The organism is Vitreimonas sp. (assembly GCF_036392335.1).
In the GTDB taxonomy this organism is placed as follows: Bacteria; Pseudomonadota; Alphaproteobacteria; order Caulobacterales; family Aquidulcibacteraceae; genus Vitreimonas.
Genome location: NZ_DASVYD010000064.1, coordinates 1 through 86,415 on the forward strand (window position 1 = coordinate 1; position 86,415 = coordinate 86,415).

Sequence of the window (86,415 nt, forward strand, 5' to 3'; positions counted from 1 at the left end):
AGGGGTCACAGGTTCGATCCCTGTCGCGCCCACCATTGCCGGCCTTGACGCACGGGGCTCGCGGCGATCTCGTCCGACCATCCGGGCCCTGGCGTCGGTTCGTGCAAAGTCGCCGCGCGCGTATCAACTCTGTGCGCTCAGTCGAAGGCTTGCGCTGGGCGTCGGCGGAAGCGGATGCGATACGGAATCAGTACGATGCCGGCGATCACCGAGAGCAGCGTGACGGCGGCGACGATGATGATGAGCGGGTGGTTGAAGTCCTCGTGGTTTCGCCAATCCATGATGTGCAGCGCCCAAAGCGTGTCGTAGACACGCCAAAGATCGGAGCGGCGAGCCGTCACGGCGCCGGTGTTTTGCGCCACATACACGGATAGGCCGCCGTCCGGGAATTGAACGCGCCATGCCGGCAATGCGCCGCGGTACTCCGCCGTCTCGGCGGTCACGAGCGTCGCACCGATGGGCGCGGAGGTGAGCGTGACGTGGGCGCGCGCGATGGCGCTCGCCTGCGCGGCGCTTAGGGGCGAGAGCCGCTGAAGCGTGACGGCGTCGTAGAGGATGGACGGTCCCTCAGCGAACTCGGCCAGAATGACAGGTCCGCCGCTGCTTTGCTCGATCGTGATCTTTGTCGGCGCTTCACCTTGATCGCCGCGCACGCGCGCCAGCGTGGCCAATGTCGCGGTGTCGATCGTCTGAGCCTCCGCCGGCGGACGTATCAAATGCTCGCTGCGGATCTGCTGAATGGGGATCAGCGAAAAGAATAGACCGCTGACCACCCAGAGCACGATCTGAACGCCAACCAGCAACGCGAGCCATTTGTGGACGAAGGACGCGATACGCGCGAGCGACATGAACTTCCCCCCATCGCGCCGCAATCAAGCCGGCGTGGACATAGGCGCGTTCGAGCGGCGCCGGCCCTTCTTGTTCAATGGACCATGTAACGGACGCGACCGGTCATGGTGTGATTGTCCGGTCCGCTCGCGGTCCAGGTAAAAGTGTAATTGCCTGGCGTCAGAGGCGGCAAGGTCGCCGTCACGGTGGTGGCGGGGGCGGCGTCGACGAGAGCGACCGCGAGGGGATCGCCGCCGCGCGGCGTGACGATGAGGCTGGTGAGCCGCATCGGATGGTCGAAGGTGACGCTGAAAGTCTCTGGGGCCGCGCCCATCGCGCCGTCGGACGGGTCGGTTTGCGCGGCGCTGTGCGCGTCATGGCCGCCATGGCTGTGTTGCGCGGCAGCCAACGGGGCTGTCGCGAACAGCGCCAGCACCACGCCGAGCATGAGGGAATATGCGTGCATGTAGAACTCCTAGGTTTTTAGAACCAAGTACGAAGGCCGAGGACCGCGCGCGTGGACTCGGTCTCCGCGCCGCCCGCGTCTCTGAGGTCGCGCGTTTCGCCGATCGCGCTCGCCCAGGTGACGCCGACATAAGGCGCGAAACGGCGGGTGATCTCGTAGCGCAGCCGCACGCCAATCTCCGCTTCGGTGAACCCGGCGGCAATGTCGAGCGTGGGGATGTCCTGCGCCGCGAGTTCGAGTTCGGCGCTTGGCTGCAGGATCAACCTTTGCGTCAGTCGCAGGTCGTACTCGGCTTCAGCGCGCGCGGTCACATCGCCGTCCGTGGAGATGAAGGCGGCCACGCCGACTTCGAACCAATAGGGGGCTAGGCCTTGGAGGCCGAGCACGAGATCGGTCCACTCTTCGCCGTCGCGGGTGCTCTGGCGCAGCCCGCCTTGAAGGTCGAAATAAGGCGTGACCGCACGGCTGTAGAGCAATTGCAGCTCAGCGTGCTCGAGCTCGTCGTCGAACGCGCCTTCGCCCTCCGTTTTCCACCAGAAGCGATGAATATCGCCGCCGTACCAACCTTGGGCGTGCCAGGCATAGGTCTCTTCGTCATCGTCGAAACCCACCTCCAATTGCTCAAGAAGGATGGCGTGTGTTCTCATGCCGCCATTCTCATGGAGCAATTGCTGGCGCGCGCGCGCCATGACTTCGGGATCGAAATAGAGATCAGCGGCGTTGGCCTGCGTATCGCCGATGGAGGCCGGCGCCGGTTGAGGTGCGGCCGTTGTACCATGCTCGGCGTGCGGATCGGGCGCGGGCGCTTCGGTTTCATAGTGCGTATGGTCTTGCGCCGCTGCGGGCATGGCTGCAGCGAGCACAAGCGGGGCGAAAAGGGCGGCGATCATCCTCATGATGCGGCATCCAGAGGTCGAACCGTCACCACGTTGAACATGCCCGAATGCATGTGCATCATCATGTGGCAGTGGAACGCCCAATCGCCAGGTGCGTCTGCCGTGAGATCGAATGATAAGCGTCCGCCTGGCGCCACGTTCACCGTATGCTTCAAAGGCTGATGGCCAGCGTGTCCATTCACGAGCTCGAAAAAGTGTCCGTGCAGATGGATCGGATGCTGCATCATCGTGTCGTTGACGAGCGTGACGCGGACGCGCTCGTTGTGCTCGAAGCGAATGGGCTCGACGATTTCGCTGAATCGGCGTCCGTCGAAGCCCCACATATAGCGCTCCATATTGCCAGTGAGGTGGATCTCCAACGTGCGCGACGGTTGCCGCGTATCGCGGTTGGGATGGAGCGCGACGAGGTCGGTGTAAACCAGCACGCGATGAGGCTCGTTCTCAAGTCCGAGCGGGCGCTCGGCCAAGCGGTTCTCCGGCATGGGCGAGATGCTTTGCACGCCGACACCTACGGCCATATTGGGCGGCGCAAGCGAGCGGTCGCGCATGTTCATGTCGCCATGCTCCATCGCGCCATGATCCATGGAACCATGATCCATGGAGCCCATGCCCCCCATATCCATGCCCATGTCGCGCATGGTCAGGTTCGGGACTTGGCGCAGCGCCGGAATGTCCGCGCTCATGCCTAGGCGCGGCGCCAGCGTGGCGCGGCCCATGCCGGAGCGATCGACCGATTCTGAAACAAGAGTATAGGCGCGATCATCGGGCGGCGTAACGATGACATCGTACGTCTCGGCCACTGCGATCTGAAATTCATCGACTTCGACAGGGCGGACGTTTTCGCCGTCAGCTTGCACCACGATCATCGGCAAGCCTGGAATCCGCACGTTGAAATTCGTCATGGCCGACGCGTTGACAATGCGAAGCCGCACGCGCTCGCCGGGCACGAACAAGCCCGTCCAATTCTCCTGCGGTCCATGACCGTTGACGAGATAGGTATAGGTCGAGCCGGTGACGTCGGAAATGTCGCGCGGATCCATGCGCATCTCGGCCCACATGCGCCGCTCGGAAGCGCTCATGCGGTCTTCGCCGGAAAGCAAACCCGCGATGGTGGTGCGCTGTTGGTTGAAATAGCCCGGGCTGGCCTTGAGGCGCCGCAAAATCTCGTGCGGATGCAGGAAGCTCCAATCGGAGAGCACGATGACGTGCTCGCGATCATAGGCGACAGGATCATCGCCGGCGGGATCAATGATCATCGGGCCGAAATGGCCCATCGCTTCCTGCAGGCCGGAATGGCTATGGTACCAATAGGTGCCGGCTTGGCGCACCGGAAATTCATAGACGAAGGTTTCGCCCGGACGGATGCCGGGAAAGCTGATGCCGGGCACCCCATCCATCTGAAACGGAAGCAGGATGCCGTGCCAGTGGATGGAGGTGTCTTCGTCCAGCGTGTTGGTGACGGCAAGGCGCGCATGCTGGCCCTCGCGCAGGCGGATGAGCGGCGCCGGCAGCGTGCCGTTGACCGTGATGGCATGACCGGTGCGTCCGCCGACACGGAACGGAGAATGGCCGACGGTCAGGGCGATGTCGGGTCCGCTGAGCGTGACGGGTGTCGGTGCGACGCCAAGCGACCCGGTCTGCGCCCACGTCGGGAACAGCCCTTGCGCCGCCGCGAACCCGGCGCCGCCGGCGATGGTCTTTAAAAGGGTCCGGCGCTCCACCGACACGATCGTCTCCTTGCTTGCCTGCGTAACAATGTGCACCTTCCCATCGCTGGAAGGTCAAGCCCGTGATGGGACGGCGATCCTCGAATACCATCTAGAGGTTCCCAAATTCGCGGCGAGGGCGCGCTGGCGCGACACATACGCCCGTCCGCGGCGCGTCCTGCCCAAGTCCCAGGATCGCGCGATCCCCCGACCGGTCATCTTTGAGAGTGAAGGTCGCTGCCTCCGCGCGTATCAATGGCGCCTAGCCTGGAGGAGACAGATCATGCGGTTAAATTGGACGTTCGCGCTAGCGTCAATGGCTGTGCTCGGCGGCTGCGCGACCGCGCACGGCATGGGTCATGGGATGATGAACCACGAAGAGATGATGCGCCATTGCCAAGCGATGCAGGAGCATCATGGCGATGCGGCGCATCATCCCGACCATGACCCGGCGCGGCATGGCGGCATGAGCCATGAGGAGATGATGCGTCATTGCGCCGAAATGCGCGATGGTGAGGCTGCCCCTCATCAGCCCTAGCTAATTGAACTCACGCGCGCACCGCGCGTTGCGTGCGTCTCGGACCTTGCGTACGCGGTTTAGCCAAGTCGTCGAGGATCGGGCACTCCGAGCGCTCGTCGCCATGACAATGCTGCGCAAGTTCGCGGAGCGTCTTCATCACGGCGCGCATCTCGCGAATTCGGCGCTCGAGATCGGCGATGTGTGTTTCCGCCAATTGCTTCACCTCGCGCGAGGAGCGCCCCTTGTCGCTCCACAGCGCGAGCAAGGCGGAGACTTCTTCAAGCGAAAAGCCCAGATCGCGGGTGCGGCGCACGAACTGAAGCACGGCGATGTCTTGGTCGCCGTAGTCGCGATAGCCATTTGCGCGTCGCGCCGCCGACGGCAGCAGGCCAATGCTCTCATAATAGCGGATCATTTTGGCCGATACGCCCGTTCGTGCGGAGGCTTGCCCTATGTTCATGGGATCGAACCTGAATTTATCGTGTTGACCTTACCATTGTGGGAAGGTGGAGGCTCTGGGGCAAGTGAAATCAGGAGCGCGAAATTCTCGCGAGAAAGCCATGGACGCTCACGCCCACCATCAGCACGGACACGACCACGCCGCAGAATTCCGTGACCCAGTCTGCGGCATGATTGTCAAAGGCGATACGCCGCATCGGCTGTCGCACAATGGCGAAGACGTATTGTTCTGCAGCGCCGGCTGCAGAGCCAAGTTCCAGGCTGCGCCTGAGAAATACTTCAAGCCCGATGCCTCGGAGTCCTGCTGCGCGAAGAAAGAGCCCGAAGGGGCGCATGGGGCTTGCCACGCCCATGGACACAATCGTGCGGCGCCCGCGGCATCAAAGGACGCGCCAAAGGGCGCGCAATGGACGTGCCCAATGCACCCCGAGATCGTGCGGGACGGCCCCGGCTCGTGTCCGATTTGCGGCATGGCGCTGGAGCCGATGACGCCCACCGCGGACGCCGGGCCAAACCCTGAACTCGTGGATATGTCGCGCCGATTTTGGATCGGTGCGGCTCTGGCCGCGCCGGTGCTGGTGCTTGAGATGGGACGTCATTTTTTCGGCATCGACCAGATTGTGCCGGCGATGTGGAATCCGTGGCTCCAGTTTCTCTTAGCCACCCCCGTCGTGTTGTGGGCGGGTTTCCCGTTCTTCGAGCGCGGCTACCAATCTTTGCAAACCCGCAACCTCAACATGTTCACGCTGATCGCGCTGGGGACGGGTGTCGCATGGATCTACAGCGTGGTCGCGCTTCTGGCCCCAAGCCTATTCCCACCAGAGTTCCGCGATGCGCACGGGCAGGTCGCGGTCTATTTCGAGGCCGCCGCAGTGATCACCGTTCTGGTGCTCTTGGGACAAGTGTTGGAGCTGCAAGCGCGCGAGCGGACCGGCGGCGCCATTCGAGCGCTGCTTGACCTTGCGCCGAAGACCGCGCGGCGCATCAAGGACGGCGCGGAGGAGGAAGTCGGGCTGGATCAGATCGCGGTGGGCGACCGGCTGCGCGTGCGTCCCGGCGAGAAAATCCCGGTGGACGGGATCGTTCAAGACGGCCGGTCCACGATTGATGAATCGATGGTGACGGGCGAGTCGATGCCGGTCACGCGCGACGCCGGCGCGCGCGTTATCGGCGGCACGCTCAACCAGACTGGTGCGCTGATCATTGAGGCTGATCGCGTCGGCGCCGACACGATGCTCTCACGAATTGTGCATATGGTGGCCGAGGCGCAGCGGTCGCGGGCGCCGATCCAACGGTTGGCCGACAAGGTCTCGGGCTGGTTCGTGCCCGCCGTTATCGCGGTCGCCATCGCCGCGCTCATTGCATGGTGGGCGCTGGGACCGTCGCCCGCGTTCTCGTATGGCCTCATTGCGGCTGTCTCGGTGCTAATCATCGCCTGTCCCTGCGCCCTCGGCCTTGCGACTCCGATGTCGATAATGGCGGGTGTCGGGCGTGGCGCGCGTGCGGGCGTGTTGATTAAAAACGCCGAGGCGCTGGAGCGCTTCGAGAAAGTCGACACGCTCGTTCTCGACAAGACGGGCACGCTGACCGAAGGCAAGCCCGCACTTATCGCGATCCAGACTGCGCCGGGCCATGAAGAGGCCAATGTGTTGCGTCTGGCGGCAAGCCTTGAAAACCAAAGCGAACACCCTCTGGCGCTAGCGATCGTCGCGGCGGCGAAGGAACGCGGTCTTTCTCTGGCAGAGGCGCGCGATTTCGACTCGCCCACGGGCAAAGGCGTCATCGGCGTGGTCGATGGCCACCAGGTCGCGCTTGGCGCCGAGAAATATCTCGCCGAGCTCAACGTCGACACAAGCGCGTTGCGCGCGGCCGCTGAATCGCTTCGCCGCGACGGCGCCACTGCCATCTTCCTGAGTGTGGACGGCGCGGCCGTCGCCGTATTGGGTATCGCCGACCGGATCAAGGCCACGACACCCGACGCGCTCGCGTCGCTGAAAGCACAAGGTCTGCGCCTCGTGATGCTGACCGGTGATAATCGCACAACCGCAGAATCCGTCGCGCGCAAGCTCGGCATCGACACGGTCGAAGCGGAGGTGTTGCCCGAAGAGAAGTCGCGCATAGTGGCGCGCTTGAAGGGCGAGGGCCGGGTTGTGGCCATGGCTGGCGACGGCGTGAATGACGCGCCGGGCCTTGCTGCGGCAGATGTTGGCGTCGCGATGGGCTCAGGCACGGATGTCGCGATCGAAAGCGCCGGCGTGACGCTGCTGCATGGCGATCTCACAGGCATCGTGCGCGCCCGGGCCGTCTCGCGCGCGACGATGAGCAACATCCGGCAGAATCTATTCTTTGCCTTTGCCTACAACGTCGCCGGCGTGCCGATCGCGGCTGGCGTGCTCTATCCGATCACCGGCGATCTCCTATCGCCGATGATCGCGGCGGCGGCGATGGCGCTGTCGTCGGTCTCGGTGATCGCCAATTCCCTGCGGCTGACGTCGGTCAGGCTCTGACGCTGGTGGGCGGGAGGGTGCGCCCTCCCGCCCAGTTCGGCCCTGTCGGAAGGGGACCGCTGCGCTGCAACAACGCAGGTGACAGAGGCGGCGGGCTGGGCTATAGGCTCCTTCGCGCCGATTTGATGCTCAGCTTGCGGGCGCGTTAAAAATACAGCTAAAGCGAAGGTGAGTGCGCCCCAGGCGCACCCCTCCGGCCCGCAAGCGATGCCTACAATCGACGCGCATTTGGAAGGCGCGTAGCTATGGCATTTGAACTGCAAGCCCTCTCGGGGCCGGATTGTGGCGCGGAAGATTTCTGTCTTCCTGGGCTCGAACTGCAGCACGAGATGCTGTTCTCCCTGAAGAATTGGTCCGACGTGAGCGGCATCACGGACGGGCTGAGCGCCATCGGCGCCGATGTGCACGCGCTTTCACTCAATCGCAGCGCCGATCTGTTTGTGCTGCGCTGCCGGGTAAAGGCGATTTCGGCGGCGCGGGCGCGGGCGTTCGTGCGCGATCTGGCTGGCGTGGTGGAGGGCGCGGCGAGCGTCGAACACCTGATGCTGGCGAAGGCGGGCGAGCATGTCGGCGCTTAAGATGGCGGCTCAACTCGATCCCCAGGCGCAAGCGTCAAGCTACGCGGGCGAAGATGTTTTTGTCGCCGTGCCGAGCGATTTCCGTTTGGAGACGGGCGACACTTTGCCGGACGTCGAGGTGCGTTTGCGTCGCTACGGCCGCGCCGATGGGCCGGTGGTGATTGTCAGCGGCGGCATTTCGAGTGGGCGTTTCATCGCCGGTGAAGGCGGTTGGTGGCGTGATCATGTCGCACCAGGCAAAGCGATCGACCTCGATGAGTATTGCGTGTTCGGCTTCGATTTCGCGCCGGTGGAGGATCATCGCGTGCGGCTCTCGCCGCGCGATCAGGCGCGGTTGATCGCGGTGGCGCTCGACGCGCTGGGCGCTGGCGTGATTGAGGCTTGGATTGGCTCATCTTATGGCGGCTCGGTTGGTTTGAATTTCGCGGCTTATGCGCCGGCGCGGGTGAGGCGACTGTGCGTGCTGTGCGCTGCGCACAAGCCCGCCGCTTTGGCGCGCGGCTGGCGGGGCGTGCAACGGCGCATGGTCGAGTTCGCGATTGCGCAGGGCGAGGTCAGCCAGGGGCTCGCGTTGGCGCGTCAGCTGGCCATGATCACGTACCGCAGCGCCGACGAATTCGAGCAGCGTTTCGAAGACGGCGCGCTGGATGATCAGGGCCGCTCCGGGCTGGACCGCTATCTCATCGCGCGCGGCGAAGCCTATATCGACGCGATGGCCCCGCAGCGTTGGTTGTCGTTGAGCGAGTCGATCGATCGTTGCGTTGTGCGGCCGGAGGAGATCAGTCCGCCGCTGACGCTGGTGGCCTGTCCAACCGATCAGATTGCGCCGCTAGAAGCGGTCGAGGAGCTTGGCCGCAGGGTGCAGCACCTTACGGCGCTGCGCACTCTGCCGTCGCTCTACGGCCACGATTCATTTCTGAAAGAGCCGGAGCGCGTTGGCGCCATCCTGCGTGAGTTTTTGAACGATGACTGAGCTCGAGTCCGACGAAACTATCCTCGCGTCGATCGGGGTGGACGAAGACCGGGGCGAGGGCGCGGTGATGCCGCCACTCTATCTGTCGTCAAGCTACAGCCTCGAAGGCTTCCAAAAGAAGCGCGGGTATGATTATGGGCGCACCGCGAATCCGACGCGCGATGTGCTTGCGCGCGCGCTCGCCGCGCTTGAGCGTGGCGCTGGCGCGGTGGTCACCAGCTCGGGTATGGCGGCTGTGGATCTGGTGCTCTGCTTGCTCGATGCAGGCGCGCTGATTGTGGCCCCGCATGATTGCTATGGCGGGACGTGGCGGCTGTTCGAGGCGCGAGCGCGCAAGAAGCAGATCGAAGTTGTGTATGTCGATCAGAGCGATGCGGAAGCGCTGAACGCGGCGCTGGCGCGTAAGCCGGCTCTGGTCTGGATCGAGACGCCGAGCAATCCGCTGATGCGGGTTGTGGATGTCGAAGCCATAGCAAGGGCGGCTAAGGCCGTGGGCGCGCGCGTGGCCGCCGACAACACATTCCTTTCGCCGCTGCTGCTGAAGCCGATCGCGCTGGGCGCGGATTTTGTCGTTCACTCCACAACGAAATATCTCAATGGGCATTCAGATGTGGTCGGTGGCGCGGTGGTCGCGAAAGATGCGGCCGACGTCGAGCAACTGAAGTGGTGGGCCAATTGCTGCGGGCTGACTGGCGCGCCGTTTGATTCCTGGCTGACGCTGCGCGGGCTGCGCACCCTGAGCGTGCGGCTGGAGCGGCAACAGAAAACGGCGGCGAAGGTCGCCGCGGCGCTGTTGGCGAACTCGGCGTTCCGGGCCGTGCACTATCCGGGGCTCGAAAGCCATTCCGGCCACGCCATCGCCAAGCGGCAGCAGAAGGGCTTTGGCGCGATGCTGAGCATTGATCTCGCCGGTGAGGCACGCATCGTGCCGGTGTTTCTCGATAAGCTGCAGCGCTTCACGTTGGCCCAATCGCTGGGCGGCGTGGAATCTCTCGTCTCGCATCCAGCAACGATGACGCACGCGTCGATGACGCCGGAGGCGCGGGCGCGCGCAGGCATCACCGACACGCTGTTGCGGCTTTCGATCGGCCTCGAACACGAGGACGATCTGATCGCCGATCTAGAACAGGCGACGCGCTAGGCGCTATTCCGCAGGCGTGTGCACGTGGCTTTCGCCGGTGCTGGGTTTCGGCAAGAAGCCCTGCACCCAGCGCTCCAGGCGATCGATCAGCACGAACATCGCCGGCACGAACACGAGCGAGAGTAGGGTCGAGAGCATCAGCCCGCCAATCACGGCCGCGCCCATGCCCTGACGCAGCGTGCCGTCCACACCCCAGCCCGCGGCGGCGGGGATCATGCCCGCCGACATCGCGAACGTCGTCATGATGATTGGTCGCGCGCGCTTCAAGCCGGCTTCCATGAGCGCGGTATTGCGGCTGGCGCCCGCATGCATGCGCTCCACGGCGAAATCGACCAGCAGGATCGAATTCTTGGTGACGAGACCCATCAGCATCAGCAAACCGATGAAGGCGAAGAGCGAGAGCGGTTGGTTGGCGATGATCAGGCCGAGGAAGGCGCCGCCGATCGATAGCGGCAGTGCGGTCATGATCGTGATCGGCTGGAAGAAGTCTTTGAACAGCAGCACCAGCACGCCATAGATGAGGATGACGCCCCACAGCATGGCCGTGCCGAAGGCGCTGGTCATCTCCGAATAGTCTTCTGTCTGACCCGCGCCGGCGAGTGCCACGCCGTCTGGAACTTGTCCGGCAGGTAAGGGCTCCGCGAGATTGAGCGAGACCAGCAAATCGCGGATCGGATCAATGCGAACGTCGTTGACCGAGCGCGCCTCGGGTAGCGAGGTCACGGCTTGCTGTGCGACGCTTAACTCAACGCCAGGCACGACGTTGGCGCCCACTGTGACCGCGCGCTCGCGATCGCGGCGCTCGATCGTCGCTTCGCCGAGCGAGAATTGCACGTCTGCCACGGCGTCAAGCCGCACCGGCGCGCCAAGGTTCGATTGCACCGGCAACGAACGGATCGCATCCAAGTCTTGGCGGCGATCTGGACGTATCGTTGTACGAATGGGGATCTGCCGATCGGCTAAATCGAACTTCGGCAAATTCTGATCGGCGTCCCCGCTGGTCGCGATGCGGATCGCGGACGCAAGGCTCGCGGAGGTTACACCCAAACGGGCCATGTCTTCCTGACGTGGTCGTATCTGAATCTCGGGTCGGCGCAGCGCCGACGCTGATCGCACGTCCGCCAATTCTTCGCGCTGATTCATCGCCGCCGCGAGGCGCGCCGCAGCCAAGTTCACAGACTCGGCATCCTGGCCAACGAATTGAACAGTGATGTCCGAGCCCGAGCTACCGCCCTGATCTTGTACGAACGCGGCGCGATAGTCTGGGAAGTCGGAGAGGATCGGTCTCAACGTTTGCTGAATGGCATATGCCGATCGGCTGCGCTCGTTGCGGTCGCTGAGCTGAATGTAGATCGTTGCACTCGGCGCAGAGCCATCAGCGCCGTCCATGGATGTGAAGACGCCTTCGACTTCTGGGGTCGCCGTGCGAATGCGTGTCGCCATCTCTTGGAGGACCCGATCGGCCTGCAATACAGGCGTACCCGGTGGGATTTCAACGTTGGCGCGGATCATGCCGTTGTCAAAGCGGGGGATCACGACCGACGGAATCGCGCCCGCTATCAGCAAGCCCACCGGCACGATGAAGACGGCCAAGCCGACGCCGATCGTTTTCCATGGATTGATGATCGCCCAGTGCAGCGCGTCCTTGTAGATGTTGAGGATGATGCCAGGCGGCTTCTCTTCGTGGCCGGCATTGCTCAGGAAGAACGCAGCCATCATCGGCGTGATCAAACGCGCGACAACCAGCGAGAAGAACGCCGCCATCGCGACGGTGAGGCCGAATTCCCGGAAGAACACGCCCATGCCGCCGGACATGAAACTCACCGGCACGAACACGGCGATGATCGTGAATGTCGTGGCCACGACCGCGAGGCCGATCTCGTCGGCGGCTTCGAGCGAAGCTTGATACGCGGATTTGCCCATCCGCATGTGCCTGACGATGTTCTCGATCTCCACGATCGCATCATCGACTAGCACGCCAGTGACCAGCGCCAGCGCGATCAAGGTCACCATGTTGAGCGTGAAGCCAAGCACCTCCATGCCAGCGAAGGTCGGCATGATCGAGAGTGGAATGGCGGCGGCGGCGATCAGGGTCGAGCGCCAATCGCGCAGGATCAAGAACACAACCACGCAGGCGAGCAGGGCGCCTTCGATCAGCGCATGAATCGAGCTTTCGTGCATGCCGCGAATGAATTCGACGGTGGAGCCGATCTCGCGGATTTGCAGTTCCGGGCGGCGTTCCTCGATCTGACGGATACGTTCATCCATCGCATCGAACACTTTGACTTCCGAGGCGCCGCGCGAGCGCAGCACGAGAAAGCCAACGACCGGTTGACCATTATAGCGTGAGATCGATTGCAGATCGCTGGCGCTATCCGTCACCGTGCCGAGATCGCCGATCCGCACCACGCGCCCGTCGCTCGCCGTGATGCGCGTGTCCGCCAAGGCCGCCACACTCTCGGCTCCGCCGAGCGTGCGGATGGATTGCGCTTGGCCGGCGACTTCCGCCTGGCCGCCCGGCAAGTCCACGTTCAGCGCCCGCAATTGATTGTTGATCTGATCGGCCGAAATGCCATAGGCGAGCATGCGCGCCGGATCGAGCTCGATGCGGATCTCGCGATCCACGCCCCCCATGCGCTGCACTTGAGAAACACCTGGCACCGCCAGCAATTCGCGCTGCAGATCATTATCAATGAACCAGGAAATATCCTGGGGCGTCATGCCTTGGCCTTCGACCGCATAATAGCCGATCGGCTGTGCGGCCGCTTCGATGCGCGTGATTACGGGTTCGGTGATGTCGGCAGGTAATTCCGAGCGGATTCGGTTGATCGCGTCGCGCGCATCATCAACGGCGCGGCCGAGATCCGTGCCGCTCTCCATCTCGACTGTGGTTTGCGACACGCCGGGCGAGATGGTGGACGTCACGCGCTTTACGCCTTCGACCGCCGTCAGCGCGGATTCGATGCGTTGGGTGATCTGGGTTTCCATTTCAACCGGGGCCGCGCCCGGTTGCGCGACGGTGACGGTGAAGCCGCCGAAATCGACGTTCGGCAATTGGTTGATCGGCAGACGGCCATACGCTGTCCAACCCGCGAACAGGAGCGCAAGGATCAGAACGATCGGCGGGATCGGATTGCGGATCGCGCCCGCGGAGATATTCCAAGCCATGGCTTAGCCTTCCCGGCCGCGCAGGTCTTGCGGCTGTGCTGGGGGAACCGGGGCGGTCGCCGAAGGCGCCGCCGAGGCTTCGGTCGCGAGTGGGCGGACTTCGTCGCCGTCCTGCAAGAACGCAGCGCCGGCGCCGACAACACGTTGACCAATGTCGAGGCCGCTGAGAATCTCGATATATTCGCCGTCGCGCGCGCCAAGCCGCACTTCGGTACGACGCACGAGGTTGTCGTCGCCGACCACATACACATACGCTTGGCCGTTGTCGTAGAGCACCGAACTCTGCGGGATCGCGGGGACGTTGCGTTCCTGCAGATGTGCGACGCCACGCAGATACATGCCCGCCCGCACCCGCGTGCCGCTCGGCAGAGAGAAGAGGGCTTCGCCCGTGCGCGTGCGACTATCGATCGAAGCCGGGCCACGGCGCAGCGTGCCCTCCACGGTCGAGCCGTCCACAAGCGTGAATTCCGCCGTCTGGCCTTCGGTGAGTGCGAGCGCGTCAGCCTCAGCGACTTGCGCGGCAACTTCGAGGCGATTGTCGGCGGCGATGCGGAACAGCACTTGGCCATCGACGTTGCGGCCGACTTCGGCCATGCGGTCGATGACCAGACCCGCCGCCGGCGCGCGCACATAGCCGCCGCCGAGGCGCGCATTCACTTCCTGTAATTGGGCGCGCGCGGCCGCCAACCTTGCGTCAGCCGCGACAGCCGCGGCGCGCCGTTGCGCGATGGCTTCCGCAGAGAGCGCGCCGGAATCGCGGATCGATTCAGCGCGTTCGTATTCGTCGCGCGCGCGGATCGCAGCCGATTCCGCTTCGGCGACATTGGCTTGGGCTGAGCGGATTTGTGCCTGCGCGACGTTGGTGTCGAGCCGCGCCATGGCTTGGCCAGCGCGCACCGTGTCGCCTTCATCGACGAGTATTTCCAGGATGCGCACGCCGCTTGCCGGCGCCGCGACTTGAATATCGCGCACGGGGCGCGCTTCGCCGTTCAATGAAACCGTGGGCGTGACGCCCCGCGATGCGACTTCGATCACGGAGACTGCTTGCGCCGTGGAGACCGGCGTGTGCACCGCGCCGTCGCCGCCCAGGCGGCTGACCACGAAAAGGACGGCAATGATCGCGGCAATGCCGCCGCCAAGAATGAGCAGCGCCTTACGACGTTTGCCGGCCTCGTCCGGAGCGTCAATGGCGCGGTTCCACGCGGCTTCGCTCGCGTCGCCCACGCTCTTCATCGCAGTGCCGCCAGCGTCGGCGGCGCGCTTCAAGAGGTCGCCAGCTTTGTTGAAAATTTCGGGGCGATCGGGCTTGTTCATGACCGTTCTCGGGGAGGAGCTAAATAACGTTCTGCAATCGTGCGGAATTGCGCGATGGCGGCTTCCGCATCCATCGCGCCAGTGAAGGCCCGTCGCAGACCTATGCCTTCAACGAGGGCGAACAAGGTGTCCGCCGTTTTTTCGGGATCGAGCGCGGGATCAATCTCACCGCGCTCCTGCGCGGCGATAATGGCCTTGGCGATGATCATGATGCTCCGGCTGTCGCTGGCGCGCAGCGCTGTGGCGATGCTCTCGTCGCGCAAGGCCTCGCCCATGATGTCGGCGACGAGCGGACCGTCATCGACGATCTTCTGCAGGAAGTCGCGGGCCGAGGTGAGGAGCGCCTCCAGGAAGCCAAACTTCTCGGCGGCGCGCAGAAACGCGACATCGCCCTCTGCGCGCGATTCCTCGGCGATGGCGCCGATGATGTCCGCTTTGGAGCCGAAATAACGATAGAGGGCGCCTGCGCTGATCCCGGCCTCGGCGCAAATCTCTTGCATCGACGCCTGATGGAAGCCGCGACGGCGAAAGCAGACGATCGCCGCGTCCATGATCTGGCGGCGGCGTCTATCAGCCAGCAGGGGATCAGCGATCCGCGCCAAGACTTACCCTCATTTCAAGCGCGGGGCTTGCCCCAATACGCTGCGTTGCATATAAAACGAATGTTCGTTCTATAAATGTTAAACTTGGACGCGGTCAAGCAGTCGACCCAAGTCCCAGTGCGGTCCGAAGATGCGCCCAACGTGGTTAGGGCCGGGCTAAGGCTTTGCGGAGTAACGAGGAATGATGCGTTTGCGATCCCTCAGTCGGGCGGCGGCGATGTCCGCGGCGGCGGTCTTGGCCGCCTGCTCGACCATGCCTCGGGACCGCGCCGAAGCTCCGCCTCTGCCGAGCGTTTGGCAGGACGCCCCTGCGGGCGCCGAACTCCCCGTCACGGATTGGTGGCGCCAATTCAATGATCCCACGCTCGACACGCTCGTTGCGGATGCGCTCCAAAATGGACCGTCAATCCAGCTCGCCGTCTCCCGCATCCGCGAAGCTCGTGCGCTCTCGTACCAAACGCTGACCCGCTATCTGCCGGAGCTGACCGCCACGGGGCAGGGCCAATACACGCGCGCGATCGAAGACGGTGCGCTGCCGACCGCCGCCGGCGGCTTTGAGCGCGAGCAGATGACGGGGAGCTATGGCGCGCAGGCGACATGGGAAATTCCGTTGTTTGGGCGCATCGAAGCGGCCTCGACCGCGGCGCGCGCCAATACGCAAAGCGCGCGCGCCGACCTCCGCGCCGCGCAAGTCTCGCTCGTCGCCGATGTGGCGCAGGCCTATGTTGATTTGCGTGCGGCGCAGGCGAGCCGTGTCGCGCTCGAGCGCTCGGCGCAGATTTCCGACGAACTCGCCGGCATCCTGCAGACCAGTGCGCGCGCGGGCTTTGCTTCGGACGCAGACGCCGCTGACGCGCGCCGTGCGGCCGCGACGACGCGCACGCGCATTCCCGGCATCATCATCGAGGCTCGTCGCGCCGAGAACGTGCTCGCTGTGCTGCGTGGGGTCGCGCCGGGCGCGGAGCCGGACACGATCCGCGCCGCGCTCGCGCAAGCCAATGCGCCAGTGCCGCATCTTGAACTGGCGGCGGCGCCTGCGGCGCCGGCGGACTTGCTGCGTCTCCGCCCGGATGTGGCGCGCGCCGAAGCGCAGACGTTGCTTGCAGCGGCGAACGTGTCCGACGCGCGCAATGCCTTGTTGCCGCAGATCAATCTCACGGGGTCGATCACGGTGTCTGATGCGCTGATCGGCGACCCGACGGGCGTTGGGGCGACGATCGGCTCGGCGACACCGTTTATCTCCATTCCATTGTTTGACTGGGGCGCGCGTTTTGCGACCATCCGCCAGCGCGACGCGCAATTCGATCAAGCTCTGATCCAGTATCGCCAAACCGTGACACAAGCCGTCGCCGAAGCCTCCAACGCGCTCGTGGCGCTGGATCAAGGGCGTCTGCGCTTGGACGCCGCGAATGAAGCGGAAGAGGCGGCGAACGTCACCGCGCGCGGCTCACGCGCGGCATACGAGGCCGGCATTCAGAGTCTGAGTGATCGGCTTCGCTCCGAGCAGCAATTGATTGAGGCGGAGCTCACGCGCATCGAATCCGAGGCGCAGCAGGCGCGCGCCGCGATCGCAACCTATCGCGCGTTCGGCGGCGGCCCCGTGATCGAAGCTCGGAATTAAGCGGCGCGGTTGACCTGCGCGGGCGTGGCCTTCACCGCCGTCACGCCGCCATCCCACAGGCGGCCGTCGATTTGCATCGGCCGCTGGTGATGGCGCTTGGCGAGTTCGGCGCGATAGAATTCCTCATAGTCCGCCAGCATGCCGATCTCGGCAGCATCGTGATCGTAGGCGACGCCGATTTCCATATAGGATTCAAGATTCGCGAGATTTGGCTGTGGCAACGCGCCCGCGAGGTATTCGTCGCGCATGGTGATGTAGAGCGCCTCGAGCTTGCGCGCGAGCAGGGGCGTGTCGAACAGCAGGCAGGTGTCGCGATTGGCCACGAGGCGTTCGCGATAGGCGCGCAGACTGAGCCGATCCGCGCCGGCCAGGGCGATGCCGCGCGTCACGAATTCTTCCGGCGTATCGCACACAAGTTCGGGAAGTCCCGCGCTGCGCACCAGCGATCCGCACACGCGCGAGGCAAAGCTGCGGCCCATCAGCGTCAGCACCGGCACGCCCATCCAGAGCGCGTCGGACGCCGTCGTGTGCGCCCCATAAGGGACGGTGTCGAGGAAGAGGTCGGCCAAGGGGTAGCGCGCCAAATGGCGCGGATTGGCGATCTTGGGGGCGAAGATCAGACGCTCGCTGGCGACGCCGCGGGCGCTCGCATAGGCGCGCAGCCGTGCATTGGTCTCGGCATTGTAGTCGAGTAGCCAAAGTACGCTGTTCGGCGTCTGCTTGAGAATTTCCAGCCAGCGTTCGAACGAGAAGCGCGTGACCTTGTGCGCGGCGTTGAAGCTGCAGAATACGAAGGCGTCGTTCGGCAAGCCCATGTCCGCGCGCGTCGGCGTGTTCGGATCAATCAATCGGCGACGATCATTCGGCTGGTAGCAGGGCAGGCGCAGCACGCGCTCGGAATAGTAATGCTCCATCTCCGGCGGAATGATGTTCTCGTCAGCGACGATGTAGTGGTGATAGGGGCTGCCCATCGTACCCGGATAGCCTAGCCAATTGACGATAATCGGCGCGGGCCGGCGCGCGAACACGCCCAAGCGCGCTTCGCGCGTGTGCCCGTTTACGTCGACCAGGATGTCGATGCCGTCGGCCGCGATCGCGGCGGCGGCGTCATCGTCCGACATCGAACGGATGTCGGTCCAATGTTCGGCGACAGCCTTCACGCGCTGATTGATCACGTCGTCCGCCGGTATGCCGCAATAATAGACGAACACCTCGATCGCCTGCGGATCGTGCGTTTCGAACAGATTGGCCATCAGATAGCCGACGGCGTGGCTGCGCAGATCCGATGAAACATAGCCGATGCGCAGGCGCCGATGGCTCTCGATCGGGGCATCGCGCCGGTCGAATCTCGGATTGATGCTGTCAATCGGCGTCAACGCTTCGACGTAACGCTTGGCCACGCCCAGATGCATCAGCGGATCGTCCGCGTAGGCGCACGCGGAGAGGGGATGGAAGCGGGAGACGAACGCGCGGCGCGACACCTTGGGCGTCACCTGCGCGATCGGCCATTTGCACTGCGCCAACCGCACCGCGCCGTACTGCTCCAGCACGTCGCGCTGATCGGCATTCAGATCGAGCGCCTGGATCAATGCGGTTTCAGACGCCTCGTGCATCTGATTGTCGCCCATCACCCGGCTGATCTGCTTCAGCAGCGTGATTTTGTACTCAACCGCATCGCCGGTGACGGCGGCGAGGCGCTCGACACCTGTTTGCCACTCTGTCAGCGCGTCCTTCACCGCGCCGCGCCGCTCCAGCGCGCTGCCGAGATTGATTCGCGCCGGCGCGAAATCGGGGCTGGCCGCCAGCGCGCTCCGTAGCGCGATCTCAGCCCCGGCGGCGTCGCCCAGCGCTTGCATCAGGGTCGAGCAATTGAAATGCGCGATGAAGACCAGAGGATCGCTCGCGTTCATCGCGATCCAGACCTGATAGAGCTGCCGCGCCTGGTCGGGTTGTCCCGCTTGCGTGAGCGCCTGCGCCGCGCCGATCAGCTCGCCAATCGGCAGGGCGCCGCCCGTGATTTTCTGAAGCGCGCCGACAAAATCGGTTTGGGACATGCAAGCGAACCCTGGGCGGGCCCGTTGGCGCCGGGCGATCCGGTCGCGCATGCCCGCGCGGGCGCGAAACTCCGGCGATTTGCGTTTTCAAAACCTTAATGCCGAAGCGCCCGGCTGCTCACGCGGCCGGGCGTCCGTTAACCTTTGTGCCCCGCTTAGGCGACGCTCAGATAAGCCTCGATCTGGTCGCCATCCAGGCTGGCCACCTGCGTCGAGGTGAAGGCGTAAACCTGCGTGGTGGTCAGCGACGCAATGTTCGTCGTCGAGAGGTGATCAAGTTGGGTCGCCGTCAGCGCCGCGATCTGCGTGACGTCGAGCGCGGCCACCTGTGCGGCTTCGATGCCGGCGATCACCGTCGTCGACAGGGCCTGCACCTGTGCCGTCGTCATTGACGCGATCTGCGTATCCGCAAACTCGGCGATGTCGGTCGCTTCGAGCGCGTTGATCTGCGTCGTAGTGAGCGACTTCACTTGAGTCGTGCTGAGCGCGCCGACTTGAGCAGCGTCGAGGGCGGCGAAGGCTTCAGTGCCGAGGCGCGACAATTGCGTTGTCGCAAGGCCCGCGACCTGCGTGTCGGCCAGCGAAGCGATGTTCGTCGCCGTGAAGGACGAGACTTGCGTCGAGCTGAGCGCTTGCAGTTGCGCCACGCTGAATTCCGCCAGGTCCGTGGCTTCCAGCGCGCCGACTTGCGTCGCGGTGAGGGCCTTGACCTGGGTGGTCGTCAGCGCGCCTACCTGGGCCGCGTCAAGCGCGTTCAGGTTCGTGGTCGAGAAGGCGGCGATCTGCGAAGCGGCGAAACCACCGATCTGCGTCAATGTCAGCGCCGCGATCTGGGTATCCGTCAGCGAGCGGATGGCGGTGGTGGCGATCGCCTGGAGCTGCGCGATGCTCATGGCCGCGATCTGCGCGTCCGAGAGCGCTTGCAGGTTGGTGGTCGAGAGCGCCTTCACTTGGGTGCCCGTCAATGCCGCGATCTGGGTGGTGCTGAACTCGCCCATATCGGTGGCTTCGAGCCCGCCGATTTGGGTCGCCGTCAACGCCTGGACCTGCGTCGTTGTCATGGCGGCGATTTGCGTTTCAGCCAGACCCGCAAGTCCGGTCGACGAAATCGCCTTCACCTGGTTGGCGGTGAGCGCAGCGACTTGCGTATCGGTCAGGGCGGCGAGGTTGGTTTCGCTGAGATCGCGCACCTGGGTCGTCGCCATGCCGGCGATTTGCGTCGTCGTGAACTCGACCATGTCAGCGGTGTCGAGCGCGTTCAGCTGCGTGCTGGTCAGCGCCGCCACTTGCGAAGCGCTCAGCGCGCCGACTTGGGTGGCGTCGAGGGCGCTCAAGTTCGCGGCCGAGAAGGCCTTGAGCTGCGCGGTGGAGAGCCCGGCGATCTGCGTCGTCGTCAGCGCCGCCATTTGCGTTTCATCGAGCGACGCCAGACGGGTCGTGCTCATCGCCAGCAATTGCGTGGTGGTTAGAGCGGCAACTTGCGTGTCGGCCAGCGCGTCGAGTTGCGTTTCGAGCAGCGCCTTGACTTGCGTCGTGGTGAGGGCGCCGATCTGGGTTTCGTTCAGTTCGCCGATGTCGGTTTCATTGAGCGCAGTGATCTGCGTGGTGTTGAACGCGGCGAACTGAGTTGCGCTCATGGCCGCCACTTGCGTGTCGGCGAGCGCCGAGGCGTTGGTCGTGGAGAGCGCAGCGATTTGGGTTGTCGTGAATGCGGCGACCTGCGTGTCGGCGAGGTCGGCGATGTTGGTCTCTGTCAGGCCGCGCACTTGGGTCGCGGTCAGGGCGGCGATCTGGGTGGCGCCCAGCTCGGCGATATCGCCGGCGCCGAGGTCGCCGATTTGCGTGGTGGTGAGCGCCGCCACTTGTGTGGTGGTGAGTGCCGCCATTTGCGTGGCGTCGAACGCGGCCAGATTAGTGGCGTCGAGCGCCTGAAGCTGGCCGGTCGATAGTGAGGCCACCTGCGTGGTCGTGAGCGCCGCCACCTGCGTATCGCCAAGAGCCGCGAAATTGGTCGAAGTGATCGCTGCGAGCTGCGCCGTCGTCAGCGCCGCCACCTGGGTCTCCGCCATGGCCGCGAGATTGGTCGAACTCAATGCCGCGACCTGCGAGGTATGCAGGGCGCCGATCTGCGTTTCGGTGAACTCGCCGATGTCGGTCTCATTGAACGCCGCCACTTGCGACGTCGAGAATGCACGCACCTGCGTGGTGTTCATGGCCGCGATATGGGTTTGTTCGAAGGCCGCGGCCGCGGTGGTGGAGAGGGCCGCGATCTGCGTCGCCGTCATCGCGCCAGCTTGCGTCTCGGTGAGCGCCGCAATGCTGGTTTCGGTCAAGCTCGCCGCTTGGCTGCTCGAGAGCGCCGCGATCTGGCCACTGGTGAACGCCGCGATTTGCGTATCCGCCAGCGAGTTGATGATTGTCGTTGAGAGCGCTTGGACTTGTGCGTTCGTCAGCGCTGCGATCTGGGTGTCCGCCAGCTCCGTGACGTTGGTGTCGCGGAGTGCGGCGATCTGCGAGGTATTCATCGCCGCAAGCTGCGTCGTGGTCAGCTCGGCCACGTCGGTGGCGCTGAGGGCCGTGATCTGCGTCGTGGTCAGCGCGCGAACCTGTGTCGTGTTCCAGGCGCCGATCTGCGCCGAGTCCAGTGCGCCGACGGCGGTGTCGGTCAGGCGGCTGATCTGGGCGGCCGTGAAGGCGGCGACCTGCGTCGTCGAGAATTCCGCCATGTCGGCGGCGTCGAAGGCGGTGACTTGCGTGGTTTTCAACGCCGCGATCTGCGTCGCCGTCAGCGCGCCGGCCTGTGCGCCGTCAAGCGCAGAAAGGTTCGTGGCGGTGAAATTTTGGATCTGGCTGGTCGTGAACGCCGCGACTTGGGTGTCGGCGAGACCGGCCAGCGTCGTCGTCGTCAGCGTCTCGATCTGGCGCTTGGTGAGCGCCGCGATCTGCGTCGTCGTGAACTCGGCGATGTCGGTCGCTTCAAGCGCCTCAATCTGCGTTGTCACGAGGCCGGCGACCTGCGTCGCGTTCCAGGCGTTGAACTGCGTGGCGTTCAGCGCGTTGACGACTTCCGTGCCGAGACGGCCGATCTGTGCGGCGGTGAAAGCGCCGATCTGCGTTTCGTTGAGGTCGGCGATATTGGTGGCGGTGAGCGCCGAGACCTGCGATGTCGACAGCGCATTGAGTTGCGTCGCCGTGAACTCCGCCAGATTAGCCGCATCGAGCGCGCCCAGCTGCGTTGTGGTCAGGGCCTTGATCTGGGTGCCGTTGAACGCCGCGAACTGGGTGGCGTCGAGGGCGGCGAGATTGGTGTCGTTCAGCGCGCGCACCTGGGTGGCCGACAGAGCTGCAACCTGAGTGGTGGTCAGCGCCGCGACCTGTGTCTCCGCCAGTTCGTCGATCGCCGTTGTGGTCAGCGCCTGGACCTGCGTGGCGGTAAACGCCGCCATTTGCGTCTCGGACAGCGCGCCCATCGTCGTGCTCGTCAAGCCACGCACCTGCGTCGCCGTGAGCGCCGCGACTTGGGTGGTGGTCAGTTCGCCGACGTCGGTGGTTTCCAGATTGCCGAGCTGCGTGGTGGTCAGCGCCGCGACCTGCGTGGCCGTCAGCGCCGCAGTCTGGTCCGCGTCAAGCGCCGATAGGTTGGTGGCGTTAAAGGCGCGCACTTGCGATGTCGAGAGCGCGGCGACTTGGGTCGTGGTCAGGGCGCCGACTTGCGTTTCGGTCAGCGCAGCGATGTGGCTGGTCGAAACCGCCTGCAATTGCGTCGTGGTCAGCGCGGCGATCTGGGTGTCGGCGAGCGCCGAAAGGTTCGTGGTGGAGAACGCCTGCACCTGCGTTGTGGCGAGCGCTGCGATTTGCGTTTCCGTGAATTGACCGACGTCGGTCTCGTCGAGGCCGGCGAGTTGCGATGTCGTTAGCGCCTGAACCTGGGCGTTCGACAAGGCTTGGACCTGGGTGTCGGCCATAGCCGAGACGCTCGCGGCCGAAAGCAGGGCGATCTGGCCAGCGGTCAGCGCGCCAATCTGGGTTTCGCTGAATGCGGTGATGTTCGTGGTGGTGAGACCCTGAACCTGGCTTGTCGTCAGCGCGGCGATGTGGGTGGCGGCCAGCGCCGCGATCTGCGTGTCCGCCAGACCCGCGATATTGGTGGCCGTGATCGCCTGCAATTGCGCCGTAGTCAGCGCCGCGATCTGCGTGTCCGCCAGGGAATCGACGACGGTCTCGGTCAGATTCGTGACCTGCGTAGCCGTCAGGGCCGTGATCTGGGTGGTGGTGAATTCGCCGATGTCGGTGGCGTCGAGCGCGGCCACTTGGCTGCTGGTCAGTGCGCGCACTTGGGTGGTGTTCAGCGCGCCGAACTGCCCAGCATCCATGGCCGAAAGGGCCGATGTGGAAAGCGAAGCGATCTGGGAGGCGTTCAGGGCTCCGATCTGCGTCTCATTGAGCGCTGTGATGTTCGTCGTATCGAGGCCGGCAACTTGCGTATTGGTGAGACCTGCGACTTGCGTCGCCGTCAACGCGGCAATTTGGGTGTCGGCGAAGGCTGCCAGTTCGGTCGCTGAAATCGACTTGATCTGCGAGGCGGTAAACGCTGCGATCTGGGTGTCAGCCAGCGACGCCATATTCGTAGAGGTCAGCGCGTCGACCTGCGTCGAGGCGAGCGCGGCCAGCTGGGCTTGGGAGAATTCGGCGACATCGGTCGCGTCGAGCGTGCCAAGCTGTGTGGTCGTGAGCGCGCGCATCTGCGTGATGCTGAGCGCCGCTGTCTGCGTCGCCTCAAGCGAGCCGAGCGTCGTAACGCTCATCGCCGCCAATTGATTGCGCGTGAGGGCGCCGACCTGTGTCGTGCTGAAAGCGGCCATCTGCGTCGAGTTGAACGCGGCGAGGCCTGTGTCGGACAGCGCCGCCACCTGCGCCGCGGACAAAGCCGCGATTTGCGTGTCGGCCATGGCGCCGACGGTCGTCGCATTGAGGCCTTTGATTTGCGTGGCGGTGAAGGCCGCGACTTGCGTGGTCGAGAGCGCCGCGAACTGGGTCTCATCGAGCGCGGCGACCTGGCTTGTGCTCAGCGCTTGAATTTGGGTGGTGGTGAAGGCGCCGATCTGCGTGTCGAGCAGGGCGGCCATGCTTGTCGTTGTGAGCGCCTTGATCTGCGAGGTGTTCATCGCCGCGATCTGCGTCGCGGCGAATTCAGCGACATCGGCGCCCGACAATTGCGTGATCTGGATCGTCTTGAGCGACGCCACCTGGGTGGTGGAGAGCGCCTGAACCTGCGTCTCGGCCAGGGCGGCCAGCGCCGTGGAGGTCAACGCCTGCAATTGGCCGCCAGTCAGCGCGCCGACTTGCGTCTCCGTCATCGCCGCCATGTTGCCCGCGGTCAACGCGCGTGCCTGAGCCGTGTTGAGCGCGGCGATTTGCGTCGTCGTGAGCGAGGCGAGTTGGGTGTCGGCCAGATTGGTGAGCGTCGTGGTCGTGAGCGACTGAATCTGCGTTGCGCCTAGGGCGGCGATCTGCGTTTCGGCAAGGCCGCCGAGGCTGGTTTGCGTCAGCACGCGAACTTGGGTGGAGGACAGCGCCGCGATTTGCGTCGTGGTCAGTTCAGCCAGGTCGGTCGCGTCCAAGCCGCCGATCTGCGTCGCCGTGAGCGAATTGACTTGTGTGGTCGAGAGTGCGGCGACCTGCGTGTCGGTCAGCGCCGCGATCTGGGTGTTCGTGGCGGCCTGCAATTGTGTCGCCGAGAAGGCGGCTACTTGGGTTTCTGTGAGCGAGGCGATATTCGTTTCGCTGATTGCGCGCACTTGGGTGGTGCTGAGCGCGGCGATTTGCGTGGCCGCGAACTCGGCGAGGTCGGCCGCTTCCATGGCGCCGATCTGCGTCGTCGTCAGCGCCTTGATTTGGGTGACCGTGAGCGAAGCGGCGGTCGTGGTGTCGAACGCGGCGAACGCTTCGGTCGTCAGGCGGGCGATCTGCGTGGCCGTGAAGGCGCGCGCCTGTGTCGAGGTGAGCTCTTCGATGTCGGTGGCTGAGAGGCCCGCGATCTGCGTCGTGTTGAGCGAAGAAATCTGCGTGGTGCGCAATGCCGCCGCCTGCGTGGCGTCCAGCGCCGAGATGTTGGCGGCTGAAAGCGCTTGAATCTGGCTGGTCGCGAAATTGCTGATCGCGGTGGTGTTGAAGTTCGCGATCTGCGTCGTGGTCATGACGCCGAGTTGATTCGCGGAAAGCGCCAGCAACTGGGCCGATGACAGGGTGACGTCGCTTGAGAAATTCGGGACCTGGGTGGTCGTCAGCGCACGGACTTGCGTCGTGCTGAGCGCGGCGACCTGCGTATTGGAGAGCGCACCGATGCCGGTTGTGCTGATCGCTGCGACTTGCGTGGCCGCAAGCTGGGATATGACAGTCGTCGACAGCCCTTGAATGGCCGTGACAGAGAGCGCGCTAATTTGCGCGGGCGACAAACCCGTGATCGACATTCCGGACCATCCTGGTCGTTGAGAGTCGACATTCGATCGACCCACTTACACTCCGGGCGCTTCTGCTCCCGGACGTAAGCGAGCCACGTTTACGGTGAATGTGTTGCCGAGTAGTTTCCGTTACCGCTTGTTGCGCGTTTATTTGGTAACCAAGCGGTTAAACCCCGCCCTTTGTGCAGGCATCGGCGGTGCGAGATGCGGCGCCAGCGGAATGGCAGCCTTGCGTGATTGGCGCGCGCGTGGCGATTGGCGTTGCGTTATGCTTCTCCCGCGTGGGAGCTGAGATATGGCCAAGGCCAAGGATAGGGATGGCGCGGCGGCGCTGCACGAATGGTGCTTGAGCCGGCTCGCCGACTACAATTCCGCGGCTTTGCGCGACCCTATGGCGACAGGCGTGCGCCAGCTCGCTTTAGATTTGCTCGACCGTTCGGACGCCGATAGCGCGAGCCTGGACGCGCTGGTGAAGCGCATCAGCGATCGCGCCCTGCGCGACCGCGCCGGCCGCCTAGGTGTGTCCAAGCCGGCCGGCGATTGGCGCAAGATCGTGGAAGCGGGTCTTGCGCCAATCAAAACAGCGCCGTTTGACGTGATCAAAGCCGCCCTTGAGTCGCGCCGGGCCGGGATCGTGTTCACCGCGCATCCGACGTTCGCGCTCTCCCCTCCCATGCGCGACGCGCTGGGCGCGCTGGCCAGTGGTGCGGACGTGGAGATCGCTCCGCTCCACCATGCGCCGGAGCCCGGCATTACTCTGGCCGACGAACACGAAGACGCAGGCGCCGCCATCGTCCGCGCCCAGACCGCTTTGCGCGGCCTTTCCAGCGCGTTGTTTGAGTGGCTTGCCACCCATGTCGACGGCCCGTGGTGGACCATTCGACCTGCGCCACTACTGCTGTCGACCTGGGTCGGCTACGACCTCGACGGTCGTACCGACATCCATTGGGCCCAAACCATCCGCTTCCGTTTGGAAGAGAAGGCGCGCCAACTCGCTCTTTATGCCGAGGCCCTGGGGCAAGTCAGCGCCGGCGCGCTCTCGGAATGCCTGGCCCGCGCCAGTGAAGAGGCAAAAGCCCAGGCCGCACTGTTCGCCGGCGATCTGGACGATCCCGAGCAGATCGTCGCCGCCGCCAACCGTCTCACCGAGCCAGGCAAGGATCGCTACACCAGCCTCGCACCCGATCTCGAAGTGCTAGAGGCCTTGATCGCCGGCGAAAAAGACTTGGCGCGGAAGAAAGCGCTCTGTGTCATCCGCGCCGAGATGGATGCCTGTGGCTTGGGCGTGGCGCGCATCCATCTGCGCGTGAACGCGTCGCAGGTGCGTTCCGCCGTCCAGGCCGATCTGGGCTTAAGCGAGAGCGCGGATTTCTTCGACCGCCGCGCGGTCACCGCCGCCGCCGAGCGCGCCGCCCACGCCAAGCGCCAAGCAGTGAATTTCGGCTCGATCTTCCAGGAGCGCATGACCGCCCGCCGTCAGCTCATGCTGTGCGCGGAAATCCTCAAGCACATCGATTCGGATACGCCGATCCGCTTCCTGATCGCCGAGATCGAAAGCCCCGCCACGATCATGGGCGCGATCTATTTGGCGCGTCTCTATGGCGTGTACGACCGGCTCGATATCTCGCCGCTGTTCGAGACGCCCGACGTGCTGGAGCGCGGCGGGCGCTTCATGGAGCGTTTGCTCGATGAGCCGGAATACCTCGCTTACGTACGCAAGCGCGGCCGGCTTTGCGTGCAATACGGCTTCTCCGACAGCGGCCGCTTCATGGGCCAGATCGCCGCCGACATGGCGATTGAGCGTCTGCATGTCTTGCTTTCCCGCGCGCTCGCACGGCGCGGCGTGCGCGATGTTGAAGTTGTGATCTTCAACACGCACGGCGAATCGATGGGGCGAGGCGCGTATCCCGGTTCGATGCAGCAGCGCTTGGATCACGTGCTGACGCCATGGGTGCGCGCGCGCTTCGCGCGAGACCAAGTGCCCGTTCATGCCGAAATCAGCTTCCAGGGCGGCGACGGCTATCTGCATTTCCAGACGCCTCATCTTGCCGAGGCGACGCTGCGGGCAATTGCCGCCTGGGCCTTCCAAACGCCGACGCCGGATAGCGCCGACGCCTTCTACGCCGACATCAACTTTTCCTGGGATATCTACCGCGCCATCAAAGGCTGGCAGGAAGAACTCTTCGCCGAGCGCCACTATCAAGCTGTGCTCGGGTCGTTCGGTCTGAACCTCCTGCCAACGACAGGCTCGCGCAAAACACGCCGTCAGAGCGGTACGTCGAAAGGCGACGCCGCCCGCTCGCTTCGCGCCATTCCGCACAACGCGATCCTGCAGCAGCTCGCGGCGCCCGCGAACGTCTCCGGCGGTTGGGGCCATGTCGCGAGCCGCGAGCCAGAGCGCTTCATCGCGCATGTCAAAAGTTCGCCGCGCCTGCTGCAGCTTCTGCAAATGGCGGGCGCGGCCCGCAAACTCACTTCGCTCTCGATCCTGCGCACCTACGCCAATCTGTATAGCCCGGGCTTTTGGACCATCCGCGCCGCGCGCAGCGATGATGACCACGCCTCCGACGTCGCGCTCCGCATCGCCGCGCGTTTGGACGAACATGGACTGGATGTGTCGATCGATCGACTGGCCAATCTGCTCTCCAGTGACCGCCGGCGCTTCGATTCCGTGTGCCGCGACCTGATGCCGTCTTCGACCGGCGATTCAGGCTTCGACGCCGACCTCTACGTGCTGCACGCGATCCGCATGGTGCTGATCGTGCGCGGCTTCACGCTGGCCGGCGCCATTCCGCAATTCTCGCCACGACATGACATCACGCGCGAGACGCTGCTGGACCTTGCGCTCGATCTGCGCTTCGCCGAGGTCGCCGACGCGCTTGCGGAAATTTTCCCTACAACGAGCGAGGCGCCGCAGGCGTTCGCGCGCCTGGTTGAACCTGGCGAGCCAATCGGTGAGGCCGGCTATCCCGAAATCGCGCGCGAGATCGCCGCGCCGTTGCGGGAACTCGACGCCGCAATCAAACGCATCACGGTCGGCATCGCGCATTTCTATGGCGCGTTTGGATAGTTCAGACGAACAACAGGCCTTCGCTGATCTTCACCGCTTTGCCCGCGATCCGCGCGCCGGCGAGTACGCCCTTCTCGATATTGACCTCAAGCCCGATCAGCGAAGGCCGGCCCATCTCGACGCCCTGCAGGATCGGCAGCGTGGTCCAGCCTTCGCCGAGGGGCTCAAAGCGCGCCAGCACGCCGGCGAACGCGGCCGCTGCGCCGCCCGTCGCGGGGTCTTCGACGATGCCGATCTCCGGCGCGAACATGCGTGCGCGGAAGGAATGCGCCGCGTTCGGTTCGGCGCGCGTGTAAACGAACACTTCCGTTGCGCCGAGCGTGAGCGAGGATTTCGCGTCAACGAGCTGCGCGCGGCCCAGCGCATCGAGGCTCGCGACGGGAACCATCGCGAACGGCACGCCGGCGGAGAAGAGCGAGGGGACGTGCTTGTCGAAACCGATGTCGCTGGCGCTGAGGCCGAGTGCTTTCGCGGCGACTTCCAAGCTCGGATCGGCGCCGGCCTGTTGCGAAAGTTTGGGTGCCGTGAATTCGGCGAAGCTTGCGCCGTCGGCAGCGAGTTTCACGCCGCAGCGCACGGGGCCGACGCGCTCTTCAAGCACGAGCAGCAGATCGCGTGCGTTGTCACCGTTGCGATTGCGCTCCGCCAAAGCGATGGCGCAGCCGATCGTGGGGTGGCCAGCGAAGGGCAATTCTTTAGTCGGTGTGAAAATGCGTACGCTGGCGGCGTGTTGTGCGTATTCGGCGGCCCGCACAAAGATGGTCTCGGAGAGATTGAATTCGCGCGCGATGGTTTGCATCCGCGCGTCGCTTAGCCCGTCGGCATCGAATACAACGGCGAGCGGATTGCCGGCGAAGGGCGTGTCGGTGAAGACGTCGTAAGTGGCGTAGGGCAGTCTGGTCATGGCGCCCTTCTAGCAGGGGGCGCGTCGCGAGGCTAACGCTGTCGGGCGACGCGTACGGCTGCGAGGGCGGCCGACTTTGGCGGCCGTGCGCGCTTGCCGCCGGCCGGGGGCGGCGCATCGGCCAAGCTCATAATGGCCGCGCCCATCTGAACGCTGGCGAATGTCAGTCCCGAGAAGAACCAGAGCAGCACGATGAAGCCCTCGGCGTGCTGACGAACGACCAGCGTTGTCAGGCCGCCGACGTTGAAAACGACGAGCGCGCCCACGAAGAGCGTCGCTATCGCGTAACCGATGAGCGTGTGCACCAGAAAAAGGCGCACAAGCGCATGGCGGCGGAGAAAGGCTTCAATCGGCCGCATTTTTGGAAGATTGCGCCTCACACCGGGTCTCGACAAGGGTCAGGGCTGCGACGGGTCAGCGCGTCTCCGTCAGGCCTAGCGCAAGCGCCGCGCGAAACTTCCGGTCGCGTTTGAGCGAGACTTCGCGGCTCATCGCCTCACGGCGGGTTTCGAAGCGTTCGGCGTAGAGCAACACCCAGCAACGTCCGCGCGTGGAGCGCGCGCCGCGGCCCGCATTGTGCGCGGAGAGGCGCTGGTCGAGATCGACGCACCAGCCCACATAGGTACGCCGGTCGTCGCCGCGAAGCGAGCCGAGGACATAGACGAAGCCGTGTTGTGCTTTGAGATCAGCGTCTTCGCGCGTCGCCAAAACTAAACTCCGTCATCCCGGGCGAGCGGAGCGAGACCCGGGATCCAGGGCCGCTGCCGTACTCGTTGCCCCTGGGTCCCGGATGCCGCTTCGCGGCTCCGGGATGACGGAGCTTCATATGTTTTATGCTCAGCTGAACCCGCCGAAGTTCACGAACTTCGTCTCCATATATTCCTCCAGGCCTTCGACGCCGCCTTCGCGGCCAAGCCCGCTTTCTTTGACGCCGCCGAACGGGATGACTTCGTTGGAGAAGATGCCGTCATTGATCGAGACCATGCCGGCCTCGATGCGTTCGGCGACACGCCAGGCGCGGTTGACGTCCTTGGTGAAGAAATAGGCGGCCAAGCCAAACGGCGTGTCGTTGGCGATGGCGACGGCCTCGTCTTCGTCCTTGAAGCGGATCAGCGGCGCGACCGGGCCAAAGATTTCTTCCGTGTTCACGCGCATCTCGCGCGTCACGTTAGCGAGCACGGTCGGCGTATAGAATTGGGCGCCGGCCGAATGTTTTTTGCCGCCCGTGAGCGCGACGGCGCCGGAGGCGAGCGCTTCGCCAACCATTTGCTCAACTTTCTCGATCGCCTTTTGATCGATTAACGGCCCGATTTCGACGCCGTCGGAATCGCCGGGGCCGACTTTCAGTTTGGCGACCGCTTCGGTCATCTTCTTCGAGAACGCATCGTAGATCGTGTCTTCGACCAAGATGCGGTTGGCGCAGACGCAGGTTTGGCCGGCGTTGCGGAATTTCGAAGCGATCGCGCCTTTGACGGCGAGGTCGAGATCGGCGTCGGCAAAGACGAGCAGGGGCGCGTTGCCGCCAAGTTCGAGTGAAACCTTTTTTACGGTCGAGGCGACGCACGCCGCGCCAAGCTTCTTGCCGATTTCGGTCGAGCCGGTGAACGAGAATTTCCGCACCAGCGGGCTTTCGCAAAGCACTTTGCCGACATCGGCGGTGTGGTCATGCGTGGTGACGACATTGAACACGCCGGCCGGGATGCCGGCCTTCTCCGCCAGCTCCGCCAGCGCCAAAGCCGTCAGCGGCGTTTGCGACGGCGGCTTCACCACGAAGGTGCAACCGGCGGCGAGTGCGGGTGCCGCTTTGCGCGTGATCATCGCCAGGGGGAAATTCCACGGCGTGATCGCCGCGCTCACGCCAATTGGTTGGCGAATGGTCACATAGCGGCGCGTCGGCGTGGTGGAGGGGATGGTGCGCCCGTAGGCGCGCTTGGCCTCTTCGCCGAACCATTCAACGAACGCGGCGCCGTAGGCAGCTTCGCCCTTGGCTTCGGCAATCGGCTTGCCGCCCTCAAGCGAGATCAACCGCCCCAATCGATCGAGGTCGGCGGTCATCAGATCAAACCATGCACGTAGGACCGTCGCGCGCTCCTTGGCCGATTTTGCCGCCCAGGCCGGAAAGGCCCGATGCGCGGCCGCGACGGCTTCTTCCGTCTCCGCCGCGCCAAGATCGGGCACGTGCGCAATCACCGCCTGGGTGGCGGGGTTGAACACCTCGAACCTTTTGACGCCGGCGCGCCATTGGCCGTCGATATAGGCGTCCGAACGGAACGTGAGGCTCATTCTGATGTTCCTTGAATCCGAGCGTGAGATTGCGCAGCCTCAACGCCGCCGCAAGCCCCGTGGCTCACCATACACGGGAATTGTGGCGCGACACGCGCGCACGGCGTATGAACGAGGTACGGAGAGCACCATGAGCTGGAAAGATATTCTCGTCATCGTCTCCGAGGCCGAAGCGGACGAGCCGGCGCTGGCGCTGGCCGAAGCGCTCGCGCAGCAATGTTCGGATTGTCATCTTGCGGCAGCCTTCCTCACCCCTTTGCCGGACGAGCCGCTGGCTTATGAGCCCACCGTGGTTGCCGGCGTGTGGGCCGAGCTGTTGAGCCGTGCCCGCAAGGAGGCCGACGTCGAGCGTAAGAAGGTCGAAGCGCGGCTGAAGCAAGCGGAGAAGGCCTGTGAGCTGCGCAACGCCGAGGCGCTATCGCGTGATCTGGGGCGTGTCGCAGCGGTGCACGCCCGTTATGCCGATGTCGCGGTCCTGACGCGGCCGAGTGAAGGTGCGGGCGTCGAACTGCGCGAAGAAATCATTGAAGGCGTCTTGTTTCATTCGGGCCGTCCGGCGCTGATCGCGCCGCCTGGTTGGAAGGGCAAGAGCATCGGCAAACGCGTCGTGGTGGCTTGGGACGCCAGCCGCGAAGCCACCCGCGCCCTTTCCGAAGCGCAGTCGATTCTGGAAAAGGCCGAACAGATCACGGTCGTGACTGTGGACGCCAAACCGAAAATGTTCGGCCATGGCGACCAGCCGGGCGCGAACATCGCGGCGCACCTGTCGCGCAGGGGTCTGCCGGCCGAGGTTCGCAACGTGGATTCAATGGGCCGCGCCGCATCGCTCGCGATCCTGGAAGAGGCGCAAGCGTTGGACGCTGATCTGGTCGTCATGGGCGGCTACGCCCACTCGCGGCTGCGCGAATTGGTGTTCGGCGGCGCCACGCGCGAATTGCTCCGCACAGCGACCATTCCGCTGTTGATGGCGCACTAAAAATCCGGCCCGGCGGCCCTTGTGTGCCATTCGGGCCACACCTACGTCTGAGGCACAACAGCGTGTTGATCGTGCTTCGGGCGATCGACATGGGACGCCTTAGGGGTCGGATATGGATATGGAAAAGCTCACCGAGCGTGCGCGTGGATTCGTGCAAGCGGCGCAGACAATCGCGATCCGCGAACAGAACCAGCAGCTCGAAACGCAACATCTTCTGAAAGCGCTGCTCGATGACCGCGAAGGTCTCGCAGCCAGCTTGCTCACAAGCGCTGGCGCGAATGCGCGTCAGGCGGCCGACGAGGCCGATAAGGCCGTACAATCTCTCCCGAAAGTGCAGGGCGGCGGCGACCGCATGTATGCGGCAACCTCGTTCACGCGTGCGCTGGATGCAGCGGAGCAGGCGGCGACCAAGGCGGGTGACTCGTATGTCACGGCTGAGCGTTTGCTTTTCGGCCTAGCGATCGCTGACGGCAGGGCGTCGGAAATTCTGAAGAAGGCCGGCCTCACCCCGCAGAGGCTTGAGGCCGCGATTGCGGAACTGCGCAAGGGCCGCACCGCGCAATCCTCATCGGCTGAAGATCAGTACGATGCGCTGAAGAAATACGCGCGCGATCTCACCGAGGACGCCAAGAAGGGCAAGCTCGATCCAGTCATCGGCCGCGACGAGGAAATTCGCCGCACCATCCAAGTCCTGAGCCGCCGCACCAAGAACAACCCGGTACTGATCGGCGAACCGGGCGTCGGCAAGACGGCCATCGCCGAAGGCTTGGCGCTGCGCATCATCAACGGCGACGTGCCGGAGAGCTTGAAGCACAAGAAGCTGCTCGCGCTCGACATGGGTTCGCTGATCGCCGGGGCGAAATTCCGCGGCGAGTTTGAAGAGCGCTTGAAGGCGGTGCTGAATGAAGTCACTGCGGCCGAGGGCGGCATCATCCTGTTCATTGACGAGATGCATACGCTGGTCGGGGCCGGCAAAGCGGATGGCGCGATGGATGCGTCCAACCTGCTGAAGCCAGCCTTGGCGCGCGGGGAGCTGCATTGCGTCGGCGCCACCACGCTCGATGAGTATCGCAAGCACGTGGAAAAGGACGCGGCGTTGGCGCGGCGTTTTCAGCCTGTGTTTGTGGAAGAGCCAAGCGTCGAGGATTCGATCTCCATTCTGCGCGGCCTGAAGGATCGTTACGAACAGCACCATGGCGTGCGCATCTCGGATGCCGCGATTGTGGCGTCCGCGCAGCTGTCACACCGCTACATCACCGATCGCTTCCTGCCGGATAAGGCCATCGATTTGATGGACGAAGCGGCGTCGCGCTTGCGCATGCAGGTCGATTCGAAGCCGGAAGATCTGGATGAGCTTGATCGTCGCGCGCTGCAGCTCAAGATCGAGTTGGAAGCGCTGAAGAAGGAGAAGGACGCCGGCTCAAAGGATCGCGTCACGAAGCTCGAAGCCGAGATCGCGCAGATCGATACGCGTTCAGCGGAGCTGACGGCGCGTTGGTCGGCGGAGAAGCAGAAGCTCCAAGTCACCTCCAAGTCGAAGGAGGAGCTGGAGAAGCTGCAGACCGAGTATGAGCAAGCGGTGCGCAGCGGCAATCTCGCGCGCGCGTCCGAGCTGAAATATGGCCGCATCCCGCAACTCGAAAAGCAAATCGCTGACGCTGAGAAGGCGGGCGGCGACGGCGGCGGCCTGGTGAAAGAGGTCGTGGACGCCGAAGCGATCGCGGCTGTGGTCTCCCGCTGGACCGGCGTGCCGGTCGAGAAAATGCTCGAAGGCGAGAAGGCGAAGCTGCTCGCGATGGAAGATCAGCTGCGCAAGCGGGTGATCGGCCAGGAGCCGGCGTTGCGCGCCGTGGCGGACGCCGTGCGGCGTGCGCGCGCGGGTCTGCAAGATCCGAACCGGCCGATCGGCTCGTTCATGTTCTTGGGCCCAACGGGCGTCGGCAAAACCGAGCTCACCAAAGCGCTGGCCGAATTCCTATTCGATGACGAAAGCGCGCTAACGCGCGTCGATATGTCGGAATACATGGAGAAGCATTCGGTCGCGCGTTTGATCGGCGCGCCTCCGGGATACGTCGGCTATGAAGAGGGTGGCGCGCTGACGGAAGCCGTGCGTCGTCGGCCGTATCAGGTTGTGCTGTTCGATGAGATCGAAAAGGCGCACCCGGACGTGTTCAACGTCCTGCTGCAAGTGCTGGACGATGGCCGCCTCACCGACGGCCAAGGCCGCACCGTCGATTTCAAGAACGTCATCCTGATCATGACGTCGAACGCCGGGGCGCAATTCCTGGCTGAACAGCCGGACGGCGCCGATGTAGAAGACGTGCGCGATTCCGTGATGGGTGAAGTGCGTGCGCGCTTCCGTCCGGAATTCTTGAACCGGATCGATGAGATTATCCTGTTCAAGCGCCTGGAGCGGACGCAGATGGGCGCTATCGTCGATGTGCAGTTGAAGCGGCTGGAAAAGCTGCTCACGGCGCGTAGCATGACGATCGAACTCGATCCGCGTGCGAAGGGCGAGTTGGCCAAGCGTGGGTACGATCCGGCTTGGGGCGCGCGCCCCCTGAAGCGCGTAATCCAGAAGGACATCCAAGACCCGCTCGCGCGTCTGATCCTCGAAGGCCGCATCAAGGACGGCGACCGCATCGCGGTGACGTTCGACGGGAACGATTTCCTGTTTAATGGCGCCAGCGAAAAGGTCGCTGCCTAACGCGCGAAAACAAAACGGGCGGAGCCGAGAAGCTCCGCCCGTTCTTTTTCGCCATAACGAGATTTAGTTCGTCGCCGGATTGTCGTCCGTCGCGTGCTCTACTTCAGTCGCGGCATCGTTGACCGCGCCCTCAACCGCTTCGCCGGCTTCGTTGGCGGCTTCGCCTACAGCGTCTGCCGCTTCAGTGGCGGCTTGCTCTGCGTCGGCGCCAGCTTGTTCGGTTTCTGCTTGGCTGCACGCCGCCAAACCGAGCGCCGCTGCTGCGGCGATGGCGAGAAGAATTCTCATTGATTAAGTCCTCCACCAGGGCCGCTTGAGTTGCGGCCCACGGAACCTAGCGTCTGAGGCTCGTGGATCAACCCAATATATTTCACGCGATTCACGGAACTTTTTCGCACGTTGTGCGCTGACATCCCCCGATGGAACTTTCGCGCATTCGCTTTGATCGCCGCGTGTTGCAGGAAATGTTGCAGCGCGATATCGCGCCGCTCGCTGCGTTCGCTGGCGCTACGTTGTTGATTTTCTTGTTTGCGGAAATCGCCGACGAAGTGATGGAAGGTGAGACGCGCGCACTCGACGAGCGTGTGTTGCTCGCTTTGCGCACAAGCGATTCAGCTGATCCGATCGGTCCCGCGTGGTTGGAACAATCTGTCGCTGACATCACGGCGCTCGGCGGCTTTGCTGTGCTCACGCTCGTGACGCTGCTGGCGGGTGGTTATCTTGCAGTGCAGCGTAAATGGGGCGGCGCGCTGATGCTGCTGGTTGCTACGATTGGCGGCACGGCGATCAGTGAGGGCCTGAAGTTGGGCTTCAATCGCCCACGTCCCGATCTTGTCGCGCATGTGGTGGAAACCACGAGCATGAGTTTTCCGAGCGGACACGCGATGCTGTCGGCGGTGACCTATCTGACACTTGGGGCGCTGCTGGCGCGCACACAGGAGAAGCGGCGCTTGCGCGGCTATATTCTAGGCGCTGCGATCTTGGTGACGCTGCTGATCGGCTTGAGCCGAATCTATCTGGGGGTGCACTGGCCGACGGATGTGCTGGCCGGTTGGTGCTTGGGCGCGGCCTGGGCGATGCTCTGTTGGAGCATCGCCACTTGGCTTTCGCGTCGGACGGAGACGTCCGCTTCTTAGAACTCTTCCCAATCGGCTGACGGGGCGAGTGCGTTGTTACCGGAGACAGCCGGTGCGCGTGCCGGGGCGGGCGCCGCCGGCTTCACAGCGGCAGGGCGTGCGGCGGCGGGCTTCGCAGCCGGCTTGGACGCGCTGGGCTTCTTGTACGTTTCGACCAACGGCTCGTCGCCGATGTTGAACTTGGCCACGAGGTTGGCGAGTTCGCGCGCCTCGTGCGCCAGCGCGTGGCTGGCCGCCGTGCTTTCTTCGACCATCGCCGCATTTTGTTGCGTGCCTTGGTCCATCTGGTTCACGGCGGTGTTTACCTGACTCAAGCCCACTGCTTGCTCTTCGGCGGAGGAAGCGATCTCGCGAACGAGTTCGTTGATCTCGGCGACGCGGCCGATGATGCGCTGAAGCGATTCACCGGTATCGCCGACGAGCTTGGCGCCGCTTTCGACTTGCTCGGTGCTCTTCGAGATGAGGCCTTTGATCTCCTTGGCCGCATCCGCCGAGCGCTGCGCCAGCGCGCGCACTTCGGAGGCGACGACCGCGAAGCCGCGGCCCGCATCGCCCGCCCGCGCGGCTTCGACGCCGGCGTTCAGCGCAAGCAGATTGGTCTGGAAGGCGATTTCGTCGATCACGCCGATAATTTGCGCGATCTGTTGCGAGCTTTGCTCGATCGCCTGCATTGCGGCGATCGCGCCCTTCATCACTTCGCCGCCTTGTTCGGCGTCGGTGCGGGCGTTGGCGGCCGCGCTGTGCGCTTGACGCGAGCCGTCGGCGGCGCGCTTCACGGTGGCGGTGATTTCATCAAGGGCGGCGGCGGTTTCTTCCAACGACGCGGCTTGTTGCTCCGTGCGCTTGGAGAGATCGTCGGCGGCGCCGCTCATCTCGCCAGCGCCCGAACGGATGCCCAGCGACGCCGCGCTGATGACCTTCATCGTCTCCATGAGTTGGCTCATGGCGTCGTTGAAATCGTCTTGCAGCTTCTTGTACTCGCCCGGGAAGTCGCGGGTGATGCGATAGGTGAGGTTGCCGCTGGAGAGCTGCGTCAGGCCGTCGGCCAAGCCGCTGACGACAATGGCTTGCTCGGCGGCGGCCTTCTTCTGCGCTTCTTCGTTGCGGGCGCGTTCGGCCTCGGCGGCGGCGCGCTGCGCGGCCGCTTCACCTTCCATGCGGATCTTTTCGATCGCGGCGTCCTTAAAGCCTTGGACGGCGGCGGCCATGTCGCCGATTTCGTCTTTGCGACCCACGCCAGGGATATCGACATTGTTGTCGCCGGACGCGAGCTTGCCCATCGTGACAGTCATCAACGAAACTGGCGTGGCGATGGAGCGCGACAGTAGCCAACCCATCGCGAAGGCTATGATGACGGTCAGCGCGCCGCCGACCAGGAGGACCATCTTTTCGGTTTCAACGGCCGCTTCCTGTTCTTCGCCGCGAGCTATCAGCATTTCTTCCTGAGTGCCAACGATCTCCTGCACCAGCGTGCGCATGTCGCCCAGGCGCGCGCTGGCGATGATGTCCGCGCCCTGCGCGCGGGTGGCGGGGTCTGGCACCAATGCCGCGCCTTGATCGAAGGTGGCGCGGAATTCGGCGACCATGCCGATAAGCCGCTCGGCGCGCTCGCGCTGTTCAGGGTTCAGCGTCGCGTCGCGGAAGGCTGTGATACGTTCGTCGAAGACCTGCGCGTAATTGGCGGCCTCTTCGACGCGCGACGTGTTGCCGTCCATGGCGTAGCCGCGCATGACTGATTGTTGCTCGACCAATTGCGTGTACGCGCCTTGCACCATCAAAGTACGCTCGTTGACCGCATCGACCTGCGCGATCTTGGCTTCGAGGTCGTTCAGACCGAAGAACACGAAGCTGCTGGCGGCGACGGATGTGATGATCAAGAGCGCGAAAGCGATGATCAGCTTTCGCGAGATTTTCAGATTATCGAGCGACACGGCATTGCCCCCAAAGCGTGATGCGGCGGAAATTGCCGCGCGTTCGGGGGCCAGAAATGCGGTATGCGATTTAACTAGGTCATAATGCGGCTGCGAAGATTTCGCGAATTGCAGTCGCGGCAAGGTCTGAGAAATCCTGCTTAATCAAGCACAAACAGAACACGTTGCATTTGCGTTGCCCTCTATGTCGAACGGACTAGAGTGCGATCCATGAGCATACGACCTGGCGACGATATCGATCCTGCAAGCGGCGACGTGAGCGCCTGCTCTTTTCTGGAAACGGTCATCGTGCCGCGCGCGAAAGACCTTGGCGGCTTCGAAGTGCGGCGTGCGCTACCGGCCATCGAGCGACGCATGATCGGCCCGTTCGTGTTTCTGGATCAGATGGGGCCGGCGGAATTTGAGGCAGGCAAGGGCGTGGACGTGCGCCCGCACCCGCACATCAATCTGGCCACCGTCACCTACCTTTACGCGGGAGAGATTTATCATCGCGACACGCTGGGCTCGGCGCAGGCGATCCGGCCCGGCGATTTGAATTGGATGAGCGCCGGTCGCGGCATCGCGCACTCGGAGCGCACGGCGCCTGACGTGCGCGCGGGGGCGCATCCGCTGTTTGGCCTCCAGGCCTGGGTGGCGCTGCCCGCCGACAAGGAGGAGAGCGAGCCGACCTTCGCGCATTATGGCAAGGCCGAGCTGCCAACCATCGAAGGCGAGGGCAAGAACGTCCGCATCATCGCCGGCGCGCTCTATGGCCAGCGCTCGCCAGCAGCGGTGCTTTCGGATTTGTTTTACGCCGACGTGCAGCTCGCCGCCGGCGCCACGCTGCCCCTCGATCCGGAATACGAGGAGCGCGGGCTTTATGTCAGCGAAGGCGAGATCGAGATCGCCGGCGATCGCTTCGAGTCCGGCCGCCTTTTGGTGTTCAAACCCGGCGACCGCATCACCATCAAAGCCAACAGTCCGTCGCGCTTCATGCTGCTCGGCGGCGCCTCGCTCGATGGACCGCGCCATATGTGGTGGAATTTCGTCTCGTCCCGGAAGGATCGGATCGAGCAGGCCAAGGAAGATTGGAGGGCCGGCAAATTCGGGACCGTGCCCGGTGACGACAAGGAATTTATCCCGCTGCCCGATCACTGAAAAAGTCGCTTGAGCCGTCCCTTGGGGCTGGCCTGATCTCTCTCGCCGTTCGAGAAAGGACGGCGATGAAGCCTAACGTATTCGAAGAGACGGCGGCGGCGGTGGCTAAGCGCTTCGGCGTGAGTGTGAAAGCCCTGCGCGTCTATGAGGGGGCGGGGCTACTGAAGCCGGCGCGCACGATGGCCGGGTGGCGGATCTATCGCCAGCCCGAGATCGAGCGGCTCTCCGCGATCCTGGCGCTCAAGCAATTGGGTCTGCCGCTCAAGCGCATCGGCGAGCTGATGCGCGGCAGCGGCGATCTCGCGGCGGCGCTGGCGCTGCAGGAAGCAGCGTTGGTGGATGCGAAGGCCGAGGCTGAGCAGGCGTTGGCGCTGGTGCGCGCGGCGCGGGCGAAGCTGGCCGACAAGCGCAGCCTTTCTCCGGACGAATTGGCAAATCTCGTCAGGAGTACATCAGTGTCTGAGTTCAAGTGGAACGACAAAATGGAGGCGTTGGCGCAAAAGCACTACACGCCCGAGCAATTGGCGGAACTTCGCGGGCGCGGCTTCACGCCGGAGGATCAGCAACGCGTTGGCGCGGCGTGGGCGCAAATCTACGCCGACATTGACGCGCTGGGGCCCAATCCGAATCCGGCATCAGACCCTGCGCTGGAGATCGGCCGCCGCGCGCAAACCTTGATCCAGGAATTCACGCGCGGCGATCCCGCGTTGTTCAAGGCGGCCGGCGCCGTGAATCGCGATGCGATGGCTGATCCCGAATTGGCGAAGCAAATGCCGACAACGCCGGCGCATTGGCAATTCATGCAGCGTGTGTTCGAGGAAATGAAGCTCCGCGACGCCGGCGCGATCTAACGGGCGAGGACGGCGCTTGCCCAAACAAGCGCCGTCAGCCGTCTATTTCTTCAAGAGATCGCGGATTTCCGTGAGCAGCTTGATGTCAGCGGGCGTTTCCGCGACAGGCGCGGGCTTGGCCTCTTCCTTGCGCTTCATCGCGTTCATGCCCTTGATCACCATGAACAGCACCCACGCCACGATTATGAACTTGATCGTGGCGTTGATGAACTTGCCATAATTGATTGCGACTTCGGGGCTTGCCGCGACGAAGCCTTCCGCGCCCTCGGCGCCGATCGCTGGCGTCGCAGCTTTCAAGACGAGTTTCAGCGTCGAGAAGTCGATGCCCGCCAACAGAAGTCCGATCGGCGGCATGACAATGTCGTCGACGAGCGACGAGACGATGGTGCCAAACGCGGCGCCGATGATCACGCCGACGGCGAGATCGACAACGTTGCCCTTGAGCGCGAACTCGCGAAATTCTTTGAACACCGACATAAGCCAACTCCGCCTTGTTCCCTTGGATGGCATGGCAGGCTTCGCCGCGATTTTCCAGTCTCGCAAAAGTTGACAGGGGCGCGTCCCATTCGGAGATTAGCGTCGGGACGATGTGCAAGGGGGCAATCAATGAACTTCGCGACGCTGTGGCGTGTGGTGTGGCCCGAGCGCGGGCCGCTGTTTGTCGTGGTCGGGGGCATCGTCTCGCTCGCCGGAGATTTCGCGAGCTTTCTTGGAAATATTGCTTCACCGCAGATTCTGGTGTGGCCTGCCGTGGGGCTGGCGGGCCTGCTCTCATGGTTTTGCTTGGGGCAGGTGAGCAAAGTTCCCGCGGGCGCCGAGGCGGCTGTGCAGGAGGAGGCGATCCAATGCCGCGAGTGCGACGCCTTCCGCGTCATGCTGTTCGCGAGCATTGGCGTCATATTGCTGTTGTTGGCCGGGCAAGGCACGACCGCGACCGAACGCATTGGCACGCAGCTCGGCTTGATCCAGCAGGACGTCACCGCGATTCGTGAGGATACGACAGCCATTCGCGACGTGACGTCATCGGCGGAATTGGTGCGCAATCCGCGCTCAGCGGCGGATTTCTTCCGCAACGCCTGGATCTACAACATGGTGCGCCGCGACAACGCGGCGGCCTGGGAATCGATCCAGGAGCTTTATCGCCGGCACAATCCCAACAAGCTCGACGCGGCGGAGCTCTATTTCAACACGGGCCGCATGAGTCTGACGCGCGACCAACTCATGGCGCAGATGATCGACGTCGGCCGTTCTCGACGCGACGCGGCCATGCTGGTGATCGCGGCGCGCAACATGGATTCAAATGACGACGCCTTCGCCCTGTACGAGGAGGCGCGCGCCATCGATCCGGACATGCCCTTCGCTTATTGGGACGTCGCGCGCGTGCAGCTGATGCAGATCACCAGCGGCGCCACCTCGCGCGACAACCTAGCCGCCGCGCAGGCCGCTGTGGCCGGCCACGAGCGCTTCCTTGAAGTGGCGTCGCGCAAGCCCGTGGCGAGCTATTTCTACCTGCCGCAGCACCAAGCCGATTTCGAGACTCTGGCGCGCAGTCAGTTGGAATCATTCCAGAGTAACGCGCAGACCTGGGAGCGGATCGTCCAGCAGCAGGATGAGCTGCAGGCCCGTCAGCGCGCGCGCTAGACCTTCGCGAGCAGGCCTTGCGCTAGCCTTTTGTAGGCGGCGCGGGCCTGTTTGCTGGCGCTGGCGGGATCGTCGGACGTCGCGATCTGCAGCGCGCCCTGCGTGAACGCGCCAAACAGCAGGTGCGCCAGCATTGGTATCATGCGCTTGGGGATGAGTCCCTCATCGGCCAGGTGGCCCAATGCGTGCTCGCCCAAGCCTATGCGCAGCTTTTCCTGCATCTTGGTCCATTCGACATGGCCGAGCACGGACGGCCCATCCATCAGCAGCAGACGCCGCGCGTCGTCGCTCTCGTAAGCATCGAATAGGATGTCGCCCCCGGTGACGATCTCGTCATTCACATGCGCGACATGGCCCATCGTCTCCTTGGTGACGTGCGCCATGATGTCGTCCAGCACGCTTTCGCAGGCGGCGCGGAAGAGGTCGGTTTTGTCGGAAAATTGATAATAGACCGCACCCTTCGTGAGCCCGGCCGCGGCGGCGATTTCATCCACCGAGACATCGGCGAAACCGCGCGTGCTGAAGAGCTTGCGCGCGGCGGCGACCAGGCGTTCGCGGTTTCCGGTTGACGTCATACTCGGAGTATGATTGTCATACTCAAGGTATGACAAGAGCCCGAGCTGTCTCTACGCCCGCAATCATCAGCCTCGCGGCATTGGCGGCGTTGGGCGCGGCCGCTTACGGCTACGCCGAATTCGGCGGCTGGAACGCGGAGGGCGCGGGGGCGGCGGCGCGCTACACCGCGCGGTTCTCATTTCCGATTTTCGTCGCGGCGTGGAGCGCATCAGCGTTGGCGACGCTCTGGCCCGGGGGCTGGCGCAGCGTGATGCTGCGCCGGCGCCGCGCAATTGGGTTGAGCTTCGCCGCCGCGCATTTCGTGCATTTGGCGGCGCTATCGATCGCGGTGTTGATGTTTGCGGCGCAGCCGAGCGCGAAGACGATCTATGGCGGCGGCTTCACTTATGTGCTGATCGCGGCGATGGCGCTGACCTCAAACAATTGGTCGGTGCGCGCGCTCGCCCCGGGCAATTGGAAAATGCTGCATACGTTCGGTGGTCTGGCCATCGCGATCGTGTTTACCGTGTCCTATCTCGGCCGGCTTGAGACAAAGCCATGGCTTGCCGTTCCCGCCCTGGCGCTCCTGGGCGGCGCGGCATTGCTGAAATTGCTGGCCTGGATGAAGCAGCGCGTGCTGCGGGCAGCGTGACGCTTACGGTTCCTCGCCGCCGTTGACTTTGAGGCGCAGTTCTTTGCCGGGCTTGAAGAAAGGCACTTTCTTCGCCGCCACTTTCACCGCCGCGCCCGTACGGGGGTTGCGGCCAGTGCGAGCGTCGCGCTTGCGCACGGAGAAGGCGCCGAAGCCGCGCAACTCGACGCGGCCGTCCTGGGCGAGAGCGGTGGAGATTTCATCGAGCACCACGTCCACGGCGTGCTCGATTTCAGTCGCCTTCAGGGGCGCCATTTCTTCCTGCAGCTTGGCGACGAGTTCCGAACGCAGCATGGGTGAGGGTTCCCCTGTTTCCATCCCGTCCCGATAGAGCCGTGCCGGGAGGCCGGCGTCAACCGCCCATCGACTTGAAACTTTGAAAGAAAAGGCCCGACGCGGGGGTCCGCGCCGGGCCTTCTGGCATGTAATGCCGGGTACGGCTTATTGCTTGTTCTTCAGCGCCGCACCGAGGATGTCGCCGAGCGAGGCGCCGCTGTCGGACGAGCCGAATTGCGCGATCGCTTCCTTCTCGTCGGCCAGTTCCATAGCCTTGATCGAGAGCGAGACCTTGCGGCTCGCGCGATCGAAGCCGGTGACCATGGCGTCGATGCGGTCGCCCTTGGAGAAGCGGTCAGCGCGCTGCTCCTGACGATCGCGCGACAGGTCCGACTTGCGGATGAAGCTGCGCAGGGCGTTGCCTTCGCCGAACGCGACCTCGATGCCGCCCGTGGCGACGTCCACCACTTCGACCGTGATGATCTGGCCGCGCTTGAATTCGGCGTCGGACATCGGGTCGCTGGCGACTTGCTTGATGCCAAGCGAGATGCGCTCCTTTTCAACGTCGACGTCGAGCACCTTGGCTTGAACCATGTCACCCTTGTTGAAGCGGGTGAGGGCTTCTTCGCCTTGGGCGTCCCACGCGATGTCGGAAAGGTGGACCATGCCGTCCAGTTCCGGCGTCAGGCCGACGAACAGACCGAACTCGGTCACGTTCTTCACTTCGCCTTCGATCACCGAACCAACCGGGTGTTCCGCGACAAACGCGTCCCACGGATTGGCTTGCACTTGCTTGATGCCGAGCGAGATGCGGCGCTTTTCGCCGTCGACGTCGAGCACTTGCACGTCGACTTCCTGAGAGGTGCTCAGGATCTTCGACGGGTGCAAATTCTTCTTGGTCCAGCTCATTTCGCTGACGTGCACCAGGCCTTCGACGCCCGGCTCGAGTTCAACGAAAGCACCGTAATCGGTGATGTTGGTGACGCGGCCGGTGAACTTGCCGCCGGCCGGGTACTTGGCGTCCACGCCATCCCACGGATCGTTCAGCAATTGCTTCATGCCGAGCGAAATGCGCTGGGTGTCCGGATTGATCTTCACGATCTGGACCTTCACCGTGTCGCCCACATTGAGCACTTGGCTCGGGTGGTTGACGCGCTTCCAGCTCATGTCGGTGACGTGCAACAGGCCGTCGATGCCGCCGAGGTCCACGAAGGCGCCGTAATCGGTGATGTTCTTGACCACGCCTTCGCGGATTTCGCCTTCCTTCAATTGGCCGACGATTTCAGCGCGCTCGGACGCACGCGATTCTTCCAGAACCGCGCGGCGCGAGACAACGATGTTGCCGCGCTGACGGTCCATCTTCAGGATCGCGAACGGCTGCACGATGTTCATCAGCGGGCCGACGTCGCGGACCGGACGGATATCGACTTGCGAACCCGGCAAGAACGCATTGGCGCCGCCGAGATCGACGGTGAAGCCGCCCTTCACGCGCCCGACCAGCGCGCCGTTCACGGCGTCGCCAGCGGCGAATGATTTTTCCAAACGCGTCCAAGCTTCTTCGCGGCGCGCCTTTTCACGGCTGACGACAGCGTCGCCGAGCGCATTTTCGATGCGGTCGAGATAGACTTCGACGATGTCGCCGGGCTTCGGTTGGCCCGCGCCGTCGTCGATGAGGAATTCACGGAGAGGGATACGGCCTTCGGTCTTGAGGCCGATATCAACGACTACGAAGTCGTGCTCGATTGCGACAACCGTCGCCGGGATCACCCGGCCTTCGATCATGCCGCGCGAACCGAGGCTTTCATTGAGGAGGGCCGCGAAATCATCACGGCTCGGATTGAGGGCTTCTACCGCCATACGTGTACTTACTCCGATACAATCAAAAAGGGCCGACCGGTTGGCTCCGGCGGTCTCGGCTGCACCATGCGGCCGTCCTTAGTCTCGATTTTTGCTCCCCCGTTTACGGGGGAGCTATCAGCGAAGCTGACTGAGGGGGCGACCGGTGAGAGAATTACCCCCTCCGCTTCGCTTCGCTCAGCACCTCCCCCGCAAGCGGGTGAGGACGTAACGCCAAACGGCCCGAGGGCCGGTCAGGCCCTGGGTCGTGCGGGCTCTATAGGCGTGGTGGCTGTGGGCAGCAATAGGCGCGACGGCGCCAATCTCAATGTGTCGCCCGTGCCGCGTCCACGATCTGGAACGCGGCGGCGGCTGCCTGCTCCACGTTAAGATCGGTCGTATCCAGCAAATGCGCGTCCGGCGCTTGACGCAACGGGGCGTCGGTGCGGCCCATGTCGCGGGCGTCGCGTTCTTGGATTTGTGCCTTCAAGGTCTCGAAATCGATTGTCTCGCCCCGGGCCTGAAGTTCTTTGAGGCGTCGTCCCGTGCGGGCGTCGAGCGAGGCGGTGATGAAGAGCTTCACGTCGGCGTCCGGGCAAATGATGGTGCCGATGTCGCGCCCGTCGAGGACGGCGCCGGCCGGATCGGCGGCGAAATCGCGTTGGGCTTTGAGCAGGGCGGCGCGCACGGCGGGCTGGGCGGCCACTTTGGAGGCCGCGGCGCCGGCGGCGCTGGAGCGGATGCGGTCCTGGTCGATCGCGGCCAGATTGAGCACTTGGGCGGCGGCGAGCGCTGCGGCTTCGTCGGCGGGATCGCCGCCCGCGTCGAGCACGGCCAAGCCCACGGCGCGGTAGAGCGTGCCGGTGTCCAGAAGCTTCAGCCCATACCGGGCGGCCAGATGTTTGGCGACGGTGCCCTTGCCTGAAGCAGTAGGTCCATCGACGGCGATAATCATGCAGGCGGTTTATGTGCGAACGGGAGCGGTGGGAAGTCAGCGCTTCCGATTGTCTCGGTCTGCGCTATCGTGACCTCGGGTTGTGCGATGGAGGGGTGATGCGCGGCTGGATTCTTGGGGCGATGGTGCTGTGGGCGGCAGCGACCGGCGCCTCCGCCAATGAGTATGCTCTTTCGCGAGCCCGCACGCTGTACGGCCAAATGCTGCAGGAAGGGCAGTGCGAAGTCGCTCTGCCCGCTGCGCGCGAGTTTTGGCGCACTACAGATTTCTCCACGCTGCCTGAGTCGGCGCGCGCGGATTTTTTGCGTGAGATTGTGCGATGCGCCTGGGAATTGCGCGATCAACGGGCCGCGGTGGAGGCGGCGCGGGCCGCTGGCGAGCTTGGAGCGCCGTGGACCGATCTTCTGCTCACATATATTGGAATGTCGTTCGAGGACGATCAACTCACGGTCGACTCGTTCTTAGCGCTGTCAGAGAACAATCAGCGCGCGCTGTCGGAATTGCCATCGCGTCTTGCGTGGGGCGTTATTCGCGCTGCCAAGAAGCTCGATGAAGACGACGCTGCTGCGTTGCGTGTTCATGACATACTGGCTCGCACCAATTATCTGCCGCCCGAAAACCCCAACGATGATTACCTCCGCATGGATCATGCGCGTCTTCTTCTTCGGGCTGGGATGAACGAGCGCGCGTCAGTTAGACTTGAAACGATCACCTCACCACGTCTCATCATGACGATGCGTGTCGATCGTACATTTGATGCGTTGCGCACCGAGGCGTTTCAGGGCCGGCTAGATGTCCTGGCCGCCGCTGAAGCTGACCTTGAGCGCGCGCAGCGCGCTCAAACGGCCGACGCCCGCAAATTGGCCTTAGTGGTGGAGTTGGGGCAGGCGTTTCGTGCTCTCGGCCGCTTCGAAGAGGCTCGAGCTTTGCTCGATCGCCACATAAAACGTGCGCAATCGGCTGACGGCCCATCCGTCTATTCCGACATCGAAGAGCAGCTGAACTGGGCGCTGAACGAACTTGCTTACGTCTATTATGACCTTGGCCGCGCTGCTGAAGCACGTGAGACGTTTGGCCTCTCGATCGCCGTTGGCGAGGATGGCGAATGGAGCGTGAGCCAAGTCATCAACTTCGCATCCATGCTTGAATCGGAGGGGCGGGGCGCTGACGCTTTGGAGGTTCTGCGGACAACCGGACGAGCCTCGCCCTACGGCGATATGTGGGTGGCGTCGGTGCGGGTTTGCGCAGCGGATCAAACGGGCAATCGCCGTTTGCGTGATGAGGCGCTTGCCTTCGTCCGGGAACACGAAGCTGACAATCGGGCCGCCGCCGCGCGCGCGCTTCTTTGCGTGAATGACATTGAGGGGGCCGCAGCGGCCTACATTCGTCGCCTTGCAGACGAAGAATCACGAGCGGACGCCCTGCTTGCGCTGCAGGACTACCCAGAGCGCTCAGACGCCGTGTTTCCCCGCGACGACATCCTACGTCAGCGCCTGGAAATGGTGCGTGATCGCGCAGACGTGCGCGCAGCCATCGAAGCTGTCGGGCGCGTAGAGCAGGTGCCGTTACGGGGCGTGTATTGGGGTGATTTCTGAGCGCGCTTGCGGCTGCTCAGAGAATCTACGTTGACGCGTGTCAAACTTGCGAGTGACGCCGTGTCACGATTTACTGCCTATCAGAACACATAGGGAGCGGCACATGGCCAGCGAGCATTTCGACGTCCTGATCGTGGGCGCTGGCCTAAGCGGCATCGGCGCCGCCTATCATCTACAAAAGAACTGCCCCGACAAATCCTACGTCATCCTCGAGGGTCGCGAGGCGATCGGCGGCACCTGGGATTTGTTCCGCTACCCCGGCATCCGCTCCGACAGCGACATGTACACGTTGGGCTATGCGTTCAAACCGTGGACCGAGCAGAAGGCGATCGCCGACGGCCCCTCGATCCGCAAATACGTGAACGAGACGGCGCGCGAGAATGGCATCGATCAGCACATCCGTTTTGCGCACCAAGTGAAGCGCGCATCGTGGTCGACGCAGGATGGGCGCTGGACCATTGAAGCCGAGCATGATGGCGAACGCAAAAGCTTCACCGCAAAATTCGTCATGATGTGCGCGGGTTACTATCGCTACGATGAAGGCTACACGCCGAACTTCGAAGGCGTCGGCGACTTCAAAGGCCAGATCATCCACCCGCAACATTGGCCGGAGAATTTGGATTATGCCGGCAAGCGGGTGATCGTGATTGGTTCGGGCGCGACGGCAGTGACGCTGGTGCCGTCGCTGACCGATAAAGCCGCGCATGTGACCATGTTGCAGCGCTCGCCCACCTATATGGTGTCGCAGCCGGCCGAAGACGCCGCCGCGAATTGGCTGCGTCGCTGGCTGCCGGAAAGCGTCGCTTACGACATCACCCGCTTCCGCAAAGTCGTGTTCCAGCAGCTCTTTTTCCGCCTGGCGCGGGCGCGACCAGCCAAGACCAAGGAGCGTTTGCTGGGGCTGCTGCGTGAACAACTCGGGCCGGATTACGACCTCGATACGCATTTCACGCCGCGCTACAATCCATGGGAAGAGCGGCTTTGCCTGGTGCCGGACAACGACATGTTCCTGGCGATCAAGCAAGGCAAAGCCTCCGTCGTCACCGACCATATCGACCGCTTCACCGAGAAGGGCATCAAGCTCAAGTCCGGCCAAGAGCTGGAAGCCGACATCATCGTCACAGCCACTGGGCTCAATCTGCAGATGATGGGGGGCACGGAATTGGTGGTCGATGGCGAGAAGGTCGATACCGGCAAGACCTACGCCTACAAGGGCGCGATGTTCTCCGACGTGCCGAATTTGGTTTCGGTGTTTGGCTATACAAATGCGTCCTGGACGCTGCGCGCGGATTTGATCAGCGAATATGCCTGCCGCCTGATCAATTATCTCGACGATTACAACCTCGACCAAGCGACGCCGCGCATGAATCTGGAGCATGTCGAGGAAAAGCCGTTCGTGGATTTCTCGTCCGGCTATTTCCAGCGCGCCAAGCACCTTTTGCCGAAGCAAACGACGATGGCGCCATGGAAACAGAATCAATCCTATGTCCACGACATGATGGATCTGCGTTACGGCGCGCTCGAGGACGGCGTGTTGGAGTTCAAGAAAAAGCCTGTCACGGTCGAAGCCAGTGCGCCGCGAGCGCGTCCGGAACCGGTGGCCTGACCACGCTGGCGCGGCGTTCAGGCCTGGGCTACCAGCGTAGCGGGTCAGGCCGGGGGCGCTTTTGAAACGTATCAGTTTGCTCGTACTCGCAGGCCTCGTCGCGGGCATCATTGTCGGCGAGATGGCGAAGGCGAGCGCCAATCCAACGGTGATCAGCGCTGTTGAAGTGATCGAAGCGTTCGGCGGGCTTTGGCTGAACACGCTGCGCATGACGGTCGTGCCGCTGGTGGTGTCGCTGCTCATCGTCGGCGTCGCGTCCGTCGCGGATACGGCCAAGACCGGCGGGCTTGTCGCGCGAGCGGTGCTGCTGTTCACCTTTTTGATCTTCTTGGCCGGCGCCTACGCCACCGCGGCTATGCTTGGCCTGCTTGAGCTGTGGCCGGTCGATGGCGCCGCAGCTCAGGCCTTTGTGGCAAGCGTTGGCGGCGACGCGGTGACCATCACCGAGCCGCCAACCTTCGTTTCGTGGCTGCAGGGCTTAGCCCCGTCCAATCCGGTGACCGCCGCCGCCGAAGACGCGGTGTTGCAAGTGGTCGTGTTCTCGATCTTCTTCGGCTTCGCCGTGACGAAGCTGGACGTGGGTCTGCGTGATCCCATCGTCACTTTCTTCCGCGCCGTCTCTGCGGCGATGATCGTGATCGTGCGGTGGGTGCTGATAGCGGGGCCGTTCGGCGTCTTCGCCCTGGGCACGGGCGTCGGCTTGCGCGCCGGCTTCGAGGCGGCCGGCGTGCTCACGCAATATGTCATCATCGTTTCGGCTGTGACGCTGGGCATCACCATTGTCGCATGGCTGCTTGCGGTGAGTTGGGGGCGTCAACCGATTGGCCGCTTCACCGCGGCCGCGGCGCCCGTGTGGGCCATCGCGGTGTCCACACAATCGTCGCTCGCGTCGCTGCCGGCGATGCTCGATGCGGCGCTGCGCGGTTTGGACATCCCCGCGCGTATCGCCGATGTCGTGCTGCCGCTAGCGGTCGCCGTGTTCCGCTTCACCAGCCCGGTCGCGAATTTGGCCGTGGTCTATTTCTGCGCCCATCTCTATGGCATCGAGCCGACGCCGTTTCAGATTGGCGTCGGGCTGGTCGTCGCCTACGCCGTGTCGATCGCGGCGGTGGGTTTACCGGGGCAGGTGTCGTTCATCGCCTCGATCGCGCCGATCTGCTTGGCGATGGGTGTGCCGACGGAATTGCTCGGCATCCTGATCGCGGTCGAGATCATCCCCGACATCTTCCGCACGCTCGGCAACGTCACCGGCGATCTCGCGGCCACCGCGATACTGTCGCGCAAGGATAAGCCCGACACGGACGCGGCGGCCTAAGCGGCGACGTCGCGGGCGCTTGTGTCGTTGGCGACAGCCGGCGGCGCGTGCGCGGGGATGCGCAGCGTGAACGCCGAGCCTTTGCCGAGCGCGCTCTTCAGCGTGACGTCGCCGCCCATTAGGCGCGCGAGGCGGCGGGTGATGGCGAGACCGAGGCCGGTGCCGCCATAGGCCCGCGTCGTTGTGGCGTCGGCCTGCACGAACGGTTGGAACAGCCGGGCCTGCGCTTCGGGCGCGATGCCGATGCCGGTGTCGATCACCTCGAACACCAGCCAAGCCGCGCCGTCCGCGATTTCACGATGGGCGCGCAGTTTCACGTGTCCGTCCTTGGTGAATTTGGCGGCGTTCGCCATCAGGTTCAGCAAACATTGGCTGAGTTTGAAGCCATCTGTCTGCGCCACGCCGAGCGGCGCCAGCACATCAACGGAGATCGCGTTGCCGTTGGCGGCGGCGCTTGGCGTCACCGTGCCGATCACCTCCTGCACCAGACCTTCGACATTGATTGTTTCGATCGCCAGCATGGCGGCGCCGGCTTCGATCTTCGAGAGATCGAGGATGTCGTTGATCATCGCCAGCAGGCGATGTGCGGCGCTGTGAATGCGCTTGAGGTCGTCCACTTCGTCGTCCGCGCCGCGTTCTTCCGCCGCTTCCATCAGCATCTCGTCATAGCCAATGATGGCGTTGAGCGGCGTGCGCAGCTCATGGCTCATGGTGGCGAGGAATTGGGATTTGGCGATGTTGGCTTGCTCGGCGGCCACGCGCGCCTTGTCGAGTTCTGCGAAGGCGCGCTTCAGTTCGATGTCGCGCTGAGCGATCTCATTCAGGATGAAGCGCAGACGCTGGTTCGGGCTCTCGCGTCGGCGGTCATTGGCAACGGCGCCGCCTTGGCCGGCGAGAATTTCCTCCGCGCGACCGACTGCGTCCAGCATGCTGCGTCGGCTGCGATAGATCAGCAGGGCGATTAGCAGCAGTCCGGAAAAGAGCACACCGCCCAGAACGATGGCCAGCTGCGCCGCCTGAAGCGACTTGGCCTGGATCTCCGAGCGCATCGCCTGCGCTTCGGCGCGTTGCTCCGCGGCGGCGACTTCGCTTTCGAGATTGGCGCGCAATTCGCGTACGCCGTCATTGAAGCGCGTCATGGAGAGTCGCTCGGCCGCCTCATGCGCGCGCAACAGTGCGGCGAAGGCCTCGGCATGGCGGCCCTCGGCGCTCAGCACCTCGGGTTCGATGATGTCGAGACGTTCGGTGAGCCCGGGATCGCCACGCGCCGCGGCTAGCGCGCGCAGGGACTCAAAGGCCGTACGGGCTTCGTCCGCGCGTCCAAGCCGCGCCAGTGCGTGGACGTGGAACAGAAGCAGCCGGCTCATATATTCTGTCGGCGCGTTGGCCATGGCGCGGCCGGTCTCGCTGCATTGCAGCGACGCCTGGTAGTGGCCGGCGAGAAAATTGACCTTGGCGCACAGCAGATTGGTGAAGAATAGATCGGAAGGCTGACCAGCGCGCTCGGAGATTTGACGGTGGATCGCCACGAGCCGTAGCGCCTCGTCATGGGCGCCCGCCTGCGCGAACATGCTCGCGAGGTTGTTCACGATGACGGAGCCGTCCACTGGTTTGCCGCTCTCGGTGTCCAGCTCCACGGTCGTCTCCAAATGCTGGAGCGCTGTGCGATAATCGCCGATGCGCGTGGCGTTATAGGCGAGGGCGTCATGCAGTCCGGAGCGCAACGAGCGCGTAGCGCTGCTGTCGGGGAGATCCACGAGCCCGGCCCGGGCGGCTTCGACGGCGTTCGCGAACAAGCCGAGATCGGTGAGCGCATAGGCGTGCAGGCGTTCGCCCGCCGCACGCACCATCGGATCGCGTTCTTGGGCCATCATCTGCGACAGATTGCGACGCGCGGAAACGTAGTCGCCGTCGAGCGCCGGCGCATAGGCGCGCAGAACGTCCGCGAGCGCACGGAAGCGACGGCTGCTCTGCGCTTCCGCTTCGCGTTCGAGCGCGGCCAGCGAGCGTAGGGCGGCTTCGCCATCGGAGGCGACGTAGTCGTCCGAAGCCAGGTCATAAAGCGCTTGGAGTCGTTCCTGGCCGTGCAGTCGGCCCAGCTCCGCCTCGCGCTCGCGCCGCACATCCTGCGTGATGAACAAATTGCCGGCCGCGATGCGGCGCGCCAGCGCTTCGCCGCGCACGATCCAGTCGGCGCTGTCTTGCGCCTGGGCGGTCCCGGCAAAGCAGATAACAAGCGCGCACGCCGATAGCGTGCGCATCACCCTGGCGAACATTGGCCCCACCTGTTTTGGCGCGACTATGGCCGACGGGCCGTTAAGGGAGGCGCCTAGGTGTTAGGTAAAATTCAGATTTACCCTAAGCCTCAGACTTGTTCGATGTCGGCGCCCAAGCCGCGCATGAAGGCGGTGAACCCAGGGAACGAGGTGCCGATCATGTCGGCGTCATCGACGACGATCGGCTCTTTCGACGCCAAGCCCATCACCAGGAACGACATCGCGATGCGATGATCGCCCATGGTGCGGATCTGCGCGCCGCCGCGCACGCTCTTGCGTCCGCGTCCGCGCACCACGAGCCCGTCTGGGAGCTCTTCGACATCCACGCCGCACGCGCGCAGCCCTTCGACCATCAACGAGATGCGGTCGCTCTCTTTTACGCGCAGTTCGGCGGCGCCCGTTATGCGCGTCTCGCCGTCCGCGAATGCGCCGATGGCGGCCAGAATGGGAAACTCGTCGATCATCGACGGTGCGCGCTTCGGCGGCGGAGTGACGCCCACCAAATCGCCGCCGCTCACGACGATGTCGGCGATCGGCTCCCCGATCGGATCGCGCCGCTCTTCAAAGCGCAGCTTTGCGCCCATCTCAAGCAGCGTTTCGTAGAGTCCTAGGCGCAGCGGGTTGATCAGCACGTCCTGAACGCGCACCTCGGACTTCCCGGTGATCAGCGCCGCCGCCACCGGGAACGCCGCCGAAGAGGGGTCGGCCGGCACATAGACGTTCGCGGCCGTGAGCGCGCTGGCGCGCACGCGCGGGTGCAGCCCGCCATCAATTTCCGCGCTGTCGATATTGGCGCCGAACACGCCGAGCATGCGTTCCGTGTGATCGCGCGATCGCTCCGGCTCGATGACGATAGTGTCCCCCTCGGCGCGCAGACCTGCCAAGAGAACAGCGGACTTCACCTGCGCGGACGAGACCGGCGAGCGGTATGTAATGCCCTTGAGCTGGCCGCCGTGCACGATCAGCGGCAGCCGATTTTCGACTCCGTCAAAGCGCGCCCCCATCTGCGAGAGCGGCGCGACGACCCGGTTCATAGGGCGCTTGCGCAGCGATTGGTCGCCGTCGAAACGCGCGCTCAGCTTGTAGCCGGCGACAGCGCCCATCAATAGCCGGACCGCCGTACCCGAATTGCCGCAATCAATCGTTTCGGCCGGCTGGCGGAAGCCTCCCGCCCCGGTCACGACCCAACGCCCCGGCGCGATCTGGTCGACCCCCGCGCCCAGTTGGCGCACGGCCTGGGCCGTATTGAGCACATCGGCGGCCTCCAAGAGCTCCGTGACCTCGGTCTTTCCGGTGGCGAGAGCCCCGAAGATCAGCGCGCGATGGGAGATGGATTTGTCGCTCGGCGGGCGGACTTGGCCGTTGAGCAGGCGTACGGAACGCGCCCTGAGACGCATGGGAAGAAGCCCTCTGTGCGGGGAGACTGAAAAGGGAACGACAAAGCTTTTGACAGGCGCGCCGGACGGTGGCAAGCGAGCGCCCCGCGTGAAGGGTGTGGAATCCTTTGCGCTAGGCGAATGGAGAGGCGTTTGGCCAGGACCGACTTGGGCGACAAGCAAGTCTGCCCCAATTGCGGCGCGAGATTTTACGACCTGCGCAAGCGCCCGGCCGTATGCCCCAAATGCACCACCGCTTTTGACCCGGCCGAGGAGGGCGTGCGCGCCCGCCGCACCCGGTCGCGCGTGACCACGCATGACCCGGCGCTCGAGGACGATGAGGACGAAGTCGACGCCAAGAAGAAGGGCGGCGACGACGAGGACGAGGAAGAAGAGGTCGAAGAGGCCCCCGAACTCGACGCCGAGGACGCCGAAGCCGAGCCGCTCATTAGCGACGACGAGGAAGAGGACGTTAAGGCCAGCGACGACGATGAGCTTCCGGAGGGCTTTTCGGAAGACGAAGGCGACGTCGGCGATGACGCCGATGACGACACCGTGCCGCTGATCGATGATGAAGAAGAATTCGACGAGGACGAATTGGGTGTCCCCGACGCGGACGATGATGACGGCAACCGATAAGGTCGCTTGACGAATGTGGCGCGGGGGCTAGTTTCCGCGCTTCCCAAGTCCGGGTGCTTCGGTTCGCTGAAGCGCTGGCGACGATGGGCCCTTAGCTCAGCTGGGAGAGCGCCTGCATGGCATGCAGGAGGTCAGCGGTTCGATCCCGCTAGGGTCCACCATTTTCCCACAATCCGGTTTTTGGCCCATTCCGGGTTGCGTGCGCCTACTTGCCGGTCCAGCGCGGCGGGCGCTTCTGCGCGAACGCCAACGGCCCTTCACGCATGTCGGCGGATTTGAAGAGCGCGCGCACGGCCGGCGCTTGGCTCTGCGCCGCATACGCTTCGGCGATATCCGCCGTGGCCAATCCGTTGCGTACAATCTCCTTTGACGCACGCAGCGACATCGGGCTCACCGCCATGATCTCATCGGCCCAGCGCCGCGCGACCGCCATCAGCTGATCCGCCGGCGCAATCTCGTTGACGAAGCCCAAGGCGTGGCCTTCTTCGGCGCTGACGCGCCGCCCCGTCAGGATCATGCCCATCGCTTGCTTCAGCCCAATTTGCTGCGGCAGCCGCAACAAGCCGCCCGCCAGCGCCGCAAGCCCGACTTTCGGCTCCGGCAACGCGAATGTTGCTTTGTCCGACGCGATGATCAGGTCGCACGCCAGCGCGATCTCAAAGCCGCCGCCCATGGCCACGCCATTCACCGCCGCGATCAGGGGCTTGTTCAAATCGAAGCGCGAGGTGATGCCGGCAAAGCCCGATACCGGCGTTTCCAACGGTTCGCCGCGCGCCATGCGCCGCGCCGTTTCCTTCAGATCATTGCCCGAGGAAAACGCGCGATCGCCCGCGCCCGTCAGGATGGCGACCCATTGCTCGGGATCGGCGGCGAACTCGTCAAAAATCTCCGCCAGCTCCGCGTTCGTGTCTGGGTCAAGCGCGTTCATCGAGTCGGGGCGATTGATCGTCACGATCGTCAGATGCCCGTCCTTTTCGACAAGACAGCCTTTGCGTTCGCGACGGCGCGGCTCTTTGCCGAGATTGAACGTCGGCTTGCCGAACACGTCGATCTGCACATGGCCGCCCGCGCCAATCGCCGACTTGCTCATCGAGGTCAGCGCTTCGATGGTCGCGCGATCTTCCGCTGGCGTCCGCGCCATCACCCGCGCGCCATCCGGCGTGCGCGCAATGACGATGCCGGACAGCGGCCCGCCATCGCGCGCGTAGGTCACGGTGTAGGTCTCTATCGTCACCGGCCCCGCATAATTCTCGGCCAGCGGCGGCACAGGCCCGCGCGCCGCGTCCGCAATCGTCTGCACCGAATAGTCTGTCGCCATTGGCGCCGGCGGCGGATTGGTGCTCACGATCAGCGCGTGATGCTTGTTCACATAGCCGCCCTGGCCATAGATCAGGCCAAGCTCACCGGGATGCGCGCGCAGCGCCCGCGCCATGCCTGCAATCGCGTGGCTCATATAATTGTTGAGCGGTCCGCCGAAGAAGGTGAGGCCGCCCGCGACCGTTGGCGCGACCTTGTTCGCGTCGAGCCCCAAAGTCCGCAGCGCCATCTTCGGCACCACCGGGAAGCAGCTATAAAGCTCCATGTGTTTGAACTTGGCTGCATCGCCGCCCGCGAGCGTGACCGCTTTGTCCAACACTGCTTGCTGCGCCGTCGAATGATCGTAGCGATCGCGCAGCAGATAATCTTCCGGCTCAATCGCCGACGCGCCGCCCCAAATGTGGATCAGCGTGTCGTCGGCGATCCCCAAGTCGCGCGCCTTGGCGAGGCTCATCACCACGATCGCCGCGCCTTGGTTCACCGAAGGATTGGCCACCATCAGCTTCGGGTAGGGCCAATTGATCATGCGGTTGTCGGCGCTGACTGTCTCGATGGTCTCAGCGCTTGGCGAAGTCTGGATCCACGCTGACGGATTGGTCGCCGCCACTTCCGCGTAGCGCGCCCACAGCTGCGCTGACTCGCGCTGCGCCTGCGCTGGCGTCTGCCCCCAGGCGACCTGCGTCGCGTTTTCGTAGAAGGGATAAACTTGCGCCGGGTCCATGATGCCGAGCTGCTTGGCGACATCGCTCATCGCAAACCGGCTTGAGGGGAACCGCACGGTCTCTTCAGGTTTCGCGGCGCGCGTCCACGGTAATTTCGCGCCTTGCTTGCGGGCGCGTCCGCTTGAGCTGCTCGACTCGCCGCCGACGATCGCGGCCACCAGCGCTTCACCCTTGGCGATCCGGACCGCCGCTTCGTGCACCAGACGCACCGGCGTTTCGCCGCCCATGCTCGCATTCACGCGTTCCGCGGGCGCGATGCCAAGCTTCTCGCAGAGCAGCGCCACCGGGTCGCGATAAGGCCAACTGATCAATCCGATCAGGCTGATCAGGTTGATCTCCGGCGCCAGCGCCGCGCCTGCGTCCGACTCGCACGCCCGAATCGCGCGCTCCATGAGCGCCACCGGCTCCAGCGACACATCGAGCGAAGCGGGCCGATCCACGTATTCGCCGACCGCGGCGATAACAGGAATTCGCTTCGGATCTTGCGCGCTCATCTCGGGCATCCTCACAATTTCGCGTGACGCTACCTACGAAGCCTGGATTGTAAAAGCCTGCCGCCTGGGAAGGCGCTGCGGATTGTGGGAGGATGAGGCGTTGGACGCATGACCCGTTGGATTGTTGGCCTCCTCGCGCTCGTTGGCGCTTGCGCTATCGCGGCGGCGGCTACGTTGTGGCTCTCCGCTCGTCCTGTTCTTGAGCAGGCGAGAGCGGGCTACGCGAGCTTACCGCTGGAATCCCAGTGCGAGCGAGCGCCGAACGCGTACCCATCAGATCACCCGCGATCGTTCCGCGCGCTACAATCGGATCGTGACGTTGAACTTGGCGTCTATCGTCATGCCTGCGCTGCGGCGGGGCTAGGGCGATCGTGCGCATACGTAACGGGCGGCTTGCGGCAGCTGGGATTCTCGATTTATCGCGGAGCCTATCTATCGCAGTGCGAAATGCGCGCTGTGAACATGCACGGCGACACACCCTTGCATGCGGCGCTGCAGTACCTGTACCCCGATCGTGCCGCCGCTTCGCTTAGCGAGCGGGAGCTGACCTGCGTGGCGATCGCTGCGCGGGCAGGCGTCCGTCAAGTCTGTCGCATCGAGGCGGCCTGTTGCCCAAATTCGGGGGTGTCTGACACAACGGAAACCCCTAGATAGGGGCATGGCTAAATCGACTTCGCCCCGGCTCTTCCTGATTGACGGCTCCGGCTACATTTTCCGCGCCTATCACGCACTGCCGCCGCTGACGCGCGCGAGCGATGGGCTCTCCGTCGGCGCCGTCGCCGGCTTTTGCAACATGCTGTGGAAATTCCTGGAGGAGATGAAGGGCAGCGAGGCGCCCACGCACCTCGCCGTCATCTTCGACAAGAGCGAAGTGACGTTCCGCAACGCGCTCTATCCCGAATACAAAGCGCATCGTCCGCCGGCGCCGGAAGATCTGGTGCCGCAATTTCCGCTGATCCGTGACGCCACGCGCGCGTTCAATCTGCCGTGCATCGAAATGGGCGGCTTCGAAGCCGACGATCTGATCGCGACCTATGCGCGCCAAGCGGCGGCGGCGGGCGCTGTCGTGAAGATTGTATCCAGCGACAAGGATTTGATGCAGCTCGTCAGCGATGGCGCGATTCAGCTCTACGACCCGATGAAGCAAAAGCCGCTCGGCGTCGAAGCCGTGCTTGAAAAGTTCGGCGTCACGCCCGACAAAGTCATCGATGTGCAGGCCTTGATCGGCGACAGCGTCGACAACGTGCCCGGCGCCCCCGGCATCGGCCCGAAGACCGCTGCGGAATTGATGGCCACGTTCGGTTCGCTCGACGCGATCCTGGAGCGGGCCCACGAAATCAAACAGCCCAAACGCCGCGAAACTCTGATAAATTTCGCCGACCAAATCCGTCTCTCGCGCGAACTCGTCACCTTGAAGGATGACGTGCCGGTCGAGGAGAAGTGGGAGGATTTCGCCGTGCGCGAACCCGACCCGTCTATGCTGCTGCAATTCCTCGATGCGATGGAATTCCGCACGCTGGGGCGGCGCGTGCGCGAGCATTACGCTAAGGAGAAGGGCGCCCAGATCGTCGCGCAATACGCAGCGGGCGCCATGACGCCGGCGAGCGCCCTGCCGCATGCGAGTGGTGGCCCGGTGGTCGACGAAGTCGAAACTGAGTTCAAACGCGACGCCTACACGATCGTCCGCGATCTGCCCGCGCTCGAGCGTTACGTCGCGCGCGCCCTCAAGGCCGGCGCGGTCGGCATCGACACCGAAGCGGATTGCTTCGACGCCGCCCGCGCGCAGTTGGTTGGCATCGCGCTTTCGCTCGGCGCGAATGACGCGATCTACGTCCCACTTGGCCATCGCGGCACCGATCCGCGTGCGGGCGAATTGTTCGCCGCCGAACAACCCGACCCCGGCGCTTCGGGTGGCGACAGCGGCCCGCAAATCCCGTTCCCATCCGCGCTCGCGGCGTTGAAGCCGTTCCTGGAGGACGCTTCCGTCCAAAAAATCGGCCTCAACATTAAATGGGACATCGCGCTGTTCGCCAAGCATGGAATCACGCTCGCGCCCTACGACGATCCGATGCTGATCTCCTATGCGCTCTATGGCGGCATGGATGATCACGACAAAGCTTCGCTCATAGAAAAGCACCTTGGCCACCAGGTCGCCTCGCTTGCCGATGTCATCGGCAAGGGCAAAGCGCAAATCGGCTTCGAAGCCGCGCCCGTTGAGAAAGCCGCGATCTATTCCGCGGAGCATGCTGACGCTGCGCTTCGTCTTTGGCGCAAGCTGAAGCCGCTTCTCGCCAGCGAACGCCTCGTCACCGTCTATGAGACGCTCGAACGCCCGCTGCCGCCGGTGCTGGCGGCGATGGAGCGTGAGGGAATCAAGATCGATCCGCACATGCTGTCGCGCCTCTCCGGCGATTTCGCGCAGCGCATGCTGCAATACGAGCAGGAGGCGTACGGTTTCGCAGGCAAGGAATTCAATCTGGGTTCGCCCAAGCAACTCGGCGAAATTCTGTTCGACGAATTGAAGCTGCAAGGCGGCTCGAAAACCAAAACCGGCGCCTGGTCCACGGACGCGAGCATCCTCGAAGACCTCGCCGAGCAACACGAACTCCCAGCCAAAGTGCTCGAATGGCGCCAGCTCTCCAAGCTGCGCAGCACCTACACCGAAGCGCTCGGCCAAGCCATCAATCCGCAAACCGGCCGTGTACACACAAGCTACGCGCTCGCCTCAACCACAACGGGCCGGCTTTCGTCCAACGACCCGAACCTGCAGAACATCCCGATCCGCACCGAAGAAGGCCGCCGCATCCGCGAAGCCTTCATCGCCGAGAAGGGCAATCTACTGGTCAGCGCCGATTATTCGCAGATCGAACTCAGGCTGCTCGCGCACGTCGCCGACATTCCGCAGCTGAAGCAAGCCTTCGCCGACGGCATCGACATTCACGCGCGCACGGCGTCGGAAATGTTCGGCGTGCCGGTCGAGGGCATGCCGAAGGACATCCGCAACAACGCCAAGGCGATCAATTTCGGCATCATCTACGGCATTTCCGCCTTTGGCCTGGCGCGCAATCTCGGCATTGGCCGCGAAGAAGCGGGCGCGTATATCAAGCGCTATTTTGAACGCTTCCCCGGCATCCGCGACTACATGGAAACCACCAAGACGTTCGCGCGCGCCAACGGCTATGTGAAAACCATTTTCGGTCGCAAGATCTGGGTCAAAGGCGTGCAATCCAAGAACGCGCAAGAGCGCGCCTTCGGCGAACGCCAATCGATCAACGCGCCGCTCCAAGGCGCCGCCGCCGATATCATCCGCCGCGCCATGGTGCGTCTGCCCGACGCGCTCGCCCGCAGCGGCCTCAAAGCCCGCATGCTGCTCCAAGTGCACGACGAACTCGTGTTCGAGGCGCCGAAGGAAGAAGCCGACGCGCTGTGCAAACTCGCGAAAACCGTGATGGAAGCCGCGCCAGAGCCGGCGGCGGCGCTCAGCGTGCCATTGACAGTGGAAGCGAAAGCGGGCGCGACGTGGGGAGCCGCGCATTAATTGGACCGCCGGTGTTTTCGCTCTGCCGCCCGTCCCGCACTAAATGAACTGCCGATCGCGTTCCCGCGGACCTACCCGAAGGCCCAGTGCGACGATTAGGCGAGAAGGAGCAATCTGGCGGAGAGGGTGGGAGTCGAACCCACGGTACCCTTGCGAGTACTCCGCATTTCGAGTGCGGTGCGATAGACCACTCTGCCACCTCTCCGGAGCGCGTGGGTTTAGTGGAAGGCTCGCACGGGATCAATCCGCCTTGTGTCGGTGTGAGGGGCGTCTCTTGCGTCTGCGCCCGCCAGGTCTCCGTGTCGCCTGGTCGGCGCCGGATACCGCCCGTCCGAACCCCGAAACGAGCCGCTGAAAACGCCAGAAAAGCTCTCCAAACGCGGTTGACGAGGGCTGGGCGCTGCCTCTATATCCCCGCTCCCCGCCCGCGCGAGCTTCGCTGCGGGCGCGTTTACGTTTTTCGGGGCGCGCCTTCGGGCGCGCTAACCAGGCAGGAAGTCATGTTCGCGGTTATCAAAACGGGCGGCAAGCAATACCGGGTGGCCAAGGACGACGTGATCGTCGTCGAAAAGCTCGAAGGCGATGCGGGCGCGAAGATCACCTTCGACAGCGTTCTGATGACGGGCGACGGCAGCACCGTGAAGCTCGGCAAGGACGTTGCCGGCGTGAAGGTCACGGGCGAGCTGATCGAAACCAAGAAGGGCGACAAGGTCACGGTGTTCAAAAAGCGTCGTCGCAACACCTATCGCCGCAAGATCGGTCACCGTCAGACCGAAAGCCACATCAAGATCACGGCCATCGGCTAAGCAAAGCCAACAGGCCCATTAAGGTTCGTACGAGGACGTCATGGCGCATAAAAAAGCAGGCGGCAGCTCTCGCAACGGTCGCGACTCGCAGGGTCAACGCCTGGGCGTGAAGCGTTTTGGCGGCCAGTCCGTCAATGGCGGCGAAATCCTCGTGCGCCAGCGCGGCACCAAATTCCATCCGGGCAATAATGTCGGCCTCGGCCGCGATCACACGCTCTTTGCCCTCTGTGAAGGCAAAGTGGCGTTCGCGACGAAACGCGACGGCCGCACGTACGTATCCATCGCGCCGATTATGGCCGCGGCGGAATAGGCGAAACGGAACGACTTCTCCGGATCGCCTGAACAACAGGGCGATCCGGTTCCCGAAATAGCGTGGGGCGCCCGGATCAAGGCGCCCCTTTTTTCATGCCCCGCGCTAGCCAGAGCCAAAGGAGGCTCGCATGCGGGACGTGATTGAGATCGAGACAGAACGGTTGCGGCTCAGGCCGCTGCGCATGAGCGATGCGGGCCGCGTGGCGCGCTTCGCCGGCGATCCCGGCGTCGCGCGCATGATTTTGCGCGCGCCAGTGCCGTATCTTGAATGCGCCGCCGAAGGCTGGATCATGACGCTCAACGCGCGCGCGCCGCTGGGCGCTGATTTCGTGTTCGCCGCGGATGTCGAGGGCGAAGGCTTGGTGGGCGTGATCGGCGCGCACAAGCGCGGGGATGACAGCTTTGAAGTCGGTTATTGGTTCGGCCGTCCCTATTGGGGCCAAGGCTACGCCACCGAGGCGTTGCGCGGCTTCGTCAGCGCGGCGCAAAGCTTGGGCCCGCTGCAGGCAGGTCACTTTGTCGATAACCCTGCGTCAGGCCGCGTGCTGGAGAAGGGCGGCTTCGCCTACACAGGCGAGACCGAGACCCTCTATTCGCTCGGGCGCAACGCCCGCGTGCCGGCAAAGCGCATGCGCTATGCGCCGGCGATGGAGCGGGGCGTGGGCGCCCGCGAGGCCGTCGCGTGCTGAGGTCAGCGCAGCCCGAGGCCCTGCAGGACGCTCGCGAAAGCGTCCTGCAAGCCGTCGAGCCATGTGCCGAAATCCACGCCGCCGACATGCACGGCGAAGAAGATCGCGTAGCCGAGAATGAAAAGCAGCGGCATCGCGCGCTCCATCGACCACCATTTAACGGCGCGCCGCTTGCCCGTGATCATCTCCCATTCGTCACGGATCGGGTGCACGCCAAGCGCATCTTCGAACGCATAGATGTTCTTGTACTTCGCGGCGAGCAGCGCGGTGTAATAGGAATTGGACGTGCGCCAAATGATGCAGGTGAACGCCAGCGCCAGCGCGCAGAGCGTGAACAGAACCGGATTGTCCATCCCCTCGGGGCTGGAGAGGAACCCCAGCGCGCCGATGCCGGCGAGGTTGAGGGTCGTGAACACGTTGGACAGCTCGCGGCGCGCCCTGCGCGCGTCGCGGACATCCTCGACCAGCAATTTGTAGATTTCCAGATTGGCGGCGGCGTCGACCATGATGCTTCCCCCGAAACGGCCGCGCCGATCCTAGATCGGCCGCGATCGTATTGTCTCCTCCCAGCTTGGAAAGAGGGGGGAGTTTCCTTAGGTAGCGAAGCACGCGGTTGGGCAGGAAGCCGGCCGTTGGAGGGATTTCGATGGGTTTGCGCGTAGCCGTCGTCGGCGCCACCGGCAATGTGGGTCGGGAAATGCTCACCATTTTGGAAGAGCGGCTGTTCCCGGCCGATGAGGTGATCGCCATCGCCTCGCGCCGCTCCGTCGGCGTGGAAGTCAGCTACGGCGACAAGACGCTGAAATGCAAAGACCTCGAAACCTTTGATTTTTCTGGCGTCGATCTCGTGCTCATGAGCGCCGGCGGGTCAGTGTCGAAGGAATGGTCGCCCAAGATCGGTGCGACGGGGGCTGTCGTCATCGACAATTCGAGCGCTTGGCGCATGGATCCGCGCGTGCCGCTGGTCGTGCCGGAAGTGAACCCGGACGCGGTGCTCGGCTATGACAAGCTCAACATCATCGCCAACCCGAATTGTTCGACCGCCCAACTCGTCGTCGCGCTGAAGCCATTGCACGACCGCGCCAAGATCAAGCGCGTCGTCGTCGCCACCTATCAATCCGTCTCCGGCGCCGGCAAGGACGCGATGGATGAGCTCTGGACGCAAACGCGCGGCCTCTTCGTCAATGACGAACTGGTGAAAGAGAGATTCACCAAGCAGATCGCCTTCAACGTCATCCCGCACATCGATGTGTTCATGGAGGACGGCTACACGAAGGAAGAGTGGAAGATGATGGTCGAGACCAAGAAGATCATGGATCCCTCGATCAAGCTCACCGCCACCTGCGTGCGTGTGCCAGTGTTCGTCGGCCATTCCGAAGCGATCAATGTCGAGTTCGAGAACCCGATCAGCGCCGAAGAGGCGCAGGAGATCTTGCGCGAAGCGCCGGGCGTCGTGCTGGTCGATCGCCGCGAAGACGAAGGCTACATCACGCCGGTGGAGGCCGTCGGCGAGTTCGCCACTTATGTTTCGCGCGTGCGTGAAGACACCACGGTCGAGAACGGCCTCTCGCTCTGGTGCGTCAGCGACAACCTCCGCAAGGGCGCCGCTCTCAACGCCGTGCAAATCGCCGAGCTCATGCTCAATCGCGGTTTGTTCAAGCGCTTGGCGGCGGCTTAGGACAGAGCTTCCGCGTCGCCCTTCGACAAGCTCAGGGCGACTCGGACTGAGCGCCTATTGGAAGGAAAGGCCCAAGCTCAGGGTGACGCTATTCTGGCATCGGCAATAAAGGAGCGTCACGCTCAGCCCGTCTAAGCGCGACGTCAGAGTCAGTTGTGAGCCGCGCTGACATGCTTTGTTACAAAACGTGTTGTGCGTTTCGCCGCTCAGCGCGTGCGGAATGCACGCGCGTTCCCTATCTGGAGCATGAGGGGAATGCATGGCCGCCATCGCGATCGAACAGCCGTCACAAACGGACATTGATATCATTCACGCCGTGCTGTCGGAGACCTATTGGTCGCCGGGCATCCCGCGTGAGGTTGTGGCGAAAGCCGCTGCCAATTCCATTTGCGCCATCGCGCGCGATCAAAGCGGCGCGTTGATCGGCTTTGCGCGTCTCGTCACCGATCGCGCCACCTTCGCTTGGCTCTGCGACGTGATTGTGCTGCCCGCGCACCAAGGCCAAGGCATCGCCCGCGATCTCGTGCGGGCATTCCAGGCGCATCCCGAACTTGGCAATCTCCGCCGCTGGTTGCTCGGCACACGCGACGCGCACGGCGTCTATGAGAAGCTCGGCTTTACCGCGATCGAAGAGCCGCATCGGCTAATGCATAAACGCAACACCAATCCTTACGGACTCCCCGCCGCATGACCGACGCCGCACTGCCAGTATCGCCATCGGACGCGGATCGTCGCGCCGGCTTTATCGCCGCTGCGTCCGCCTATTTAATCTGGGGCTTCCTGCCGCTCTATCTGAAGCTGCTCAGCTTCGCCGACGTGCGCGAGGTATTGGCGCAGCGTATCCTCTGGTGCGCGCCGGCCGCTCTCGCCGCCGTCTTCATTATGAGCGGTTGGCGGACAGGTCTGCGCGAACTCGCCGCCGCGTTCCGCCCGAAAATGTTCCTGACGCTGGTCGCGTCGGCCTTCTTCATCTTCTTCAATTGGGGCCTCTACGTTTGGCTGGTGCTGCAAGCCCGCGTCATTGAATCCTCGCTCGCGTATTTCCTCGCGCCGCTCGTCAGCGTCGCCGTCGGCGTGCTCTTTTTCAAAGAGAAAATACGCACGCCGCAGATCATCGCGCTCACGCTCGCCTTCATCGGCGTGATCGTGCAGGGGATCGCGCTCGGCGCGCCGCCTTGGGCCGCACTAGCGCTCTGCGGCACTTGGTCGGTGTACGCCGTCATCCGCAAGCGCGCCGCCGTGCCCGCGGCAACCGGGCTTTTCGTTGAAAGCATCGCGCTCGCGCCCGTCGCCGTGGGCCTGCTGATGTGGACGGCGAGCGACGTCCCGCTCGCGTTCAACAGCTCCTGGTCGCACCTGGGCTTGCTCGCCCTCGCCGGACCAGTCACCGCCATTCCTCTAATGGCGTTCGCCTTTGGCGCGCGCCGCGTCAGCTTCACCGCGCTCGGTCTGCTGCAATTCCTCGCGCCGACGCTTCAATTCGCGACCGGTTTGGCCTTCGGTGAACCCTTCACGACCTTACGCGCTGTTAGTTTTGCTCTGATCTGGGTCGGCCTTATCTTCTTCGCATGGGACACGTTGCGTCGCGCCAACACTCAATGAGTGACCGCATCTATTACGCCATCGGCGACGTCCACGGCGAAGCCGATAAGCTCGAACGCCTGCACGATGCGATTCGAGAAGATGCGCGGCGCGTCGGCGCGCGCCACATGATTGTCTTCCTGGGCGATCTCATCGATCGTGGGCCCGACAGCCGCGCCGTCGTCGCGCGCGCGATGAGGGCCGAAGCGGAAGGCGAGGCGATCGTCATCAAAGGCAATCACGAAGAGCTGATGATCCACGCCTATGAGCGCGACGAAACGTTGGGGCTCTATCATTGGGCCACCAATGGCGGCGACGACACGATCCGCTCCTATCAGCGGGCCAATGGCGCCCGCGAGCATTGGCGCGACGCCATTGACGCCGATCACGTGAAGTGGATGCGCGGCCTGTCCTCGATCGCCCGCGACGAGGCGCGCGGCCTCGTTTTCGTCCATGCCGGCATTGATCCCGCCCGCTTTCCCCAATGCCCAGACGGCATCCGCATCTGGACCCGCTCGCGCAAATTCTACAACGAACGCCTCTGGCCAAACCGCCCCGAATTGGAGGGGTTGATGGTCGTGCACGGCCACACGCCCACGCTGGACAAGGAGCCGGACATCAATCCGCGCCGCATCAATGTCGACACTGGCGCCTGCTTCGGCGGCCCGCTCACCTGCGCTGTGCTCGCGCCCGACGAAAAGCCGCGCTTCCTGCGCGCGTCATAGGCGCGTAGCTACGCCGCCTTCGACAAGCTCAGGCTGACGCTTGAGTTCGCATCACTGGCAAACTTGGCGTCACGCTGAGCCTGTCGAAGCGCGACGCCACGCTCCGTCATAAACAAGAATAGAGCGCCTCGATCAGCTTCAGCGATCGCGGATCGCCCATGATGTGGTGCGATTGCTTGTTCATCACGTAGCCGACCGAAACGCCGACAACGGAATCGCCGAAGCCCACCGAACCACCCGCGCCTGAATGCCCGAACGCTTCGACATTCGGCCCGTAGATCTTGTTCGAATTGCCCAGCACGCCGGTGCGCCAATCGACGTTGAAGGGCAGCACCAGATCATCGCCCATGAAACGTCGCGTCGTCAGCGCGTCGAACGCGTGCTGCGACAGCACCCGGCTCGCACCGATCAGGCCGCCGGTCGCATACACTTCATACAAACGCGCCACCGCCAGCGCGCCGCCATGTCCGTTCGCCGACGGGATCTCGATCCGCCGCCATTGCGTAGACCCGCGCACGGGCGCGGCCCAGGGGCTGAAGAACGCAGCCTTCACCGGCGGCGTGATCTCGTTGAAATCGCCGGGACGCGACGGCTTCTTCATCTCCGCCGCGCGATGGTGCTCACTCTCCGGCGTGCCAATCTGAAAATCGATGCCCAGCGGGCCGCAAATCTCTTCACGTAGAATTGCGCCCACCGAACGTCCCGAGGCGCGCAGCGCCATCTCGCCGGCCAAATAGCCCCAGCTCAGCGGATGATAGCCGCTCGCCGTGCCGGGCTCCCAAAGAGGCTCAAGCGCCGCCAGTGCAGCCGCGCAGGCCGGCGGATCGAGCCACAAATCGGGATCGATCGGTTCGAGAAATCCCGGCACGCCGGCCATGTGCGCCAGCGTCTGCGCGACCGTGACTTTATCTTTGCCAAGTACGCCAAACTCAGGCCAGAGTTTCGCCGTTGGCGCCTCGTACTCAAGCAAGCCGCGATCATAGAGCCACGCCATCACGATCGCGCTGATTGCTTTGGTCGTGGAATAGACCGGCACGATCGTCTCGCGAGCCCAGGGCTTGGTCTGCGCGCGATCGGCCCATCCGCCCCAAAGGTCGACCACAACTTCGCCATCGCGCACGGCGGCAAAGCCCGCGCCGAGTTCCTCGCTCAAGCCCGCCGCGAACGCCTCGCGCACGCGCTCGAACCCCGGCGCGACATAGCCTTCCACCATCAAACTCGCTCCAACGACCGCGCGCGCGGCCACGTCACCGGTTCTTCCAGCAGCTCCTGCGCCGCCGGCAACAACAAATCCTCGCTGTCCGCCGCCAGCGAGCGCACGATCACGTCATAGACGGACCCCGTCGCGCCTTCGAGCGCCACCACCAGCGCATCGCCGCGGACGCGCCGCCCCACATAAAGCGCGCTCAGCAAATCGCCGGCGCCTTTCTGCGCGCGCGGTAAACGCGGGGTCTCGCAAAACCAATCGCCCGTCGGCGCCGCCAGCAGATTGCCAAGTCCCAACGCAGTCCGAATTGAGGAACAGAGCACTGGCTTGCCCACAAACCGCGCCGCCTCGCGCGCACTTTCGAGTGAGTCGACCGTCCGGCCAGTCAACAACCCAAGCTCGAACACATTCGGCGTCAGCCAATCGGCATGGCGCCACAACCCATTCACCACTGCGTCCGCGATCTCGTCGCGCACGAATAATTTGCCATCATCGCCCAGCACCGGATCGCACACGAATACAGCCTTCGCGTTCGCCGCCTTCACGCGCTCCACCGCGTCGAGCACCACGCCAACATGATCCGCCGCGCCCAAATAGCCGCTCAGCACCGCATCGACCTCGGCCAACACGCCATCCGCCGCCAAGCCTTCGATCATCGCGCTCAAGGTCGCGGCGGGAATGGGGCCGCCGCCGGGTGGACCATGGTCGGGCCTGCGACCCAGCAGCACCGTCGGCAGCTGCAACACGCGCACGCCTAGCCGCTCCATGGCGAAGGCCGCGACAGAATTGCCCACGCGTGCGCCCGCGACCTGAGACTGGATCGACAAAACCGTCTTCACGCGGCAAGAACCTCGTCATTTGGCGCGCCCGCGATGGTCGCCCGCGCGCCGTCTGAGAGCAAGTACGATGTCCGCACGGCCGCGCCGTTCCTGTCTTTATATGCCCGGCGCAAATGCGAAAGCCTTGGAGAAGGCGAAAACGCTGCCCGCCGACGTGCTTCTACTCGATCTCGAAGATTCCGTCGCGCCCGAAGCGAAAGAAGACGCGCGTACGCAAGTCGTTAACGCCGTCAAAGGCGGCGGCTATGGCAAGCGTGAGATCATTGTCCGCGCCAACGCGCTGTCGACGCCCTGGGGCAAGGACGACATCGTCGCCGCAGGCTCGGCGAAGCCGGACGGTTTGCTTGCGCCGAAGGTCAGCAGCGCCGAGGAAGTGATCGCCCTCGACAACGCGATGACCGCCGCCGGCTTTCCCGACAGCGCCACGCTCTGGGTCATGATCGAAACGCCGCGCGCGTTCTTCAACATCGCCGAGATCGCAGCGTGCGCGCGGAAGACGCGGCTCTCCGCCTTCGTGCTCGGCCTCAACGATCTCGCCAAGGAAACCCGCGCCCGCGCCAGCAATGGCCGCGCCGCGTTCTATGCACCGCTCTCGCTCGCCGTGCTCGCTGCGCGCGCCGAAGGCATCAGCGCGATCGACGGTGTCTTCAACGACATCGCCGACAGCGAAGGCCTGGTCGCCGAATGCCGCCAAGGCCTGGAGTTTGGCTATGACGGCAAAACCCTGATCCACCCCAGCCAGATCGACGCCGCCAATCTGATCTTCGCCCCGCACCCTGAAGAATTGGCACGCGCTCGCGCCGTGATCGCCGCCTTCGCGCTGCCGGAGAACGTCGGGAAGGGCGTGATCAAGGTCGATGGCAAAATGACGGAGCTGCTGCACTTGGAAGAAGCGAAGCGGCTGGTAGCGATGGCTGAGGCAATCGGGCCTTGAGTCTGCCAAATTTACCCCCGCTGCCTGATCGGGAGGGGTTGGTGTATCACTACACCAACGCGGCCGGCTTCCTGGGAATTCGAGAAGCCAAGGCACTTTGGGCTTCCGATATTCGTTTGCTCAACGACTACCTGGAGGTTGGATACTTCTTCGACAATGTTTCGAAGGTGTTGGCGACCGACTCCCGATTCACTAAGCCCGCAGCGTTGCTCAAGAAAGCTCCGCCGCCCTACGCTTGGCAGTTTGTTGCATCGTTTAGCGAAAAGCGTGACTTGTTGAGTCAGTGGCGCGCGTACACGGGCTCTCAGGGGTTCGCGATTGGATTTTCGCGGCAACATATTTTGAGCGTGGCGGACAAGCAGGAATTTACGTTTCGATCGGTGAACTACGGTCCGGAAGAAACCGCCGCGAAGATTGCTGTGCAGATCGAAGCGGGCATGAGCACTTCCGAGTATGGATCTTGGTTGCAAAACGAAGGCGATATCGGTGCGACGCAAATCGCTCAGCAGATCTTCTTGGGGCTTCTGTTGCGTGAAGCGGTCTATCACAAGCATCCGTCATTCGCGGAGGAGAGGGAATGGCGCTTGTGCAAGCACGTTGAACGCCTAAGCGGGGAAATTAAGTATAGATCTGGAGCGCGAGGCATCATTCCCTATGTCGAGTTCGCTCTTGAGCCCATGTCGACACAGTTTGCCAATTTGGCTGTTGAGGTCGTTCTATACCCAGGTGGGCGCTCAGTTCGACGCGGCGCACATGGCGGGACACAGTTTTTGCGGTAGCTTCACTCGTTCAAGTTGTCCTGTGGTGACCTCATGACCAAATCCAATCCCGGCAATTTCCTTGAAGATTTTCGCCAAGGCCAAATCATCGCGCACGCGACGCCGAAGACGATCACGGAGGGCGATGTCGCGCTGAACATTGCGCTGACCGGCTCGCGCTACGCGCTCTTCAGCGCCGATAGCTTCGCGCAGAATTGCGGGCTGCCCGGCGCGCCTGTCGATCCGCTGCTCGTGTTTCACACCGTGTTCGGCAAAACCGTGCCGGACATTTCGCTCAACGCCGTCGCCAATCTCGGCTACGCCGAGGGCCGCTTCCTGGCGCCGGTCTATGCCGGCGACACGCTGAACGCCGTTTCCGAGGTGTTGGGCGTGAAGCAAAACTCCAACGGCAAAACCGGCGTCGTCACCGTGCGCACGACCGGCTTCAACCAAGATGAAATTCCGGTGCTCTCTTATGTGCGCTGGGTGATGGTCAATAAGCGCGACGCCAGCGCTGAAGTGACCGACGCGCCGCCGAAGACACCAGCGTCATCGGTGTTGGTGCCGGACCTCGTTCTGCCGCAAGGCATCGATTTCAGTCAGTACGATTTCGCGCTAGCCGGTTCACGGTACGGATTACAAGATTACGAGATCGGTGAAAAAATCGATCACGTCGACGGCATGACCGTGGAGGAGGCCGAGCATCAGCTCGCCACGCGCCTCTATCAGAACACCGCGAAAGTGCATTTCGACGCGTTGGCGCAGAAAGAGTCACGCTTCGGCAAGCGCCTCATCTATGGCGGCGTCACCATTTCGATCGCGCGCGCGCTCGCGTTCAACGGCCTCGCCAACGCACAGCTTATGATCGCCATCAATGGCGGCCGCCACGTCAATCCGCTCTTCGCCGGCGACACGCTCTATGCGTGGTCGGAAGTGCTGGCCAAGGAAGACCTGGGCGATATCGGCGCGCTGCGCCTACGCCTCGTCGCCGTGAAAAACAAACCCGCCACGGACTTCCCGTTCAAGAACGAAGCCGGCGAATACGATCCCAACGTCGTCCTCGATTTCGATTATTGGGCTGCGATCCCTAAGCGCTAGGACCTGTTCCGCCGCTCTCCGCGCGGAGGGCCCCCCAGGCCCCCGCGACGCAAGGGAGAAGGGCAGCGCCGATGCGTAAAGGGCGATTTGGCGCAAGCCGCTTGATTGACTTGGGGGTTCCGGACCCTAATCTCCGCGCGCGGATTCTACGTACCATATCAAGCACAAGAGAGGGCGCACATGGCCGGCGCGACCCGCCCCGAGAGACCTTTATCGCCACACGTCCAGATTTGGCGTTGGCACGTCACGATGGCGACCTCGATCCTCCATCGTGTGACGGGGGTCGGCCTCTATGGTGGCATGATCTTATTCTGCTTCTGGCTGATGGCCGTAGCGGCAGGTCCCGAAGCCTATGAGCCCGTTGGCGCGTTCCTCGCTGGGCCGATCGGCCAGATTGGTCTCTACCTGATCGTGGCGGCGTTCGCCTACCACCTCGCTAACGGCATCCGTCACCTCGTGTTCGACACCGGCAACGGCCTTAAGCCGGCCGACGCTGAAACCAGCGCCTGGTTCGCCATCCTCTTTGCCGTCTTCGCCCCGCTCGGGCTGTGGGCGCTCGTGACGTTCGGGAGCTGAGCCATGAGCAAAGGCAAAAGCACCCCGCTCGGTCGCGTCCGCAATCACGGCGCCGCCGCCGAAGGCACCGGCCATTTCGTGGGCCAGCGTGTCTCCGCCATCGCTCTGCTGATCCTGGCCACTTGGTTCGTGCTGAGCGTGGCGCTGACGATGGACGGGCCGACCTATTTGGCGGCGATCGATTTCCTGGTCTCGCCCGTAAATGCTGTGGGCGTGATCCTGCTCGTCATGGTCGCGCTCTATCACATGCGTCTCGGCATGGGCGAAGTGATCAACGATTACATCGCCCGGCCGTTCACCAAGGTCGTGCTGTTGCTGTTGAACGCCCTTGTGCCGCTCGTCATCGCCGCCGGCGCCTTGTTCGCCGTGCTGCTCGTGAATTTCGGAGTCTGATCCTTTGGCCGCTGCTTACACGTGGATCGATCACACCTTTGACGTCGTTGTTGTCGGCGCCGGCGGTTCGGGGCTTCGCGCCGCGCTCGGCAGCGCCCAAGCCGGTCTGAAAACCGCCTGCATCAGCAAAGTGTTTCCCACCCGCTCGCACACCGTCGCGGCGCAAGGCGGCATCTCCGCCTCGCTCGGCAATATGGGCGAAGATAAGTGGCAATGGCACATGTTCGACACCGTGAAGGGGTCGGACTGGCTGGGCGACCAAGACGCGATCGAGTATCTCACGCGCAACGCGCCGGCCGCTGTGTACGAGCTTGAGCATTGGGGCGTGCCTTTCTCGCGCACCGAGGAAGGCAAAATCTATCAGCGCGCCTTTGGCGGCATGACGCGCAATTTCGGCGAAGCGCCAGTGCAGCGCACCTGCGCCGCCGCGGACCGCACCGGTCACGCCATGCTGCACACGCTCTATGGCCAGTCGCTGCGCCACGACGTCGATTTCTTCATCGAGTATTTCGCGCTCGATCTCATCATGGATAGCGAAGGCGCATGCCGGGGCGTCACCGCCTGGAAGCTCGATGACGGCACGCTACATCGCTTCCGCGCGCAAACCGTCGTGCTCGCCACCGGCGGCTACGGCCGCGCCTATCTCAGCTGCACCAGCGCCCACACCTGCACCGGCGACGGCAACGCCATGGTGCTCCGCGCCGGCCTGCCGCTGCAGGACATGGAATTCGTGCAATTCCACCCAACCGGCATTTTCCCGGCGGGTTGCCTCATCACCGAAGGCGCGCGCGGCGAGGGCGGCTACCTCACCAATTCAAACGGCGAACGCTTCATGGAGCGCTACGCGCCGACCGTGAAGGATTTGGCGCCGCGCGACATGGTGAGCCGCGCCATGACGCTTGAAATCCGCGAAGGCCGCGGCGTCGGCCCAAATAAGGATCACATCTTCCTGCATCTGGATCACCTCGATCCGAAGATGCTGCACGAACGTCTGCCGGGCATTTCCGAAAGCGCGAAAGTGTTCGCCGGCGTCGACGTCACGCGCGCGCCGATCCCGGTGCTGCCGACCGTCCACTACAATATGGGCGGCATCCCGACGAATTATCACGGCGAAGTGCTGACCAAAGTCGGCGGTGATCCGGACTCGGTCGTGCCGGGCCTCATGGCTGTAGGCGAAGCCGCGTGCGTTTCGGTGCACGGCGCCAATCGCCTCGGCTCCAATTCGCTGATCGACCTCGTTGTCTTTGGCCGCGCTGTGGGTTTGCGTTGCGGCGAGAAGCTGCAGGCCAACGCCACCCAACCTGAACTGCCGAAGGGCGAGAGCGACAAGCACCTCGCGCGGTTCGACAAATTCCGCCACGCCAAGGGCGGCACGCCGACCGCAAAGCTGCGTGAGAAGATGCAGCGCACCATGCAAGATACCTGCGCCGTCTATCGCACCGGCCCGGTGCTTGAAGAGGGCGTCCAGCGCATGGACGCGATCTGGAAGGAAGCGCCGGACATCGCCGTCACCGATCGCTCGATGATCTGGAACACTGATCTCGTGGAAACGCTCGAGTTCGACAATCTCATCGGCCAAGCCATCGTCACCGTGAACGGCGCCGCCAACCGCACCGAGTCACGCGGCGCGCACGCCCGCGAGGATTTCCCGGAGCGCGACGACACCGACTGGATGAAGCACACGCTCGCCTGGCTCGATCTCGACACAGGCGCCACCCGCATCGATTATCGCCCGGTTCACACCAACACGATGACCAACGAAGTCGAATACATCCCGCCGAAAAAGCGGGTGTATTAAGCCGCGCGGGGCGTCCGGCGCTTTGCAGGCGCCGGATCGCCCGCCGCACGCGCCAGCAGCTCCACCAGCCATGCCAACCCCGCATCCTGCAGCGCCGTCTTCGGCGCCACCGCGTAAAGCCCAAAGCGCGGCAGCTTCAACGGCGCGTCCACGCACGCCAATCCCAATGCCGCGCCATGCAAGGCGAAGAAACGGCGCGGCACGGCGGCAATTAGCTCGGACGCTCCTAGCAACGCCAGCGCTAGCGTGAAATTCGGCGCGGTCAGCGCCACGCGCCGGCTCATGCCGCGCTCAGCCAGCGCTGTATCAACAAATCCATGCGCGTCGCCAGCCGAGGAAACAACCAGATGCCGCGAGTCGCAAAACGTCTTTAACGTCGGTCGCTTCAGATACGCATGCCCCCTGCGCCCCGCGATCACGAAATCCTCCTCGTAGAGCCGCCGCGTCTCGAACCGGAGCGGCGCGGCGTCCGTCGGCATCACCGCCACATCCATCGTCCGCGCATCCAGCTCCGCGAACGCATCGCGCCACGCCAAATCCGGCGACGCCTCACCCGGCCGCGGCAGCAACTGCCGCACGCGAATATCGATGCCCGGCGCCTCGCGCTGCAACGCCGTCATCAACGGCGGCAAGAACACCGCCGACACGCCATCCGGCGCGGCGATCGTAAAGCTGCGCGTGGACGAGCGCGCGTCGAACGGCGCCGCGATCTGCACCACGCCGCGCACGCGCGCCAGGATGTCGGCAATCGCCGGCTCCAGCGCCAGCGCCCGATCGCTCGGCGTCACCCCGCGCGGATTTTTGATGAACAGCGGATCGTTCAGCAGCACACGCAGACGCCCCAGCCCATGGCTCACCGCCGACGGCGACAAGCTCAAGCGTTCCGCCGCTCGGCCCACGTGCCGCTCGCGCATCACCGTCTCGAACAGCACCAGCAGGTTCAGATCGGCGCGCGAGAGATCAATATCATTCAGCATATCGCTGAAATTATACCATTGGATGCAACATGCCGAAAGCTCGATAGGGGTGTGGTCCTAACCCTGGAGTTTCCATTGCCCCGTTCGTCAGCATCGCCCGCCAGCCTCCTCGCCGTCGTGGCGGCCGTTTTCCTTCCCATCGCCAGCTGCGCTCGCGCGCCCAACCCCTCGCAGGCCGACCTGATCGCTCAACTCGCCGCCCGCGCCGAAGCCGGAAACGACGCGTTCATCAATGGCGATATGCGCCGTTGGCTCGAGATCGTCGGCCCGATCGCGCCCGACTTCACGCTGATGCAGCCGCTCGGCGGCGTCAGCCGCGGCTTCGATCCCAGCGACGCCCACCTCGACCAGCTCGCCCGCACCTTCACGCACGGCGTCGCGACATTCGAACTCGTGCAAAGCTATGCCACGCGCGACATGGCCGTGTTGGTCTTCATCGAACGCCAACGCGCCATCGTCGCCGACCTGCCCGAGCAAGATTGGTCGCTGCGCGTCACGCAAATCTATCGCCGCAACGGCGCGGCATGGGAGCTCGTGCATCGCCACGCCGATCCGATTGTCGAGAATATCGGCATGCAAGCCACGGCCGCGCTCGCGGTCGCTGCCTAGTCCAAAAACGCCAACCCCGCCACGCCGTCTTGCTGCCAGACCACGCGCGCGCGTTTGCGCAGGCGCAGCGTCGCTTCCAAAAACTGCACCTCTGGCGGCAACGTAATGTGCTGGAAGAATTCAACGCGCGCGCCTGTTTCGCTCACGTCCTTGACGACCACGGAGAAACGGTGGCCGTCGCCAAACACCAAGGTCGCCTGTCGGAACACCTTATCCCGTTCCGCGCGCTCCTTGCGCCGCGAAGGCGGCGGCGGCGCAGGCGGCGCTGGCTGCGTGGGCCGGCTGACCGCGCCGCGGATGCGGGCGTTCAGGTCGACAGGCGGCGGGGGTGGCTTCTTGAACAAGGACTTTGCGTTGCGACTCAGCAGCTTAAACGAAAACGGTCGCAGCTTGGTTGCTTCACTTGGCGCCAAATCGTGTCAATTACATACGATAAGCGGACGCCGCGTCATTCTTGACGCCCGCTCACCTTCAGCCGAAGAGTCCGCCCCAACGAGCCCGCGCCAGGCGGGTCGAGGGGAGTGAAAATCCATGGCCAGTGTCGGTTATGTCTGTCTCGGCGCGAATGATTTCGATCGCGCAACCGCCTTCTACGATGCGCTGCTCGGCGAAATGGGCGGTAAGCGCCTAATGCCTACGCCGCACGGGCTCATGTACCGCCTCGCCAGCGGCGCCATGATCATGATTACCCGCCCCTATAACGAACAGCCGGCCACAGCGTCGAACGGCGGCATGCTGGCGATCGCCGTCGACAGTAAGGAAGACGTCGCGCGCGTCCACGCCAAGGCGCTCGCGCTCGGCGGCACGTGCGAAGGCGAACCTGGCCCACGCGGCGCCTTCGGCGAATTCGCCTATTTCCGCGACCTCGACGGCAACAAGCTCGCCGTGTTCCACTCCGCGCGTTAAGCGCTCGACTGCCAGCGAGGTGCGCCCGGACCGCCGGCGCCCTCGCCGGCATGGGGTGCTCCGCGCGCTGATGTCCGACGCGTGAGTGTGCGGAAAGACGCCGGCGAGGGCGCCGGCGGTCCGGGCCTATCCGTCTTAATCCAGCGTCCGCCGGAACCGCATCAGCGCCAGTGTTCCCAGCGCCAGCAAAATCACTGCCAGCGGCCAAAGATCGCCCGCAATATCGGCCAAGCTTGCTTCCTTCAGCACGACCTCGCGCACGATGCGCAAGAAGTGCGTGATCGGCAGCGCTTCGCCAATCGCCTGCGCCCAGCCCGGCATCGCCGCGAACGGAAACATGAAACCCGAAAGCAAAATCGACGGCAGGAAGATGAAGAACGTCATCTGCATCGCCTGCATCTGCGTGCGCGCGACCGTGGAGATGAGATAGCCCAGCATCAGGTTGGCGAGGATGAACAATGTCACCGCGATCAGAAACGCCAGGAACGAGCCGGTGAACGGAATCTTGAAGAGCAGCGTCGCCACCAGCAGCACGATCGCGACTTGAACGGCGCCGACGAACACGTACGGCGTTGTCTTGCCGATCATCACTTCGAGCGGCCGCACCGGCGTCGCCAGCAGATTCTCCATTGTGCCGCGTTCAGTCTCGCGCGTCAGTGCGATCGAGGTGATCATTACCATGGTCATGGTGAGAATAACGCCAAGCAGGGCCGGCACGATATTGAACGCCGTCACGCCCGCCGGATTGTAGCGGCGATGCACCACGATCTCGTAGGGCGGCGGCGCCTGCGCGAGATAGGCGAGAGCGCCATCAAATTCCGACGCGAACGCCTGCTGCGCCACCCGCTCGATCGCGCCCAGCGCGCCGCCCGCCGCCACCGGATCGCTCGCATCCGCGGCGATCAGAATTTGTGGCCGCTCACCGCGCACCAAGCGGCGTTCGAAGCCTTCCGGGATCGAGATCAAAAAATTGGCTTCGCCCGAGCGCAGCATCGCTTCGCCTTCCTCGGACGTGCTCGCGATCGCCACAATATCTACGAACGTCGAAGCGCTCAGCGAGGCCAGAAACGCCCGCGTCATTGGCCCATCCTCGCGCATCTCGACGACAGCGGGCAGGTGGCGCGGATCGGTGTTGATCGCGTAGCCGAACAGAACGAGCTGCATGATCGGCATCATGATCATGATCGCAAACGTCGGCCGGTCGCGCCGCATCTGCACCAGCTCTTTCAGGAACACCGCAAACACGCGCGCCCAGGAAAGATCGAACAGTTTGGGGAGCGCCGGCGCCTTCATTGGAAATTGTCCAGAGCGCCGGACATCAGATAGATGAAAATCTCCTCGAACCCCGCCTCGATCGGCGCGATTTCGACATGCGGGTGCGCTTGCTTTACCGCCCGCACGGCGCGTTCAAGCGCCGCTGCATCCTTGCCGCACACGTGAATCTCGGCGCCAAAGCGCGCAACAAGATCAACGCCCGGTGAACCCTCCAGCATCTGTTGCGCCTCATGCAGCGGCCGTCCCGCGACGCGCCAGCCGTGCAGGCCGATCTGTTTCGGGATTTCCGCCGTCGAGGCGTCGATCAGCTTCTTGCCGTAAGCAATGTAGGCGATGGAATCGCATTGCACCGCTTCGTCCATGTAGTGCGTGCTGACCAAAGTCGTGACGCCTTGCGCCGAATAGCGCCGGATCGCATCCCAGAAATCGCGCCGCGCCTTTGGATCAACGCCCGCCGTCGGCTCATCGAGCAATAAAAGCTCCGGCTCGTGGATCATGCACGCCGCCAGCGCCAGCCGCTGTTTCCAGCCGCCTGACAATTTGCCCGCAAGCTGCGCCTGGCGTTCGGCGAGGCCAAGGTCTTCCAGCGCTTCGTCCACGCGCGCCGTCCGCCGATCCAGGCCATAGAGCCGCGCGATGAATTCCAAATTCTCGCGGATCGACAAATCCTCATAGAGCGAGAATTTCTGCGTCATGTAGCCCACGCGCTCTTTGATCTTCAGGCTGTCCTTCAGCACGTCGAAGCCAAGCACTTCGCCTTCGCCGCTCTCCGGCTTCAGCAGCCCGCATACCATGCGGATCGTCGTCGTCTTGCCCGACCCGTTCGGCCCGAGAAATCCGTAGATCGCGCCGCGCGGCACTTGCAGGTCGAAATTATCAACCACCTTGCGCCCGCCGAAGCTCTTGGTGAGCCCGCGTACGTCGATGACGGTCTCGCTCATTCGGCCAACCGAATATCGACCGGCATGCCTGGCCGCACCGGTGTTTCGCCCTCGAACCGCGCTTCCACCAGGAAGACCAGCTTCTCTCGCTGATCGAGCGAATAGATCACCGGCGGCGTGAATTGTGGTTCCTGCGAAACGTAGCTCACCACGGCCTCGATCGGCTCGCCGCAATCATCGCAACTTACCGACACGCGCGCGCCCACGGGCAGCCGTGACAGCATCGCCTGTGGCGCAAAGAAGCGCACCTTCATGTTCGTCGGCGCCAGCAGGGCGGCGATCGGCTGGCCTGCGGCGACCACTTCGCCCGGCCGATGATAGATGCGTTCGATCACGCCCGCCGCGGGCGCCGCGCCATCAAGATCGCTCAAGCGCTCGCGGGCCAAACCTGTCGATGCGCTCGCCGCGCCGGCTTCACGTCGCGCTTGCGCCAGTTGCGCGTTCGCCGCATCCAAAGCCGCGCGATCCGAATCCAGCCGCGCGCGGGGATAAAAGCCGCGCCCAAACAATTCCGCGCCGCGCGCATAATTGCGCTGCGCCAAAGTCGCTTGCGCTTGCGCCGTACGCACAGCGGACGCCGCCGCCGCACTCTGCGCGCTCGCGCTCTGTTCATTGAGCGCCAGCCGATCTGGGTCGAGCGTGAACACGCGCGCGCCAGCCTCAACGCGATCGCCTTCGCGCACGTTGAGTTCGCGCACGACGCCCGTCTCTTGGCTAGCGAGGTAGATGTAATCGGCCTCGCCATAGCCTTGCAGCATATCGCTCGGTGCGCGCGAACACGCGGCGGCGAGGAGGGCGAGAGATATAACGACAAAGCGCTTCATGCGCGTGGCTCCAGGCCATTCAGCAGGATGTCGAATTGCTGTTGGATCAGCTTTTGTGGATCGTTGAGAGCGGTTTCGCCTTGCAGCACATGCGTCCACAGCGCCTCAAACAAGATCGGCCCAATGAACGCGCGCGCCGCGGCCTTCGTGTCGATCTCCGCGCGAATGCCGCCGCACGCTTTGCCGGCGTCGATCAGCGCTTCAAGCGCGCCGCGCGCCTTTTCGACAACCTGCGTGCGATAATATTCCGCGATCTCGGGAAAGCGTCCGGAGATGCTGATCACCAGTCGCGGCACCGCCAAGATGCTGCTTTCCGCCAAGCGATGCGCCGCCATGGTCGCGATCATGCGCATCGCCGTCAGCGGATCAGCATGACCAGCCAGCGCCAGCGTCTCCATTTGCTGCGCCAGTGTGCCGACCTTTGCTTCGATCAGCGCTTCCAGCACCGCGGCCTTGCTCGGGAAATAAAGATAGATCGCCGCCTTCGAGAGGCCGGCCGCCTTGGCGATATCCTCCATCCGCGCGGCCTCGAAGCCGCGCGCCGTAAACTCCGCCAGCGCCGCGTCGAGGATTTCTTCTGGCCGCGCCTCCGCCCGCCGCCGCCACTTAGGGGCGGGGCGGGCGCGCAGCTTGGGGGAGGAGGCCGAGGGCATGTCTTCTTATATAACTGACCGGTCAGTAATATACAAGCGGGATCATAAGTCCCCACGAAAGGGGCGGCGCCCTGCGGACGCCGCCCCCCGGTTTTCCAGCGTTTGTGGGCCGCCTTACTCCACCCAATCTCGCTTCAGCGTGCGTGACGCGATCACATAGAGCAGGGCCGCGACCAGGTAGAAGCTGGTCCCGGCCAGGATCGAATAGCGCAAGGATTCCTCGCCGAAGCGTTCCACCAGTGCATCCGACATCACGCCCAGCAGATATGTGCCGAGGCCAATGCCGATCAGGTTGTTGATGAACAAGAAGCTGGCTGACGCCACCGTGCGCATGTGCGCGGGCGCAAGGTGCTGCACCGCCGCGATCACCGGTCCGAGCCAGACCAAGCCCAACGCCGTCGGCGCCAGGAAGAAGAAGAAGGCGGTCACGAACGACGGCGAGAGCAGCGCGACTGCATAGAGTGGCGCCGCCAGCAACCACGCGCCCGCCGGCACCAGCGCGAACATGCTGCGGTTCTTGCCGCCAAGCTTGTCGCCCAGCATGCCGCCAAGCCACACGCCAATCACGCCGCCGATCAGCAAGCAGCCGGAAAAGAAGAACGCCGTGGTTTGCAGATCGAATCCATACGAGCGGCGCAGGAAGCTCGGGATCCAAAAGAACGAGCCATAGCCCATGATCGAGGAGCACGAGGCGCCCAGCGAGAGCAGCCAGAAGCTCGGCTTCTTGGTCACGACGCCGATCGCCTCAAGGAATTTGGCCTTGGGCGCCGCCGGCGCGTCGGCTGGCTTCACATCGTAGCGGCCGCGCGCCGGCTCTTTCACGAAGAATCGGAAGATCGGCGCGATCAGCACGCCCGCGAGGCCCACGACAATGAACGCGACGCGCCAATCGACCAGGCTCGCGACAATGCCGCCAAGCGCAATACCGGCGGCGCTGCCAATCGGGATCCCGAACGAATAGACCGCGAACGCACGCGCGCGCTCCTGCGGCGGAAAATAGTCGGATATCAGAGAATAGGCCGGCGCCACGCCGCCCGCCTCGCCCACGCCGACGCCCATCCGCGCCAGGAAAAGCTGCGTGTAATTCATCGCCAAACCCGAGAGCGCCGTGAACGCGCTCCAGAGCGTCAGCGAAATCGTCATGATCCAAGTGCGGCTCCAGCGGTCGGCGAGATACGCGATTGGAATGCCGAGCCCGGTGTAAAACAGCGCGAACGCCAAACCCCCAAGCAAGCCCATCTGTGCGTCGCTGACGCCGAGCTCCTCCTGGATCGGCACGGCGAGAATGCCGATGATCTGCCGGTCGATGAAATTGAACGTGTAAACCACGAACAGAAGCGCCAGCACGAGAATGCGCGAGGGATCGGCGGGCGGGGTTTGGGCGGTGGTGTCAGTCATGGCGTCGCCAACAAGCAAAAAAGAAACGGCGGCGCGAGGTTTAATTCGCGCCGCCGCAAGAAATCTCCACGGGGAGGAGATATCGTTCGCTTAGTAGCGCGCGGTGAACACCACGCTCCACGTTTGCGGTGCGCCGTAATAGACGGTGCGGATATTGCCGACCGAGGAGAATTCCTGGCCGTCGGTTTTGTAGACTTCATCGCTCAGATTGCGGCCCTGCAGGGCGACGCTGACGATGTCGTTGGCGCGCCAGGTGAGGCTGGCGTCATAGAGCCAGTAATCGTCCTGGAAGAGGCTCTCGACCGGCGTGGTCGTGCCGACGCCGCCCACGACAAACGTGTTGTCGACGGCCAGCGCCGTTTCCGAACGGAAGCGCGCCGAGCCGGCCAGTGTCAGCGAACTATCGCCGCCCAGTGTCCATTCGTACGAACCGCCGAAGCGGGCCGTCCATTCTGGGCTGAAGGCCGGCGTTTGGAACGCACGGCTGCCGCCCGGGAAGCGCGCATCGTCGAACTCGCCGTATGAGGCATCAAGATAGCCAATCTGCGTGTCGAGACGCAGGTTCTCGATCGGCGAGTAGTTCAGCTCAAGCTCCGCGCCCGAGAGTTCGAGCTCGCCCGCATTGATGACGGTGAGTTCGGGGCTTGGCAGGCCGGTGCCCGGATCGGTCACCGTGCCGGACACGCGTGCTTGGAAATCCTCAAACAGGGTGTGGAAGATGGTGAAGTTCGCGAGCAGGCGCCCATCCAACCAATCCGTGCGCGTGCCGATTTCGTAGGACGTGGAGACTTCCGGATCGTACGGCGCTTGTTCGCCCGGGTTGTTTGCGCGGCCGTTGAAGCCGCCCGACAAGAACCCGCGCGCCGCGCGGCCGTAGATCATCACGTTGTCGGTGAGCTGGTAGTCCGCCGACAGCATCGGCGAAACATCGTCCCAGCTTTCCTCGATCTCAAACCCGAACGTCGCGTTGAACGCCGGCGCGTTGTAGAAGGTAGAGGTCGAGCGCTCGTATTCCTTCTCTTCTTCCGTGTAGCGGATGCCGCCCGAGATGTTGAGGCGATCGTTCACCGCGTAAGTGGCGTTCGCGAACACGGCCATGCTCGTGGTTTGCAGATCGTCATCGATCGTGCGCAGGAAGCTCGTCAACGGCGTGGCGAATAGCACGACGCCATTCACGAGATCATCGGCATACGCTTCCTGGTGGGAGCGTACGTCTTCCCGCAGGTAGTAAACGCCAGCTACGACGTTCCATGCGCCTTGCTCGTAGAGCGCCTGGAATTCTTGGCTGAATTGGTCCTGGTTCACGCCAACGAACACATCGCCGATCTCGAGCGCGGTGGCGTCGATGTCGATGTAATCGTCATAGGCCAGATCGCGATACGCCGTGATCGAACGCAGCGTGAGCGAGGGCGAGATTTCCCAGGAGGCGCGAAGCGACGTGCCCCAATGGGTAAGCTCGGTGCTGTTGGGCAGGCTGGGTGTCGCCGCAGCTTCGAATTCGTATTCGGGGGCCGGATCGGAAATCGGCAGGATCACCACGCCTAGCAGATTGGTCAGCGACGTCGTCGCTTGGCCCATTTGCAGCGCGCTCGATTCGTCGGCGATATCGGCCGAGAAATCGACGCTGAAGGTCGGCGAGGCGTCCCATGCGAGTTGGACGCGGCCGCCGAAGGATTCGCGGTTATTGTATTCTTCGCCCGTCGTCGGATTGGTGACATAGCCGTCGCGGCCCGCGCCGAACACGGTGACGCCGCCAGCAAGGCCCTCAGCAATAGGGCCGGACGCGGCAACGCGGCCTTCGAGCTGACCGTAGTCGCCGACCGTGACTTGGAACAAGCCATGCGGGTCTTCGCTCGGACGACGCGTCACGAGCTTAAAGGCGCCGCCAATCGTGTTGCGGCCGTAGAGCGTGCCTTGCGGGCCGCGCAGCACTTCGACGCGTTCGACGTCGAACACTTCCATCTGTGTGCCGCGGATGCGCGAGTAATATACGTCGTCGACATAGAAGCCGACGGCGGGGTCGAACGTCTGCAGCGCGTCCGGCTGTCCGATGCCGCGGATCGTGATGTTGGTGGCATTGGCGGAGCCGCGGCCTTGCACGATGTTGAGGTTCGGCACTGCGCCTTGCAGGCCGGTCGCGTCCGTCGCGCCGATCTCTTCGAGGCGGCCTTCAGAGAACGCCGAAACCGAGGCCGGGACGTCCTGTAGCGATTCCGCCGTGCGGCGCGCCGTGACAATGATTTCTTCGTCTGCATCTTGCGCCATCGCCGGCGCGCACAACGCCATCGGCGCGGCAGCCACCGTCGCCAACAAAAGCGCGAGCCGCGCTGGATCACCAAACCGCTTCATGGACCTACTCCTCCGCTCTTGATTTCGGGCCGCCGCTGGGCGCGGACGAAAGCCTCGACATGGTTGAAAAACGCATCCGGCGCTTCGAGATGCGGTACGTGTCCGGCGCCGGGTATGACGACGCGTTCGCCCTTGGGCGCTGTGTGCGCGACGAATTCGGTCGCGCGATCTGGGTAAACTTGGCTTTCGGCGCCGCCGATCACGAGCATCGGCTGCGTGATGCGCGCGAGAGCGCCGCGAAAATCTTGGGACGCCATCGATTCCCAAAACGAGGCCATCGCTTCCGGATCGGCCTTCGACATTTCCGCCGCCGCCCACGCGATTTGATCGGCATTGGCGTTGCGTGCGAACATGCGCGGGGCAAAGCGCGCAACGTGCGTGGGCCAATCGCTGCGAATGTCGGAGAGCGTCGCTTCGACGTCCGCTCGGGCGTAGTTGCCGGCGATGCCGTAGGCCCACGCCTCGTCGTTCACGATGCGCGGCGCCATGTCCTCGACAATGAGCCCGGCGAGCCGGCCGCCCAATTTCGGCGCTGCCGCCCATAGCGCCATCGCGCCCATCGACCAGCCGAGCGCGACCACGCCTTTGAGATCGAGCGTTTCGATGAAATGGATGATGTCGTCGGCGAGGGTTTCGATGGTGCAGGGCGCTTGACCCTGGTCAGAACCGGGATGACCGCGCAGGGTGAGTGTCAGCACCCGGTTGGTGCGCGACAGCCGCTTGCTCAGATCCTGGAAGAACCCGCCATGCCCGGCCCAGCCATGCACCAAAAGGACAGGCGTCCCCACGCCGTCGTCGGCGTAGGACATAGCTGTTCCGTCGTGCAACGCGAATACCGGCATCCCCGGCGTTTCCCCCTCGACCCGTTCCCGCGGGCCGATTTTTCCTTGTGTTGTTCCGGCTTATATCGGAGACTTGAAACATGAGTCAACATTCAGGTTCGGCGTCTGAGCTTTCCGAAGAGAAGGCAGGGCCGAAAACCGAGCGCGGCCGGCGCACTTTGCGGCGCCTGCTGGACGCGGCCGGGGAGGAGTTCGGGCAGCGCGGTTTCCACGAGACCGCGATCAGCCACATCACGCAGGCTGCGGGCGTGGGGCTGGGCACGTTCTACGTCTATTTCAAAAGCAAAGAGGAAGTGTTCCGCGCGCTGGTCGCCGACATGGGCGCACGCACACGGCACGCGCTGAGCGAGAGCGTCAAAGACGCGCCCAACCGCCTAGAGGCGGAGCGCCTTGGCATCCGCGCCTATCTCGAATTCGTGCGCACGCATAAGTCGCTCTATCGCGTCGTGATGGAGGCGCAATTCGTCGCGCCGGAAGCATACCGCGCATACTACAAAGTGTTCTCCGACGCGTACGGACAGCAATTGTCGCAAGCGGCCAAGCGCGGCGAAATCAGCGAAGGCGATACCGATGTGCGCGTGTGGGCGCTCATGGGCGCCTCGACCTTTCTCGGTTTGAAGTTCGGCGTTTGGGAAGACGATGCGGACGTCAATGCAGTCTCCGAAGCCGCTGCGGATTTGATGATCAACGGGCTCGCGCCGCGAGCCAAGAAGGGCGACGCTTCGTAAGAGGGCGCGTCCGCGACTGGGAGGAACGGGTATGGGTGTCGATCTGGTCGACATCACAGCGAAGCGGGCGGCGTTGACGCCGCACGTCGTCGCATTTGAGGATGCGCTCACCGGGCGTACGCTCACTTATGCGCAGCTCGACGTTCGCGCCGCACGCGCCGCCGCAGTGCTCGCCGATCTCGGCGTGAAGCGCGGCGACCGCGTCGCCATTCTTTGTCGCAACCGCATTGAATTCTTCGAAATCATGTTCGCCTGCGCCAAACTCGGCGCAATCCTCGTACCGCTAAATTGGCGCGCGCCCGCCGCCGAACTGGCGCCAATCGTGGACGATTGCGCGCCGGTGCTGATCGTCTACGGCGCGGAAGATGCGGCGACAGCGCTTGCGCTAAACCGCGATGGTTTAAAGCGTTTGGCGCTTGATCCTCCCCCGCGTGCGG

General features: G+C 63.9%; 73 protein-coding genes, 2 tRNA genes and 1 riboswitch. Of the genes, 37 read left to right on the forward strand and 38 right to left on the reverse strand.

Annotation, left to right across the window (positions count from 1 at the left end):
• Window positions 1–137: 137 nt before the first annotated feature.
• The 4 genes from VF769_RS14515 to VF769_RS14530 form a co-directional block, all read right to left on the reverse strand.
• Window positions 138–848 (reverse strand): PepSY domain-containing protein, encoded by a 711-nt coding sequence (locus VF769_RS14515; protein WP_331009142.1) that lies wholly within the window; start codon window positions 846–848, stop codon window positions 138–140.
• Window positions 849–922: 74 nt separating this feature from the next.
• Complete coding sequence (locus VF769_RS14520; RefSeq protein WP_331009143.1) at window positions 923–1,294, reverse strand: copper resistance protein CopC; 372 nt, start codon at window positions 1,292–1,294, stop codon at window positions 923–925.
• Window positions 1,295–1,311: 17 nt separating this feature from the next.
• Window positions 1,312–2,190 (reverse strand): copper resistance protein B, encoded by an 879-nt coding sequence (locus VF769_RS14525; protein WP_331009144.1) that lies wholly within the window; start codon window positions 2,188–2,190, stop codon window positions 1,312–1,314.
• A complete protein-coding gene (locus VF769_RS14530) occupies window positions 2,187–3,917 on the reverse strand; it encodes a copper resistance system multicopper oxidase (RefSeq protein ID WP_331009145.1) in 1,731 nt (576 codons plus the stop codon). The genes VF769_RS14525 and VF769_RS14530 overlap by 4 nt, the downstream gene beginning before the upstream one ends.
• 262 nt (window positions 3,918–4,179) lie before the next feature.
• Between VF769_RS14530 and VF769_RS14535 the strand changes: the two genes are divergently transcribed.
• Entirely contained in the window at window positions 4,180–4,434 is a 255-nt protein-coding gene (locus VF769_RS14535) for a hypothetical protein (RefSeq protein WP_331009146.1), read from the forward strand.
• 10 nt (window positions 4,435–4,444) lie between these two features.
• On the opposite strand, the gene cueR is transcribed toward VF769_RS14535, so the two are convergent.
• Together cueR and VF769_RS14545 are read right to left on the reverse strand one after the other, a co-directional pair.
• Window positions 4,445–4,876 (reverse strand): Cu(I)-responsive transcriptional regulator, encoded by a 432-nt coding sequence (cueR, locus tag VF769_RS14540; RefSeq protein WP_331009147.1) that lies wholly within the window; start codon window positions 4,874–4,876, stop codon window positions 4,445–4,447.
• A gap of 70 nt (window positions 4,877–4,946) precedes the next feature.
• The gene (locus tag VF769_RS14545) at window positions 4,947–5,072 is read right to left on the reverse strand and encodes a hypothetical protein (protein ID WP_331009213.1); all 126 of its coding nucleotides are present in this window, start codon (window positions 5,070–5,072) and stop codon (window positions 4,947–4,949) included.
• Between VF769_RS14545 and VF769_RS14550 the strand changes: the two genes are divergently transcribed.
• From VF769_RS14550 to metB, 4 genes are all read left to right on the forward strand, one after another.
• The gene (locus VF769_RS14550) at window positions 5,046–7,382 is read left to right on the forward strand and encodes a heavy metal translocating P-type ATPase (protein ID WP_331009212.1); all 2,337 of its coding nucleotides are present in this window, start codon (window positions 5,046–5,048) and stop codon (window positions 7,380–7,382) included. The two genes, VF769_RS14545 and VF769_RS14550, sit on opposite strands and share 27 nt — an antisense overlap.
• Before the next feature lie 104 nt (window positions 7,383–7,486).
• A riboswitch (SAM riboswitch) is annotated at window positions 7,487–7,564 on the forward strand.
• Window positions 7,565–7,627: 63 nt separating this feature from the next.
• Window positions 7,628–7,960 carry a hypothetical protein gene (locus VF769_RS14555; protein WP_331009148.1) on the forward strand — a complete coding sequence of 111 codons (333 nt, stop codon included), beginning with the start codon at window positions 7,628–7,630 and terminating at the stop codon, window positions 7,958–7,960.
• Window positions 7,947–8,933, forward strand: a complete 987-nt coding sequence (metX, locus tag VF769_RS14560) for a homoserine O-succinyltransferase MetX (protein WP_331009149.1) — start codon at window positions 7,947–7,949, stop codon at window positions 8,931–8,933. The genes VF769_RS14555 and metX overlap by 14 nt, the downstream gene beginning before the upstream one ends.
• Window positions 8,926–10,074: a cystathionine gamma-synthase gene (metB, locus tag VF769_RS14565; RefSeq protein WP_331009150.1), complete on the forward strand. Its 1,149-nt coding sequence runs from the start codon at window positions 8,926–8,928 to the stop codon at window positions 10,072–10,074. Before metX ends, metB begins: the two co-directional genes overlap by 8 nt.
• Window positions 10,075–10,077: 3 nt before the next feature.
• On the opposite strand, the gene VF769_RS14570 is transcribed toward metB, so the two are convergent.
• From VF769_RS14570 to VF769_RS14580, 3 genes are read right to left on the reverse strand one after another with little or no spacing between them, the layout of a single operon-like run.
• Window positions 10,078–13,242, reverse strand: coding sequence for an efflux RND transporter permease subunit (locus VF769_RS14570; protein ID WP_331009151.1), 3,165 nt, complete (start codon window positions 13,240–13,242; stop codon window positions 10,078–10,080).
• Between the two features lie 3 nt (window positions 13,243–13,245).
• A complete protein-coding gene (locus VF769_RS14575) occupies window positions 13,246–14,556 on the reverse strand; it encodes an efflux RND transporter periplasmic adaptor subunit (RefSeq protein ID WP_331009152.1) in 1,311 nt (436 codons plus the stop codon).
• Window positions 14,553–15,158: a TetR/AcrR family transcriptional regulator gene (locus VF769_RS14580; RefSeq protein WP_331009153.1), complete on the reverse strand. Its 606-nt coding sequence runs from the start codon at window positions 15,156–15,158 to the stop codon at window positions 14,553–14,555. The genes VF769_RS14575 and VF769_RS14580 overlap by 4 nt, the downstream gene beginning before the upstream one ends.
• Window positions 15,159–15,375: 217 nt before the next feature.
• On the opposite strand from VF769_RS14580, the gene VF769_RS14585 reads away from it, so the two are divergent.
• The gene (locus VF769_RS14585) at window positions 15,376–16,779 is read left to right on the forward strand and encodes an efflux transporter outer membrane subunit (RefSeq protein WP_331009154.1); all 1,404 of its coding nucleotides are present in this window, start codon (window positions 15,376–15,378) and stop codon (window positions 16,777–16,779) included.
• Here the strand turns inward: VF769_RS14585 and VF769_RS14590 are convergent.
• Entirely contained in the window at window positions 16,776–18,833 is a 2,058-nt protein-coding gene (locus tag VF769_RS14590; RefSeq protein ID WP_331009155.1) for a hypothetical protein, read from the reverse strand. The genes VF769_RS14585 and VF769_RS14590 overlap by 4 nt on opposite strands.
• Before the next feature lie 155 nt (window positions 18,834–18,988).
• Window positions 18,989–25,303: a hypothetical protein gene (locus tag VF769_RS14595; RefSeq protein ID WP_331009156.1), complete on the reverse strand. Its 6,315-nt coding sequence runs from the start codon at window positions 25,301–25,303 to the stop codon at window positions 18,989–18,991.
• 286 nt (window positions 25,304–25,589) lie between these two features.
• Here VF769_RS14595 and VF769_RS14600 point away from each other — a divergent pair, with 286 nt between their 5' ends.
• Window positions 25,590–28,364, forward strand: a complete 2,775-nt coding sequence (locus VF769_RS14600) for a phosphoenolpyruvate carboxylase (RefSeq protein ID WP_331009157.1) — start codon at window positions 25,590–25,592, stop codon at window positions 28,362–28,364.
• 1 nt (window position 28,365) lies between these two features.
• Here the strand turns inward: VF769_RS14600 and VF769_RS14605 are convergent, their stop codons facing one another.
• From VF769_RS14605 to VF769_RS14620, 4 genes are all read right to left on the reverse strand, one after another.
• A complete protein-coding gene (locus tag VF769_RS14605; protein WP_331009158.1) occupies window positions 28,366–29,268 on the reverse strand; it encodes a PhzF family phenazine biosynthesis protein in 903 nt (300 codons plus the stop codon).
• A gap of 32 nt (window positions 29,269–29,300) precedes the next feature.
• Window positions 29,301–29,648: a hypothetical protein gene (locus tag VF769_RS14610; RefSeq protein WP_331009159.1), complete on the reverse strand. Its 348-nt coding sequence runs from the start codon at window positions 29,646–29,648 to the stop codon at window positions 29,301–29,303.
• A 34-nt stretch (window positions 29,649–29,682) separates the two neighbouring features.
• Window positions 29,683–29,976, reverse strand: coding sequence for a GIY-YIG nuclease family protein (locus VF769_RS14615; protein WP_331009160.1), 294 nt, complete (start codon window positions 29,974–29,976; stop codon window positions 29,683–29,685).
• A gap of 129 nt (window positions 29,977–30,105) precedes the next feature.
• Complete coding sequence (locus VF769_RS14620) at window positions 30,106–31,551, reverse strand: NAD-dependent succinate-semialdehyde dehydrogenase (RefSeq protein WP_331009161.1); 1,446 nt, start codon at window positions 31,549–31,551, stop codon at window positions 30,106–30,108.
• A 130-nt stretch (window positions 31,552–31,681) separates the two neighbouring features.
• On the opposite strand from VF769_RS14620, the gene VF769_RS14625 reads away from it, so the two are divergent.
• Together VF769_RS14625 and clpB are read left to right on the forward strand one after the other, a co-directional pair.
• A complete protein-coding gene (locus VF769_RS14625) occupies window positions 31,682–32,527 on the forward strand; it encodes a universal stress protein (protein WP_331009162.1) in 846 nt (281 codons plus the stop codon).
• A gap of 112 nt (window positions 32,528–32,639) precedes the next feature.
• A complete protein-coding gene (gene clpB, locus VF769_RS14630; RefSeq protein WP_331009163.1) occupies window positions 32,640–35,234 on the forward strand; it encodes an ATP-dependent chaperone ClpB in 2,595 nt (864 codons plus the stop codon).
• A gap of 63 nt (window positions 35,235–35,297) precedes the next feature.
• Here the strand turns inward: clpB and VF769_RS14635 are convergent, their stop codons facing one another.
• Window positions 35,298–35,522 carry a hypothetical protein gene (locus VF769_RS14635; protein ID WP_331009164.1) on the reverse strand — a complete coding sequence of 75 codons (225 nt, stop codon included), beginning with the start codon at window positions 35,520–35,522 and terminating at the stop codon, window positions 35,298–35,300.
• Window positions 35,523–35,653: 131 nt separating this feature from the next.
• On the opposite strand from VF769_RS14635, the gene VF769_RS14640 reads away from it, so the two are divergent.
• Window positions 35,654–36,370 (forward strand): phosphatase PAP2 family protein, encoded by a 717-nt coding sequence (locus tag VF769_RS14640; protein WP_331009165.1) that lies wholly within the window; start codon window positions 35,654–35,656, stop codon window positions 36,368–36,370.
• On the opposite strand, the gene VF769_RS14645 is transcribed toward VF769_RS14640, so the two are convergent.
• Entirely contained in the window at window positions 36,367–38,301 is a 1,935-nt protein-coding gene (locus VF769_RS14645) for a methyl-accepting chemotaxis protein (RefSeq protein WP_331009166.1), read from the reverse strand. The genes VF769_RS14640 and VF769_RS14645 overlap by 4 nt on opposite strands.
• Before the next feature lie 210 nt (window positions 38,302–38,511).
• Here VF769_RS14645 and VF769_RS14650 point away from each other — a divergent pair, with 210 nt between their 5' ends.
• Together VF769_RS14650 and VF769_RS14655 are read left to right on the forward strand one after the other, a co-directional pair.
• Window positions 38,512–39,438: a pirin family protein gene (locus tag VF769_RS14650; RefSeq protein ID WP_331009167.1), complete on the forward strand. Its 927-nt coding sequence runs from the start codon at window positions 38,512–38,514 to the stop codon at window positions 39,436–39,438.
• Window positions 39,439–39,503: 65 nt separating this feature from the next.
• On the forward strand, window positions 39,504–40,289 hold the full coding sequence (locus VF769_RS14655; RefSeq protein WP_331009168.1) for a MerR family transcriptional regulator: 786 nt from the start codon (window positions 39,504–39,506) through the stop codon (window positions 40,287–40,289).
• A gap of 42 nt (window positions 40,290–40,331) precedes the next feature.
• Here the strand turns inward: VF769_RS14655 and mscL are convergent, their stop codons facing one another.
• Window positions 40,332–40,766: a large-conductance mechanosensitive channel protein MscL gene (gene mscL / locus VF769_RS14660; RefSeq protein ID WP_331009169.1), complete on the reverse strand. Its 435-nt coding sequence runs from the start codon at window positions 40,764–40,766 to the stop codon at window positions 40,332–40,334.
• 129 nt (window positions 40,767–40,895) lie between these two features.
• Here mscL and VF769_RS14665 point away from each other — a divergent pair, with 129 nt between their 5' ends.
• Window positions 40,896–41,930, forward strand: coding sequence for a hypothetical protein (locus tag VF769_RS14665; protein WP_331009170.1), 1,035 nt, complete (start codon window positions 40,896–40,898; stop codon window positions 41,928–41,930).
• On the opposite strand, the gene VF769_RS14670 is transcribed toward VF769_RS14665, so the two are convergent.
• Window positions 41,927–42,505, reverse strand: a complete 579-nt coding sequence (locus tag VF769_RS14670; RefSeq protein ID WP_331009171.1) for a TetR/AcrR family transcriptional regulator — start codon at window positions 42,503–42,505, stop codon at window positions 41,927–41,929. The two genes, VF769_RS14665 and VF769_RS14670, sit on opposite strands and share 4 nt — an antisense overlap.
• Before the next feature lie 29 nt (window positions 42,506–42,534).
• Here VF769_RS14670 and VF769_RS14675 point away from each other — a divergent pair, with 29 nt between their 5' ends.
• Window positions 42,535–43,137 (forward strand): hypothetical protein, encoded by a 603-nt coding sequence (locus VF769_RS14675; RefSeq protein ID WP_331009172.1) that lies wholly within the window; start codon window positions 42,535–42,537, stop codon window positions 43,135–43,137.
• A gap of 3 nt (window positions 43,138–43,140) precedes the next feature.
• Here VF769_RS14675 and VF769_RS14680 read toward each other — a convergent pair whose 3' ends face one another.
• The 3 genes from VF769_RS14680 to cmk form a co-directional block, all read right to left on the reverse strand.
• Window positions 43,141–43,431, reverse strand: coding sequence for an integration host factor subunit beta (locus VF769_RS14680; RefSeq protein WP_331009173.1), 291 nt, complete (start codon window positions 43,429–43,431; stop codon window positions 43,141–43,143).
• 147 nt (window positions 43,432–43,578) lie between these two features.
• Entirely contained in the window at window positions 43,579–45,270 is a 1,692-nt protein-coding gene (gene rpsA / locus VF769_RS14685; protein ID WP_331009174.1) for a 30S ribosomal protein S1, read from the reverse strand.
• 304 nt (window positions 45,271–45,574) lie between these two features.
• Window positions 45,575–46,204: a (d)CMP kinase gene (gene cmk / locus VF769_RS14690; RefSeq protein ID WP_331009175.1), complete on the reverse strand. Its 630-nt coding sequence runs from the start codon at window positions 46,202–46,204 to the stop codon at window positions 45,575–45,577.
• Between the two features lie 98 nt (window positions 46,205–46,302).
• On the opposite strand from cmk, the gene VF769_RS14695 reads away from it, so the two are divergent.
• From VF769_RS14695 to VF769_RS14705, 3 genes are all read left to right on the forward strand, one after another.
• Window positions 46,303–47,799: a tetratricopeptide repeat protein gene (locus VF769_RS14695; protein ID WP_331009176.1), complete on the forward strand. Its 1,497-nt coding sequence runs from the start codon at window positions 46,303–46,305 to the stop codon at window positions 47,797–47,799.
• A 103-nt stretch (window positions 47,800–47,902) separates the two neighbouring features.
• The gene (locus tag VF769_RS14700) at window positions 47,903–49,405 is read left to right on the forward strand and encodes an NAD(P)/FAD-dependent oxidoreductase (protein WP_331009177.1); all 1,503 of its coding nucleotides are present in this window, start codon (window positions 47,903–47,905) and stop codon (window positions 49,403–49,405) included.
• A gap of 61 nt (window positions 49,406–49,466) precedes the next feature.
• Complete coding sequence (locus VF769_RS14705) at window positions 49,467–50,720, forward strand: dicarboxylate/amino acid:cation symporter (protein WP_331009178.1); 1,254 nt, start codon at window positions 49,467–49,469, stop codon at window positions 50,718–50,720.
• Here the strand turns inward: VF769_RS14705 and VF769_RS14710 are convergent.
• Window positions 50,717–52,996: an ATP-binding protein gene (locus VF769_RS14710; protein ID WP_331009179.1), complete on the reverse strand. Its 2,280-nt coding sequence runs from the start codon at window positions 52,994–52,996 to the stop codon at window positions 50,717–50,719. The two genes, VF769_RS14705 and VF769_RS14710, sit on opposite strands and share 4 nt — an antisense overlap.
• Window positions 52,997–53,085: 89 nt before the next feature.
• A complete protein-coding gene (gene aroA / locus VF769_RS14715; RefSeq protein WP_331009180.1) occupies window positions 53,086–54,393 on the reverse strand; it encodes a 3-phosphoshikimate 1-carboxyvinyltransferase in 1,308 nt (435 codons plus the stop codon).
• A gap of 132 nt (window positions 54,394–54,525) precedes the next feature.
• On the opposite strand from aroA, the gene VF769_RS14720 reads away from it, so the two are divergent.
• Together VF769_RS14720 and VF769_RS14725 are read left to right on the forward strand one after the other, a co-directional pair.
• On the forward strand, window positions 54,526–55,011 hold the full coding sequence (locus VF769_RS14720) for a TIGR02300 family protein (RefSeq protein ID WP_331009181.1): 486 nt from the start codon (window positions 54,526–54,528) through the stop codon (window positions 55,009–55,011).
• A gap of 85 nt (window positions 55,012–55,096) precedes the next feature.
• Window positions 55,097–55,172 (forward strand) — tRNA-Ala (locus tag VF769_RS14725).
• A gap of 44 nt (window positions 55,173–55,216) precedes the next feature.
• On the opposite strand, the gene VF769_RS14730 is transcribed toward VF769_RS14725, so the two are convergent.
• Entirely contained in the window at window positions 55,217–57,544 is a 2,328-nt protein-coding gene (locus VF769_RS14730) for an enoyl-CoA hydratase-related protein (RefSeq protein WP_331009182.1), read from the reverse strand.
• A gap of 658 nt (window positions 57,545–58,202) precedes the next feature.
• Here VF769_RS14730 and polA point away from each other — a divergent pair.
• A complete protein-coding gene (polA, locus tag VF769_RS14735; RefSeq protein ID WP_331009183.1) occupies window positions 58,203–61,082 on the forward strand; it encodes a DNA polymerase I in 2,880 nt (959 codons plus the stop codon).
• A gap of 115 nt (window positions 61,083–61,197) precedes the next feature.
• Here the strand turns inward: polA and VF769_RS14740 are convergent.
• A tRNA-Ser gene (locus VF769_RS14740) sits at window positions 61,198–61,287 on the reverse strand.
• Window positions 61,288–61,582: 295 nt separating this feature from the next.
• Here VF769_RS14740 and rplU point away from each other — a divergent pair.
• From rplU to VF769_RS14755, 3 genes are all read left to right on the forward strand, one after another.
• Window positions 61,583–61,888, forward strand: a complete 306-nt coding sequence (rplU, locus tag VF769_RS14745) for a 50S ribosomal protein L21 (RefSeq protein WP_135211769.1) — start codon at window positions 61,583–61,585, stop codon at window positions 61,886–61,888.
• A 40-nt stretch (window positions 61,889–61,928) separates the two neighbouring features.
• A complete protein-coding gene (rpmA, locus tag VF769_RS14750) occupies window positions 61,929–62,198 on the forward strand; it encodes a 50S ribosomal protein L27 (protein ID WP_331009184.1) in 270 nt (89 codons plus the stop codon).
• A gap of 130 nt (window positions 62,199–62,328) precedes the next feature.
• Window positions 62,329–62,889, forward strand: coding sequence for a GNAT family N-acetyltransferase (locus VF769_RS14755; RefSeq protein WP_331009185.1), 561 nt, complete (start codon window positions 62,329–62,331; stop codon window positions 62,887–62,889).
• Between the two features lie 2 nt (window positions 62,890–62,891).
• On the opposite strand, the gene VF769_RS14760 is transcribed toward VF769_RS14755, so the two are convergent.
• On the reverse strand, window positions 62,892–63,395 hold the full coding sequence (locus VF769_RS14760) for a RipA family octameric membrane protein (RefSeq protein WP_331009186.1): 504 nt from the start codon (window positions 63,393–63,395) through the stop codon (window positions 62,892–62,894).
• Between the two features lie 140 nt (window positions 63,396–63,535).
• Here VF769_RS14760 and VF769_RS14765 point away from each other — a divergent pair, with 140 nt between their 5' ends.
• The 4 genes from VF769_RS14765 to VF769_RS14780 all read left to right on the forward strand — a co-directional run bounded on the left by VF769_RS14765 (window position 63,536) and on the right by VF769_RS14780 (window position 66,873).
• Window positions 63,536–64,567, forward strand: a complete 1,032-nt coding sequence (locus VF769_RS14765) for an aspartate-semialdehyde dehydrogenase (protein WP_331009187.1) — start codon at window positions 63,536–63,538, stop codon at window positions 64,565–64,567.
• Window positions 64,568–64,826: 259 nt separating this feature from the next.
• Window positions 64,827–65,258, forward strand: coding sequence for a GNAT family N-acetyltransferase (locus VF769_RS14770; protein WP_331009188.1), 432 nt, complete (start codon window positions 64,827–64,829; stop codon window positions 65,256–65,258).
• Window positions 65,255–66,169: an EamA family transporter RarD gene (gene rarD, locus VF769_RS14775; protein WP_331009189.1), complete on the forward strand. Its 915-nt coding sequence runs from the start codon at window positions 65,255–65,257 to the stop codon at window positions 66,167–66,169. Before VF769_RS14770 ends, rarD begins: the two co-directional genes overlap by 4 nt.
• Entirely contained in the window at window positions 66,166–66,873 is a 708-nt protein-coding gene (locus VF769_RS14780; RefSeq protein WP_331009190.1) for a metallophosphoesterase family protein, read from the forward strand. Before rarD ends, VF769_RS14780 begins: the two co-directional genes overlap by 4 nt.
• A 106-nt stretch (window positions 66,874–66,979) precedes the next feature.
• Here the strand turns inward: VF769_RS14780 and VF769_RS14785 are convergent, their stop codons facing one another.
• Both VF769_RS14785 and pdxY read right to left on the reverse strand, forming a co-directional pair.
• Window positions 66,980–68,086 carry a serine hydrolase domain-containing protein gene (locus tag VF769_RS14785; protein WP_331009191.1) on the reverse strand — a complete coding sequence of 369 codons (1,107 nt, stop codon included), beginning with the start codon at window positions 68,084–68,086 and terminating at the stop codon, window positions 66,980–66,982.
• Window positions 68,086–68,919, reverse strand: a complete 834-nt coding sequence (gene pdxY, locus VF769_RS14790; RefSeq protein ID WP_331009192.1) for a pyridoxal kinase — start codon at window positions 68,917–68,919, stop codon at window positions 68,086–68,088. The genes VF769_RS14785 and pdxY overlap by 1 nt, the downstream gene beginning before the upstream one ends.
• Window positions 68,920–68,986: 67 nt before the next feature.
• Between pdxY and VF769_RS14795 the strand changes: the two genes are divergently transcribed.
• The 6 genes from VF769_RS14795 to sdhA all read left to right on the forward strand — a co-directional run bounded on the left by VF769_RS14795 (window position 68,987) and on the right by sdhA (window position 74,476).
• Window positions 68,987–69,853 (forward strand): CoA ester lyase, encoded by an 867-nt coding sequence (locus VF769_RS14795; RefSeq protein ID WP_331009193.1) that lies wholly within the window; start codon window positions 68,987–68,989, stop codon window positions 69,851–69,853.
• Between the two features lie 41 nt (window positions 69,854–69,894).
• On the forward strand, window positions 69,895–70,632 hold the full coding sequence (locus VF769_RS14800) for a DUF2971 domain-containing protein (protein WP_331009194.1): 738 nt from the start codon (window positions 69,895–69,897) through the stop codon (window positions 70,630–70,632).
• Window positions 70,633–70,665: 33 nt separating this feature from the next.
• Window positions 70,666–71,709: a MaoC family dehydratase gene (locus VF769_RS14805; protein WP_331009195.1), complete on the forward strand. Its 1,044-nt coding sequence runs from the start codon at window positions 70,666–70,668 to the stop codon at window positions 71,707–71,709.
• Window positions 71,710–71,889: 180 nt separating this feature from the next.
• Entirely contained in the window at window positions 71,890–72,285 is a 396-nt protein-coding gene (gene sdhC / locus VF769_RS14810; RefSeq protein WP_331009196.1) for a succinate dehydrogenase, cytochrome b556 subunit, read from the forward strand.
• A gap of 3 nt (window positions 72,286–72,288) precedes the next feature.
• Entirely contained in the window at window positions 72,289–72,678 is a 390-nt protein-coding gene (sdhD, locus tag VF769_RS14815; RefSeq protein ID WP_331009197.1) for a succinate dehydrogenase, hydrophobic membrane anchor protein, read from the forward strand.
• 4 nt (window positions 72,679–72,682) lie between these two features.
• Window positions 72,683–74,476, forward strand: coding sequence for a succinate dehydrogenase flavoprotein subunit (sdhA, locus tag VF769_RS14820; RefSeq protein WP_331009198.1), 1,794 nt, complete (start codon window positions 72,683–72,685; stop codon window positions 74,474–74,476).
• Here sdhA and VF769_RS14825 read toward each other — a convergent pair.
• The gene (locus tag VF769_RS14825) at window positions 74,473–75,453 is read right to left on the reverse strand and encodes a LysR family transcriptional regulator (protein WP_331009199.1); all 981 of its coding nucleotides are present in this window, start codon (window positions 75,451–75,453) and stop codon (window positions 74,473–74,475) included. The two genes, sdhA and VF769_RS14825, sit on opposite strands and share 4 nt — an antisense overlap.
• Window positions 75,454–75,528: 75 nt before the next feature.
• Between VF769_RS14825 and VF769_RS14830 the strand changes: the two genes are divergently transcribed.
• Window positions 75,529–76,062: a nuclear transport factor 2 family protein gene (locus VF769_RS14830; RefSeq protein ID WP_331009200.1), complete on the forward strand. Its 534-nt coding sequence runs from the start codon at window positions 75,529–75,531 to the stop codon at window positions 76,060–76,062.
• On the opposite strand, the gene VF769_RS14835 is transcribed toward VF769_RS14830, so the two are convergent.
• On the reverse strand, window positions 76,059–76,406 hold the full coding sequence (locus VF769_RS14835; protein WP_331009201.1) for a PilZ domain-containing protein: 348 nt from the start codon (window positions 76,404–76,406) through the stop codon (window positions 76,059–76,061). The two genes, VF769_RS14830 and VF769_RS14835, sit on opposite strands and share 4 nt — an antisense overlap.
• A 187-nt stretch (window positions 76,407–76,593) precedes the next feature.
• Between VF769_RS14835 and VF769_RS14840 the strand changes: the two genes are divergently transcribed.
• Window positions 76,594–76,968 (forward strand): VOC family protein, encoded by a 375-nt coding sequence (locus VF769_RS14840; RefSeq protein ID WP_331009202.1) that lies wholly within the window; start codon window positions 76,594–76,596, stop codon window positions 76,966–76,968.
• 135 nt (window positions 76,969–77,103) lie between these two features.
• Here the strand turns inward: VF769_RS14840 and VF769_RS14845 are convergent, their stop codons facing one another.
• From VF769_RS14845 to VF769_RS14875, 7 genes are all read right to left on the reverse strand, one after another.
• Window positions 77,104–78,261 carry an ABC transporter permease gene (locus VF769_RS14845; RefSeq protein WP_331009203.1) on the reverse strand — a complete coding sequence of 386 codons (1,158 nt, stop codon included), beginning with the start codon at window positions 78,259–78,261 and terminating at the stop codon, window positions 77,104–77,106.
• Entirely contained in the window at window positions 78,258–79,184 is a 927-nt protein-coding gene (locus tag VF769_RS14850; RefSeq protein ID WP_331009204.1) for an ABC transporter ATP-binding protein, read from the reverse strand. Before VF769_RS14850 ends, VF769_RS14845 begins: the two co-directional genes overlap by 4 nt.
• Complete coding sequence (locus tag VF769_RS14855) at window positions 79,181–80,008, reverse strand: efflux RND transporter periplasmic adaptor subunit (RefSeq protein ID WP_331009205.1); 828 nt, start codon at window positions 80,006–80,008, stop codon at window positions 79,181–79,183. The genes VF769_RS14850 and VF769_RS14855 overlap by 4 nt, the downstream gene beginning before the upstream one ends.
• Window positions 80,005–80,661 carry a TetR/AcrR family transcriptional regulator gene (locus VF769_RS14860; protein WP_331009206.1) on the reverse strand — a complete coding sequence of 219 codons (657 nt, stop codon included), beginning with the start codon at window positions 80,659–80,661 and terminating at the stop codon, window positions 80,005–80,007. Before VF769_RS14860 ends, VF769_RS14855 begins: the two co-directional genes overlap by 4 nt.
• A 114-nt stretch (window positions 80,662–80,775) precedes the next feature.
• Window positions 80,776–82,059 carry an MFS transporter gene (locus VF769_RS14865; RefSeq protein WP_331009207.1) on the reverse strand — a complete coding sequence of 428 codons (1,284 nt, stop codon included), beginning with the start codon at window positions 82,057–82,059 and terminating at the stop codon, window positions 80,776–80,778.
• Between the two features lie 90 nt (window positions 82,060–82,149).
• Window positions 82,150–84,408: a TonB-dependent receptor gene (locus tag VF769_RS14870; protein WP_331009208.1), complete on the reverse strand. Its 2,259-nt coding sequence runs from the start codon at window positions 84,406–84,408 to the stop codon at window positions 82,150–82,152.
• On the reverse strand, window positions 84,405–85,217 hold the full coding sequence (locus VF769_RS14875; RefSeq protein ID WP_331009209.1) for an alpha/beta hydrolase: 813 nt from the start codon (window positions 85,215–85,217) through the stop codon (window positions 84,405–84,407). Before VF769_RS14875 ends, VF769_RS14870 begins: the two co-directional genes overlap by 4 nt.
• Window positions 85,218–85,330: 113 nt before the next feature.
• On the opposite strand from VF769_RS14875, the gene VF769_RS14880 reads away from it, so the two are divergent.
• Window positions 85,331–85,978: a TetR/AcrR family transcriptional regulator gene (locus VF769_RS14880; protein WP_331009210.1), complete on the forward strand. Its 648-nt coding sequence runs from the start codon at window positions 85,331–85,333 to the stop codon at window positions 85,976–85,978.
• 31 nt (window positions 85,979–86,009) lie between these two features.
• Window positions 86,010–86,415: AMP-binding protein (locus VF769_RS14885; protein WP_331009211.1), on the forward strand; the 406-nt coding region annotated here is incomplete at its 3' end.

Bases quoted from the DNA above. Each gene is read 5' to 3' on its own strand.
- mscL (WP_331009169.1), bottom strand. From the start codon at position 40,766: ATGTCGGTGTTCAAAGAATTTCGCGAGTTCGCGCTCAAGGGCAACGTT.
- metX (WP_331009149.1), top strand. From the start codon at position 7,947: ATGTCGGCGCTTAAGATGGCGGCTCAACTCGATCCCCAGGCGCAAGCG.
- VF769_RS14860 (WP_331009206.1), bottom strand. From the start codon at position 80,661: ATGCCCTCGGCCTCCTCCCCCAAGCTGCGCGCCCGCCCCGCCCCTAAG.
- VF769_RS14570 (WP_331009151.1), bottom strand. From the start codon at position 13,242: ATGGCTTGGAATATCTCCGCGGGCGCGATCCGCAATCCGATCCCGCCG.
- VF769_RS14760 (WP_331009186.1), bottom strand. From the start codon at position 63,395: ATGGTCGACGCCGCCGCCAATCTGGAAATCTACAAATTGCTGGTCGAG.
- VF769_RS14635 (WP_331009164.1), bottom strand. From the start codon at position 35,522: ATGAGAATTCTTCTCGCCATCGCCGCAGCAGCGGCGCTCGGTTTGGCG.
- VF769_RS14675 (WP_331009172.1), top strand. From the start codon at position 42,535: ATGACAAGAGCCCGAGCTGTCTCTACGCCCGCAATCATCAGCCTCGCG.
- VF769_RS14520 (WP_331009143.1), bottom strand. From the start codon at position 1,294: ATGCACGCATATTCCCTCATGCTCGGCGTGGTGCTGGCGCTGTTCGCG.
- VF769_RS14850 (WP_331009204.1), bottom strand. From the start codon at position 79,184: ATGAGCGAGACCGTCATCGACGTACGCGGGCTCACCAAGAGCTTCGGC.
- VF769_RS14620 (WP_331009161.1), bottom strand. From the start codon at position 31,551: ATGAGCCTCACGTTCCGTTCGGACGCCTATATCGACGGCCAATGGCGC.
- sdhC (WP_331009196.1), top strand. From the start codon at position 71,890: ATGGCCGGCGCGACCCGCCCCGAGAGACCTTTATCGCCACACGTCCAG.
- clpB (WP_331009163.1), top strand. From the start codon at position 32,640: ATGGATATGGAAAAGCTCACCGAGCGTGCGCGTGGATTCGTGCAAGCG.
- VF769_RS14655 (WP_331009168.1), top strand. From the start codon at position 39,504: ATGAAGCCTAACGTATTCGAAGAGACGGCGGCGGCGGTGGCTAAGCGC.
- VF769_RS14795 (WP_331009193.1), top strand. From the start codon at position 68,987: ATGTCCGCACGGCCGCGCCGTTCCTGTCTTTATATGCCCGGCGCAAAT.
- VF769_RS14840 (WP_331009202.1), top strand. From the start codon at position 76,594: ATGGCCAGTGTCGGTTATGTCTGTCTCGGCGCGAATGATTTCGATCGC.
- cueR (WP_331009147.1), bottom strand. From the start codon at position 4,876: ATGAACATAGGGCAAGCCTCCGCACGAACGGGCGTATCGGCCAAAATG.
- VF769_RS14710 (WP_331009179.1), bottom strand. From the start codon at position 52,996: ATGTTCGCCAGGGTGATGCGCACGCTATCGGCGTGCGCGCTTGTTATC.
- VF769_RS14875 (WP_331009209.1), bottom strand. From the start codon at position 85,217: ATGTCCTACGCCGACGACGGCGTGGGGACGCCTGTCCTTTTGGTGCAT.
- rplU (WP_135211769.1), top strand. From the start codon at position 61,583: ATGTTCGCGGTTATCAAAACGGGCGGCAAGCAATACCGGGTGGCCAAG.
- VF769_RS14805 (WP_331009195.1), top strand. From the start codon at position 70,666: ATGACCAAATCCAATCCCGGCAATTTCCTTGAAGATTTTCGCCAAGGC.
- VF769_RS14730 (WP_331009182.1), bottom strand. From the start codon at position 57,544: ATGAGCGCGCAAGATCCGAAGCGAATTCCTGTTATCGCCGCGGTCGGC.
- VF769_RS14525 (WP_331009144.1), bottom strand. From the start codon at position 2,190: ATGAGGATGATCGCCGCCCTTTTCGCCCCGCTTGTGCTCGCTGCAGCC.
- VF769_RS14515 (WP_331009142.1), bottom strand. From the start codon at position 848: ATGTCGCTCGCGCGTATCGCGTCCTTCGTCCACAAATGGCTCGCGTTG.
- cmk (WP_331009175.1), bottom strand. From the start codon at position 46,204: ATGATTATCGCCGTCGATGGACCTACTGCTTCAGGCAAGGGCACCGTC.
- VF769_RS14825 (WP_331009199.1), bottom strand. From the start codon at position 75,453: ATGCTGAATGATATTGATCTCTCGCGCGCCGATCTGAACCTGCTGGTG.
- VF769_RS14600 (WP_331009157.1), top strand. From the start codon at position 25,590: ATGGCCAAGGCCAAGGATAGGGATGGCGCGGCGGCGCTGCACGAATGG.
- VF769_RS14555 (WP_331009148.1), top strand. From the start codon at position 7,628: ATGGCATTTGAACTGCAAGCCCTCTCGGGGCCGGATTGTGGCGCGGAA.
- VF769_RS14695 (WP_331009176.1), top strand. From the start codon at position 46,303: ATGCGCGGCTGGATTCTTGGGGCGATGGTGCTGTGGGCGGCAGCGACC.
- VF769_RS14550 (WP_331009212.1), top strand. From the start codon at position 5,046: ATGATTGTCAAAGGCGATACGCCGCATCGGCTGTCGCACAATGGCGAA.
- VF769_RS14605 (WP_331009158.1), bottom strand. From the start codon at position 29,268: ATGACCAGACTGCCCTACGCCACTTACGACGTCTTCACCGACACGCCC.
- VF769_RS14700 (WP_331009177.1), top strand. From the start codon at position 47,903: ATGGCCAGCGAGCATTTCGACGTCCTGATCGTGGGCGCTGGCCTAAGC.
- VF769_RS14845 (WP_331009203.1), bottom strand. From the start codon at position 78,261: ATGAAGGCGCCGGCGCTCCCCAAACTGTTCGATCTTTCCTGGGCGCGC.
- VF769_RS14625 (WP_331009162.1), top strand. From the start codon at position 31,682: ATGAGCTGGAAAGATATTCTCGTCATCGTCTCCGAGGCCGAAGCGGAC.
- VF769_RS14665 (WP_331009170.1), top strand. From the start codon at position 40,896: ATGAACTTCGCGACGCTGTGGCGTGTGGTGTGGCCCGAGCGCGGGCCG.
- metB (WP_331009150.1), top strand. From the start codon at position 8,926: ATGACTGAGCTCGAGTCCGACGAAACTATCCTCGCGTCGATCGGGGTG.
- VF769_RS14535 (WP_331009146.1), top strand. From the start codon at position 4,180: ATGCGGTTAAATTGGACGTTCGCGCTAGCGTCAATGGCTGTGCTCGGC.
- rpsA (WP_331009174.1), bottom strand. From the start codon at position 45,270: ATGGCGGTAGAAGCCCTCAATCCGAGCCGTGATGATTTCGCGGCCCTC.
- VF769_RS14545 (WP_331009213.1), bottom strand. From the start codon at position 5,072: ATGCGGCGTATCGCCTTTGACAATCATGCCGCAGACTGGGTCACGGAA.
- VF769_RS14640 (WP_331009165.1), top strand. From the start codon at position 35,654: ATGGAACTTTCGCGCATTCGCTTTGATCGCCGCGTGTTGCAGGAAATG.
- rarD (WP_331009189.1), top strand. From the start codon at position 65,255: ATGACCGACGCCGCACTGCCAGTATCGCCATCGGACGCGGATCGTCGC.
- VF769_RS14780 (WP_331009190.1), top strand. From the start codon at position 66,166: ATGAGTGACCGCATCTATTACGCCATCGGCGACGTCCACGGCGAAGCC.
- sdhD (WP_331009197.1), top strand. From the start codon at position 72,289: ATGAGCAAAGGCAAAAGCACCCCGCTCGGTCGCGTCCGCAATCACGGC.
- VF769_RS14670 (WP_331009171.1), bottom strand. From the start codon at position 42,505: ATGACGTCAACCGGAAACCGCGAACGCCTGGTCGCCGCCGCGCGCAAG.
- VF769_RS14865 (WP_331009207.1), bottom strand. From the start codon at position 82,059: ATGACTGACACCACCGCCCAAACCCCGCCCGCCGATCCCTCGCGCATT.
- aroA (WP_331009180.1), bottom strand. From the start codon at position 54,393: ATGCGTCTCAGGGCGCGTTCCGTACGCCTGCTCAACGGCCAAGTCCGC.
- polA (WP_331009183.1), top strand. From the start codon at position 58,203: ATGGCTAAATCGACTTCGCCCCGGCTCTTCCTGATTGACGGCTCCGGC.
- VF769_RS14585 (WP_331009154.1), top strand. From the start codon at position 15,376: ATGTCCGCGGCGGCGGTCTTGGCCGCCTGCTCGACCATGCCTCGGGAC.
- VF769_RS14770 (WP_331009188.1), top strand. From the start codon at position 64,827: ATGGCCGCCATCGCGATCGAACAGCCGTCACAAACGGACATTGATATC.
- VF769_RS14855 (WP_331009205.1), bottom strand. From the start codon at position 80,008: ATGAAGCGCTTTGTCGTTATATCTCTCGCCCTCCTCGCCGCCGCGTGT.
- VF769_RS14870 (WP_331009208.1), bottom strand. From the start codon at position 84,408: ATGAAGCGGTTTGGTGATCCAGCGCGGCTCGCGCTTTTGTTGGCGACG.
- VF769_RS14595 (WP_331009156.1), bottom strand. From the start codon at position 25,303: ATGTCGATCACGGGTTTGTCGCCCGCGCAAATTAGCGCGCTCTCTGTC.
- VF769_RS14755 (WP_331009185.1), top strand. From the start codon at position 62,329: ATGCGGGACGTGATTGAGATCGAGACAGAACGGTTGCGGCTCAGGCCG.
- VF769_RS14680 (WP_331009173.1), bottom strand. From the start codon at position 43,431: ATGCTGCGTTCGGAACTCGTCGCCAAGCTGCAGGAAGAAATGGCGCCC.
- VF769_RS14880 (WP_331009210.1), top strand. From the start codon at position 85,331: ATGAGTCAACATTCAGGTTCGGCGTCTGAGCTTTCCGAAGAGAAGGCA.
- VF769_RS14650 (WP_331009167.1), top strand. From the start codon at position 38,512: ATGAGCATACGACCTGGCGACGATATCGATCCTGCAAGCGGCGACGTG.
- VF769_RS14575 (WP_331009152.1), bottom strand. From the start codon at position 14,556: ATGAACAAGCCCGATCGCCCCGAAATTTTCAACAAAGCTGGCGACCTC.
- VF769_RS14590 (WP_331009155.1), bottom strand. From the start codon at position 18,833: ATGTCCCAAACCGATTTTGTCGGCGCGCTTCAGAAAATCACGGGCGGC.
- rpmA (WP_331009184.1), top strand. From the start codon at position 61,929: ATGGCGCATAAAAAAGCAGGCGGCAGCTCTCGCAACGGTCGCGACTCG.
- VF769_RS14765 (WP_331009187.1), top strand. From the start codon at position 63,536: ATGGGTTTGCGCGTAGCCGTCGTCGGCGCCACCGGCAATGTGGGTCGG.
- VF769_RS14785 (WP_331009191.1), bottom strand. From the start codon at position 68,086: ATGGTGGAAGGCTATGTCGCGCCGGGGTTCGAGCGCGTGCGCGAGGCG.